Consider the following 115343-nt stretch of genomic DNA (forward strand, 5'->3'; position numbering starts at 1 on the left):
AGTCGGAAGTAGGAAAGGGGACTAATGTAATGATTAAGCTACCGGTATCGTTGTCGAAGAAACTCATTACCAGTTAATTCATGAAAAAGCCTTCTCAGCATAACTTGAGAAGGCTTTTTCATCTTATACTAACATCTTTTTCAAATGAGCCATCTGCCCGCTGTGATAGGCTTCGTGGTGAAGCATCCCGTGTAAAAGCGTATAATAGTTATACCGTCGGCCGGGAACCTGATCGTTCAGTTTATGGCTGCTGATTCGGCCCAGCGTTTCTACTAACTCTTCCTGCGTTTCCTGAAGATTATCTAAAATTTCCTGCCATTTGTCATCCGTTAATTCGTTAATAACCGACCAATCGGCTTCAGAATTCAGGATGATATCGAAACTCACGGAATCCGTTAGCTTTTCCAGGACAAAAATTCGCCAGTTAGTTAAGTGAACGGCAAGTTCAGCGATATTATGAACTGCTGGGGAGGGGCGAAAAACTGCCATTTCAGGCGTAATCCCCGTCAGAATTTCCTGTGTGCTGGGGCCATGCCAGGCTTCCCCGTCATAGATGGCGGTTAACAAAGAGGTGATCCGATCAACTTCTACTCTCATTATTAGGTATATGTTTGGAATAAATGCTAGAAAATAGGGTTACTATTAAATTTTATGGAGGAAAATGCACTTCTTCCTGTAAAAGGTATTTTTTTTGAACTACTATCTTCCTTAGAATCAGTCGCAGCCGGATAGCTCTTCATCAGTCAAATATAGGAGCTTGTGCGGTAAAAATTGGCAGGTTTAGGGCAGGAAAGGCCTTGAAAAGAATCAGGTGTTAATCACGGGTGAAAGGAGTAGCAGAGGGAATGCAAAAATTACATCGGTGAGTCATTATAAAACTTCTAAATCAATGCGTGAAAACGACCGGCGGCGGTTTATCAAACAATCCGTTTTAGGAACTCTGGGGACCATTTTAAGTACAGAAGTAGTCTTTGCTATTCCAGAAGGATATAAGCCGCTTTTTTTTGACAATGATCGAGACGCCCTAAAGGGGAAAAGTGCAGAAATGGTGGTGCTAAACGACCGTCCCTGGAACGTAGAAGCTCCCGCTCATTTACTGGACGATGCCGTAACGCCTGCTGAGAAAATGTTCATTCGTAACAACGGCATTGTGCCCGAAACGATTGACGTAAATGGCTGGACCTTAACAATCAATGGCGAGTCAGCAAAGAATAAAAAGGTATATACGCTGGAGGATCTGAAGAAAAAGTTCAAGCCCTATACCTATCAACTGACGCTCGAATGCGGCGGAAATGGTCGGGCGGGTTACTTTCCGAGCACCGCCGGCAATCAATGGACGAACGGCGGAATCAGTTGTGCAGAATGGACGGGTGTACGCCTGCGGGACATTCTTGAGGACACGGGCATCAAGGATGATGCGGTATACATTGGCTATTACGGAAAAGATATTCACCCTAGTCGCGAACCGGGCAAGGTGGTAATCTCGCGTGGTGTACCCCTTAAAAAAGCCCTGGAAGATGAATCGCTTATTGCCTGGGCGATGAACGGAAAAGATATTCCGGTGGTGCACGGGTATCCGCTGCGATTGGTTATCGGAGGCTGGCCAGCTTCGGTTTCGGGCAAGTGGTTGCATACGATTTCGATTCGTAATAAAGTGCACGACGGGCCTAAAATGACGGGGAAAAGCTACAAAGTGCCTATTAACCCCGTTGAGCCAGGCGTTGATCCACCAGAAGATCAGTTTCGGATTATTGAGTCCATGCCCGTAAAATCACTAATTACCTATCCACAAACGGGAGCGATGCTGGATTTCGGGAAAACCCTAGCCTTACGAGGCCACGCCTGGGCGGGAGACCTGGAAGTGAAACAGTTGGAAATTTCTATTGACTTCGGAGCTACCTGGCAAAAAGCAAAACTACAGGCTCCTAAGAATCGGCTGGCCTGGCAACACTGGACGGCAGAGGTACAATTTCCGAAAAAAGGTTATTACGAAGTTTGGGCTAAAGCCACGGATTCGAAGGGTGTAAGTCAACCCATGGTAATGCCCCAGTGGAATCCTGAAGGATACATTAATAACTCCTGCCATCGGATTGCGATAAAGGTAGTCTGAGGCTAGAGACGGTATGAATCGCGTCTGGGTAAAAGGCAATTTTGTACTAATACTGATTGGTGGAGGATCGGTAGACAGAAATCTATTTTATGAAATACCTATTCATGTTATCGGCCTTCCTGCTGCTGGGAAGTGTGGCCTGGACTTCGCAGTCCGGTAATAAGCCTACGACCACAACTAGGCAAGCCTGGGCCGATTCTGTAAAGAAAGACCCGGAAACGGGATTGGCTGTAGATACCAATTTGCCTTTGATCAAGGCTCATTGCACGGCTTGTCATTCCAGTAAGTTGATTACGCAAAACCATTTTACCCGAACGGGTTGGGTCGATAAAATTCGATGGATGCAGAAGTACCACAAACTCTGGGACTTAGGCCCATCCGAAGTGACGGTACTGGATTACCTGGAAAAGTATTACGGCCCCTCGAAACAAACCTTCGACGGACGCAGAAAACCGCTGGAGAAACCAAGCTGGTACAAGTTTTGAGCGGCCGCCGCTGCGGTTTTCAGTTTTCAGTTTTCAGTTTTCAGTTTTCAGTTTTCAGTTTTCAGTTTTCAGTTTTCAGTTTTCAGTTTTCAGTTTTCAGTTTTCAGTTTTCAGTTGGAAAGAGAAACCTGTAAAGGTAATAGAGTTGTTTGTAAATGGAGGAGACCCTAACCCCGGAGGGGTTTAATATGGATAGCCCCAGGCTGGATAGCCCCGGATGAAAATCCGGGGGACGGGCGGGTAGGTTAACGCACTTACGAATTCCCACCATGGCTGGTGTCTTCACCAGCCAAAAAGCCTAGTGGTTGGTGAAGACACCAACCATGGTGGAAATCGTATCTCCCTAGGCATGTTGCAGTTTTGGAATTACGTACTCGCCCCCCCCCGGGTTGTCACCCGGAGCTATTCATATTAAACCCCTCTGGGGTTGTTGTTTTCTCCGGCCATAGCGGATAAGAATAGGAACGTCAGCGTCTGGAAGTATCAGATAGTAGACAAGGGTTTCATAAGTAGAGACGCGACTTCATCGCGTCTGGCCGGGAGATGAAAATAACGGGCTAGTCTTAAAACCGCCTCTTACCCAGACGCGATGAAGTCGCGTCTCTACTTGCCGGATCGCCTGCCCTTTGGGGTTGTAATCAGAAGTATCCGACACCTAAATATTGGAATAAAAGATCATAAAGAGTGCCGAAAATACCTGCCCAGAAGCTAGCGAACTTCATTCTCAAGGATATTGTCGAAGAAAGTAAGGGAAAACCCAACAGATAGATGAGCTTCTAAAACACTAAAAAAGGTCTCGTAAGCGGCTAGTGAAACATGAACGTTCACTCAAAACCCAAAACAGCAGAATACTCACTTCTTCGTAAGCGTAAACTGATTTTTCACGTCTATAACTTCGGCGATCTTTGCAAAGACCAGCTTGGGAACTTCGATCTTGTGATCAACTAATGCCACTTGAAAATCAGATTGAAGGATAATCTTATCGCCCTGAACGGTCAACTTACCATTCAATGTTCGCTCTTTTTTTACGCCGTGCAAGTCAAAGGTTCCTACCGCTGACACATCATAAGTTCCCGGTTTGTTAAGGTCAGGTATGGGTTGAATCTTTCCCCGAAACATTGCGTATGGATACTTTTCCGACTCCACGTAGTTTTCATTGAAGTGTTCCTGCATCAATTTATTGGGGAAATTAAAATCCGTCATAGTCATTCGTACGACGATCTCTCCCGTTTGCGTATTCAGCACCGACCCTACTTTTTTATTAACAGCCGATATATTTTCCATCGGCGTTTTTGAGAAAAAACTCGTTTCTCCGATCTGAGTAATAAAGAGCTGAGCCTGAGCTGAGCCTGCTGCCAAAATCAGCAAGGTTAGTATTCTGAAAATGGAGTTGGACATAAAAATCAAAGGTTAACGTTTGCGATCAAAACTAAACGTGCGGGAGATATTGAAGCCGTAATGAATGTCGCCTTTGAAGAAGTTACCCGTCGTTTGCGTCAGGAATTGCTTTTCAATCATGCCCTGAGCGTTCGTGAAATGCAATTGAAAGACGTGACCACCCGTTTCAATATCCACACCTACGGCAAAAGCATTGTACGTATTAGCTTCGCCGGGAGCAATATTCTTCTGATCCGAACTCAGGAATCGTGCATAATATTCAGCGTTAACGGATACCCGTTTACTGATTTTATAACGACCACCAAAGCCCAGGGCTGTTACCGCCTCGGTTTGAGTGTCAGCCTTGCCCAACGTCACAAACGTGGGAATCAATTGTAAAGAAAACTTATCATTGAACTTACGAGCAATCAGAGCCTGAAACGTCCAGTTCTGGCGTTCGCCGTTGTTATAGTACAGCGTACTGGTGGCATTCTCCTGCGTGGGTTCGGTAACGATAGCATCCGAAGCAAAAAGGGTAATACTCACCGGAGACGAATGCTCGCCGGTGCTTTGGCGGAGCAGACGGTATTTGGCGTATAAATCCACCGTTTTCTGGATACTGCTACGACCAACGCCTACGGTTAAGCGATCCGTAACTCCGTAATCAAGTCCGAGTCTGATGTAAGCTTCGTCGAGGCCATAAAAGTTATCTACGCCCGAATTTAAACGGCCAAAGCGGTGAGAAATCAGAAAATCCAGGTGTTTCCCTTTTATCGTTTCAACGGTATGACCATTCATGAGTCGAGTTCCCTTGAAGGTTGCTGACGTATAGGTTTTGGCGGCGGGCTGGTCAAGTGATTTCAGTAAGTCGTCGTCCTGAGCAAAAGATTTTTGCCCGCACAGACTCAACCCGGATAGGAGAAAAAAGAACAGAGAATGTTTCATAGAAGCTTGATGCTCTCGTGGAAAAAGGATTACTCAAATACTCGCAGAGTGGTGCCAGTCAGCTCCGTTTTGTACTGTTTTAGGGCTGAAGAAGCGGGGCCAGCTAATACCGATCCTGTGGTACTAAAGCGTGAACCATGAGCCGAGCAATAAAAATCATTGTTTGCGGAACGATACTGCACCGATACGCCCTGATGCGTGCAGGCCTGAGAAACCGCAATGTACGCTCCGGCTGAGGTACGGGCTACGATAATTCCGCTGACGTATACGTAACCTCCATTGGCATTTAGAGCGGAATAGGCGGTATTCGATAAATCAAGGGATAGACCCGTGCTACCACCCCCAGAACCGCTACCTGGATTGACGGCTTCATCCTTTTCATTTTTACAACCCGAGAGGCAGTGTTGTAGTACAATAGCCCCGATGCTGGTACCTACCAGGGTCATGAATTGCTTGCGGTCCATCGATTTCATGTCGTTGATAATTAGTGTAAGCGTTTGGGTAAGGCAATAGTCGTGCTATAGCCCGAAAGAGCTACCAACCATTACGAGTGGTTTAAACACGGCGTTGCAAAAAAACTGTAAAATGTATGTTACTACAGGTAATTTATAATTAAGCTATTGAAAATCAGTGCTTTTTAAGTTGGTACCGCAACGAGAAAAATACACCGCTACTGCGGAGCCGTACCTTGCCAAAGCCTACGCCGCCCAGTGGTGTCTTTACGAATGGTTCTATACGTACCAGTAGGCGTGGGAGGATAGGTCGTTCCAACCCTAAAGAGATATTGGCGGTAGCTAACCAGTGATTTCCCGTTCGTTTTTTCTCCAGTTCGTAGGTATAAGTCGGATATTGGTAATAATAATCTTCCTTGAGCATCAGGTAAGACGTACTCCCCAGACTAACGAAAAACTGGTTTTGCTTCCACTTCCAGGCATCATACGTAATAGTTAGCGGCACGTCGAGCATCCGACAGGCGGCGTCGATGACATCCGGGCGTTTGTACGTGGCCCAGTAACCCTGATAAGGTCGGTAATCATAACTGCTGGCGGAGTAATTTTTGAGCGAATAAATAACCCCCGCCGAAGCCCGCCAACGCGGAGCGAAACGATATTCCAACTGCAAGCCGGTATTATAACCCGTGGCTGCTTGCCGCCCTGGCACTTGCGTGAAATCAGGAGAAAGCAGCAATTGCAAGGCCCAACGGCTAACCAACGGTTGAATCGGAATTTCTGGAGCTGATGCCAGGTCGGGCGTTTGCCAGCTTAAATTCACGGGTAACTTTTGCCACTTGGACGGCTTCAATCGGGATAATGCAAGGGTTGCTAAGGTATCAATAGATGTAACGTGGGAGTCCGAACTGAGCTCGGAGTGGATTGTTGCTGGGGTTGAATTCAATAGGATAGTATCAGAAACGGAGCGTTGTTGACCTGACTTCTTCTGAGCGGTAATGGGATAAAAGGGTTCATGTAAAACCTGTTTTCTAGGAATGGATTTTTGAGAAATCTTTGCCTTTTTAGCCGACGTTACGGGTTGTTCAGCAAGGGCAGAGGAAGCGTTTGAGTTAAGTTCAGGAAGCCGCTCGTTCGCTTCTTGGGCATGCTCCTGGCTACCTGGTATAACGTTTAACGATTTGGGTAAGGGATTTCTAGAACTTGATGGAAGGGTAGAGTGGGTCGGTGGGGTCGGCTTCTCTTGATGCTCTAACAGGGTTTGTTGATCCAATTGCGTAACGCTCCGGCCAGTGGTTAACCAGAACAGGCCCACCATAATCAGAATAACAATTCCTTCAATCAGTGTAAAACGTTTTAGTTTGGTTTGAAAATACTGATCCCCATCGAGCTTTTGCTCCATGCGTTTCCAGGCCTCTGGATCGAACGGCGGTTCGAATCCCGAAGCAGCTTTCCGGAACAGGTCGTCCAGCTGATCGTCAGGCATATTTAGAGGATCGTTCTTCATGACTTTTTTTTAATAGTTCCTTCAAATGCTGACGGGCTTTGGCCAGGTTAGATTTAGATGTGCCCACGTTAATGTTCAGTTGCTGGGCTACTTCCTCGTGCGAATACCCGTCAATAACGTAAAGGTTAAACACGGCTCGGTAACCCGGACTCAACTGCTGAATCAGGCCAATCAAATCTTCATAAGCCAGCCCGTCGAGCGGACTTTCGGTGAGGGATGCAGGAACATGAATGTCTTCCAGTCCAACCTGACTGGAATATTTAAGCGTACTTCGATACTGATCAATCGCCGTATTAATGACGATTCGTTTGAGGTAACCAATAAACGACGGAACCGGATCGTGCTTTTCGATCTGATACTGACTCATGCCCTGGAAAACCTTCAAAAACCCATCATTCACTACCTCCAGACTCACTTCCTTATCGGGACAATACCGAAGGGCAATACCCATAGCGAACGAATAAAAAAGCCGGTACAGGGTCTCCTGGCTTTTTCGCTCGTTCCGGGTACACCCTTTTAGCAAGGGGAGTAGCTCTGCGGCGGTGATTTTCGTCACGGTTAAGGTCGTTTCAATCCCTTACTCGGTAGAAAATGCGAAAAGGTTGCCTGTGTGACCATATTTTTTTAAAAAATTTCATCGATAATAAGTAATGTATTGATTGTTAATAGATTATAATCTAAATAAATTTTTGAAACCGCTCTTTTTTAAGAAAAAACAGGCGAGTCATTGCGAATAAAAATTACCTGTTACCACTGATCTTTTACCATATTTGTGCCTATGCAACGAGCCTTACTTCTGCTTTCATTTATACCCTTTTTAGCCTGTCAGCCTTCCTCTAAAAATACGCAGGAAAAGCCATCAGTCGATTCGACGCAAACGCTGGTTTCAGAGCTTGATTCTACCTCTATTGATCTGGTGGAAAAAAAAGCAACACTCGGCAAAGCGGAAACCATTACAGTTACGAATGACCCCGTTTTTCACAAAACTAAAACCTTCGAAGCCATTCCTTTAGGGAATGTTTTGAAGCAAATTCCAGCTTACGCCCATCTGAAACCAGAAGAAACGCAAGTGGTTTTTGAGTGTGAAGATGGCTATAATCCTTCGATGCCCTTAACCAAAGTAATAAGCAGTAAGGCTTATCTGGCCATAAGAGATAAAGACGCTGCGGCAGGCGAAGACTGGACAACTCTACAGAAGGGCCCGGAAACAAAAAAAATTGCTCCGTTTTACATTTGTTATACGGATGGAAGGGGTAACGATCCAACCTATAAATGGCCTTACAATCTGGTGAAAATTAGCCTGACTTCGGCTTCGAAAGAAACGGCAGCTTTGTTTCCGAAGCATGATGATTCGGTAGTGAAAGGGTACGGATTATTTAAAACCCATTGCCTGACTTGCCATGCCCTAAACGGCGTAGGTGGAACGTTAGGACCAGAATTAAACAGACCCAAAAGCGTAACGGAATACTGGAAAACGGGAGATCTGAAAGCCTTTATTGCTAACCCTGAGCGTTATCGGGACAGGGTGAAAATGCCGAATCTGGGTTTGAAGAAAAAGGAAATTGATGAGATTGTAGGGTATTTGTCTTACATGGCAAAACAGTAACTTCAAAGCGGCAGAGACGTCCATTTATGGCGTTTAGGTAAGAGGCGGTTTTATTACTAGTTATTGATTCCCGTTTTCTAACCAGACGCAATAAAGTCGCCTCTCTATCGAAATAAAACCGAATTTTTTTATGAAAATAATGATAACCCTTGCCTTAGCCCTGACAACCTTAAGTTTGAAAGCTCAGGATACAGAAGCAGTGAAAAGCGTCATTGACCGACTATTCGAGGGAATGGCAAAACACGATACAATTCTGGTGCGAAGTGTTTTTCATCCGACGGCTCGACTGCAATCAGCGGGATTAGATAAGCAGGGCACACCCGTGTTAACCTTAACTTCTATCGATGCTTTTGTAAAATCCATTGGCTCCATTCCAGCAACAGTTACAGTCGAGGAACGTCTGAAAAACTATGAAATCAGGGTAGATGATCGGTTAGCAACGGCATGGACCCCTTACGAATTTTACGTTAATGGCAAATTGAGTCACTCGGGCGTAGACGCTTTTCAGTTATACAAAACCGATCAGGGCTGGAAGATCATCCAGATTAGTGATACCCGTAAGAAATAAAAAATGCCCCCAAGTAGTGTCTAACTTCTGGGGGCACTCCAAAACCTTCAGCGTCGTTTTTTATTATTTAATTCCTCCCGTCCAGTTTTTCAAGGGTCGCTGTAATATAAAAATGATACTTCCAACCACAAGGCAGAACCATACAATGCTCATAAACATTTCGGGCATTTGATGAATATTTTCTTCGTCAAATCCACCAGCAAAGAGCCCTGCGAAAAGATTTCCTAAAGCAGCTGCAACAAACCAAATACCCATCAGCTGACTCAGGTATTTTTTAGGAGCAAGCTTTGTATAGGCACTGAGGCCGACCGGACTCAGGCAAAGTTCTCCGAGTGTATGGAATAAATAGGTAAAGGTCAGAATCCATGCGGAAGCTTTCACGCCGGAAAGTGCGGTTTTTGCCCCAATCACCATGATGTAATAGCCAAGAGCTAGTAGAAAAAGTCCAATAGAAAACTTAATTAGTAAAGGAGGGTTGAGTCCCCGTTTTTCTAAAAAGACCCAGATACCACCTACAACAGGGGCAAATACGAGAATGTAAAACGGATTGAAGTTTTGAAACCAGCTAGAGGGCATTCCAAATGGAAGTTCAGAGTAACGATCTGCAAAAATCTGCAAAGAGGAGCCTTGCTGTTCAAAACCTGCCCAAAATAGTACGGCACCCCAAAATAGTATAAATAGAATGGCTAATCGTTTTTGTTCAACTCTATCAAAACCAGATGCGAAAAACATATTCAAAAAGTAAGTCATAACCACAGCAATGGCTAAAACTCCCATTGATGCTGCCACTGCCTGTTTACTATCCCACTTGAATGTGCCACTTACTTGCATGATAACCAGGAAGATGAATAATGAGCCGATCAGAATCCAGGTAAGCGTTTTGACAGGAGTTTTCTCTTCGGTATCTATACTGGCTTTGGGATATAACCCTTTCTCACCTAGATAAGTACTGGCAAATAAGCGATAGGCGACGAGGCCTAGTAACATGGCAATAGCGGCAGCTCCAAAGCCATAATGCCAACCTATTTTCTGTCCGAGATAGCCCACAATCGTGATTCCTAAAAAGGAACCCATGTTGATTCCCATATAAAATATTGAGAAGGCTGCATCTCGAATAGCTCCTCCTTCAGGATAAAGCTCACTGACGATCGAGCTGATGTTGGGTTTTAATAAACCTGTTCCAATGGCAACTAGAGCCAGCCCCGCAAAAAATACCGTTTGACTGGCAGGAAAAGCAAGAACAACGTGGCCCGCCATGATAGCAAGACCACCATACCAGATGGATTTACGTTGACCAAAGATATTGTCAGCTAGCCAACCCCCAGGTAAGGATAACAAATAAACGGAGAAGGTATAAAGCCCATAAATAGCTCCACCTTCTCCTTCATTCAATCCCATTCCTCCCTTTGTTTTGTCAAGTAGAAATAGTAATAATATGGCCCTCATACCATAGTATGAAAAACGCTCCCACATTTCTACAATAAATAAAAGAAAGAGGCCTCTAGGATGTCCTAGAAATTTTTTATCAGACATATTTTTTTAATTGTTGATAGAAATAAAAAATGGTCAAATATAAGCGAAGTTTGAGGTAAGCCAAATACAGGCCATCTATGAAACTTACTGAGACTCTTCAAAAATACCAAATTTCCTTTGCTCCGGTCATGTCTTTTGACTGGAAAAAAACGCCCGTAAAGATTCTGGATTTTACGGCGGGTAATCGGGCACTGGAACAGCAAAATTTAACACAAACGGCGGATTTCGCCGCTTTTGTAACCCAGGAAATTAAAGCGGCAGGTGCCGTTTATGGGGTGGGGGGTTATAATGAACACCGGGTTTTATACCGCCGAAGTCCGCATTTTCAGCAAACGGAAGAGCCCCGGGAAATTCATTTGGGAATTGATATTTGGGCAAAAGCCGGAACCCTAGTGGCTGCACCCCTAAAGGGAAGAATTCATAGCTTTCGGGATAATGCTAATTTCGGCGATTACGGGCCAACAATTATTCTTGAACATGAGCTCGACGGACAGCCGTTTTATACCCTATACGGTCATTTGAGTCGAACGTCTTTAGTGGGGAAGGAAGTTGGACAGCAGATTCAGGCGGGAGAGGTATTTGCTGAATTAGGCCCCTTTCCAGAAAACGGCGACTGGCCGCCGCATTTACACATTCAGGTCATTGAAAATCTGGAAGGCTGGTCGGGAGATTATCCGGGCGTGTGTGCCGTTAGTCAGCGTGAAAAGTATCTGAATAACTGCCCCGATCCCAACCTGATTTTGCAGATCCCAGGGTTGTAATGAATACTTTTTTACTACCCTGTCATCCAGAGCAAAGGACCTTCCTTATGTCCTAATTTCTTACAGGTAACTAGTAATTAGGCCTTACAAAACGTAGAGACGCGACTTCATCGCGTCTGGCCGGGAAATGGAAGTATTTTAAAGGTACCTAGGCTGTGGTTGGTGTCTCACCAACCACGGTTTGCGTACAAATGACTGGTGAGACACCAGCCATGGCGGGGAGAACAGACGCGATATAGATGATAGAGAAAGGAACATTCAAGGCAACAGATAGAAGGAACAATAGATAATCTGAGCTAATCGATCTTTCGGATCTGTGATTCGAAATCCATCTGCAAGGGATTGGTAATCCTCTGCCGCCAACATCCTACTTAGAAAATGCTCCGCCATTCATAAGGCTTTAGCGTAATTACTACTGCCCCGGGCAAGCGGACGGCGAACGTTTCGTCGGTATGATTAGCGATTAAGGTCGTTTTCCAGCCGTTTGCTTTCTCCAGAATTAAACTGCTGCAACGCAAAGGTTGAGAAGTACGGCTGGGAATAAGCTGCTCGGGCTTAAACTCACTTAAAAAAGCAAAAAGCTCGTAAACGGGCGTTGGACTCTCTTCATAGATAATGCCATCGGGACCGAAAAGGTCATAATAGGTGATCGCTTCAGCTCCGGCTTCGGCGAGATATTTATAACTGCCAATGGTCCAACTGGCGGCAAAAGGTGTCTGAAGCCGTTCATCCGTTTGATCGGCAAATCGTACGGGCGAAATCTGAACAGGCTTTTCAGAAAGCTGAATGGCTGACCGAACGGTTTCGGCTTGTCCAGCCAGATTTTCAACAATAGAAACTTCATCAAAGCAATGGACCTGTGGACAGATGGAATAACTTACAAAGTCAACCCGAGCGTATTCAAAAGGATTACGGTTGAATTCTACGAAGAAGTTAGCTGTTCCTCCACCCATGCGTAAGGTAGGCCAGCGGGACTCTAACAGGGGTAAGGCTTGCTCCAATAACTCATTCGTGGTCAATCCGTTTTCGTTAAGCAGGACGACTTCTTTGATGAGTGACTTGGACTTAAAGACATTCAGATCGGGTACTGCATTCAAGTCAATTAAGACCGCCAGCAGAATAGGGATATTCAGTTTCTCGATTTCCCTGAAAGCGGCAAAAAATGTCTCCTGCCAGTGCTTTTCGGTTAAATCCAGTTCCAGGCGAATATGCGAAGGCGAAAGCTTCCGCAGCAGCTCCATTTCTTTTTCAGTAAGGGTACGGTTTTCCTTGGGCCAGCATAGACCCCACTTAGCCAGTGGCTGCGATTCTCCTGCTAAATCCACCCGTACATTTGGGTCGGGACTGATGTACAAAGGCCATTCTCCCGAAAAAGATAAAACAGCTTTTTGCTGAAAAACTTCACCTTTGCTTACGTCCACGGGCTTGGGTAAGCTCTGGGGTGTAGCGTAGGTTTTATAGGAAGTATCCGAGTAGTTCCGCTGATCTTCCGTTTCAAAAATGTCGCCTTCAAGCTGTAGCTGAGCTTTCAGGCCGTTGATGGCGTGCCATTCCAGTCCGGCAACGGTCATGAAAGGTTGATGCGGTAAGATCAAGTCCGGGAAGGTTGATGGCGTTTCTTCTCCGTTGGGATGAATAACCCTGACAATCTGATTTTTGAAGCCTTCAATGGGATGTAGAATGCAAAGGCCAAGTCGATTTTTAGAAAAATCTTCCAGAGCCGTACCCTGCCAGTCAAACGTGATGGTGCCGTCTGCTTCACCTGTAATGGTTACTTCACCTGCCATCTTGGGTTCGTCAGTCGTCCAGCGATAATATACCTCAAAAGTATCTTCCGATGGCTCAATGCGTTCGTCCTGAATAGTAATGTCAGCCGTGCCCCAATTTTCATCGCGGATGGCCACGTAAATCCTCCTCAGAATTTCCTGATCATTAATGGTAAAGTAGCGTAATGAGCCTTCGTGGTAAAGTAGCGTGAGGTTTCCGGCACGTAATAACATGGGGCATTCCATTTAATAGTGATCACTCAACTCGCAAAAAAAGAATGCCTGTGAAGCTTAACGTTTGGCTAACGATCAAGCATAATAGAGTCAACGGATGCGGGAGTTATGAAGTTGACAGAAAACCATTCGAACTTACTCCTCTACCCGTCGAGGCTTAATCTTCCATTCCTGTAATAAACTATCTCTGAACAACTGAGCCGTCTGGGTAGTGGGAATTTCGAAGGAACTGATGGTCGGTAGACCCGCTACTTCAAGCCGGGTTCTGAGTTGCCGTTTGGCTGTGCTGTCCGGGTAATAATCAAAGTGCATCAAATGATGACCTTTGGGAAGGGGATAATAATAAGTATCTGTTTCGCGAATAAGTTTTTGCTGACGAATGACCATCTCTTTCTTCCAGAAATAAGGTCGATTAATGGCGGGAATCTGTGCGGGAAGCCAGTACAAATGGTATATTCCTGAAGTATCCTGCGTGACTTGGGGCTGATCACTGTCCAGGACGGGTTCTAACTTTAATGCTTTTCTCTGTTCGTTGAGACGTACGCCGAAAGGCTCCGTGTGAAATAGATTTTGAGTACGCTGAGGATACGTTTGAATGAGATTCCAGGTTAGAATGCCTACACCGACGACTAATATGAAAAAGATAAACCGATCAATTCTACGAAGAAAATGCATAAGGAGTATGGCTGTAAAGCAAGGGTAACTTTCTAAAACAATAGTGGGAATTACAAACTATCATTAACGACCGATCTGGAAAATATAGACTGTAATTTATTGCAAGTCAGTAAATTACCGTTCCGGCCTATGGGTTTGATTAATGCTTGGAAGAGACAGGACGATTACGCGTAAAACAATTGATTCATGCTAGGGTTTATGGCTTTATACTTTTGTATGAAATCGTTAATATTTTTAAATTCGTCGCAAAATAGCCAAACTACTTAGACCCAATCAAAAAGCAAAAAACAATTGCTTGGTGTTATCGTAGAAAAATCCTATTTTAGCGGCGTAGAAATCGTGAAAAAGCAGTAATCAAACGGATGAAATTTTCGGGATGAAATCTCGGAAAAGTACTAGTAAAGAGCACCATTTTTTGATTACTGCTCAATGTTAACAATAAAAATCTGATTGAACGTGGCAGATATTTTTGAACGTCGTCTGGCTAACCTGGGGCCTCTCGGACAGTATTCCGACAAAGTCCATGGGTACTTTGCTTTTCCTTACCTTGAAGGAGAGATTGGCCCTCGTATGAAGTTCCATGGAAAGCAGATGCTGAACTGGAGCCTGAATAACTATTTAGGGTTAGCCAATCACCCGGAAGTACGGAAAGCAGATGCCGAAGCTGCTGCGGAATGGGGTATGGCCGCTCCGATGGGAGCCCGGATGATGTCTGGTCAAACGCCGTATCATGAGGCTCTGGAACGCCAACTGGCTGACTTCGTAGAAAAAGAAGACGCCTTCCTGCTTAACTTCGGTTATCAGGGGGTTATGTCCACCATCGAAGCCATTGTTGATTATAAAGATATTATCGTTTACGATGCAGAAAGTCACGCCTGTCTGATTGACGGTATTCGGCTGCACAAAGCGAAATTAGGTAAGTACTTTACCTTCAAGCATAACGACATGGAGTCGTTGGAGAAAAACCTCCAGCGGGCTACGAAACTGGCCGACGAGCAGGGTGGTGGCGTTCTGGTTATTACGGAAGGTGTGTTTGGAATGTCTGGTAACATCGGTAAACTTGATGAAATCGTAGCTCTCAAGCAAAAGTACAATTTCCGTTTATTAGTAGACGACGCTCACGGTTTTGGGACGATGGGTAAGAATGGTTCAGGCGTAGCCGAGCACCTGGGTGTGCAGGCGGGTGTGGACTTGCATTTCTCAACGTTCGCTAAATCAATGGCTAGTATTGGTGGTTTCATTGCTGGACCTAAAGCCATCATCCAGTACCTGCGTTACAACATGCGTTCACAAACGTACGCCAAGTCACTGCCGATGCCACTGGTATTGGGTGCGATGAAGCGTCTGGAACTGGTTCGTACGCAGCCTGAATTGCGTGAAAATCTCTGGAATATCGTTCGTGCCGTGCAGAATGGTCTTCGCGAACGCGGTTTTGATATTGGTACGACGCAGTCGCCTGTTACGCCTGTGTTCTTACACGGACAATACGATGGTAGTGTGGTAACTCAGTTAGTAGCTGACTTACGCGAAAATCTGGGTATTTTCTGTTCTATCGTGGTGTACCCCGTTGTGCCGAAAGGAGTAATTATGTTGCGGATCATCCCAACGGCTGTTCATACGCTAGCAGATGTTGAAGAAACGCTAGATGCTTTTGATATCATTCAAGAGAAACTTACGAAGGGCGAATATGCGAATAAAGGATTTGCTGACGTAAGCAAAACTGCGGTTTAGTAGCCCTAAACGCTGTTTTTACCCCATTTTATTCAGAAAAGACTGGATAAAATGGGGTATTTTTCTGCTCAAAGGATAAAATTGTATAATTTTTCCAAGAACTTTCACATTTTCGAGCCGGGTTCACTTGCGGGAATAGCGTAAATGCCTAAATTTCGCCAAAAATGCACTTTTGCATACTTTCAATCATTCGTTATACATTATAAACACCAGACTCACATGAGCAGATTCTCAGAACTCAAAGAATTGGTATTATCCCTAGAAGGCGACTTCGAAAAATTCTACGATAAACAAAACCAGGCTGCGGGCACACGTGTTCGCAAAGGTATGCAAGACCTAAAAGTATTGGCTCAGGATATTCGTTCTGAAGTACAAGAAAAGAAAAATGAAAAAGAAGGCTAGTCGCCATCCTCTTTATCGATAACCCTCGAATGATCGCATTCGAGGGTTTTTTATTGCCTTGTTAGAAATGCTCTTTGTTCATTACCACGGCCACGCCTCGGGTGGTTACTTTCTTGGTCTGGGCATCAATAATTTCGGTAGAGATCTCGGCAGTGTGTTTATCAGCATTAACGCTGAGCACTTCAAAACGAGCTTCATAAGCCACGTCTACAAACATGGGGCGTAAAAATTCGAGTGACTGCTTCACGTATACGCTACCCGCTCCGGGGAACTTCGTACCAATAACATTAGAAAAAATGCTGGCTCCCAGAATGCCGTGGATAATTGGTTTCTTGAACGGAGTTGTCGCTGCAAATTCAGCGTCTAAGTGTAATGGATTATTATCACCGGAAACTTCCGCAAAACGGATGACATCTTCTTGTGAAAACTGAAAGGAATGCTGGTAATTATCGCCAATAGTCATGATATGGAGTGATAAATAAGGAATGCAAATGATCCACAAAGGAAGGGGCTTCGCTTGATAAATGCATAGAAATAAATCAGCTTCTGAAGATTCATTCGGTCTTTTCTCTACAATATCAATGGGTTTCAGTAACATTGTCCTTTAGTCGAATTCAGCACTAGCATTTTGAGTTATGAAAAAAATCTGGGCGGCAATCCACAAATATCGCCAGTATATTGGCGTCGATGGAGCCATGTATTTATCGTTCATTATCGTCCTCATAATTCTCTTCATCTTTTTCTCGTGAATAAAGTTCAATAGTAAATGTTCTATTAATTGTTGGAATATTTACTTAATTGCAACGTATTCACCTTCGTTCACGATTTTAAACGTAGATTCCATGAAAATCACCGTTGTAGGAGCTGGAGCCGTTGGAGCTACCTGTGCTGATAACATCGTTCGGCGAGAATTGGCTCAGGAAGTAGTCTTGCTTGATATTAAAGAAGGACTGGCAGAGGGAAAGTCACTGGATATGTTTCAAACCGCCACTCTGCTGGATTTTGATTCCCGGATAGTCGGTTCAACCAATGATTACGCCAAAACGGCTGGCTCTGATGTCGTCGTGATTACCTCGGGAATTCCACGAAAACCCGGCATGACCCGCGAAGAACTGATCGGTATTAACGCGGGGATTGTGAAAACGGTTACGACGCAGATTCTGGAACATTCGCCCGAAGCGATCATTGTTGTGATCTCCAATCCAATGGACACCATGACTTATTTAGCTCTGCAAACGGCGGGAGTTTCCAAGCATAAGATCATCGGCATGGGTGGAATTCTGGATTCAGCCCGATTTAAAACCTACCTGTCGCTGGCGATGGATGTGCCGCCTTCGGATTTACAGGCTACGGTTATTGGCGGTCACGGCGATACCACGATGATTCCCTTGACTCGACTGGCAACTTATTCAGGAACGCCCGTCAGTCAATATCTGGATGAAACTACCTTACAGAAAGTAGCCTCAGATACGATGGTCGGTGGAGCAACGCTGACGGGATTAATCGGGACTTCAGCCTGGTATGCTCCGGGAGCTGCGGGAGCCTTACTCGTTGAAAGTATTGTCAGAGATCAGAAGCGGATTCTTCCCTGCTGTGTGTATCTGGAAGGTGAATACGGTCAATCAAATATTTGTTTGGGCGTGCCTGTAGTAATCGGCAAAAATGGCTGGGAAAAAATCATTGACTTTGGTCTGACTGAAGCTGAACAGGCCGCATTCAATAAGTCAGCAGAAGCCGTTAGGAATATGAACAGTGTACTATAGTTTGAGAACGTTTCTAATAAAGTAAAAGCGGTCTGGAGAACCTCCAGACCGCTTTTACTTTATTAACTCAGTGAAGAATAGCTTCGTTTACGCTTATTCTACAACGAACTTACCCTGCATGATGCCATAGTGACCGGGGAAGCTACAGATATACGTATACGTTCCTTTTTTAGGAGCCGTAAATTCGATGGTATCGCTTTCGCCACCGCCTAGCAGTTTGGTATGAGCCACAATGCTGGCTGACTCTGACTTAGGAATATATTCTGTACTGGAAGCCATATTAGCTTTCGAGGCAAAAGCTTGTAAATCGGTGCCGGGTTTTAGCAACACGAAGTTATGACCCATGGCTTGTTTGGCAAATTTACCCGTATGTTTGAGCGTCAGCTTTACTTTCTGGCCAGCTTTCACTTTAAATTCTTTTTTATCAAACTGCATGGCATCGTTCGCATTCAGGACCAATGCTTTAGCAGGTTTACCAGCTTGAGCGGAAGCTTCAGTTGCAGGTAGGAAAGTAGATACACTACATAAAGCAAGAGCAGCCGCAAAGAGCCGGAAACGTTTCGTGTTCATAGATTTATTTTTATTTAGTTTAAATTAGTGGCAAAGTAAATCAAAACTCCTTACACCTATAACAGAGATCAGACGTTTTTTATTCCATCTGTCTAGAATACTTAACACTTATTAAGGAGTTTGGAGTTTGGAGTTTGGAGTTTGGAGTTTGGAGTTTGGAGTTTGGAGTTTGGAGTTTGGAGTTTGGAGTTTGGAAAGGTAAAAACCTATAAAGGTAGGGGAGTTGTTTGGAAATGGGAATCATAACCCCGGAGGGGTTGAACCTGAATAGCCCCGGATGTTAATCCGGGTTTTTTGTGTGAGGTACATACTCCTGCCCTGGCTGGTGTCCTCACCAGTCAAAAAGCCTAGTGGTTGGTGAAGACACCAACCACGGTGGATGGGAAGAGGTTTGGAAATGGGAGGTATAACCCCGGAGGGGTTGAATGTGGATAGCCCCGGGTGATAACCCGGGGTAAACGTTGGACGGGCCATACGCTCCTGCCCTGGCTGGTGTCTTCACCAGTCAAAGAGCCTAGTGGTTGGTGAGGACACCAACCACGGTGGAAAGGAGTTTGGAGTTTGGAAAGGTAAAACCAGTAAAGGTAGGGGAGTTGTTTGGAAATGGGAATACTAACCCCGGAGGGGTTCAACCTGAATAGCCCCGGATGTTAATCCGGGGTTTTACGTGTGAGGTACATGCTCCTGCCCTGGCTGGTGAGGACACCAGCCAAGGCGGAATTTGAAAAAGTAAAACAATCAAACATTCAGGTAGAGATGCGACTTTCCTGCGTCTGGTTAGTAAATGAAAATCCTTTCAATCGTGATAAAACCGCGTCTCTACCAGAGGGACGGGCTGAAACTGAGGTTTGCTCATAGGTCAAAACAATAAATCATTAGTTTTGAGTTTTCTTATCAAGTTTAGATGGCCATGAGTACTAAGTCTCTTTTTTATATACCCCCCATATTCCAAGCATTTTCAGAATTAATTGCCGCTCAGAGCACGCGTCACGGTGGCGTGAGCCAATCGCCCTATCATAGTCTGAATTTGGGCGGTTCTACGCAGGATGATCCTGAAGCGGTTCTTGAGAACAAACGCCTTTTTTACGAGAGTTTAGGAATCAAAGAAAGCCAGGTGGCTTCTTCTCATCAGGTGCACGGAACGGAGATATTCATAACCAATCAACCTGGACGAGAACAGGGGCACGATGCCGTCATAACTAATCAGGCTGGGGTAATGGCTTTGGTAACCATTGCCGACTGTACACCAATTCTAGTATATGATGCCCGTACCCAAGTAGTTGCTGCCATTCACGCAGGGTGGCGGGGGACAGTAGCTGGAATTGTAGCAAAAACACTAAAAACGATGCAGCAAACCTACGGAACTCAACCTGAAGACTGTTATGCCTGGGTTGGTACTTGCATTGACGAGTGTTCGTTTGAAGTAGGGAGCGACGTGTCCGATCATTTCGCCGATCGTTTTAAACGTTGGGACGAAAGCAGGCAAAAATTCTTCGTGGATTTGAAAGCCGCTAATGCCTACCCCTTGCAAAGCTTTGGTATTCCTGATTCTCAAATTGAAATATCACCTTATTCAACGGTCCTTCACAATGAAGATTACTTCTCCCATCGTCTTGAAAAGGGCATAACGGGACGAATGGTCGCAGTCATTGGCAGAAAATAAAAGAGGGACGCAAAACATTTGCATCCCTCTTTCTATAGAATCATCACTCACTATCGACCAAAAGCACTTCTCAGTCGTGAAGCCGCGTATTCCTGAGCGTCCTGAGCATTAGGCTCGATGGCATAAGTTCCAAAGAATTCGTGGGTTACACCTTCATACAGACGGTATTCCGTACTTACTCCGGCAGAAGTAAATTTGTCTGCCAGTTGTTTGCCTTCCGTTTGCAGGGGATCGATCTCCGCTCCGATGATGGTCGTGGCAGGTAAACCACTTAGTGTGGCTACGTCAACCAGCGAGATATATCTGCTATCGCCGTCAGACATAGTACGGAAATATTTGTCCACAAACCACTCTACCAGAGGCTTGCTCAGCGGTTTTGCGTTTGCATACGTATTATACGAGGCGGTAGTTAAATCATTATTAGCTACTGGATACACTAGGAGTTGGTGAATCGGCATTGGGAAGTTGTTCTCACGAGCCATGATACTTACCCCAACGGCCATATTACCACCGGCACTTTCACCGGCTACGGCAATTTTAGTAGAATCGCCATTGAGTGAAGCGGCGTTTCGTCTCACCCATTTGTAGGCTTCGTAACTGTCCATATGAGCCGTTGGAAACTTGTTTTCGGGTGCTTTACGGTATTCAACAGAAACGACTATTGCTCCAGTATTACGAGCCAGTGCACGGGCTGAAGCCTCATACACTTCGGGACTGGCAATAACCCAGCCACCGCCGTGGTAATACACGATGACGGGTAAATTACCACTAGCCCCTTGCGGACGATATACTACTGCCCGGATGTTTGTACCACCATAACCGGGAATCAGGCGTTGACTGGTATCTACCTGCATGTCAGGAGCCGTAATGTTATTTCTGCTCAGCAAAGAGCTAACGGCGTCTTTAATGGATGGTTTGGTACGGGCCTGCTGAGGAGTGAGGGTATAAAGGGGAGTCGAATCCAGACGAGCCATTTCTTCGATAATAGCCTGCATTTGTGGCTTAATGGTGGGTCCCCAGGAAGGCTTGGGACCAGTCGGTTGAATATCCTTACCCGGATCCGTGTCGTCATTTTTGTTGCAAGCCGTTAAGCTTAGCAGAGCGAACATCGCCAGAAGATAACCGCCCTTCAAAAGAAGTCGATGCTTCTTTTCTGCATACGTATTCAATGTTGATTTCATGTAGAGTTGGATTTGTTAAATAACTTTTTATTTCCTTAACTCCCTGAAATTCACATACCATACTTAAATTCATTAGCCTTAATAACTAAGAGAAAAGTAGCTAAACTAGTAGGGTTTACCTATTAGATTTATTTGAATAAATTAATGAATCAGCTAATGACTCACCTAGTTAATAGACTTGAGATAAGATAATTACTTGAAATAACGGAGAACCAGACAGTTGAAATAACGGAAAGAAGGGCATTCATCCAGAATTGATGAATCCGGTCAGGAAAGGTAAGCATACCTTCAGAGTAAGCTTATGCTTTGATAAGATCAAATGGCAAAATAATATACGCCGTTCAGGATTATTCGCAACCTTTTGAGCAAGTGATACCTCAGATGAAATATTTGTTGTATAGCTGTCTAGCCTCTAAATTCCCGTTAATAACCCTCTAAAACAGCCCTTCCCGAAAGTTCTTAAACTTCCGGGAAGGGCATAAACAACGAACAATTCATTACAATCCAATAGGAATGAAACGGTCCCCTACATTCCAGCCTTCCAGCGAAACGAGCGGTTTGTCTTCGGTTTTGGGGGTATATTCCAGCGTTATGGTTTTTTGTTCCCCCGGTAATATCGAAATGTAATTGTCGCTATAAAAGACGGGTAACACGCGTTGCTTCGTTTGCGAGTGTACCAGCGAGATTCGATTGAAAAACGCTACCGGATTATTGGCTTCATTGCGTAGCGTTACTGCAATTTTACCTTTGGCTACTTGTCGGGCCGTAGCCTGAATGTCTACTTTCTTTAACTGTTGTAAGCCCGTGTAGGTGCCTTTTTCATTTGGTAACCAGTACAGGTTATCACTCACCACTTCCTTATTCAAATTCAACAGACGTAAGGACAGAAACACGCCGTCTTCCTTCGCAGCTTTTTCCAAAGCTTTCGCTATGGACAGGTAAGGGCGTGCCGTGCTAGGGCCAATTTCTGTGAATACCTGTGTAATCACCGTTTCCTTGCCCTTCATGTCGTAGAGCTTCACGACCATCATTAAGTCGCGTTGCGTCTGAAAGGTATTATTCGCCATCATCACCATGCTGTCCACAGGATTATACATGATGTGCAACGGCTCGCTACCGCTATGCAAGCCATACAAGCAGGCATTCGGATCGAGGTAATAATCGTACATCTGACCGCGAAGAGCCGTCCAGGGGTTTTGCGTTTTCCAGATGATACTTCCCGTATACCATTCCCACATGTGTGAAGAGAAACCTTCCATTAATGCCCGGTACTGATCGTAATTAACGACCTGAGCTTTCAGTCCGAAATCGCGGGTATCTTTAGCCTTACCGTAAGGGTCAATGTACTCGTCGTATCCAATGTATTTATGGTAGTCCCACACCGAATCCACTTTTGGTTTACCATTACTGAATTGGGGAGCAGTAAGATTTTCCTTCGGAATAAAACGTTCGAGCGACTGAATATCTCCTACACCCACTGAACCCACTTCGGAGTTGAAAGGCCAGGTTTTGAAGGACCAGAATTTAGCAATGGGTTGAATGCCATAAGGCCCGTCACCATTACCGCCGAGTGAATTGAAGGACATATCATCCGAGTTGGAATAATCAATGAACCAACGCGTGCCATCCAGAGCAGGTAACAGGGAATCACGGAGTGGTAACATGATGTCAGTAGGCAAGGTAATTTCGTTCCCTCCACACCAGATGGCCAGCGAAGGGTAATTCCGAATCATCTTAATCTGATCGGCGGCTGATTCAAGGAATAGCGAATGGTCGTCGGGATATTTTCGGCGAGTCCACTGATCTTCCAGTTTCGCGGGATCTACCCAACGGCCATTGCAGTCGCCCGAACCCCAGAAATCCTGCATAACCAGTAATCCATATTTATCACAGGCTTCGTAAAATTCAGGACGTTCGGTAATGGCTCCTCCCCAGATACGAATCAGGTTGAGGTGCATGTCGCGGTGAAAGCGAATCTCGGCATCGTAACGCTCAGGGGAGAAGCGTAGCATGGCATCCGAGATAATCCAGTTACCGCCCTTGATAAATACTTTCTGCCCGTTTACCGAAACCTGCTTGCTGCGGGTGGTGGCGTTCCATTCCGTTTGAATTTCCCGAACACCAATATTGATTTTTTCTTCATCCGAAACGTTCGCTCCCGCTACAAACTGAATCGTGACTGGATATAAATGTTGCTGACCATACCCATAAGGCCACCACAGTTTAGGATTGTTCAGCGTTAAGGCGGGTAAGTCAACAGTTACCGTAGATTTAGCGGGGATACTTACTTTTTTAGAAATTTTAGTGCCTTCAAGCGTGTATTGAACCATTCCCTCCACGCGGTTGGCTGTAGGATTTTCCAGCTCCGTAGATACTTTAATCGTTGCGGGTTTCTGTGGGCCCTCGGGCATCCGTTTGCCGGGAACGAGCGTAACCACGTGCGGATTTTTCAGATGAATGGCTCCCGTTTTTTCAATCGTTACCTTATCCCAAATGCCCGTGTTACGATCGCGGATGGGTTGAATCCAGTCCCAACCCGCTACGTATTGATGCGAAACGTTTTTAGCAATCGTACCGTCGCCGCCCTGTCCACCGTTAGGATTACCTACCGGATCGGGAGGATAGACAATGACCGCCAAACGGTTGGGGCTGCCTTTTTTCAGGTAAGGCGTAATGTTAAACGTCTTCCGCAGAAACATGCCCGTGTGGGGCTTATCGGTTAATTTTTTTCCGTTCAGGAATACTTCACAACTGTAATTAATGCCCCGAAACTGAAGCCAAACCTGTTCCCCTGATTGAGCTTCTTCCTTAAAATCTTTGACGAACCAATAGGTGTAATAGTCCCGACCCGTGTGGTAAATGTCTGGAATGTGCTTGTTATTCATTCCGTAAAAAGGGTCTGGAATCTGCTTATTGTTCAGCAGGGTCGTCAGCACCGTGCCGGGAACGGTGGCGGGTTGCCAGTTGGCCAGGCTGTACGAAGGATTGGAAAGTTCCGTGCCTTTTACCGCTACTTTCCCAACGGGGGCACACTTCCAGCCCGCGTTGAGTTCATAGGGTTGCTGAGCAAAACCCAGAGCCGAAGTCAGCAGGGATGCCAGAGCAAGTAAGGTCTTTTTCATAAAATTGAGGGAAGAAATGTTTGAGGATTAAAAGAATAACCTCCGGCAAAACCAGATTCAACGGTTTCGCCGGAGGTTACATAAGGCCCTCCGGGCGGGTAAAAGATTAGTTAGTCGTGAATGGAACGCGGACGGTCGGCGGGATTGACGCCAAACGTTTTGCTGGGTTCTTTACCCATCAGAATTTCCATTTCACCACCATTCATCAGGTCTTGGTGTAATAAATAAGACCGGGTATAAGGCTTTCCATTCAGCTTAATGCTCTGAATGTACTTGTTCTCGGGACCGTTATTCACCGTTTTCAGGTGGAAGGTTTTTCCGTTACCCAATTGCAGAGCTACCTTGTCAAACACAGGACTACCAAATACGTAAGCTCCATTGGCAGGGTTTACGGGGTAGAAGCCCATTGAAGACAGAATATACCAGGCTGACATTTGACCGACATCTTCATTACCAATGATTCCGTCAGGTTTGGTAGTGTACATATGGTCAAGGATGTAGCGTACTTTTTCCGCCGTTTTCCAGGGTTGACCTACGTAAGTATACAGGTATGTTACGTGGTGACTGGGTTCATTTCCATGGGCATATTGACCAATCAGACCTGAAATGTCGTTGGAGGCCTCGGCTCCCATGTCACCTTTAATGATAAAAAGGGAATCCAGTTTTTGCGTGAACCCTTTTTCTCCACCCAGTAATTCAATCAAACCTTCCACATCCTGAGGTACCAGCCAGGTGTATTGCCAGGCATTACCTTCGGCGAAATCATCTTTCTCGTGACGCGAAACGAAAGGATTGAAAGGCGTTCGCCATTCTGTATCGGAAACCCGACCCCGCATGAAACGCGTGCTGGCGTCGAAGTTATTCCGGTAGTTTTTCGCCCGCTTGCTGAAGTAGGCGTAGTCTTCCATTTTACCCAGCTTCTTTGCTACCTGAGCCACGGCCCAGTCGTCGATGCTGTATTCCATGTTTTTCGCCACACTTTCCGTTTGCGTATCTGCTGGAATGTACCCTTTTGCTTTGATGTAATTCAGGCCGCGTTCATCCAGCATAGCCGATTTTTTCATCGCCTCAAAAGCCAGATTTACGTCAAAACCATTAAATCCTTTCAGAATGGCATCCGAGATAATGGGTAATGAGCTGTTACCGGGCATGGTGTTCGTTTCATTACCTACTAAATGCCAGATGGGTAACTTACCCTGCTGCTGATAAATGTGCAGCATTGTGTTTACAATGTCATTCACGCGTTGACCCTGCGTAATCGTCAACAACGGATTTGCCGCCCGATACGTATCCCAAAGTGAAAAGGTAGTCAGGTTTTTGAACTTTGCGTTCGGGTATACTTTCTGATCTGCTCCGCGATAATCGCCGTTATGATCGTTGAACGTTGACGGAGCAATCATGGTGTGATACAGAGCCGTGTAAAAAACCTTCAAACGATCCTGATCTTTGGTCTGCACCTGAATTTTGCTCAGTTCCTTATTCCAGGATTCATCGGCATTTTTCGCTACCTGATCAAAATCCCAGCCCGGTACTTCGGCTTTAATATTAGCTAAAGCGTTGGCTTCACTGACGGGAGAAATTCCCACTTTTACAAGCACCTGATCGCCCTGTTTGGTAGCAAAACTCAGCACGCCTTTCACCTGATTCCCCTTGGCTGATTTGCCGGAAATGGCAGTGGTGGCATTGTATAAATCGAGTTTTTCGATGGGTTTCGAGAAAACGATGGCGAAGAATAACCGCTGATCTTTAGCCCAACCCGTTGAATAACGATACCCTGTTAAAGTGGTCGCGTCTTTTTGTTCGAGATACGTATCCGTTGCCCGATCCCAGCCAATGCCTTCTTTTAGATCAATGAGAATGTGTGATTCGTCAGATTTAGGGAAGGTATAGCGATGCATTCCCACCCGCTCGGAGGCGGTTAACTCCACACCAATATCATAGCGTTGTAATTTTACGGCATAATAACCCGGATAAACCACTTCGTCATCGTGCGAGAAACGCGACATGTACCCACTTGGTGAATTACCTGCTACGCTACGCTCCAGCCGGACTTTACCCGTCGTTGGAATCATGAGTACATCGCCTAAATCCCCGATACCCGTTCCGCTGAGGTGCGTGTGAGAGAAACCGGCAATCAGCGAGTCCGATACGTGGTAACCTGAACACCAGTCCCAGCCATCCCCTAACTTCCCGGGGTTCGCCTGTGTAGGTCCAATCTGTATTGCCCCAAAAGGAACGTTCGCCCCTAAAAATACGTGACCGTGAAAACCCGTACCAATGCGGGGATCAACATACTGGGTAAAATGCCCCGGCTTCGCTTTAGCAGCGGAAGAATGGGGTTTACTATGTTTGCCGCAAGCGGCAGCCAGCAGGGCCAAAGCCAGAATACTTACTTTTTTCATAAAAACAGAACACGCAAAGGCAGCAAGAGCCTCGGTAGAAATGTATCAATAGTGTTAGGTAACCCTAAGAAATCGTATTAAGGGAGTTGAAGTTAAGGAGCTTAGAAGGCGAATCCTTATTTTTTAAAATATTTTACAAATATGGGAAATGGTTTGGGCTAGAAAAGAAAACGATTGAAATTCTGGGAAGGCTACAAATACTTGGTGAAAAAATGATGGTTTTAATGAAGTATAAAATTCTAAAATCGCCTTATAACAGAATTGCCGAATAATATTTGGAATCTAAAACGGAACGCATCGACTGTAGAGACACGGTTTATTGCGTCTGGCCGAGCATGAAATACGATACGGATAGTTCCCATTGACGTAGAAGACGCAATGCTCAGGAATCTGCATTGAAAACGCGGAATAACCGTGTCATTTGATACGATGAGTCGCTTTTATATTAGTTAAATCGATAGGCAATGGCAAATCCTCCGTAATGCTCGGCTTTTTCCCGCATCAAACGAGCTTCGCGTTGCGTGTAGGAGAAGGTAGAGGAAAGGGTTAGTCGATGAAATGCTGCTGTTATTCCCAGTTGATGCAAGTAAACAAATGGAGTGATAGGTCCGGTAGCGGGACCTTTGTCCTGAAGAAAAAGACCACCCTGGATGGTGGAGTTATAGAGCTGGTATTTGAGTTGAGGATGGAAAAAGAGATAAATCTCCGGTTTCTGATGATCGGAATTACGACTGATTCGGGCATTAAATAAAGAGGACTCCGAAGCCTTTTGAAAGAGGCCGAGCTGGAATAACAAACCCGCTGAAGCACTGGTAAAAGGCGTACCGAGCTCCACTTGTGCCGACGTAAATACTTCTAGCCAACGCTGACGTTTGGGAGGTAATAAGCTGTGAAAATATTGTCCGCGAAGGTTTAGGGAGAACTCGCTATTCAACTGCTTAACCCAGCCTTCGGGAGGAATAAAATTAAAGGTTTTGTGAATAAGCGTTTGTATCTGCTTGGCATACGAATGCTTACCTGTAAAGCCGAGGGAGGCCGAAACATTTAAAACCTGATTTTTCCGGTAGAAAAAAGAAAAGCCTTTTTGGGCATAGAGATAGCCCGTATAGGGTCGATCAATTTGGCGAGTCGTTACTAAAAAAACGTTTTCTGGATTATAAATCATTTGCCCGATCTGGTACGTAGACGTGATTTTGGTAACCTTACGGGTGCTATCAAGGCGATTATTAAGCTTTGAGGGTAGGTAATAAAAGCTGGCAAAAATGCCGTTGGTATAATAACCATCGTGCCTGTTCCAAAGGTAGGCATCGTTTTCAGAGGTGACTTTCAGTTCATGACTTTGAGCTAACAGCAGTTGGGGGAGAAGTAGTCCAAACCAAAGAAAAACAAACCGTAAAAAGGCAGAAGGCATAAATGGCAATGATAGAGGTATCAGGCATTAGAGAAGCTAAGCTAATAAACTGCAAAGGAAGGAAGATGGTTTGGAATGCCTTGGTGTCGCCGCTGCGGTTTGGAGTTTGGAGCGGCCGCCGCTGCGGTTTGGAGTTTGGAGTTTGGAGTTTGGAGTTTGGAGTTGAAAAGGGAAAACCGGTAAAGGTAGGGAAGCGGTTTGGAAATGAGAATCATAACCCCGGAGGGGTTGAATATGGATAGCCCCGGATGATAATCCGGGGTGAATGGGCCGGATAATGTGAGAGTGCGACAATTCACATGAAGATGCGACTTCATCGCGTCTCTACAAAGAGGGAGACTAGAACTCTACTTCTGTTGTTCTTACGAACTAGCTTTCCCGCCCTGGCTGGTGTCTTCACCAGCCATTCATATAAAGCCTAGTGGTTGGTGAGGACACCAACCATGGTGGAAAGTTAGGCAAGACGTTTGGAAATGGGAGGTATAACCCCGGAGGGGTTGAATGTGAATAGCCCCGGTCTGGATGGACCCGGATGATAATCCGGGGTTTCCCAGATTATCATCCGAGTAAACGTAAGCAGTCCTCGGGGCCATCCAGACCGAGACTATTTATATTCAACCACTCCGCAGTTTGGATAGATTATACTGTGGATAGCCCAAGGTTGGACAGCCCTGAATTGACAATCCGCAGAGAAGAATCCACTGTCCTGCTTTCACAGCGTCACAGACGCGGTTCTCTCAAATCCGTGTTAAAAACTTAGACTAACTTCCGCATTCCTGCGTCCCCTCAACATCATTTCCCATAATTCCATTTTGATAGACTTAGGCTTAACAAAACAAAGGGTTTGAGGAAATCACTTTCCTCAAACCCTTTGAACCCTTCAAACGAAATCAAATCCCAATGCTACTGCATCAACTTTTTCCGACGTTCGCGGCCACTGTAAACCCATTCGTATACAGCGGGTAGAATCAATAAGGATAATACCGAAGCAGTTATCAAGCCCCCAATGACTACAATTGCCAGTGGTTTCTGCGTTTCGGAACCAATACCGTGGGACAGAGCCGCAGGTAACAGACCTAACGAGGCCATCAGAGCTGTCATAATTACTGGACGCAAACGTGACTTAGCTCCTTCTTTAATGGCTTCGCCGAGTGGCATTTTCTCGTGTAGATTCTGACGGAATTTATTGACCAGAATAACCCCATCCTGTGTGGCGACACCGAAGAGAGCGATAAAGCCCACACCGGCTGAGATACTGAAATTCATACCTGTCAGCAGCAGAGCCATAATACCACCGATAAGAGCAAAAGGCACGTTGAGCAGAACCAGAATCGAATCCAGAGCATTGCCGAAAGAGGCAAAGAGAATAAAGAAAATCAGCAGAATACTGATGGGAACTACAATGGATAATTGACGTTCAGCCCGTTGCTGGTTTTCAAATTCTCCATTCCACTTGATCTCATACCCTTTATCGAGTTTTACCGCCTTATTTACCCGACTTTGAGCATCTTCAATGGTGCTTCCCAAATCCCGGCCACGAACCGAGAATTTGACGGCAATGAAGCGGGCGTTGTTTTCCCGATAAATGAAGGCTGGGCCAGCTACGTTACCAATATTAGCAATTTCCTTGAGCGGAATCTTACCGCCGTCCATGGTTGGTACTCGTAAAGCTCCGATCTGTTCGATGGACGAACGGAAGGGTAAATCATAGCGTAACCGAAGATCGAATTTGCGTTCTTCTTCGTAGACCTGACTTACGGCTTTACCACCAATCGCCATTTCAATAACGGCGTTTGCGTCGGCCGCATCTACGCCGTACTGAGCCATTTTGTCGGGATTCAGCGTAATGATTAACTCCGGTTGACCGAGGTTACGGAACACACCTAAGTCCTGAATGCCAGGTACTTTCTTGAGAATAGCGTAGACCTGATCCGCTTTTTTGTCCAGTACGTTTAAGTCTCGTCCCTGTATTTTGACGGCAATCGAGCCTTTCACGCCGGATACGGCTTCTTCAACGTTATCCGAAATGGGTTGAGAAAAGTTGAAGTCAATGCCCCGGTATTTATGCAGTTTCTGTTGCATTTCGGCGATTAACTCATCTTTGGTAATGTCGCGTTTCCACTCTTCCTGGGGGTATAAGTCCACGAAGAATTCCTGATTGAAAAAGCCCGTTGCATCCGTTCCGTCGTTAGGACGACCCGTTTGGGAGATCACTCCACGAACTTCAGGATATTGCTCAAAAACCTGACGGAATTTGCGGGTATAGTGATAGGAATCCTCCAGACTGATACTTAAAGGCATACTGGCCCGCACGTAAATCGAACCTTCGTTAAGGTGAGGCAGGAATTCCGTTCCTACAAAGTGAAAGGAAGCGAGCGATCCGATGAGGAAAAGAACGGCTATCGTGATAGCCCGTTTGGGGTGATCCATTACACGATTCAGCAGCGGAGCATAGTTCCGGTTTAGAAATTCAATAACCGGGTTATGACGTTCGCGGACGTTTTTATTGAGTAAAATGCTGCTTAAAACCGGAACCAGTGTCAAGGCCAGCAATAAAGCACCGAGCAGAGCAAAACCCATCGTGAAAGCCAGCGGACTGAAAAGCTTACCTTCTACTTTCTGGAACGAGAAAATGGGTAATAAAGCCGTAATAATGATTAGTTTGGATGTAAAAATGGATTTACCCATTTCCACCGAAGTTTTCAAAATTCGACCCATTTTGGCTCGTTTATTAAACCTCTCCATGCCCTCATGCTCGGCCCAGTGAGCCAGCATTACGAAGAGCCCTTCCACCATTACTACCGCTCCGTCAATGATAATTCCAAAGTCAATAGCTCCGATGGATAAGAGATTGGCTGACATTCCTTTCATCCGCATCAGGATAAAAGCGAAGAGTAAAGCCAGAGGAATGACGATGGCTACGGTAACCGTTGTCCGCCAGTCCGCCAGGAAAATCAACAGAATGACGGTGACCAGCGTAATACCCATAATCACGTTTTCGCCCACGGTGTGCAGCGTGTGATTGTTGAGCTCCGTACGGTCGTAGAAAACCTTGATTTTTACATCAGAGGGTAAGACAACCGAATTGAGATACGCAATTTTCTCCTTCAGTTGGGGTAAAACCAGTCCTGGGTTTTCACCTTTCCGCATCAGGACAATACCCTCTACCACGTCATCATGATTATCCCGACCGACGATGCCTAGTTGAGGTAAAGCCGATTCGTGAACGGTTCCCAGATTGGAAAGCCGAACGGGAACGCCTTTTACGTTCTTAACGATCACCTTCTCAATGTCAGAGACATTTTTTACAATCCCGATACCCCGAACCACAAATGCCTGCTGTCCTTCCCGAAGGATATCCCCGCCGACGTTCACGTTAGCTCGTTGCAGGGCACTGTAGACGTCAAGAGCTGTCAAGTCATATTTGGCCAGTAAAGCGGGGTTAATACTTACTTCGAAGGTCTTGATGTGTCCACCAAAACTGACCACATCGGCAATACCCGGAACGGCCTTGATCGCTTTCTCTACCGTCCAGTCCTGAATGGTTTTTAATTCCGTGGTATTCTTGGTATTGGAAGTCAGCGTGTAGCGATAAATCTCCCCCGTAGGGCCAGCGGGAGGCTGAATTTCAGCATCTACGCCATCGGGTAAGTTTACATTTGCCAGTTTCTGACTGGCCTCCATGCGGGCGTTGAAGTTATCAACGCCATCTTCAAAAACGATTTTAATGAAAGATAATCCGAACAGGTTAATGGAACGAATCGCCGTCTTATGGGAAATGGAGTTCATTTCTGTTTCAATCGGACTGGAAATGAAACGCTCCACTTCTTCGGCACTACGACCCGGCCATTGGGTAATAATAACCACTTCGGTATTGGTTACGTCGGGGTAAGCTTCCACCGGCGTATTGTAAAAACTAACGGCTCCCGCAATGACAACCAGTCCGGTCATCAGAAACACAATGCCTTTGTGTTTAAGGGAAAAGCCAATGATATTTTTAATGAACTTATTCATGATCGGACCCGGGAAGGGAGTGGGGGATTAGTCCGTTAATTCATTGAAAAGTAATAAGGCACCTTCGGTAACAATGGGATCACCATCTTTCAAGTCGCCTTTCACATAGCTATAGCGGGAAGTGCTACGGATGACTTCCACGGGTACTGCCTCGTATTTTCCTTTGCCCATATCCTTGATGACAAAGTATTTATCTTCGCTAAAAATGACCGACTTCGGATTTACCGCCAGTAAGCTTTCGGGTTTTTCAATGTGCAGTTTAATCGTGCAGAACATTTGAGGTTTCAAAAGTCCACCGGGGTTAGGTAATACCACGCGGGCTTGTAATACCTTACTGTCGTTATCAATCACCTGGCTGATGTTTTCAATTTTTCCCTGAAAAACTTTATCAGGATACGCCAGAGTTGTGATATTCACTTGCTGTCCCACTTTAACGGCTTCAATGTCCGATTCGTAGATATTAATCAGAATCCAGACATCCGACAGATTGGAGATGGTGAACATGCTGTTTCCATTGTCCGAACGAATTTGGGTATTGGGGTTCACGTTCCGTTCTACCACGTAACCACTCACGGGAGATTTCACCAGGAAGGTCGGCTGGTTAGTAGACGAGGTTCCGCCGTACATTTTCAATACCTGCGTCGAACGATCCAGTTCTGAAGTCGCAATTTCGAGTTGCTTACGGGCATTAATCAAATCCGATTCGCTCGAAAATTTGCTTTTATAAAGCTGTTCGGCATTATCTGCATTGCGTTTGGCAATGTCGAAACCGGCTTTGGCCTGATTATAATCGCGTTGAAACTGGCTTACGTCCGCACTTTGCAGTTTGGCTAATATTTGGCCCTGTTTCACATAGGCTCCAAGCTCGGCGTTTACTTCCAACACATTACCACTAACAATGGGGAAGACGCGATCTACCTGTTTCTGATCGAAAGACACTTCGCCCGTGAATTGTAACTCCTGCTCGTAATTTCGAATGTGAACCGTATCTGTCTTAAAGGCCGAATCCGTATCCTTCGTATTTACTTCCTGGGGTGTTTTGTTTTGCTGACAAGCCGCAAGAGTCAGCAGACTCAGCAGGTAGAAAAACGGCTTTAAGTTCGTTTTCATAAAAAGTGGGAAAAGGGATGGAAACCTGGAGTGGAGTTAAAAAGTCTTGGAGTTAGTAACGTAATTGATTTGTTGCTGAGCCTGATACAACTGGTTACTCAGGTTAATGAAGTTCAACTGAGCATCTTTATAGGAGCGAACTTTATCAATAAAACTGACCAGATCAATCACCCGTTTCTGGTAGTCGATGGTCGCGTTTTTACTGATGTCCTGAATGCGTTGACGGTATCCTGGATCAAGATTTGCCTGTAGTTGTTGAGCATGCTGCCACTGTTCGTAGGCGGAAATGACTTCCTGTTTTACCTGTAACTGACTTTGGTTAATGCTCTGATTGCTTTGTTCGATTCCAATTTTAGCCGCCTGAATGTTTCCCTGATTGCGATTTTTGAAAGGAAGGTCCATGGCTACCTGCAAACCGTAATAGTTAGGATACGCATCCCCAAATCTTGCATAGTTGGCTCCAACCATTAACTGTGGAGTTGCCAGCGATTTCTGATACGTCAGGTTTTGCTGAGCGTATGCCGATTGACGTTGAGCAGCTTTTAAATCAGGACGATTAGAAACCGCCTGATCCAGTAACTGATTCAACAGGGGTGATGCCGAATCACGGATTTGAAACTCAGTGACGTAGTAGGTAGAGGACGAATCGGCTAGAAGTATACGTAAGGTGGCTTCGTCCTGACTGATCTGATTACGTAGGTCATTGATGGAAGCGTCTGCATTACGCTGTTCCAGTTCCAGACGAGTAACTTCATATTCAGAAATGACACCCAGTTTTAATTGAGCCCGAAATGCCTCAAGTAGATTGGCCAGGCGAGCCCGTTCTTCCTGAATGAAGGCATACTGAGCCTGTTCGCTGGCAAGGTTACCAAACGTCTGAGCTAATTGATAACGCAAACTCCGCATCACATCCTGAAAAATGGCTTGCTGAACTTCCGTATTTGCTTCATTTAAGGCCACCAGTTTACTCCGGCGACCCGCCAGATTCAGTACTTGCTGTAGTTGCCAGCTATAGGCCCCCCCCGTAGGATTAAGTATATCTCCTGATGGGTTTCTTAGAGGAAGCACTTTTGACGTATTGGGATTGTAGGCATTAAACCCAAACTGAAAGTTAGGATTATCCCAAAGTTTCGCCTGCTGCACAGCCGCTTCTGATAAATTGATGTTGTACTTCTGGGCGATCAGCGTAAAGTTTTTTTGCAAAAACTGCTGCTCGGCCTGAGGTAAGGTCAGGCGAAGCGTATCGGTCTGTGCAAAAGACGATTGAGCAACCAAACCTAAAAAAAGGACGCTCAGTAAGACTCTGAATAATGGAATAAGCTTCACTGTCTGGTAGTTTAAAAGTGGGATCAGCGGGTAGTAAACGGGCTGTACTTTCTGTGCTTGACGTCAGCAAAGGTTCTTTCAAGAACTTATAGGAGCTTTAAAGGAACTTTAAAAACGGATTAAAATACTTTGAGTGGGTTAGAGCAGGTTTGAGTTCGTTAGAAAAAGGTTTGAAGAAGTTTGAAAAGATTTGACAGGAATAAGTTAAGGCCTGCGATTGTTGCAACACCTTACACTCATCGCTTGCTAACTCCAATTCACTTAAACTTCTTCAAACCTTTTCTAACGTACTCAAACCCTCAAAGTCTTGCTCCGCAAAATTTACAAAAAACGGCATCCATATCGTGACCCTCGCGACCGCAGGAGGGGCAGGCTTCACTGCTGTGATTCCTTTTGCGGGCGGCAGCGGCAATTTCATTGGTAATGATACCCGTCGGAACGGCGATGATACCGTAACCAATCAGCATGACAAGGCTGGAAATAAACTTACCCATGGGAGTGACGGGCGAAATATCGCCATACCCTACGGTGGTAATAGTAACAATGGCCCAGTAAATGCTTTCGGGAATGCTGGAAAACCCATTTTGATGATTTTCAACCAGGTACATCACCGATCCCAGGATCGTTACCAGGGTAATAACCGTAAGCATAAAAATACTGATTTTCTTAAGGCTGGATCGAATCGCAACCGTCAGAAATTCCATTTCAGTAAGGTAATGGGTGAGCTTGAAAATTCGGAAGACCCGTAGCAGACGCAAAGCCCGCAAGACGAGTAAGGATTGAGCACCTGCGTAAAAAATACTGAGATAGGAAGGAATAATGGAGAGTAAATCAATCAGGCCCAGCGGACTCAGCACATAACGAATAGGTTGCCGGATACTGATGAGTCGAAGAATATATTCAATCGTAAAGAGAAAGGTAAAGGACCACTCCAGAAAGAAGAATAATCGGCCATAATGCTGGTGGTATTTATCCACGCTATCCAGCATTACCACAAGAATACTGGTGAAAATGGCAATCAATAAAGCAATATCGAAAGCTTTGCCGGCCTTAGTATTCGACTCATAAATCACTTGCTGAAGCCGTTCCTGCCAGGTTTTTATAGGTTGGTTTTCCATGACTGACAAGGTAAAAAAAGAAGGCTAGGGCTGCAAGTGTATGAGGCTTACAAACACAAACCCCCGTTACTCAAAGATTCAAGTAACGGGGGTTTGCTACTATTGATAATGAAGATTACTGTTCAGCAGCTACTTCATCCGCGATTTTGTCGATTACACCCATTTTCACGGTGTTCGTACGTAAATCCTGCTGAGCAGGAACGCTCAGTAAGGTTACGAATACATCGCCTTTTTGCAGATGACCCTGTTGAACCAGAATTTTCGCAATATCGTGTGAGATTTGTTCGGTGCTGAGGTTTGCACTATCGTAATTGAATACGCGTGTGCCCCATAACAGTCCCATCTGTGTCATCAGTTTTTCGTCCGCCGAGAATACGAAAATATCCGCTTTGGGACGGTGTGAAGACAGACGGTAAGCTGTGTAACCACTGTTCGTAATGCACAGGATGGCTTTCGCCTGTACGTCACGAGCCAGACGGCAGGCCGCCGCAATAACCCGATCGTTCAGGATGGTAGGAGAGTTTTCTTCTCCTTTCAGCATGTGATTTTTGAAGTAAATCGCTGATTCATCGCCATAAATAATAGGAATATGGTTCTGCTGTTCTTCCACGGCTTCGATGATGTGTGTCATCGTCGAAACCGCTTCTACGGGATACTGACCAGAAGCAGATTCTGCCGAAAGCATGGTTGCCGAAGCTCCATCCAGAACGGCGTTGGCAACGTCAGAAGTTTCCGCACGCGTAGGGCGGGGAGAGCTCGTCATCGATTCCAGCATTTGCGTGGCTACGATTACGGGTTTCGCCTGCTTGATACACTTGCGAATCATGGTTTTCTGTAATTCAGGAACCATGGCACCATCTAACTCTACGCCTAAGTCACCACGAGCGACCATTACCCCGTCCGTAGCTTCGATGATGGCATCGAGTACTTCGGGAACAACGGCTTCGGGTTTTTCGATCTTAGCGATGATTTTCGAACGACCGTTTTTCGCCTTGATTTTTTCCTTAACGGCCAGAATATCTTCAGCAGAACGAACGAACGAAAGAGCGATCCAGTCTACGTCATGCTCCAGACCGAAGATCAAGTCTTCTTCGTCTTTTTCAGTTAGAGCGGGTAAGCCTACTTTCGTGCCGGGCAGGTTAATACCTTTCTTCGATTTCAGGATACCACCGTACACCACTTTCGTGTGTACTTCTTTTTTATCGTAATCGATAGATTCTACCAGTACTTCCAGGTTACCGTCATCCATCAGGATGCGTTCGCCGGGTTTTACGTCCAGGTACATAGAAGTATAAGTCGTACCTACGCGTTCAGAAGTTCCCAGCAGATTTTCGTCCATAACGAAAGTCAGTGGGTTTCCGGCTATGAGTTCAACGCCGTTATTTTCTACGAGTTGGGTACGAATCTTAGGTCCTTGTAAATCCTGAAGGATGGTAAGGTTTAAGCCATGTTCGGCGTTAATTTCGCGAATAGCCTGAATGCGACTCAGGTGGTCAGCGTGCGTTCCGTGGGAAAAGTTAAGCCGAAAGATGTTCGCACCAGACTGGGCGAGCTTCAGCAACATTTCTTTGGATTGGGAAGCCGGACCAACGGTGGCAACAATTTTGGTTTTTTTCTGGTAAGGCATGTGTACGGAATACAAGTGTTCAAGTTTCCAGGGCCGCAAGTTAGGATTTCGTCCCGAAAAATCCAGCTTTCAGGAAGAGAATCCTTTAGTTGGGGGAAAAGAATTTCCTTTGGCTCATTTCCCGAAAAAAGGTATAAATTTTTCTTTTTTCGAGTAGAAATGGATTTTTAAAAGCTCTTCCTTCGCGAAAGGTGAAAGCCCTGTCAGACCTCAAAATTGATAAATTCTGGTGGAATACTCAACGAACTAGCCTGATTCTTCGGGGATTGCCTGCTAAAAATCGGTCTATACCCTGAAAGTAAGTAGAGTAATGAAGAAAAAAATATAAGTTAGCGGGAATGGAAATAAGCCCTCAGGGTTTCAGAAAGAAGATTCTGGTTCCTTTCTTGCACAGATTTAACGTGAAGATGGCCTACTTGGTCGATTTTCTCGGTGTAGAAAATAATTACCGTGAAATTTTGTAAAAGGCTGGTCTGAGCAAGCCAGCCGGATTTAATAAAGCTCTGATTTACTCAGAAATTCGATGCCTCTAAAACGTATTCAACTAATACTCGTGCTGTTGTGTACAGCGTCACTGGCGTGGGCTCAGTCGGACACTACCATTGTTATCAAAGCCATTGCAGGTCTACAGTACGACCCACCCCGAATTCAGGTTAGCCCTAATACCCAGGTTACGCTTATTCTGGAGAATTATGACGACATGGCCCATAACCTGGTTATTACCAAAGCCGGCATGCGGAAAACCGTGGTAGAACAGGCTCTGAAGGTCCCTTCCGAAAAAAATTACGTCCCCGAAACGCCAATGGTTATTGCCGCAACCAAAATTGTTGCTCCGGGTAACTCCGAAAAAATAACCTTTACGGTAGGCGAGGGCGTGTATTCCTACGTTTGCACCTATCCGGGTCACGGCTTTGTAATGTACGGAGCTTTATATGCCCGAGACGCGAAATTGCCGCCGCTTGAACTAGACCCGCACGTGGCTCAAATCGTGAAAGACAAAGTGGCTGGACAGCAGGTAGGGCCGCATGCTTTTCCGCTGGAGTATCCTCTGTTATACCGAACCTGGGTTTCTGGAGCCAGTCCGGCGGCTATTGTCGTGAGTTTCGACGGGAATAGTTCTTACTGCTGGGACGCCGGGCAGTGTCGTTTGCGGTATGCCTGGACAGGAGGTTTTGTGGACAACTCCGAGCAGTGGTATTCAAAAGGGGATAAGTTTACAAAGATCATAGGAGATGTCTACTGGAAAGAAGATTCGCTGAATTACCCCATCCGGGTAGGCACGCCCGAACACATTCCCGTAGTGAAATTTCTGGGGTATAAGTTGAAAGACCGATTGCCCACATTCCGATACCTCGTCGACGGCATTGAAATTCACGAAACCCTACGTGTATTACCCGGCGAAATAGGCATTACTCGTGATTTTCTGGTGATCAAAAATCCTGCTCAAAAGAAGATCTATTATAAAACCGGAACCTACCAGCAAACGACGTATCAGCCGAAATTTTTGAAAGCAGATCCTTCCAGTCGGGAAGTTTATGTCCTGAACCCCGGCAGTGCCAAATTTTCTGTTACTATTAAACCCAATTCTTAATCATGCGGAACCTCATTACTCTCGCCATTAGTCTGGGTTTGGTAACGAAAGCGATGGCTCAGGATCATAGTCATCACATGAGCAGCCCGTCTGCTCTGGGCGATACCGTTTACGTGGCTGAAAATATTGCACTCCCAGTAGGATTAAAAGGAGAGGTCGGAGCGATTGATTTTTTACCTGACGGTCGTTTAGTCGCTACTTTTCACCGGGGCGAGTTATATTTTTATAACCCCAAAACAAAAGAGTGGAAACTCTTTGCTGAAGGCATTCACGATGCCCTGGGTTTGATGGCCATTTCTTCCAAAGAAATACTGGTATTACAACGAGCCGAATTAACCCGAATCCGGGATACGGATGGCGATGGGAAAGCCGATGATTTCAGCACGATAACGGACGATTTCGGTATTTCGGGTAATTACCATGAATTCAACTTTGGTCCGGTGAAGGATAAAGAAGGCAACCTTTACATTGCCCTGAATACGGCTTCCAACGGAGCGGGTATTCGGCCCGAAGTGCGGGGCGAGTATAACCCCCTCGGTCGTCCCGGTCGGATGTATTCCTGCGTGCCCTATCGCGGTTGGGTAATGAAGCTGACCAAGGATGGAAAGTTACACCCTTACGCTTTAGGGTTCCGTTCGCCGAATACTCTGGCGTTTGACGCGGCGGGCCGCTTACTAGTCAATGATAATCAGGGCGATTGGCTGGGTACGAGCAAAATGTACGTAGTGAAGCCCGGCAAATTCTATGGACATCCCTCTAGTCTGGTCTGGAAGAAGGACTTTCCCAAAATCGATCCTTTGACTTTACCAGCTAAAACGCTGGACTCTATGCGAACCCGGGAATCAGTGGCTTTTCCGCATGGATATGTTGCCAATTCTGTCACACAACCCATTGTTGACCGGACAAAGGGAAAATTTGGACCTTTCATCAACCAGACTTTCGTCGGTGATATGGATCATCGTTACCTGATGCGGGTCTTGCTTGAAGAAGTAGGCGGCGAAACGCAGGGAGCCTGTCTTCCGGTACATATTCAGGGAATGCGAGTAGGTAATAACCGTTTTGCTTTTGCTCCCGACGGTAGTTTGTGGGTAGGGCAGACCGATCGTGGCTGGGTTGGTAGTGAAGGCATTCAGCGGATTCACTGGAATGGCAAAACGCCGCTGGATATTATGGATTTCAAGCTTACAAAAACGGGTTTTGACCTGACGTTTACCAAACCCATAGATGCAAAAACAGCGACAGAAATAAGTCAGTATGCGGTGAAGCGTTTCTATTACGAATACCACCGGGAATATGGTTCCAAGAAATTTGACGAAAAACCCGTAGTAGTGAAGCAGGTGAAACAATCGGCTGACGGAAAGAAGATTTCGTTAGAACTGGAAGACTTACAACCCGGCTTTATTTACGAATTCCGACTGGGCAACTTAAAAGCCAAATCGGGCGAATCCCTACTGAGTCGTTGGGTTTGTTATACGTTAAATCATTTGAAATAGGGGTTATTTTGTCTGTTCTATCGAACTTAATGGGACTTTTTTGTAAAAGTATCTTAAACAAAAACCCCAGCGGGGTTAAATTATGAATAGCCCTGGATGGAATCCGGGGAAGTAACGTATAAAGTAAAAATAGATACGAAGTAGAAATCTTATGCCAGTCGCTAATGGGTGTCCCCGGATGGAATCCGGGGAAGTAACGTACAAAGGAAAAATGGATACGAAGTAGAAATCTCACGCCAGTCGCTAATGGATGTCCCCGGATTCCATCCGGGGCTATTCGTATTGAACCCCTCCGGGGTTATCTATTTCGTAAAAGTATCGTATACCACAACCCCAGCGGAGTTAAATTAAAGGGGAAGCAACAAAAACACCCCGACAGGTTAACCTGTCGGGGTGTTTTTGTTTAAAATCTATGACTTACTTCGAGCTAGTCGCGGCGGGTTTTGCGGAGGTTGCTAAGACGAGTTTAGCTCCTACTTTAGCCGTAACGTCGGCTACGTCGACCAGATCCTGAACGGAGCTGGTTTTTTCGATGCGAACTAACACAACGGGAGCTTCCTGCCCTTCGGTGCGGCTTTGTAACGCACTCTCCAGTTCAGCCAACCCAACGACCTGGCCTTCCACATTATACTGCTGATCCGGCATTACCGACAGGTTAATGACTTGTGATGGGGTCGAAGGGGCCGTAGATGATTGCGGTAACAACATCTGCATCGCCGAAGGACTCGCCAGCGTCGCAATCATCAGGAAGAAAATCAGTAAGAAAAATAGAATATCCGACAGCGAAGCAGCCTCAATATGCCCCTTATGCCGGTTACGACGTTGTATTTTCATGAGAGTATGTTTAGAGTTTTGGGTTTTGAGTTTAGCGTTGCGAGTTCTTTTACTCCAAACGCTAAACCCCAAACGCTAAACTCTTATGCTGAAACCGGTTGGTAAAGAACGTCCAGGAATTGGTTCGTGGCGGCCTGGAGACGAGCTACGGCCCGGTCTACCATACCGTTCAGGATCGTCAGCAGAATGTAGGCCAAAATACCAACGGCCAGACCCGAAGCCGACGTAATCATTTTCTCATAAATACCCCCTGAAATCGTACCGATGCTCAGGTTATTGGAAACGGAAATATCGTGGAAAGCCCGGATCATCCCGGCTACGGTTCCGAGGAAGCCGAACATGGGAGCAATCGCGGCAACCGTACCTAACAAGCCCAGGTTCTTTTCCATGTAAGAAAGCTCAAGTTGAGCCGTGTTACCCATGGCCTGCTCAATTTGTGGAATAGGCGTTCCAATACGGGACAGGCCTTTTTCCAGCACGCGGGAAACCGCTGAACTATCATTCCGGCAAAGCTGACGAGCTGCATTCAGGTTACCTGACTGCACAAGTCCCCAGAAGCTGGCCTCGAAGGATGCCCCCAGAGCCGTTGATTTTTTAAGGTACAGCCAGCGTTCTACGAAAAGATAAATCGTGAGAAAAAGCAATACCGCAATGGGAATCATAATCCAGCCACCGGCGGCAAGCAGATCAAGAAGGCTAATCGATTTTTCGGCACCCGCCGCTACAGGAGTAGCAGCAGTCGAATCAGGAGTCACGGAAAGAGTCTGTAGCAGCATGCGTACGGAAATCAAATTGGTAGGTTATCAGTTCTTTATTAATACGAAAACAGGTACTTATTCCTTGTATGAACTTGGACTGCAACGCGAAAATACTTTTCTAAAAGCCATTCAGATACGCAATCAGGAAAAACTTTCGCGTTATTGCTCCAGCTACCTAACGGAACCTACGCGATTTAGTTTTGAATTGGATTTAATTTGTACGGAGAAGTCTATGAAAATGAGTACCCCACCTAAACCTTACTAATTAGTTGAAAGCAATGAAGCGAATACAACCGCTTATGGTATTAATGCTTTTTATGATATTAATGGTTGCCTGTACTCAGCCAGGCGACCAGTTTATGAAAAGCTGGAAAACAACGGATGTAGACATTGAAACTGTATCCGGCTTACCTCCCGATACGGCAGATGGTTTTCCTCCCGAATCTTATCTGAATTTTTATCCCGGCGGGCGGGTCGTCTGTTATACCCGTAGTGGTCATTACCGAATGTTTGACTGGGAGATCTCTGCCGACGAACAGACCATTTACCTCAAGCGGCAGGCTCTTTCTTTACCTAACTTACAGCTAAAGATCTATACACTCTTCCCGAATTACTGGTCGGCGAAATTACCGGGTCTGGATAGTGTCCGGCTTTTCAAGTACACCACCGTTTTCACGCATGAAGATCACGATTTACTCGACCCGAAAAGCAATACCTGGCGACTCCGGCCCGATCATCGATTGTCAGATGCCGAGCTGAAGGCTAAAGTGGGTCAGCATATTCAGTACGCGGCTCATTACTTCGACATTGTCGTTAAGCGGGAGCAGGGGTACTTCGAGCCACGGTTTATCAATCTTCCCGTCCGGTTTTATCGTGGAGCCGTTGGTATTCAGAAATTTGCAGGCACAAAATTGCTCTGGCGGCAGATGTTTTATGACGATCAGGAGGCCATTAAAGCTCTGCGTTATTACGAGGCGGCGTTTAGAAGCTTACGTTCCATGCCGCCTGAAAAAGATATGCTGAAAGGCCTGCGTCGTTCGTTCAGCAAAATGGCGGAGACATTCAATGAGTAATACCGCTCATCAGATTACTTTTTCCGCTTACTAATTCTCATTAGCATTCTTACCTAAAACTTTCCTTTATTGCATCGCTTAGCAAACTAATAACTTATACTTTACATGAGAGTTCGCTCCAGTTTATTCATCGGAATGATGATGGTAGCCATAAATACGGTGGCTCAAAACCTAAATCAGCCCATTCCGTTTGACCCACAAACTAAAGTAGGAAAACTACCCAACGGACTGACGTATTACATCCGTAAAAATGCCGAACCGAAAAATCGGGCCCATTTGATGCTGGCGGTAAAAGTCGGCTCTATTCAGGAAGAAGATCCGGAAAATGGTCTGGCTCACTTCACCGAGCACATGGCCTTTAACGGAACCAAGAGTTTTCCTAAAAATGAATTGGTGAGCTTCCTGCAATCCAATGGCATTAAATTCGGAGACGATCTGAATGCATTCACCAGTTTTGAACAAACGGTTTACTTTCTGCCCGTTCCAACGGATTCCATGAAGGTTTTCCTGCGGGCTTTTGATATTCTGGAAGACTGGTCGCACGATCTGACCATGGACGAAACAGAAATCAATAAAGAACGTGGTGTTATTCTGGAAGAGCTTCGCGGTGGAAAAGGTGCCCAGCAACGCATGCGGGATGCTTACTTTCCCGTGATTATGAACGGCTCGAAATGGGGTCAGCGGAACGTAATCGGAACGGAAGATATTCTGAAAAACTTCAAACCTGAAACCATTCGTAACTTCTATAAAACCTGGTATCAGCCCCAAAACCAGGCCATTATTGCGGTAGGTGATTTTGACGTAGCTCAGGTAGAAAAAATCATTCAGGAAAAATTTGGAGCCATTCCGGCTGTTACCAATCCTAAGCCCGTAGGCGTATTCCCCATTCCTGATAACAAAGACACGAAAGTGGCTATTGTAACGGATAAGGAACAACCTTATACCATTGTTCAGATCCTGACGCGTTTACCCGAGCTGAAGGAGAAAACCTTTGCTGATACCCGCGAGAAAATCAAACGGACTCTGTTTAATCAGATGTTGAATAACCGTTTGCAGGAATTAACGAAAAAGGCTGATCCTCCATTCCAATACGGATTCAGCTCAACGAGTAGCTTCCTGGGTAACTACGATTCGTACGTAAGCGGCGTTGTGGCGAAAACGGGTGGCATTGAAAAAGGCCTGAAAGCCGTTCTGGACGAAAATGCACGCGTAGCTAAGTTTGGGTTCACGGCAACGGAGCTGGAACGGGCCAAACAAAACCTGATGACGTCTACGGAAAAACGTCTGAAGGAAAAGGATAAAACCAAGTCTGAAGCCTTCGCGATGGAGTACATGAACGACTTCATCAATGACGTGCCTTCCATGGGAACCGAGCGTTATGCTGCTTTCGTGAAAGAAGAGTTACCCGGTATCAAACTCGAGGAAATCAATGCCTTACCCAAAGAATTGATTTCGAAAGAAAACCGGGCGGTCATTGTAATGGCTCCAGAGAAAGACAAAGCCACTTTACCCAAAGAATCTCAACTGCTGGAATGGATTGATAATGCCGGACAAAACGTAACGGCCTACGTGGATGAAGTGGTGTCGAAACCCTTGCTGGCGAGTGAACCTAAAGCTGGTAAAGTAACGGCTGAAAAACAGATTGCTGAAATCGGGGTAACCGAACTGACGCTTTCGAATGGGGTGAAAGTGGTACTGAAACCGACGGATTTCAAAAATGATGAAATCCTGTTCCGGTCGTACAGTTTTGGGGGGACTTCGCTGTATCCTCTAGCCGAAAACCTGGATGCCGATCAGTCCAATGTGATTGCGGCTCAGGGTGGCTTGGCTGATTTTTCTGCTATTCAGCTTAGAAAATACCTGACGGGGAAAGTCGCTAACGTCTCGACGTATGTAGGTGAAACCATGGAAGGAATGTCGGGCTCGTTCTCTCCTAAAGACGCAGAAACAGCTTTACAGCTAATCTACGCCAACATTACTGCTCCCCGTAAAGATCCTGAAGTGATCAAGGGATACCTGGCTAACCTGAAAGATGAGTTACAGCAAAGCTTTGATACGCCCGATCCACAGGCGGTTTTCAGAGATACACTTTCGGCGGCTCTGAGCAGTTACAACCCCCGTCGGATGCCCATGAAGCCCTCCGACGTAGATAAAATCAATGTTGATAAGGCGTTCAACATCTACAAGGAACGCTTCGCTAATGCGGCTGACTTTACGTATTTCTTCGTAGGAAATTTCAAAGTAGAAGAGCTGAAGCCTTTGCTGGAAAAATACCTGGGCAGTTTGCCATCGACGGGTAAGAAGGAATCTTACAAAGATCTGAATATTCATCCTCTGAAAGGAAAAGTAACCAAGACGGTATATCGGGGTATTGACGATAAATCAGCCGCTCGTCTGGTCTATTCGGGTGACTTTGTGTATACGCCTGAGAACGTAACCAACCTGAGTGCCATCGAGGAAATTCTGAATATCAAACTGATTGAAGAAATCCGCGAGAAGGAAAGCGGGGTGTATTACATCGGGTCTCAGGCAAGTGCGGAGAAGTTACCCAAACCTCGCTACACGTTGTTAGTGGCTTACGGAACGAACCCCAGCCGCGTAGATGAGTTAGGTGTCAAAACGATTGCCTTACTGGATGGGTTGAAGAAAAATGGCCCTTCACAGACGGACGTGGATAAATTTAAAATTGAAACCAAACGTCAGTTGGAAGTACAATTGAAGGAAAACCGTTACTGGCTGGGAGAATTACTTTCCAGCTACGAAAACGGCGAAGATCCCCGCGACATCCTGAAAGAAATGAGTCTGGTTGATAAGGTAACGGTAGCCTCCGTAAAAGCACTGGCCGCCAAAGTTTTCGGCCCCAACCTGATTCAGGTGAAGCTCATGCCAGAGAAGAAGTAGGCGTGTTGGATTGTATTGGAGAGGGTTTGAAGGTTAGATTCAAAGTTTGATTGTGTTTGAAGTTAGAGAGTTATTCTAAAACGTTAGACATCATCAAACGATTCAACTTCCTCAAATTGATTATCAAACCTTTCAAACGGGCCGCTAAAGAGCCGGGTAGTCGGAAAATTCCGATTATTCGGCTCTTTATTTTTGGGGGAATGAGGGTAAAACCGAGCCGGGAACGTCTATTCCGCATAGACCGGGTTATTTCTAAGCCCCAATACCTCTTTACGTACCCAACTGCTATGAATATTAATCCTCCGCAGGTAGGCCAATCACTGTCAACTCCAACGAAAATGGGCACTTATCGCTGGACTGTGGTTATGTTACTTTTCTTTGCCACGACGATCAATTACGTTGATCGTCAGATTATTGGCCTGCTTAAACCTACCCTGGAAAAAGAATTCAGCTGGACCGAATCAGATTATAGTCGTATCGTAACCTTCTTCTCGGCGGCCTATGCCATCGGGTTATTACTCTTTGGGCGTATCGTTGATAAAGTCGGTACCAAGATGGGGTATACCATTTCCATCATTTTCTGGAGCATAGCGGCTATGTTACACGCTATTGTAAGCAGTACCATGGGTTTCATTACCGTTCGGGTGTTATTAGGTTTAGGCGAAGCGGGCAACTTCCCTACGGCTATTAAGTCCGTTGCCGAATGGTTTCCTAAAAAAGAAAGAGCTTTAGCTACGGGTATTTTCAATTCAGGAGCTAATATCGGAGCCGTTGTAGCTCCCATTATGGTTCCCTGGATTCTTGGGGTGTATGGCTGGGAGGCTGCTTTTATCATTACCGGAGCCATCGGCTTTATCTGGCTTATTTTCTGGTTGGTGATGTATGAAATTCCCGCTAAGAAAAAGAACATGGACCCTGCTGAGTACGCTCACATTCACAGTGACAGCGACTTAGCCGCGGCCACAGCCGAGGTAGAGGGTGGTTCGGTTTCCTGGGGCCGTCTGATTGGTATCAAGCAAACCTGGGCGTTCATTTTTGGCAAAATGCTGACTGACCCCATCTGGTGGTTCTTCCTGTTCTGGTTACCTTCCTATTTCGCTGAGCGTTTCCAGTTGGACTTAAAGAAACCTAGTTTACCGCTAATCATCGTTTACACGGCGACAACTATTGGTAGTATCGGTGGCGGTTATCTGTCGGGTTATTTCATCAAACGCGGGATGCCCGTCTTCAAAGCCCGTAAAATGGCGATGCTGATTTTTGCTCTGGCCGTTGTTCCCATCATCAGTGCCAAGTACATTAATGACATCTGGATTGCCGTTGCTCTTATTGGCTTGGCCGCTGCCGCTCACCAGGCCTGGAGTGCCAACATCTTCACCACGGCTTCCGATATGTTCCCCAAACGTGCCGTAAGTTCGGTCGTGGGCATGGGCGGCATGGCCGGCTCTATTGGCGGTATGCTGTTCCCAATTCTCATTGGCTCTATTCTTGATTCCTATAAAGCTCAGGGGAATATCGTTGCTGGTTATAACCTGGTATTCATCATCTGTGGCTTTGCGTATCTGCTGGCCTGGGGTGCCATGCACATCTTCGCCCCAAAAATGGAAGAAGTAAAACTTTGAGTTTCGGAGAATTTCAGACTTTATTTGAAGACGAATGGATTTCCATTCGTCTTTATTTTTAAAATGGGTTGAGGTTTGCAGGACCCCTGTAACACTCCTGCCCGGATTTCGTTATACATTTGACTACTACCTCAAACCCATTAACTATTGTGAGATGAAAGTAACCCTTCTTTATGCCTTCGTACTATTATTTACTTTTTCCAGCTATGCTCAGAATAAGTATGAAGGAGAAATTAAAGCATTCGAAGAGCAGGACAAAACCAATCCTCCCGTAAAAGATCCCATTCTCTTTGTGGGCAGCTCGTCCTTACGTTTATGGTCAGATATCAAAGAAGCTTTTCCCGATAAACCCGTACTCAATCGGGGATTCGGAGGTTCTACCTTAACTGACGTTTCGTATTACTATAAACGCCTTATTCCCGTCTATAAGCCCAAACAAATTGTTATTTATTGCGGAGAAAACGACATTGCTGGCGGCAAATCGGCGAAAGATGCCTATATGGAATTTTTTAAGCTATATGCCAAAATCCGCAAGGATATGCCTCAGGTTCCGGTGCTTTTCATCTCTGCTAAACCCGCTCCTTCACGTTGGGCTAAAAGAGCTGAAATGCAGGAATTCAACCGTCTGGTTAGTTCATTTCTGGATGGTGAGGAAGATGCTGATTATCTGGATGTATGGCCTGTAATGCTAAACGCCGACCTTCGTCCAGAACCGACTTTATACAAATCAGACAGCCTGCACATGACGCCCGAAGGGTATCGTCGCTGGGCTGAAGTAATCAAACCCTTATTGGTGGATTAAATCATTGAAGAATACATCGAGAGAGACGCGATTCATCGCGTCTTTTTTGCTAAGATTAATGCCATTGAAATTTTGACGGCGAAGGAGACGTGATCCATCGACGTCTTTACCATTGAAAACCGTAGCTAAACGCATGAAAATCGTATTACTCGACGGGTACACACTTAATCCCGGCGATCTGAACTGGGCACCCTTGCAGGAAATCGGTGATTTCACGGTATATGACCGCGTGAAACCGGACGAAATTGTAGAAAAAGCGAAAGAGGCCGACATCCTCTTAACTAATAAATCGAAGTTAACGGCGGAAATTCTGGAGCAGCTACCCAACGTCAAATACATTGGTGTAACGGCTACAGGCTATAACATTGTAGATACGGAAGCCGCTCGCAAACGGAATATTCCAGTTACCAATGTCAGTGAGTACAGCTCACGAGCGGTGGCTCAGCATACCTTTTCGTTGATACTTCATTTCACCAATGACGTAGCTCGACTGAATGAATCGGTTCGGCAGAAACAGTGGGCGAAAAGTCCCGATTTTTGTTACTCGTTTAGTCCTCTAACGGAGCTTTCCGGCAAAACATTAGGTCTGATTGGCTTTGGAAGTATTGCGAAGGAAGTGGCTAAAATTGCTCATGCCTTTGGAATGCGGGTCATTGCTCATCGTCGCAGCGAAAAGCCCGCGACCGGTTTTGAATTCGTTGAAATATTGCCTTTAGAAACGGTTTTCCGGGAAAGTGACGTGGTATCGTTGCATTGTCCGCTTACCGAAGAAACGAAAGGAATTATTAATGCCGAACGATTGGGCTGGATGAAACCTACGTCTTACCTCATTAATACAGGAAGAGGTCCTTTGATTGTCGAGCAGGACTTAGCTGATGCGTTGAATCAGGGAGTAATCGCCGGAGCAGGACTAGATGTTCTTTCGGTAGAACCGCCTTCGCTGGATAATCCTTTACCCGAAGCTAAAAACTGTGTGATTACCCCGCACGTAGCCTGGTTGGCCTTTGAGGCTCGGCGGAGATTGTTGCAAATGACGGCGGATAATATCAAAGCTTTTCTGAACGGAACGCCAATTAATGTAGTGAATTAGATACGTTGCGGACCACGCTGGCAGCGGCTATCAGAGTAACAGGTTATAAACACTTCTTTGGATGGATAAGCCATTCCCCAAAGCCTTTAATGTATTAGTTAAGACTGCCGCTGCCAGCTTTTTTCGCTGGTAGCAAAACGTTATAAGGTTAACAAAATCCATATATTATCGAATACTGCCAGCGAAAAAGCTGGCCGGGCCACGCTGGCAGCGACTATTCTAGTAATAGGCTAGAAACACTTCTTTGGATTAATAATCCATTCGCTCAAAAGCTAATAGCAAAACGTTGGGAAGTGAACAGCTGCACGTATTTGAATTAAATGCTGCCGTTGGCTGTGCTATCAATAAGGTATGAATGCCTCCTAAGTTTGATAATCCGTTCCCTAAAAGTCTTTAGTTTATTATTTATTACGTAGATTTCCGAAAAATTCGGATGCAACTGATGATGGAAAAATTAACTCCGGCAGAAGATGCCGCTATGCTAACGCTCTGGCGATTAGAGCGAGGTACCTTAGGAGTAATCTTGGAAGCCATGCCAGAGCCTAAACCGCATTATAATACATTGGCTTCGACTTTTAAAAACCTGGAAAAGAAAGGGTATGTGAAGTTTCGTCGGTATGGCAATGTGTATGAATATTATCCTGCTGTGGAACGGGAAGCTATGGCGGGGCAGGTAGTAAAAGATTACTTTGATGATTCGTACAAGAATCTGGTAACCCACTTTGCCAAAGAACAGAAAATCTCGGCAGACGAGCTGCGGGAGATTTTATCCATGATTGAAAAAGGCCAATAAGATGGAAATCCTGATTTATCTGATACAGGCGAGTTTGAGTCTGGCGGGTTTTGCGGGCTTGTACGCTTTACTTCTGCAAAAGGAAACCTATTACCGCTGGAATCGCTGTTTTTTCTGGCTTGCCGGATTAGCCTCGCTGATTATTCCGGCCTGGAACGAGTGGTTATCGCAAAGGAACACGATCCAGCAGGTAACGACGTATGTACCTGATCTGAGTTTCCAGTACAAAGCTCTTCAGCAAACGCAGTCTCAGTATCCCTCCCTTGAAGGGCTGATTCTGAGTATTTGGGGAGTGGGAGTAGTAATAATGATGATTCGATTCATCCGGCAACTTGTCAGCGTTTATCACTTGTATCAATCTTCTCAACGCTCAGTCGTTGAAAAGCAGGTGATCTGGGTGCCCTTACAAGAGACCGCTCCCTTTTCCTTTTTCCGCTGGATTTTCATGAATCCTGCTCAGTTCAATTCCCATGAGTTAAAAGAAGTGTTGTTGCACGAACAGGTTCACGCCCAACAGGGACATTCTTGGGACGTGATTATGGGAGAATTCCTTCGAATCATCTTCTGGTTTAATCCGCTGATCAATTGGTGGGTGAAAATCATTCGTCAGAATCTGGAATATCTGGCGGATAATGGCGTATTAACGAGCGGACTAAATGCTCGCCATTATCAATATCATTTACTCCGCCAAAGTGGACTGGCCGTCCCCGTTCGAACGCATTTCAACGTTTCAGAACTTAAAAATCGAATCCGTCAGATTAATACGCCCTCCTCGGCTCCCTGGAAAAGTATCAAGTTTTTATTGATCTTTCCTTTACTAGCCTTCTGGGGTATGGCCTTTACCCCGCGTCGGGTATTAGAAAAAATCACGATTCATACCAGCGTCGCTAAATCCTTAAAGTTAGCTGAAAAACCCACTCAGGATGAGCCAATTCTGCTTCAGAAAAAAACAGTTGTTGAAGCTAAATCTAACCCAAAACGGCAGGTAAGAGTGCATCCTGAAAAAAGTAAGACAACGGAATATTACCTGGACGATGAAAAAGTAACCCAAAAAGAAGTTGAGAAAGTAAACGCAGATCAGATAAAGTCGGTAGAAGTGGTAAAAGCCAATTCAGGCGATGAAAACGCGACCAGTCAAGTAAAAATCTCTCTACTAAAGACAGATACTCAGGTCAAAACCCCGATGTATATCGTGGATGGAAAAGAAGCAACCGATGTAAGTAACATTGAGCCGAATACGATTAAAGAAGTTCACGTGCTGAAAGACGCATCGGCTATGGAAAAGTACGGGAGTAAAGCGAAAGACGGAGTGATCTTAATCTTTACCAAAAATAAAAACTAATCCATAAGGCCTTTACTCAAGGCCTTATGGGTTTTAATAATCACCACCAGCACCACCACCGCCGAAGCTCCCTCCGCCAAAGTCAAAGCCGCCACCGCCGCTACTTCCACCGCCCCAACTACCCGAAGAACTGCCCCAGCCGCCCATGGTAGTATAAGGACCAAACCAGGGCATTCCAGCACCCGGACCACCGGAATTTCGACAGCTGTTACCCATGGATCGGGCAATGAAAATAAAGACTACAACGGATATGCCTAGGAAAATAAGTACCGTACCAATGGGAAGATCACCTTCGGCATTACCCTCGCTTTTGTATTCACCGCTGGCTCTTTGAATAATCTCGGTAGTAGCCTGGTCTAATCCCTGGTAATACTGCTGTTCCCGGAAGGCGGGTGTGAGTGTATTCGAAACAATTTGCTTGGCTACCGCATCTGGAATAGAGCCTTCCATGCCGTATCCCGTGGCAATGTATAACTTCCGGGTTTGGGTGGCCCAGAGGATAATTAAACCGTTATTTTTTCCTTTCTGACCAATGCCCCAGCGTCTGCCCACTTCGAAGGCATAATCGCCGGGCGGATAATCACCCGTGGTTTTAACAACGAGAATGACAATCTGGGTAGAGGTAGAATCCATGTAACTTTTCAGCTTACGTTCAAGTTGGGCTTTTTCGTTACCGGAGAGCATTCCTACATAATCATTCACCAACCGGGCGGGTACGGGACGTTCAGGGATGTCCTGAGCGTAGGTAAAAATGAAACTGAGTAGGGAGAAGAACAGCCAGAGTCCCTTCCGTAGGTACTTGAAAAATGGAGCGGGAATTGTGACCATTACTGTTAGGAGTTTTGAGTTTGGTGTTTTGAGTGGATCTGGCTCAAAACTGCAATCTGCCGAAGGCAATTCGTACGTTAACTGAAGGAAATTTCGTCGGGTAATTCGTTCTGGTCGTCAGACTGGCGGGGAAAGTAGGTCTTGAGCTGCACTCCGGCCATTTCAATACCTGTGCATAAGCCTTGTACCAGATCATTCTGCCGGAAATGCTCCCGCATGGCATCACGGGTACTATTCCAGAATTCCGCTGGAACGACCTCATTGATTCCTTTATCGCCGCAGATAGCAAATTTTCGGGCTTCTATAGCCACGTAAAACAATACACCATTACGCTGGGCGGTCTGGTGCATGTTGAGCTTCATGAAAATTTGCTGAGCCCGTTCGAGCGGATCTAGATCGGCTTGCGTTTTCTCTTCGATATGAACCCGAATTTCACCCGAGGTTTGCTTCTCTGCCTCTTTAATATGCTGAATAATTTCCTGCGTCTGATCTTCCGTAAGCATAGCCATTCTGGAGAAAAAGCTGGTCTTTACCCGAGAGGTAAAGACCAGCGACCGACTTAAAATTTAACCGTTGGGGCTTTTTCTGCTCCGGCATCGGCTTCAAAATACGCTTTGGCCGAGAAGCCGAACATACCGGCCAGGACATTGGTCGGGAAGGAACGAACCTTACGGTTGTAGCTCTGAACGGCGTCGTTAAAGTCGTTGCGAGAAACCTTAATCCGGTTTTCAGTGCCCTCCAGTTGAGCCTGTAAATCCCGGAAATTCTCGTTTGCTTTCAGTTGAGGATAGTTTTCAGCAACGGCTAACAATCGGGATAAAGAGCCATTTAACTGAGATTGGGCTTGCTGGAAACGTTGAATGTTTTCGGGCGTTAACTGATCTGCTGTAAATTTGACAGAAGTGGCATTGGCCCGGGCATTCACTACATCGGTAAGCGTCGATTTCTCAAATTCAGCCGCACCTTTAACGGTATTAACCAGGTTCGGAATCAGGTCAGCCCGACGTTGGTAATCAGACTGAACTTTACTCCAGGCCGTATTAACACTTTCATCCTGTTGAACCAGACCGTTGTAGGAACAGCCGCCCATAATGACAATCAAAACTATGATGGCAATCGTAGCAATAATTCCGCGTGACATATTTGTTGAAGTTTAAATCTGTGTGAGAACGTTCGTATAAAATTATGGGCCAAAGCTAAAATTTTCCGGGAGTCAATAACAACATTTTTGGGATGAAATGGCAATAGCCGGATCAAGAGTCCGGCTATTGCCTGATGAGTGGAAAAAGCTCCAAGAATCTGACTTAGTTTTCCCACTGTTTATTGCGAATCTTCGAACGAATGATAAATAAAGGTCGGCCTTTGGACTGGAAGAAAATTCGAAGCACGTACTCGCCAATGATACCCAGTCCGAACAGATTCAAACCTCCGAAGAAAATAATGGTGAAAAGCGTGGCCGGGAAACCCGCGGGAACGTCCATACCTAATACAAATTTCTTGATCAGGTTATAGATAAAATACAGCATTGCAAAAACAATCGCTGTAGAACCGAGCCGGGTTAAGAGCTTAATGGGAAATTCGCTGAAATTGAAAATACCATTATACGCCAGTTTGAAGAGCAAAGCAAATGAATACTTCGACTCCCCGGCAATGCGTTCATCCCGTTCGTATTCTACTCCAATTTGCTTGAAGCCCACCCAGGTACGCATGCCCCGCAGGTATCGGCTTTCCTCGGGCATGTTATTCATGACATCCACTACCCGACGCGAAACCAGAGCAAAATCACCACTGTCCAGAGGAATATCAATGTAAGAAATAGAGCGTAAAATGCGGTAAAAACTGTGATAGGCCATTTTTTTGATGAATCCTTCTTTCCGCTTGCGGCGAACGGCATATACTACATCATAGCCTTCTTTGTATTTGGAGTAAAAACTTTCGAGTAATTCTGGCGGATCTTGTAAATCCCCGTCAATAACCATAATGGCTTCTGTCCCACGAGCTTCACTCATCCCTGCCGTTAGAGCTAACTGGTGGCCGTGATTTCGAGCCAAAAAAACGCAGTGGTACCGGGAGTCCGATAAAGCCAGAGCCTGCATTAGCGTTGCGGTATTATCCCTGCTGCCATCATCAATCAGAACAACCTCAATGCTTTGAGGTAACTTATCCATGAGTGCATTTAGCCGTTCAATGAGGTGAGGAAAGGTTTCACTTTCATTATACAGCGGAGCAACGATTGATATTTGTGGACTATCCAATGGGAAATTAATAAGAAGGTTGTTGAAACAGAATTAAGATGCAAAAGTAATGTCAAATGGTCAATTTCGTCTCAGAAGCATAGCGTTTGGCTTCCTGACCCTCCATTTGAATGAGCTCCATCTCGTAAGAACCCGGCTTCAGCAGATCGTGTGGGAAGCTCGCTCTGCCACCAATCCCCGGTAAAAACGGGTTTTTACCCGTATTAGGCACGCCACCAAATGGCACGAGGTATTCATCCGTATTAAAGGTCGATTTCAGGTGAAGTAACACCATGCCGTTTCGACTCCTGGGGACAGGGAAGTTCGACTGTACGACACTAATTTCCTTAGTGGTAATAGTTGGAATCAGAGAAATGTTTTGAGCCTCCTTATTTTTTTTCAAAGCTTCATCAAAAAAATGAACGGGTGGTTGAAATACTCCCATTTTTATGGGCTCTTTGAAAGCCCAGATGATGTAAGGCTCCAGAATGGTGCCGCGAGTGGCGGCAAGCCCGATGTTACTATGGTATTGATTGAAGGCGTTCGTTAATAACAACTTGCGGCGTTCGACTACTAATGGGTAATAATTGAAATAGGATAGAAAACTAAATAAAACCCCAAAAGCGATTAGCGGTGCCGGACTGAAGGACACCCGCTTTTGACCTTTTAGCCAGGCCAGATATAATAAACATAAAAACAGCAAAGGGTATAGCCGGTAGTTACTAATCAACATCACGAAATACCCGAAGTGTGGACGTAGAATGGCGATTACACCTGCGTTGATCAAGAGGAAAAGCATGCCGCCGAGGAGAAAGTCCTGAACGAAGGTAGATTCCTGTGGGTCAATGGAAGGTTGGAAATAATAACGAATCAAAGGCCAGAACTGCTGAATAAACCAGTGAACGGCGATCCACATGATGACCAAACCCGCCAGCGTGGGTAACACAAATCGCCAGGGTTCAGGCATAGAGGGGAAAAAGTCAAATGGCCCCCCCATGTAGGTAAAAAAGCCACTGACGGATAAGTGCGGCATTTGCAGAAATTTACCAAAGCTGCGTTCATTACCCGAATAGGGGAAGTTGTAGTAATAGCCAGTTATTCCAACGGCCATTCCAAAAGCCCAGATGAAGACTTCACGGAAGCGTCTGCGAAGCAAAAGTACACCTAACCCCGCTAGCCAGACAAACATGCCATTACTCATCGTGAAGGTCGTGATTAGGCCTAAAACTAAAGCTAGGGGGAAGGAAAGCCGGGTGCGTAAAGCTAGAACATATAAAGTCAGTAAAACCAGAGCTAGTAAAGGTTCGTGTTGTAAGCCTGTAATAGACCAAAACGTAAGCAGGTAATACTGAGGCTGAAACAGAATGAGCGTTAATGGCAGAAAATACCAGTACGATAATTTAAATCGGCGGAAGGTAAGCAGTAATAATCCCCAGATAACGATCACCGAGAAATTTGCTAGCCCCTGAATCCAGCGGAAATCGAGAAAACCCGAACAGTAATACACGAGCACAGTAATAAGCTTACCCGTCGCCATCCGGTGTTCATTATTAGGAACAATCAGCCAGTGCCATTTTTCAGCCCAGGTTTTGGATTTCAGGAATTCCAGAAAAAATCCTGACAAAGCTTCGAAATCATCGAACCAGGGAACATTGACAACGTATAGTAGAAAGAAAATAACGAAACCAATAATGGGAATCGTATTGACCAGAAGTGGGAACAAACGGCTGGTTTTCATATAAATTCAATCAATAAGGCAAAGGTTAAGGAGTAATGACGAGAGCTTTTTTCTGGAAAAACTTAGTCTCGCAATCATTCCAGGGGTGCTTTGGATTGTCTTTAATGTCTTCCAGGAAAAGCGATCGAGGAACGTGCTTCAGGGGCTGAATGGTAACCATTGCATGAGCGGGAGCCTGCCGGATTTTCTCGTAACGATCGTAGAGTTCGCGGCTGTAAGCCGCCGCAGTTCCATTTTTTAGATCACTCGCCATCATCCGAACGTTCGTATTTTTCCAGATAAGTAAAGGCAAAACAAGAATGGACAGCAGCGTTAGCACTCGCACAATACCGGGACTCAGAAAACCAAGATTCCACTTTTCCTGAATCCAGAGCATGGTTACCAGTACGTTATAAAAGAACCCGATTAAATAGAAGAAATAGACGGAGTTATGAATACGTGGTGAAACGCTTTCAATACCTACGCCGTAAAAAATCGGGAAGTAAAGAACCGGAACCACCACGGCCCATACCAGCCAACCTACCCAAACCGGGATGCGAACGTACGCACTGAAAAGAGACGAATGACTGATTTTATTACTCAGCCAGTTAATCCAGAAAACCAGAAATACGAGCGTTAAGGGTAACCATTTAATGCCAACCATTACCGCTGTTTTGAAGGAAGTAAGGATGGAAAAAGAAAGATTACCGCCTAGGGGATTACTCCCCTGACGAATTTTTGAACCGGGGGATTCGAGTACTAGATAGCAGCAAATCACAGCTTCGAGGAAAAGGATGAGCAATAGCCAGTCTAGTTTTCGCTGAAACAGAAGCCGATACCCCATAAAACAAAGTAGCAGGCCCGTCGTGAGTAAGAGAAACATCTCGCAAAGGCCAATCATGGCAAAAACCAAAAACGCTGCCCAAACGATAAGTCCGTATTTAATACGTTTATTTTCAGGTTTGTAGGAACGGATTAAAGCGACCCAAAATAGTAAGGTCAGGATTTGGGGCAAAGCATAGGTATACGAACCCGTTATCCAGAAAAAGCTCTCTACAATACTGTCTAACTGAAGAATGTATAAGACTAAAAAAGCAGTGCTGATTAACCATTTCTGTGCACGAGAGGTGTGAATTAACTCACCCAGTAACAGGTATACGCTGCCGACCGTTGCGAGCATATAAACGATGGGAAGGGCCTGGTAATACCAGAACCAACCCTTGAATAGGGGCGTGGAATGGAAGAGCAGGCAGGCAAAATAACGCCCTGTCCACTGGTCGTAATAGAATTTGGTGGACCACAGAATACCATAATCCCGAGCCATGTAGGCAAAGCAAAAATCGTCGGCGGCAGAGGGATGATTAAAGAAACTAAGCACCATCATAGGGGCGATGGTAATGGCTACCAGAAACGCCCAGCCGAGGTTCGTCCAATATCGTTGCTGTAAAAAACCAGACATAAAGGTTGTAAAATGATTAAGCAATAGGGGAGGATTAATACTTAAATCGACTTTTTAGGTTATTGATCGGTTTCTCAATAATATACCAGGAAAGCGTGGCAACGAAAATGGTTAATACGATGTAGGTAGCGAAATTGAAAACCAGATTTTCTTCGAGCGAGGGAAATGAGCGGTAAATCCGGTGCATAAAGCGATATACGGGATGCGTAGGCGTAATGTGATAATGATTGAAAACAAAATTATGATACAGGTATAGCCCATAGCTGATTCGCCCCAGATAGACACTGACCGGGTTTTCGAGCAGCCATTTCATTACGCCACTGTAACCCGTAATGGCTTTACCGATCAGGAAGAAGGCAAAAATAGAACCCGCTAATCGTTCAAAAACCGAGTTAAGGGACAAATGAGGATCGGGCGAAAGATGATACCATAACAAACTTCCCGCGAGAATGGACAGACCCAGCCAAACCAGACTTCCCCGTTTAAAGGTAGAGTCAAACAGATTTCGCTGGTAGATGTACATATACGCCATGAGTCCGCCCAGGCCGAAGGCATCCAGACTGGTCGGCATTAATACATAGGCTATAAACCAGGGAGCTCCCATCAGGAAGTAATACAGACGCAATAATACGCTACCGATAATAAAACCGACGAGTAATTTAGGCAAATGCCGGTTTGGAATAAAGAATACAATGAAAGGGAAAAAGATATAGAACTGCTCTTCAACGGCCAATGACCAGAAATGATCCACCACGCCCAGCCAGTGTTCGTGATGGGCGATGTAAATATTAGAAGTATAAGTTACCAGCCACCAGAATTTTTCACGGGCGGGCGGCACATTGAATACCACGAGCAGGAAGATTGTCAGGTAATAAATCGGGAAAATCCGAATGGTCCGGCGGATGTAAAACTTTTTCAGATAAGTCTTAAAGCCATCTTCACGGGGCTTATACTGATTTTTACTTTCAATGAGAATGCGGGTAATGAGAAACCCACTTAGCACGAAAAAAATGGTAACCCCGATAGGCCCAATGGGAAGCGTATTAAATCCCGCCAGCAAGTGATCATATAGAACCAGAAAAACAGCGAAGAAACGGATTCCATCTAACTGATTAAAATAGGTCTCCTGCTTCTTAGCTACTTCCTGCAAGTGTATGGGCGTTGTTGACATTTCGAACGAATGATTTGAAGCAGACTGAATTCATAACTCAGGTTGAAAAAGTCAGAGCGGTCTGTCATCTGGATATAACTTTAAAAAGAGGTGGTAAGTTGGCAAAATAAGCCCAGCCGCTTAGATAATTCCCAGTGCCGCCGAAGCTCTTTTTCTTTACCTAAACCAATAAACTCCTTTTAATCAGTACTTTATTGTCCAGGCACAAGCCAAAATCAAAAGCTAATTTCTTAAAGTTCTTCGAGAATGCCTCAAAATATTTTCTTTGTTACTATTTCTTATTTTAAGAAGGTAAAGAAAGAAATGTAAGTCAGGGTCTTGGAAATGAGTTAGTTTTATTAAAAAAAATAGCCGAAATTGCACCATTATCCTTTTGACAGAAAGGATTTTAAGACGTCTTAATGAATGATTTTGATTCAAAGATTCGTTAGTAGTATAGATTCAGCATTGCTGAAAAATTTATTCATTTCCTAACCAAGTAATACATGGAAACAGTCTCTGTATTTACAGATACTTCTGCATGTTTGACCATGAATCATTCGAAAGATCGGATGGTTATCATTCCAACCTATAACGAAATTGAGAATATTGAAACGGTCGTTCGTCGCGTAATGAGCCTCGAACCTTCGTTTGATTTGCTCATTGTAGACGACGGTTCGCCGGACGGCACTGCTCTGAAAGTTCGTCAGATGCAGGATGAATTTGGAGACAACCGAATTCATTTGCTGGAGCGGAAAGGAAAACTAGGTTTAGGTACTGCCTACATCGCAGGTTTTAAATATGCTATTTCCAGTGGATACGAGTATATTTTTGAAATGGATGCGGACTTGTCTCATAACCCAGACGATCTTGTGCGTTTATGGAAAGCCTGTGCCATGGATGGTAATGATGTAGCCATCGGTTCGCGTTACATTCAGGGGGTAAACGTGGTGAACTGGCCCATGGGACGCGTGTTAATGTCATACTTCGCAGGCGTTTACGTTCGCTTTATTACCGGAATGCCGATTATGGATGCTACCGCTGGTTTTAAGTGTTACCGTCGGATTGTGCTGGAAACCATTAACCTCAATAAAATCAAGTTTGTGGGCTATGCCTTTCAAATTGAAATGAAGTTCACTTCCTGGAAATTTGGGTTCAAGCTCAAAGAAGTCCCCATTATATTTACGGATCGGACGCAGGGCGTTTCCAAAATGTCTCCCAAAATTTTCAAGGAAGCTTTTCTTGGGGTTGTTCAGTTAAAGATAGATAGTTTCTTCAAGCGTTATAACCGAGAAACGGTGTACGTGAAATAAAGATATAGAGTAACAAAAACGGCGAGCTATTTCTGAAGTAGCTCGCCGTTTTTGTTACTCTATATCGATTAATCCAGAATTTTCCATTTACCTAAGCCCCATTTCGAGAAGCGGTACAGTAATGACGTTCTCAATACGCCTAAACCGTATTTGGAACTCCGCATGAAGTTAATGGAAGAAGCTTCGTCAAAGTATTTTGTTGGACAGGTTACTTCTGCAATTTCGAATCCTTTCCAGAAAATCTGAGCGATCATTTCATTATCGAAAACGAAATCGTCGTCGCATTTTTCAAAGGGCACTTTTTCCAGTACCTCGCGTGAGAAAGCTCGGTAACCTGTATGATATTCAGATAATTTCTGATTCAACAGCACATTCTGCGTAAAGGTCAGGAAACGGTTGGCAATGTATTTGTACATCGGCATACCACCTTTCAACGCTCCTTTTCCTAAAATCCTTGAGCCAAACACTACCGGATATAAATCGTTACCAATGATGGAAATCATGGCCGTCAATAGGAGCGGCGTATATTGGTAATCGGGGTGTAGCATGATGACAATGTCACCACCTAATTCCAGGGCTTTTTTGTAACAGGTTTTCTGGTTACCGCCGTAGCCTTTGTTGATATCATGCCGAATGACATGCTTAATACCCAGTGCACGTGCCACTTCAACGGTATTATCAGGGCTATGGTCATCAACCAGAACCACTTCATCCACTAAATCAAAGGGAATTTCCCGATACGTACGTTCTACGGTAAGAGCGGCCCGGTAGGCGGGCATGACAACGATTACTTTTTTATTGTTGTACATAAGGTGAAAAAGACACTAACGACAGGTCTCAAATCAAGGCTGAATTTGGCAAACAGTGGGTCGCAAAGATGGTTTCAAACCTTGAAATTACATACCAATTTCGGAAGAGCCTAAGTTTGCATTATTTTATGAAAACCGAAAAAGGGCATTAGGGTTTTAGATAAGAATATAAATATCTGATTAATAGATAATTATTCTTGGTTTCTGTATTTTGTTACCAACTAATGAAAAAGCAGATAAACGAACCAGGATTTGGTTTTATTAAGGGAGGATGGTTCATTTACAGCCAGCCCATCAATTGTATATTTTACTCCTGAATTACTCTTTCATGAATTCGTTCTGGTCGAAAAATAGCTTACGAATTTTTCAGCGACGGCTGGTAAACTTGAGCCCAAGAAACCGTTCTTTAGTGCTTTTATCCATGCCTAAAGAACAATTTCTGGATATTCATGAACTGGATTTCCTTTCTGGGTCTTCTTCGTTTCATCTTATCAAAGGGTGCATTGCCGGAAAGAGCAATCTGCCGCTGTGCGAAGTGCTTGACCCGCGTGACCAGAAAGTCAACGACATCTCCCGCCGCCTGCGACTCATTGCTCGCACAGCCAGTTTCATTGAAGCTGAGCGAGGAACCGAAGATTTATACCTGGGCTGGCCCCTGGTTCAGGGGAAGTTCGCTGACGGAACCGTCGTTCGGGCTCCTCTGCTTTTCTGGCCAGTGGGCCTGCGAGTAAATCCTCAAAACCAGTGGGTGATGGATCGTCGGGATGAGCCGCTGGTGCTGAATCGCTCCCTAGCAATGGCTTACGCTCATTTCAATGGGCTGAAAGTACTGGAAGAAGTTTTTGAAAAAGACTTTGAAGACTTTCCCAAGGATTCACTGCATTTCCGTACGGAATTGTACGAATGGCTAAAAACAACACCGCTTAAGCTTAATTACAACTCCGATTTATTTGAAGATCAACTGCAATTTTTTCCAAAGCTATTGAAAAGTGATCTCGAAAGAACGGAACGATCTGGCGAGTTGCGGTTAGTACCGCATGCCATTATAGGCATTTTCCCGCAGGCAGGTTCGTACCTCGTTCGTGATTATGAGAGCTTATTACAGCGGGTTGAGGCCGATAATTTTTCACCTTTTCAATCAGAAGTCACGGACCGTATCCCCAAGAAAATACGTGAGGCCGACATCTTAACGCCTTTCCCGATGGATGCTTCGCAGGAAGCGGCTTTTCGGCGGGTAAAAAAAGGGGAATCGCTGGTAGTTCAGGGGCCGCCGGGTACGGGTAAATCCCAACTCATTTGTAACCTCATCGCAGATTTTACGGCCCAGGGAAAGCGAGTGCTAGTGGTGAGTCAGAAACGAGCGGCTCTGGATACCGTCTATGACCGACTATCACGAGCCCACTGGCAGGATTTTGCTGCAAACCTGCATGACTTTCAGCATGATCGAAAAAGTTTATATACCCAAATTACGGGCCAAATTGATCGCATTGACGAGTATAAACGATTGAATACCAGTTTGGATGCAATTTTATTGGATCGGGAATTTACTCAGCATTCCAATCAGATTGATCGCATTCAGGAAGAACTGGACGATTTCAAGAAAGCTCTCTTCGATACCAGTGCATGTGGCGTGTCAGCAAAAGAGCTTTACCTAACCTCCGATCCAGACAAACCCCGAATCGAGCTTCAGGATTTGTACCAGTCTTTTCCTTTACATTCGCTCGAAGAAACGACGCAAAAGTTAAAACGATACGAAAGTTATCAAAGTCGAATCGGTCAGAATCACCCCTGGCAGGATCGTCAGGATTTTAGCGTGTTTACCTTTCAGGACGTGCCAGCTATTAAGTCCACCGTGCTGGAAATTCCCGCGGTAATCGAACAGATTATGCAACAGATTCAGGCTTTTTTAGGAAGAAAAGTGAGTTGGGCAGAAGTACGAAGCCTGCAAAAAGAGGAAAGGGCGTTAGTACGGTTGCTCAAAGAATTCACGCCAGAACGGGAAATTTGGGTTCGTCGGTTGCATTATCGCCAGATTTCTGACTGGAAAGAATGGCCCATTCGTAGGCAGATCGAACAATTGATTAACCAGGGAATAGCCAGCGAAAGTTTTAGAAGTTCAGAGTTACGCCCTTTTCTGGAAACCCTGGAAACTGCTATTCAAGCCCGTCCTTCTTTACTGAAATGGTTATTTTTCTCGGAAAAAGAAAGTTTACAAAAACAGGCTTCTTCGTATGGATTGACGCTTGAACACACTGATCTACAAAAACTTAGACAAATAGTCCTGAATCGTTTGGAGGTAGAATGGTTAATGCAACAATGGGCAGAGCCGTTACACATTCGGGTTCAGCAGGAAGAATGGAGTCAGACCCGGCAGAACTGGGAGCGGGTAACTTCGCAGGTAGCGGAGGCTTCGACTCAGTATGAGCACATCCGAAAATCGCATTCACTGATTGGAGAGTTATACCGATTCCATTCCGAGTCGAATCAGACCAATTTTGCTGATAAAATCAGTCAGATTATTCAATTGCTTCAACAGCTAGGGCAAAAACAGGAAAGTTGGAAAAGATACCTGACGGCTTCTCAAATGGATTGGATTACTCAGGCGACGCCTCAGCAAACCAGCCTTTTACTGGACTCATTAACTAACGATTTTGAACTATTGCAGGAATTTGATACCCTGCAAAACCAACTGAGTCCGGCGGAGAGCGAAGTGATTAAAAGAGGAGCAGGCCATGAGTTACTGGACACGTTTGTGAACTCCCTCAAACTCGCCTGGATTGAACATTTGGAATTGAAAATGCCCCTTTTGCGAAGTGTTTCCGGCCTGAAAATGCAGCAGATGGAGGAAGACTTGCAGCAGGCCGTGCTGCGAAAACAGGAGCTGGCCGGAGAAATTGGCCGGAAACAGTTACGCGAGCAAACGTATCAATCGCTCGAAATGAACCGTCTGGGTAACGTGACAACTTACCGGGATTTACGGCATCAGGTTACTAAAAAACGTCTGATTTGGCCCGTTCGGCAGGTGTTAAGTCATTTCACGGATGAGGTATTAACGCTGGTACCCTGTTGGCTAGCTTCGCCCGAAACGGTTTCGGCCATATTTCCCTTAACGGAAGAGCCTTTTTTCGATCTGGTTATTTTTGATGAAGCTTCGCAGTGCTTTGCCGAGCAGGGCTTACCCGCCATGTTTCGGGGAAAACAAGTGGTAATTGCAGGGGATAGCAAGCAATTGCAACCTTCTGATTTGTACCGCGTTCGACTAGACGAGGACACCGATGATATTCCTGAACTAGAAGTAACCAGCCTGCTGGATCTGATGGCTCGTTATTTGCCGCAGGTACTTTTACAAGGCCATTACCGCAGTCGTTCGCTGGATTTAATTGAATTTTCGAATCAGCATTTTTACGAAAATCGATTGAAGTTACTACCTGATTTCCAGGAAATGAACCGTAACTCAGGGGCTATTCACTATATAAAAGTAGAAGGCAAGTGGAAAGATCAGCAAAATGAACCCGAAGCGGCGGCTGTGGTTACTCTGCTTCAGACCTTAACTCGCCAGGAGCCGGATTTATCAGTGGGGGTGGTTACGTTCAACTCACCCCAGCAGCGTTTACTGGAAGATAAACTGGACATTACTTCGGCTCAGGCAGAACCTTTATTTATCAAAAATCTGGAAAACGTACAGGGTGACGAACGGGATGTAATCATTTTCTCCATTGGTTATGCCCCTAATGAACAGGGTAAAGTGTCAGCCCACTTTGGGTCGCTTAACCAGATAGGAGGGGAAAACCGACTGAATGTAGCTATTACTAGGGCCCGTCAACGGATTTATGTGGTAACGAGTTTGTGGCCCGAGCAGTTGAAAGTAGAAGAGGCTATGAACGAAGGGCCCCGTTTGCTAAAAGCGTATTTAAACTTTGCCCGTAGCGTTTCTTCGGGAGAATACCTTCCCAAACCTTTAGCGGTGCAAGAGCTGAAGTCAAGCCAGTTGCTGAAAGATCAGCTTGAACGCATGCATCCTTCCTGGGTTAAAGAATTACCCTTCGCAGATTTAGTCAAGAAAGAGAAAACGGTTTATGAAGGATTGATTCTAACCGACGATGATCTGTATTATCAAAGCTTGAGTTCAAAAGAAGCACACGCTTATTTCCCGATGAGTCTGCAAAGAAAAGGCTGGCCTTACCGCCGCATCTGGAGTCGGCAATGGTGGAAAAACCGAGCTGCAGACTAACAAAAAAGAGCACGCTTCTAAACGTGCTCTTTTGGTTAGGCTTCGTATTTGACGGTAATGCCGTGATAACGTTCCTGTTCAGTGTAATCTTTCCGAAGCGGATGGCCTTCCCAGTCTTCGGGAAGTAAAATCCGACGTAAATCCGGGTGGCCTTCAAAGTGAATGCCCATCAGGTCGTAGGCTTCGCGTTCGTGCCAGTTGGCCGTCCGCCAGATTTCACTGACGCTATTAACCGCAGGCTGTGTGCCTTCCTGACGAGGCAATTTTACTTTCAAACAAAGGGCGTGTTCGTAAGGAATGGAGAACAAATTATAAGCAACTTCAAAAGTATCCGTTCCGTTATCCAGTGCGGTAAGGCAGGATAGCGAGTCGAAATACGTTCGTTCATCATTCCGTAGGAACTCACAAATAGGAACCAGTGATTCAGGGCGAACTGTTAAGTTAGGCATAAGTACCAACTCTTCTTCGCCAATCAAAGCTTCCGTCCCAAACTCATGCGTGAGCAGGGATTTAAGTTCTGAGAAAGTCATGCAAATGTTGGTTTTTCAAATTTTTCAACGAGGGATAACGCAGCAGTAGGTTCCTGCACACTTTCACCTCTGATTTTGTCCTGTAATTTCATAATGGCACCAATCAGAGCTTCGGGGCGGGGAGGGCATCCAGGCACGTACACATCCACGGGAATAATGCGATCAACGCCTTTCACCACGTGGTAGCCGTGTTCCCAGTAAGGGCCGCCGCAGTTCGAACAACTGCCCATCGAGATGACATAACGAGGTTCTGCCATTTGTTCGTATAAGCGGCGAATTCGGTCGGCCATTTTAAAGGTTACCGTTCCAGAAACGATCATTACGTCCGACTGACGGGGAGAAGGCCGGGGAAAAATTCCGAATCGTTCCAGGTCGTAGCTGGATGCGAAGGTTTGCATCATTTCAATAGCACAACAGGCTAGACCAAAACCCATAGGCCAGAGCGAGTTAAGACGAGCCCAGTTGAGCAAATCTTCCGCCGTGGTTAGAATAAGGCCGCCTTCGCCGGTTTTAAATCGGCTATCAAGAAAACTCTTCATTGATACTTCTTATTTACTTTTCCGTAAAGATCCATAGGTACTTTAGACTGAATGTCAGAAACTTTAGCTTGTGGACGTACCCAGTCAAGATGTTCTTTTCGCCAGGCATAAGCAAGACCTAAAGCGAGAATCCCTACGAAGAGAAACATCTCCAGTAAAGCAAACACACCCCAGCGACCATTCGTTTCCTGAATCAGAGATTCTTGTCCGAACACGGTAGCCCAGGGAAATAGAAAGACTAATTCAACGTCAAAAAGTAAAAAGATCAGAGCAACAATATAAAAACGGATATTAAACTGGACGTTAGCGTTTCCTTCCGGCTCTTCCCCTGACTCATAAGTACTGAGTTTCTCAGGATTCGGACGGTTTGGGCGAATCAGGCGGGCAATACCCAGCATAACGACCAGAAAAATTACTCCCGTTATAAAGAACAGAAGAATAGAACCAAAATCAGTAACCATAACCAAAAGGGATTATTGAACCTGTAACTTCGTACTGTCGGGGCGGGTTTGGGCGGATTTGCTGGAGTCGGCACGGGCCATTTTCTTCTCTCGCTCTTCCAGTACCGTTAAACTATCCACTACTGCTTTGTAGATATCTTTGAACTTATCGGGCTGAGCAATGTAGTAGCGGTAACTGGCCCGGTACGTTCCGGTATCAGCCTGATATTTTTTCAGAATATCTTTTTCCAAAACCTGAAAAGCAACCATAGATGAATCCTGCGAACCCAGACGTAACCGTATGATTCGTTGTTCTGCCAGGTGTACATCTTTAAGAATTTGTACCATTTTATCCTGCGGAATGAGGTTCTCTGGCGGAGACGGAGCATTCGAACAGGCCATGAGCAGAGCCAATAAAGGGAGAAGTAGACGCGTTTTCATGTTTAATAGTTGGGTAAAGTTAGGTAGTTTTGGCGGAAGGCAAGGGCTTTGGCGTTTGCAATCCGGTTTATTTACCAAAAAATCAAAATGAACGAGCTCCTTTCAAAACTTCGGAATTATGAAATCCGAATCCGAAAAGCGGTCGATTCGCAGATGCACGGCAACTTTAAGTCGGTGTTTAAAGGCTCGGGGCTGGAGTTTACGGATTTACGACAATACCAGTACGGCGATGACATCCGACTTATAGACTGGAACGCTTCATCGAAGGGGCATGGTCTGTTTTTAAAGATATTTAAGGAAGAAAAAGAACAGACGGTCTTTTTCATGGTGGACGTAAGTGCTTCGCAGGACATCGGTCGCGAAGAGCGTTCGAAGCTGGATACGACCAAAGAAATCTGTGGTGTGCTGGCTCTTTCGGCCATGCACGAAGCTAGCCACGTAGGCTTATACTGTTTTTCAGATCAGAAGGAAAAATACATTCGCCCGGCTAATAGTATGAAGCATGGGTATCAGATGATTCTGGAATTATTTCGACTCAAACCCGAATCACTCAAAACCAACGTATCAGATGCTATCCTTTTTGCTCTGAATATTCTTCACCGGAAAAGTGTAGTGATCCTGATTTCTGACTTTATCGATACCGATTACGAACAGAATTTAAAAGCTCTGGCTAAAAAGCACGATCTGGTGGTGATTCACTTGTATGATGACCGGGAAGTAAACATGCCCAGGTTGGGAATTATTCCGGTTTATGATAAAGAAAGTCGCCGCATGATGTGGGTAAATACGTCATCTGCCCAGTTTCGAAAAACGACGCGTATCGTTTTCGAAGAAAATCAACAACGGCTGGAGAAGCTTTGCAAGCAGTATAAAGCCAATTATTTATCCGTCGATACGCAGGAAGATTATATTCCTAAACTAATCAAACTATTTCGAGTCAAGTAACTCTATTACCACTGTGCGAAACGGATTGTTTCTTCTTATTATTTTCTCTCTCTCTCTAGTATCTCCGGTGCTTGCTCAACCAGAGGGAAAATTTCTGTCGAAAGAAATTAAGGTAGGTAAGCCCGTGCAGTACGCGTTAAGTTATCGGCATGATCCTAGACTGGATGTCTTTTTTCCTGATTCTACCTATGATTTTACGCCCTTTCAATTTCTAAAAAGAGACTACTATTCCACCAGAACCAATGCTTCGGGTAGTTTGGATAGTGTCGTATATACACTGGTATCGTTTGAAGTGGATTCCATGCAGTATTTGAAGCTGCCGGTGTATGTAATGAATCAAAAAGATTGTACAGCTCTGTACTCGGGCTTGCAATCCATTCCACTTCGATCTTTATTAAATCTGAAATCAAAAAAGGCGGGTTTGCAATCCAATACCGCTCTGGTTTTACTGGACGATCAGATTAACTATCCATTATATTTTATTATTCTCATTTTCGCAGGTATTCTTGGCGGATTAATCTATTGGCTTTTCGGAGCCAGAATTCGGCGACGCTGGCGGCAGTTTCAATTATGGCGTAGGCACCTGGAGTTTCGCGGAAATTTTCAAAGGCATCTGAGAGGTGCTACCGATTCCCGACAGGCGGTTATCAATGTAGAGCGAGCGGTGGTACTTTGGAAAAGATACCTGGAACGACTGGAAGGAAAGCCTTATACTACGTTTACGACCAAAGAAACGGTCGAACAGTTTTCACACTCCCGGCAGTTAGAACAGGCTCTGAGGGAAACGGATGCCGTCGTATATGGGGGAGTGACCTCACCCCAGACCCAGGAGTCCCTTCGGATCTTGCGGGATCTGGCGGTACGAACATATATTAAGCAGCGTGAGGTTATTCTGGAAAAAAAGTCATAAGTTATTAACCGTTTTGAAGCGTCGGGATTAAGGATTTTATGGATAAGTGGTATTCGTTCAAATGGCTTTCATTCAATACGTTAACCAGTTTTCACTGGGCCGAACCTTATTTTTTGTATGGAATAATTGCCGTACCTCTTCTCTTCTTCTTAAGAAGAATTTTTCATGGAAAAGCCCGTCAGCGGCTTAATGTTGCTTTTCTACCCAAAGAAGTCAAGACAAGCTGGGTTCAATACCTAAGGCATCTGCCGGGGTTATTCATTGGGTTAGGTATTAGCTTTCTATTAGTCTCGCTGGCCCGACCACAGATCATTACTGAAACGGAAGAACGCCTCGCTGAAGGCATTGAAATCGTACTGGCTCTGGATGTGTCAGATTCCATGCTCATGAAGGATTTATTACCAAACCGCATGGAATCGGCTAAAAAAGTTGCGACTGAATTCGTTAATGGCCGATTTCGGGATAAAATCGGAGTGGTAGTATTTGCCGGACAATCCTTCTTTCTTTGCCCACTCACGACCGATTATGAATTAGTAAAACAGCAAATAGCTTCGATAAAACCCGATATCATTAGCACCGCAGGAACGGCCATCGGCTCAGCCTTAGCTAATAGCATAAATCTGATGCGGGATACTGAGTCGAAAAGTAAGGTCGCTATTTTACTCAGTGATGGAGATAATACCGCCGGAAACCTGGACCCGGTTACGGCAGCTCAATTAGCTAATGCTTACGGCATTCGGGTCTATACCATTGGCATTGGCCGTGAAAATGCTACCATTGAACAAGATACCACAGGCATGTCTATGGAAACACTGGACATTGGGGTGCTTAAAGAAATTGCAGCACAGAGCAAGGGGAAATTTTTTCAGGTGGAGGATGCAGAGGCCCTTCGAAAAGTTTTTAAACAGATCAATCAGTTAGAAAAAGTAGACATCAAATCTTCTTATTATCAGGATATTAAAGACTTTTATCATATTTATCTGAAGTGGGCAATAAGCTTCCTATTGCTGGGCCTACTGGCAAAATCTACCTTCATTGGAAATATCTTGGAAGATTAATATAGTAAAATTCAAATAATCCTGCTTTATTCGCTTTACGCTTTAGTTTTTTTGAGAGCCAAAGACCCGCTGAAAGTCAGTTTATTGGCAGAAAAAATAATTTTTTTAGTAAAAAAATGTATTATGATTACGAAGTTTATGATAGTATTGTTGAATATTTAGCTGTTTATACATTAGTTTTAGACCCACTTTTCGAACCAACGCATAGAATTCATGTTAAAGTCATTCTATCATTTGGGGAGCGTTGAGGCAGGACTCGATGAAGTAGGACGGGGGTGTTTAGCAGGGCCAGTAGTCGCCGCTGCGGTGATTCTACCGAAAGATTATAGTAATGAGTTTTTAAACGATTCCAAGCAGTTAAAACGGGCCCAACGGGAACGGTTACGACTAGAAATTGAAAAAGAAGCAATAGCATGGGTAATTGCGGAAGCAAGTGTCGCTGAAATTGACCAGTTTAACATTGCCAAGGCAAGTTATTTAGCCATGCATCGGGCCGTGGAGCAACTTAAAGCCCAGCCCGAGCATCTACTAGTCGATGGAAACCGATTTACGCCTTATCCCATGATTCCGCATACCTGTATCGTCAAAGGTGACGGAATTTATGCGTCAATTGCCGCCGCTTCGGTTCTGGCAAAGACCTATCGGGATGCGTTCATGGAAAAGCTATCTCTGGAGTATCCAATGTACGGCTGGGAGCAGAATGTAGGCTATCCTACAGCGAAGCATTTGAAGGGGTTATTAGAGTTTGGAGTAACCGATTGGCACCGAAAGACGTTTGGTCCAGTAAAAAATGTGTTAAACTCACAGAATTTGTCGTCTCAGAAAAATACTGATTTGGTCGATTTATCACTGTGATATTCTTTAATTAATACAATTTTATTAAAAACTCATAAAATTTTTCACAAAACCTTAACGTCGGGATTGAGAAAAAAAACAGTAGATTTGCTGAATCATTACTCGGTTTTGAGGAACAAAAACAAAATTATCTTTCGTAGTTGCGTAGAACATCAAATTTTATTTTTCTTTACACCAACAAACCAAAGTTTCACTAAACCCTAAAATTACCAAACTAATGAGTAACACTACCAAGACCCCTACTCCCGCTGCCAAGCCTGCTGCTGCTCCGAAGAAGAAGTCGGGGGGCATTTCGTCTGGTTTAATTATCCTGATTCTGTTTATTGTTGCTGAAGCTTTCTATCACCTGTACTTAGGCGATGGTAGCCACTTTGAAGGAGGAGATCATAACAATGAGCCACTGCCAGGCGATTTCTTCGGTATCGTTTACAAAGGGGGTTTTATCGTACCCATTCTGTTTACTTGTTTCTTAACTTCTTTAACTTTTACAATTGAGCGTCTTTTCACGCTTAGCAAAGCGAAAGGAACTAGCAGCATCGATGAGTTCGTTCGTAAAGTACAAGTTCTGTTGAACCAAAATGACATCAACGGAGCATTGAAAGAGTGTGACAAACAAAAAGGTTCTATTGGTAACGTAGTAAACGCTGCTTTGAAAAAATATCAGCAACTAACTACTGACACTGAATTAGACAAAGAACAAAAACTGGTTGCTCTGAGCAAAGAAATCGAAGAAGCTACAAGCTTAGAAATGCCTTCTTTAGAGAAAAACCTGACGATCATTGCAACGCTTGCTTCGGTAGCAACGCTGATCGGTCTGCTCGGAACGGTATTAGGTATGCTTCGTTCATTCGCTGCCATGGGTCAGTCAGGTAGTGCGGATTCAGCGGCTCTGGCTGCTGGTATCTCTGAGGCTCTTGTAAACACAGCTTTAGGTATCGGTACTTCTGCTATCTGCTTGATCGCTTATAACTACTTCACCAGCATCATCGACGGTATCACTTACAACATCGATGAAATTGGTCTGAGCATCACTAACAACTACGCTGCTCATTACTAGGCGTTGTTAAAGAAGTTTGAGCTTCTTTAAAATTTGTCAGAGTTATGAAGTTTTTCTCAGAAGAACCAATAATTTTGATCAACGAAACGTTTAGTTATAAAATAAAAACAGTGTAGCGATGGCAAAGGTTAAAGTAAAACGTCATGGAGTATCAATGGACATGACTGCCATGTGTGACGTAGCTTTCTTGCTGTTAACATTCTTCATCTTAACAGCGAAGATGCGTCCTCAGGAGGCTGTTCAGGTTACTACTCCTAACTCCGTAGCCCAGGAGCCCTTAGCCGCAATCGATGTGATTACGGTTCTGGTTTCGGCTGATGGAAAGATTTTCATGGGGGTTGATAACCACCAGGTACGTCTGGGTATGCTGGAACAAATGTCTAAGCGTTATAATGTGGCCTTCACGGATCCCGAAAAAGAAGCTTTCCGTTTATCAGAAAACTTCGGTGCTCCAATGGCTAACATGAAACAGATCTTGGATATGGATCCTGCTGAGCGTAACAAGCCCGGCGTACAGCCAGGTATTCCTAGTGATTCCGTTCGTAACGAACTATTCTACTGGGTTGCAACCGCTCGTCAGTATTTCGGCAGCCAGGGTGCTAAGTATAAAGTGTTGATTAAAGCAGATCAGAATGCTCCCTACAAAGTTGTGAAGCAAGTAATTGCTACCATGCAGGAGCAGGACGTGAACAACTTTAATTTGATCACAGGTCAGGAAACTAAACCCACTTCCATGTAGAACTTGAAAGTTCGCTTTCAAATTCTTTAAACTAACAACGCAATGGCAGAGATAGCACAAGGTGGTGGGAATGACAAAGGTGGTAAAGTCCGCAGTAAAAAGGTATCTACTCGTGTAGATATGACCCCCATGGTAGACTTGGGCTTTTTATTAATTACTTTCTTCCTTCTGACTACTACCTTACAAAAACCGGTGACCATGTTCTTGGGTATGCCGGCTAAAGACCAGGACGAAAAACAAAAGCAAACTTCTCCCATCAAGGAATCTGAAGCAATCACCGTATTGTTGTCGAAAAAAGATGGCGAAGATACAGTGTATTGGTATCAGGGAACGGGTAAAGATGTAGCAACAACTCAGGTTGAGAAAACGTCTTTTGCTGCTAGCGGAGGTCTCCGTGACGTCCTTCGTCGTAAAAAGGCTGAAATTGGAGATAAGTTTTTCGTAGTTATCAAATCTAAAGATGAGGCTTCTTACAAATCTTTAGTAGATGTACTCGACGAAATGGCGATCTCTGAAATCGACAAATACGGTATTACCGATATCAATTTGAACGATATTAAAATTATCGACAAAGCAGAAGCAGGTAAGTAATCAAACAAAACTAATAAAATAGTTGTAAAACTAAATTATTAGTTTTAACTTTGAGTCAATATCTTAGAACTTTAAACAATTTGCCTAATTATCATGGCAGGAATAATCAAAATAACCAACGATACCACCTTAGAGGATCTGATTTTTGCAGATCGTAATAAGGAGTATGGTGCATACGACCTCCGTCGCCGGACGTCTCGTAATGCCCTGATCGCCACTGGTATTGCTCTTTTGATTGTTGCGGCCTTCCTTGCTGCTCGTTTGCTTGCTGCAACGATTGCAGGTGAAGAAAAAGAGGTAGAAGTAAAGCTGGCTGAAATGTCAGAGCTTCCTCCTCCGCCAGAACAAGAAAATCAGCCACCACCACCGCCACCACCACCACCACCACCACCAGAAGTTCCGGTGATGAGTACAACGGCGTTCTTGCCTCCCGAAATTAAGGAGGATACCGAAGTGCCACCCGATGTTGAGCCTCCCAAGCAAACGGAGCTGGTTGATGCTCAGGCTGGTAAAGAAACAGTAGTAGGGGATCCTAACGCTGTGGAAATTGTAGCCATCGAGGAAGGAACTGGTAAGAAGAAAGAAGAAGTAATTGAGGTGAAGCCTGCTGCTAAAGAAGAAGTCTTTACAGTAGTAGAGCAACAAGCTCAATTCCCTGGTGGAGAATCTGAAATGTACAAGTTCTTAAGTAAAAACATCAAGTACCCCGCAGCCGCTCAGCGTGCTAACGTACAGGGAAAAGTGTTCTTAAGCTTCATCGTTTCTCCTGATGGAAGTATTTCTGATATCCAGGTACAAAAAGGCTTAGGCTTTGGTTGTGATGAGGAAGCTATGCGTGTAGTTAAGTCTATGCCACGCTGGAAACCAGGTCGTCAATCAGGTCGTGCTGTGAAATCTCGCTTTAACCTGCCGATTTCATTCGTACTTGAGTAATAGACAATAGTTACTTTATTATAATAATGGGTCAGCATCTTTTGGATCTGACCCATTTTTTCTAGAAAGCGATGCCTAGACCAGCTAATGAACAGATTAATGATTTGATTGGCTTTATTATTCCCCTAGGATACGGTGCAATGGGATTCTATTTGATTGACTCAGCACCTACTTTTGCCGCTAGTGGAATTTTATCGGAACCAGTCGCCCAGCTTTTAGGAGGATTATTCATTGGGTATAGTCTTTTAAAGATTTATTGGGCTTATCGCCGATGGCTAAGAAATCAAAAAGAACAATAGTATACTTAATCGTCATGAAAACTGTGAAGTCTTATCTTGCTCAAAGCCTCTTATTAATGACTGTGGCTTTGGCGGCCTGCCAGTCTGGAGATAAACAATCAGAAGAAACTGTTTCCAGAGGAGAAATTACGATTTCAGTTGATGAATCTTTGAAGCCTATCATTCAGGCGGAAACCGAAGCCTTCGAAGCAAAAACCAAGTACGCGAAGGTTAATACGGTCTACGTACCTGAGCTAGCTGCTATTCAGTTAATGTTAAAGGATTCCACTCGGTTGGCTGTGGTTACCCGCCATTTAAAGCCGGACGAAAAAGAAGTCTTTGAAAAAGCGAACCTGAAGTATAGAGCTTTGCACATGGCTACGGATGCCATTGCTTTCATTACCCATGGTTCATCCAAAGATACCCTAATTTCAGTCGAAGAGCTGAAAGAGGTAATGCATGGAAAGATTACGAAATGGAATCAGCTTAAATACGGTAAAAGCAACAGTAAAATCACGCTGGTGCTGGATAACGATAATTCTAGTAACCTTCAATATTTACTAGATACGTTACAAATTGCGGATAAAAAACAGTCTCCTTTGTTCGCAGTGAAATCCAATAAGGAAGTAATTGAGTATGTACAGAAAACACCCGGAGCCGTTGGCGTGATAGGAGTGAACTGGATCAGTGATATTGATGATCCCGAACACCCCACCTTTACCAAAGGAATTAAAGTAATGGGAGTTGCTCCAAAGTATTCGGCAAATCTGGAAGACTATATTCAGCCTTACCAGTATGCCATTGCATTGAAGAAGTACCCCCTAAGTAGAAATATTTATCTGATCACAAAAGAAGCCAAAAGAGGCTTGGGTACAGGTTTCATCAACTACGTACTCTCTGATCCCGGACAACGGATTGTACTAAAAAGTGGACTTTTACCTGCCACCCAAGTGATTAGACTCATTGAGACCCGTAATTTTTAGCATTCAGGCTGAAGAACTAAATGCTAGGAGAATTAAAAATTAATCTTTTTTAATAAAAAATGTAACTATTTTTTTAGTTTATTCGTTAGAATAGTAATTACATTTGGCAACGTAAGTGTTGTAACTAAAGATTATTATTTAATTTTTTTCAGAATCACTGTATATTGCAGTAATTTCGAATTGTTTATTTTAAATTGTTTAACGTAAGGTATCACCTTCCCAAAACCCAATTTTCTTCTACGATGAGAGTGAAATTCAAATCGCTGTTACTGGTAGCCGGGATGCTGGCCTTGGGTGTAACGAGCTCTTTTGCCCAATCTCCCGAAGTTGCAGGAGCTCTAAAAGCACTAGAAGGAGACCGTCTTGGTTCAGCCCGCGAGGCTCTTGAAAAGGCGGCGACTTCTTCTCCCTCTGCTGAAAATCAGTTTTATTTAGGTTACTACTACTTAAGACTGGCTAGTGCCGAAGAGGAAGGCAGTCCAAAAATTGCTGAGTACCTAGACAAAGCTAAAGCTGCTTTTGACAAAGGAGTAGCCGATGATCCAAAGGGCAAGTTTGCACTTAATAAGGTAGGACAAGCTGGCGTTTTATTAGGTCAGGGTAAATTACCAGAAGCTACGGCTCTGATTGATCAGGCTCTGGCGGAAACAAAAAGCCGTGATGAGGACGTTCTGTGGCGTGCTGCTGAGGTGTATACCTTATTTACTAAAAAAGGACAAGCTAACGACCCTGGTAAGGCGATAACTTACATTGATCAGATTGCTGCTTTGAAGAAGCACAAAGATCGTCCTGAGTATCAACTGGTAAAAGGAGATGCGTTCCTGATTAAAAACGAAGGGGGGCCTGCTATTTCTGCTTTCGAAGAAGCTCTTCGTTTGCAAACAGATCCCCAAATGGCTGCTTTGGCCAATACTCGTATGGGACGTGTTTGGAAGCGTGGTAAAAACTACGCTAATACCCAAACCTCTTTTAACGATGCCATTAAAGCTGACGAAAAATTCGCTCCTGTATACTGGGAGTTTGCTGAGCTTTGGTTATTCGCTGGAAATTACAAGAATGCGGCAGAAAACTTAGATAAATATATTCAGTATTCAGAAGAGTCGCCAGACGTGACGCTTCGTTACGTGAAATTTGCTTTCCTTGCCCAGCAATATCAGAAAGTGGTAGACGCTCTGACTAAAATTGAAGGTAAAGTAAATGATCCCGATCTGCCTCGTATCAAGGGTTGGTCTTTGACGGAGCTTGGTCAATACCAGGATGGTGCTAACAACCTGGAGACGCTTCTGAAATCTAATCCTAAGAAGGTGTATCCAGATGATCACCGTTACTTAGGAATTGATTACCGTGAGCTGAAGCAAGATTCATTAGCCGTTTTAAATTTTGAAAAAGCTGCTGCTTTAGGTGATACTGTTTTCAATAACTACGAAGAGATTGCGAAGATTCGTCAAGCTCAGAAGCGTTATGGTGATGCAGTGAAAGCTTACGAGCAATCAATTGCCTGGAAAGAAAGTCGTCCTGATCGTAAGCCTACTTATGCGGATTACTATCGTGAAGGAATAGCTTATTACTACTACATTTCGACGTCGAAAGATTCAACGGTGATTCCTCAGGCAGTTGCTACCTTTGACAAAATGGGTAGATTAGCTGATAGTACGGTTAAGAGCAATACGCAGTTAACGGAAGATCAGAAAGAGGCTATTCAGGCCATTGCTAACTCTACACCGTTATGGCAAGCACGTGCCAACGTCATTTTAAGTGACAGAAGCATTGCGTTACCTTATTACGAGAAGTATCTTACGCAAGCTGATACTGTGAAGAATAAGCGTGAGATGGTTGAAGCTAACCGTTATATCGCTCTTTATCACTTCCTCGTAACGAAGAATAATGACAAAGGAAGAGAGTACATGAGAAAGATTCTCGAACTTGATCCTGAGAACGCGGAAGCGAACCGTATCCTGAATCCTCCCGCTCCTGCGACGAAGCCTAAAGCTACGGCAAAACCAAAAGCTGGTGCTAAAGCATCTACAGCTCCTGCTAAGAACTAATACTTAGGCAGTTTTATAAACAGAAGCAGCTCATCGAAAGATGAGCTGCTTCTGTTTTAAGGGCTAAGTAAACGAATGATCTAAAGAAGAAACAAAAGCTGACCCTCAAAGATGACTTATAACTAGTATAGCACTGCATGAATATCCGTTACCAATTACGTCACGATAGTACTAACATCAATATTCACAGTTCCGCTATGAACCACTCGAATATGTAATTAGCAAGGTATATAGTTGAAGTAGGAGATGGATAGTATGAAAATACACAAGGTCAAGAGTTAACGATAGGCAAAGACCAGTTTCTGTTCCGCTAGATTAATAGGCTGGGCATAAAAAAACCGGACGTTACTAGCGTCCGGTTTTTCGTAAAGTACTATTTCTAAGGTACTATTGTCAAACGCTTACTTCTTTCGAAGCCGTCGGCCTTTAACCGTATAATGTAAATACCCGGTAAGCGTCCCAGATCGATGAATTTACGTTCGTTGAACTCATTGATCCGGCCATTATAAATTACAGTTCCTGACATCGTTGTAACGCTTACCTCAGCCCCTTGCCAGTTTTCTTTAGTCTCCAGCGTGAATGCTCCAGTTGGGCTCGGGTTTGGATAAACCACAAATCCATCCTGATTAGCATCGTAAGCATAAGTAAATGCTGCTGAGGTGGCCGAAGTACATTCGAATTTACCAACGGGAGCAATGTTATATTCAATCACGCTTTTTACCCGGTAGGTTCCTTCTTTTAAAGGTTTGAAATACACGGAATTAAATGTACTGGTATCAGAACCATTAATCCATGAATTTCGGGTTCCGGGCACATTAGCCTGAGCCTGTAAAGTGTAAGGACCTACCTGAGCAATTTTAGGAACGTCTGGATTTGGACGAACCGATACCGTTACCTTATCAGAACGGTTTTTACAGCCATTGGCATCCGTAGCCTGAGCGTAATAGTCACCACTAATTTTAGCCGTAACCAAAGCCGTAGATGACACCGTTTGTTCAGCTAATATCCAGGAAGGAGTTTGAGTGGTATTTGCTCGGAGTGTTACGGTACCGCCTTCACAAAAAGCTAAAACGCCTGAAACTACAGTAGCTGTTGGTTTGGCTGGTAATGCGTTGACTTTTACCAACACAGGATCAGAGCTAGGCGAGGGGCAATTTGCCGTGCTAATGGTCTGAACCTGGTAAGAACGAGCGGTGTTGGTCGTAATACTGGAAGTAGTAGCGTTGTTGTAATTCCATAGATACGTTCCTTCAGAAGTGCTGGAGGTTAACTCTACGGATTCGTTAGCACAGATCGTTACTGTACGGGTGCCATCGATAGTTCTATTAGCCTGAATGGTAGGTTTCGCCGGAATGGGATTAACTGTAATCTGAATGCCGGCAGAGGCAACCGAGCGGCACTGATTCGCATCAATGATTTGTACGGAATAGGTGCTGCTAGTTTGGGGTTTAATACTCTTGGTATTGGCCCCGTTACTCCAGATATAACCCGCAGCATCCTGCGTCGTTGTAAGTGTGCGATCTGTTCCCGCACAATAACTGAGAGCTCCATCAGCCGTGATGCTGGGTTGGGATGGTCTTGGGCGTTGTCCCAGGGTAATGGATTCAGAAGTATAAGTACAGCCTAGAACATCTTTATACGTAAGCGTATACGTTTCTCCAGTCGTTCCAGTGATGCTCTGAGTAGTCGCTCCATTACTCCAGGTATTACCCGTGTTATAGTTAGACGCCAGGGTAGGTGTTACTCCTTCGCAATAATAAACACTTGAGCCGTCTTGTAATATATTACCTCCAATAGCCGGACGATCGGGCACCTTGTATGGGAAAGAAAAAATAGTATTGTTACCGTTCTTGATTTTAGCCATATAAGCATTCCCAGAACCGACGGTAATACTAGCTCCTGCTTGTCCGTTACTCCAGCTATATGGATTTTGATTGGGGACGCTGAGCGTAAGCGAGTTATTAGAAGCACAGGTAGCCGTTATGTTCACCAGAGGGTTAGCCAGCTTGGGAGTAGAGTTAGTAAGTACGTTAGACGTTAGAAGGGAGTTAACCCAAACCTCTGCTGCTGATGATAGACCATTGGTCGTAAAATGTACATCATATGGAGGTCCCAGACGTGGAATAGCAACATTATCCGTGTTAGGGCCTGCGTATACATTAGCTACTGAGGAAATAACCTGATTCTGGGCATCAATGACAGGTTGCCAGGTTAAACCAGAGTTGTAGGTGGCTCGAGCGACTACCCAGCTAAGCTGGTTATAACCTATATCGGCCCGACTTTTTTGAATAACCAAAGTTAAGTCACTTACGTATTGGGAAGTAGGAGTCTGAGAGGTTGCATCGTCAGCTTCGCCCTGATGCCATAGTACCGAACGGACACCCGTTAACGAAACGTAATAATTAAGCGTGTTTTTGAGGTTGTCATAAGGATAACCAGTAGGAAAGTAACTAGCTTCACCACAAGTGGTACAGTAACGGTTTTGAGTACGCTTACCTTCGGATGACTCTCGCCAGTTTTTAACAGTGGTAGATCCAAAGGATGTATTATAGAAGAGAATGGGTACATTTAACCTTTGAGCTAAAGCGTCCCCTACCTTCCCCCAGTACCAGGCTGTAAATCCTACCGGAGCAAGGCGATCATTAGCCGACATTTTCTTATAGCTAGGAATTTGGGGATAACTTGGAGAAGCTGTAGTAATACTATTATATAAATAAAAAGTAGGCTCTGTACTACTGTCCCCATTAGCATAGTTGGAAGCATCGGCAATAGTAACTCGATCATCATTTGGTTCAGATGGAGTAATGCGAGAGTCAGTAACACCCTGAGCATTGGATTGTCCGGCAATGACGAAAACTTCGCCTACACCTACTCGCTCTACAGCCTGAGCATTCACAATTGTACTGCCGCTCACGCCCCTGACTTCAAGTTTATACCAGCCGCCTGTCACCGAAACAGAGCCGGAAAAAAAGCCATTGGAAACCTGCGACATGGTAGTCCAATCAATGGCAGTTCCCCCATTGACTGGGGTAAGCTTTGCCTCAATTCGATCAACAGGTTGGTAATAGTTACCGGAAATCTGAACGGTAGCTTTGTTGGAATTATCTCGCTGAAAAACGATTCGTTCCATTGGGAAAGTAATAACTACCTGAGCTTCAGAAGCGAAGGGGATAAATAAGTAACCCAGAAGAAAAATAAAAGTATAGAGAAAAGACCTCATGAGTTAAAGGTTTTCAAAAAAAAGAGAGTAACCAGTTTTGGCAGCCCTCACTAACAAAATTATGAATAACCATTAGGAAATAGAATCCGCTTACTAGCTATTCAGTTTCCTGGCATTCCATGATTACCATTGAGTATAAACGAATAAAATTCATTCACAGATGGTCAACGCTCAAAATTCTTTACCTGAACCCACCCTAAATCTCTTTAACGCTGATTTGACTATTAATGTTTGAGATCTGGTATTTGGTGGGATGAACGAGCTTTTTATGACCTTCAATAGTGACAATATAGATATCATAGACCTGATCTGGTGAAAGATAAGCCGCTGAAAAACTACCTGTAAATCCGTTTGCATAGTACTTATTACCCATTGAAAATAAGTAAGACTTCAAGGAGAAACGCTTCTGACGACCTGGAATAATATGATTCTGAGTTGCACTTTTTAGGACAATGTAAGCCCCATCGTTTTTTACCGTGTTCCTCGTATAGGTCTCGTTATGGAAGGAAAGTATCGAATCGTTGTAATCTACGTTTAAAGGAAAACGACTTGAATCGACTTGATAGGGTTTATCGAAAAAATAAGGTTCTGGCAATTGATAAATTCCTGAAGCTATGGCTTGTTCAGTAATCGTATCAACGGCAGATTTTAGACTTACATAAATGGGCGAACTAGGCAATGCCCGATTATGCTGCCAACCATATATATCTGTATTCCTTTCTTTGTAATAAAAGTCCAGTGGAGCGAGGTATTCAAAATAACTGAAGCCAAAAATACAGAGGCTAATCCCCAGCCAAATTTTACTTCCTAACTGTATATAGTTAGATTTAAGATGGGTAAATACCAGAATAGAAATAAGGATTAACCAGATAAATCCAATGTGTTTGTAGCGACTGATTAAGACTGCCTCCGGACCGTCCATCGCTCTACCTACAGCAAAAGCAATAATGATAATGCTTAGGTGAATAATGCTTCCCCAAAGGGTAATTTTCCAGCGAGGGAAAACATAAATATCGTGCGAGAAGAAGCTGTGTTTTAGTAATAAAAAGGCATAATAGAACAGCACTCCCCAAAAGATCATTCCCGCAAACAGAATGAGGGTTACCCGGTTGGTATGAGCAAATAAAGTATTGACATCAGCTGGAAGACCGCTGAATGCCAGAAAGTTATAGATAATTAATTTGGGATGGGCAAAGTTGTCAGATAACTTGGGCCGATAAGCCGGAATTTCTAGATTGTGATAATAAAGCCAGATCATGGCACCCATAGCTATCACCCAGATGGCAACGTACTTCCACTGTCTTTGTAGAATCAGAACGGCGATGCCAGCGGGTAAAACAAAGGTTCCGCTTATATCACTGAAAATGGCAAGTATTCCCATCAGGACAGCGGTAATGATTCGAACGGGCGTGGGGGAATACAGATTATAAAAAGTACCAATCGCAAAAAAATAAACGATGATATGCTGAAGGGGAATCATTCCCCAGAAAATGGCTTCGTAATACTGAATATGAAATAATAATAAAGCACAGCAAAGGAGGAGAATAGCAGGCAACTGGGCTCCTTTAATAATCGTATAAAAGAAGTATAATAACCCAATAATGGAAAGCAAACCCACGAACATTTGAATGCGTAAATCCAGACTTCCATGAACGGCATAAATAAGTAAAGCAATAACCCGATCCAGTACAATTCTACGCTCGTCGTCCTGGGTCCAGATTATTTTTACAAACTCATTCCAGGAAAAATGAGGCATATTTTTAAAAGCCGTAACGGGTTCTAATAAGGCATCATAATCGTCCTGAAAAGGTATATTGCTAACGTAACTAAAAAAAGTATAAAAAAATAGTAATATAGGAATAATGCTTAATACTATAACCCATTTAAAACTGTTAGTATCTTTCGATATAGCAAGCATTTGATTGAAGGGTAATGATTGTTGAGGCTGAACGAATGAATAGATCCTGATAAATAATCAGGATCTATAAAAACTAGATACTAGCAGGAGAAGCGTTTAACGTCTCCCAGATTAAGTCCAGTAGAGGACGTAACCCTTCGCGAGTGACTGCCGAGAAGTACAAATGAGGTATTCCGGCAGGTATTTGTTTCTCGATATCTTTTTTCTCTTCCTCGGTAATTAAGTCCATTTTTGAAATGGCTAATAGTCGCTGTTTATCGAGTAATTCCGGGTTGTATTCCCTTAATTCATTCAATAATACTTCGTATTCTTCGCCTACATTTTCAGAAGTGGAAGGAATAACAAACAGAAGGATAGAGTTGCGTTCAATGTGTCGCAGGAAGCGTAACCCCAGCCCTTTACCCTGAGAGGCCCCTTCAATAATCCCCGGAATGTCAGCCATGACAAACGAACGGAAATCGCGATAGGGCACCACACCCAGATTGGGGACAATGGTCGTAAAGGGATAATCAGCGATTTCAGGTTTTGCTGCCGATACTACCGATAACAAGGTTGATTTACCCGCATTAGGGAATCCTACCAGACCTACATCAGCCAACACTTTCAGCTCCAGAATGAACCAGATTTCCTGCCCTTCTTCACCGGGTTGTGAGGTATGTGGTGCCTGATTCGTGGAGGTTTTGAAGTGGCTGTTGCCCAGGCCACCGCGACCGCCTTCCAGCAGAATCACTTCCTGGCCATCTTCGGTAATTTCGAATAAAACCTCTCCCGTTTCCGCGTCTTTAGCTACGGTTCCCAGCGGTACTTCCAGAAACACATCTTCCCCCCGGGCTCCCGTGCGACGACCGCCTTCACCGGGTTGACCTTTGGTGGCAATAACGTGTTTCCGATATTTAAGGTGTAATAAAGTCCATACCTGCGTGCTGCCACGAAGAATTATATGTCCGCCACGTCCGCCATCGCCACCGTCTGGGCCACCCAGCGGGACGTGTTTTTCCCGACGAAAGTGGGAAGATCCAGCTCCTCCAGGACCTGAACGGCAACAGATTTTTACGTAATCAATAAAGTTAGTAGTCACAGCCTCGTTAAGTACTCATATCCGGTTATTCTGACACCGATATGAAGATTATGGTTGCTTTGCAATGAAATTTTGCACAAAGATACAGGATTATCCCTCAGCTACCGCGATAGCTGCTTGGTGCGGTCTTTCTATTGAAAAGGTGATTAGGCGGTTTTGGCAAGTTAATTACCTTTAAAACCTACCTGATGATTAAAATGTTTTGAATGAAAATAGGCTGTTTCGGAAGTAAATTTCCCGAAACAGCCTACGATGCACAGCCTTTTAGATGAACTAAATGGTAGCTTTTTCTATGGCCGTGCAGATTTTCTCAAAAATAGCTTCGATGGCTCCGATTCCGTAGATGGAAGAGTATTTGCCCTGATTCTGGTAGTAATTCGCTACTGGAAGGGTTTTATCATTATACTCCTGAACCCGCTTGCGGATCAGTTCTTCATTCTGATCGTCGGGACGGCCAGACGTTTTACCACGCTCCAGTAAACGGCGGGTTAACTCTTCCGCTTCTACTTCCAGAGCTACCATGGCTGAAATGGCCGTGCCATTTTCTTCCAAAAGGGTATCTAAAGCTTCTGCCTGTTTTACCGTACGGGGAAACCCGTCGAAAATAAAACCAGCGGCTTCTTTATTCTCTTTCAGCTTGTTGTCGATCATGCCAATCACTACTTCATCAGGAACGAGTAATCCCTGATCCATCAGTGATTTGGCCCTTAGACCCAGTTCGGTACCTGCTTTGATTTCAGAGCGAAGCAGATCGCCGGTGGATAAATGGACGAGCTTGTATTTGTCAATCAATTTTTCGCTCTGGGTTCCTTTCCCGGCTCCCGGAGGGCCAAAGAGTACCAAATTAAGCATGAGACTTGTTGATATTCAGAATGAAACGATTTTTTCAGGGCAGCAAAGGTACAACACAGCCTGAAAACAGAAAGCATTCGGACAATTTTTCCTGTAAGGTACTGTCCGGTTAGGAGTTGAACAGATGCGTAAGCTTGTTCAAATCTTCAGGAGTGTCGATACAGGGAGAATCGTAAGTGGTTTCAACGACCTGAATTTTATAGCCTGCTTCCAGCCAGCGAAGTTGTTCCAGAGATTCCGCTTTTTCGAGAGGAGAAGGAGCTAGTTTCGTGATCTCAGCCAGAATATCCTTGCGATAGGCATACATGCCTACGTGACGGTAATAGGTATGGTGTAAATGCCACTCGGCAGGATCGACATTTCGCAGGTAAGGGATGGCCTGACGGCTAAAGAGAATCACTTCTCCCTGGGCATTCAGTACGATTTTAGCTTCACCCGGATCGAAAAGAGTTTCGGCACTCGTCACTTTCAGCATTTGGGTGCCTAATTCTACATTACCATCCAGAGCCGCAATCAGTTCATTAATCTGAATGGGATTAATGAAAGGCTCATCTCCCTGAACATTAACTACGTATTGAATCTCGGTATCGCCTGTATGGTGAGTTTCCAGATAAATAGTCAGAGCTTCCGCACAACGATCCGTACCACTGACGTGATCGTCCCGGGTAATGACGGCTTTTCCGCCAAAAGCCTGCACGTGTTCGGCGATGCGAATATCATCAGTAGCCACAATGACATCAATGAAATTAGCGGCTTTCGTGGCTTCATAGACGCGTTGAATCATGCTCTTTCCGTGAATATCAATCAGGGGTTTACCCGGAAAGCGGGTAGAGGCATAACGGGCAGGGATAATTCCGAGTACCATAGTTTTGGAAAATCGTAACTGATGAGGTAATGACAAAATTGCCTCCTTTCTGGCATAAATCCGAAAGGAGGCAATTGCTTTATCGAACTAAAAAGATTTAGTCGTTTTTCAGATCCTGAATATCCAGCATACCTACAGGTTTGCCGTTTTCAGTCACCAGAATGGTATCAACGCTGGTTTTCTTGAAAATAGCCGCAGCCGCATCCAATAACTGTGTACTTTCAATAGAAATCGGCGTTCCGTATTCGAAATCACCCATGGTTTTTGAAAGAATATCACGACCGAATTCAGCCAGTTTACGACGAAGGTCACCATCCGTGAATACGCCTTTCAGGTTACCTGCGGCGTCTACTACGGTTACGCAACCAAAACCAAATTCCGTCATTTTAACGATGGCTTCCGTTACCGATAAATCTTCTGTAACGATAGGATTGATGCTATTAATAGCCTGTCCTACGGTCACCGTAATCAGACGGGTATGCTCAATGAACTGGTTCGTTCCGATGGCCGTGAAGTTATTTTCAGTCAGGGCTTTCATCAGTTTCCAGGGCACAGTAATGGTGTGACATCCCAGATCAATGGCGTTACGAACGTGCTCGGTGTTACGAACCGACGAGAACATTACTTTCGAATCGAAACCGTAAGCGTCTACCAGTTCCACTACGTCTCCGATCAGCGTCAGGGCATCGTACCCCTGATCCTGCATCCGTCCGGCTAGTACGCAGATGTACGTTGCTCCGGCAACGGCTGCCATATACGCCTGTTGAATGGTATAAACGAGGTGAACGTTTACTTTCAAACCCCGATCTACCAACATACGGCAGGCTTTTACACCTTCCAGCGATACTGGAATTTTGAAAACCGTACGCTGAGGGTCTAAGCCTAAAGCCAGTTGACGATCTGCATCCGCTACGATGGCTTCTGCTGTTTCACCTAAAGCTTCGATTTGAAGAACAGGAACAATTTTAGAAAGCTCCACGATGGTCGCGTCGAGATCACGAACACCTTCGCGGTGCATAAAAGTAGGGGTAGTGGTAAGGCCGGTCAGGAAACCGAGTTGAAAAGCCTCTTTAATTTCTTTTAAATCAGCAGAATCAAGATACAACTCCATGTGTGTAGTAGCATTAGGTAGTTTCCAAGTCGGATTATCCCGCTGGATAACCGAGTTTACAGGAAAACCTTTTTAATGAATAGGATCAAACTTGTTTTCAGGCAAAGTAAATCGCCAGAGAAGCGGCTGCAAAGTTGGTGATTTTAAAGCAAAATCTGACGAGAAATGGGATTCGTTTTTAAGAAGACGTTATTCTTATCAAGTAACAAGACCAGAACGCCCGGAAAATAGACTTACCATTCCTGTTCTTTAAACCATCCAGCGTACATGACGTAGTTATTAGCGGTACGGTCAAAAACCTCGGCGGCGGCTTCGGAGACAGGTTTTAACAGTTTGGCGGGGTTACCCGCGTAGATACTTCCGGGAGGAACAATCGTGTTTTGGGTAACGATGGCTCCGGCGGCGATGATACTTCCGGTACCAATCACAGCTCCGTCCATCACGATGGCCCCCATGCCAATCAGCACGCGGTCTTCGATGGTGCAGCCGTGTACAACGGCATTATGGGCAATGCTAACGTAATCGCCAATGATAGTTTGACTTTTCTGATACGTACAGTGAATCACAGCTCCGTCCTGAATATTACTGCGGTTACCGATTCGAATAGCATTCACGTCTCCCCGAATGACGGCGTTGAACCAAACGGTGCAGTCTTCACCCATAATCACGTCTCCAACGATGGTAGCATTGGGGGCTAACCAGCAATTTTGCCCGAATTCGGGTTTATGATTCTGAACGGGAAGAATTAAGGCCATGGTGATGAGGGATTAAATTGCAAAACAAAGCTGCCAGCTTTTCTGCTGGCAGCGGAGAATCTGCTATCGAATTAGGCTAATAGCTGTTCAATCGCGGCGTGCACCTGCTCGAAGCCAAAGCCTTGCAATTGAGCGTTCATTAGCTCCGTGATTTGTTCATTAGCAGGGTTACCGATACTTCCTAAATGGCTATGTCTCAGATCGCGGGAAGCGGTATAACTGCCATCGCCGATTTCTTTTCCCACCTGACGATAGGCATCCCGGAAAGGAACACCTTCAATCACCAGCTCATTCACACGTTCGACGCTGAAGAGTAAGTCGTATTTTTCGTCTTTTAGCAATTCCGTTTTTACCTGAATATTCTCCAGCATATAAGCCGTAATGTCCAGGCAATCCAAGATTTCTTCGATGGCGGGCATCAGGATTTCTTTCAGTAACTGCATGTCGCGGTGATACCCCGAAGGCAGGTTACTCAGCACCAGTGTTACCTCCATCGGCAGAGCTTTCAGTCGATTGGTTTTACCGCGTAATAACTCCGCCACGTCGGGGTTTTTCTTGTGCGGCATAATGCTGCTGCCCGTTGTTAATCCATCGGGTAGCGTCAGGAAGGCGAAGTTTTGGGAGTTGTATAAACAAACATCCATCGCCAGTCGCGAAAGCGTTTGGGCGAGGTTTGCAATGGCAGTTAAAGCCATCCATTCCGTTTTTCCCCGGCTCATCTGGGCGTAAACGACGTTATAGTGCAGTCCTTCAAAACCCAGTAAATCTGTCGTTTGCTGACGATCCAGCGGGAAGGAAGAGCCATAACCCGCTCCGCTTCCCAGTGGGTTACGGTTGGCGAAGTGGTAAGCCGTTTGTAATAAAGCCACATCATCCACCAGCGATTCCGCGTAAGCTCCAAACCATAAGCCGAAAGACGAAGGCATGGCGATTTGTAAGTGCGTATAACCGGGTAACAAATCGTTTTTGTGCTGTTCTGAACGCTTCATCAGCGTGTCAAATACACGTTTGGTTTCCTGGGTGATCTGCTCCAGGCGATCCCGGGTGAAAAGTTTCAGATCGACTAAAACCTGATCGTTACGACTGCGACCGGAGTGAATTTTCTTGCCAATGTCGCCTAGTTTGCGGGTTAACATCAGTTCTACCTGTGAGTGAACGTCTTCGATGCCGTCTTCAATCTCAAAATTCCCCGCCTGAATCTGTTGATAGATTTCCTTCAGTTCACGTTCCAGATCGCCCAGTTCGGCTGCTTCCAGCAAACCTACGGAGGTGAGCATGCGGGCGTGAGCGAGGTTACCCAGTACGTCGAAGGGAGCCAGGTATAAATCCATTTCACGATCCCGACCGACGGTAAATTTTTCTATTTTTTCAGAAGTCGAAACGCCTTCTTTTTGCCACAATTTCATTCTTAAACGTTGAGAGTTTAGCGTTTGCAGGAAAAGCTGAAACGGGTAATCCACTAATCGAATCACAAAAAACCGAAAAAGGAGCGAGCAATAAAAGAAAAACCCCGCAGACCTGTGGAGGATACGGGGTTTGGTACTAATGAATAAGAACGTAACCTAGAAGTGACGCTCTCCTTTTTCACGCTTTCCAATGATAATTGCCCCGACCATAGCAATGAAAAACAGGACGGTAACTAATTCAAAAGGAAGCAGATAATCCCGGAATAACAGATCACCCAGGGTTTCGACATAACCCGTTTTAATATTGAACTGCTCGCTTGGAGGCATGGGGTATTGCAGGCGGCGAATCGAAGCGATAATGGCTCCCAGAATCGCCAGACCCATGACGAAGGCTCCAATTTTGGTTAGGTTATTTTTCGTTTCTTCCCGGTATTCCCGCAAGTTCAGGAACATTACGACGAAGAGGAAAAGTACCATGATTGCCCCGGCGTAAACAATCATGTTTACTACGCCGAGGAATTGTGCATTAAGTAAAAAGTAATGACAGGAAAGCAGGAAAAACGTAAGGACCAGCGAGAGAACGCTATACATCGGATTTCTGACCAGAATGACTGCTAATGCGGAGATTAGGGTCAGAGCCGTCAGAATATACCAGATTTTATCGGCAGTGATAGGCATAAACTAATAAAGGTCAGTTTTGAAAAAGCAAATCTGGATTCATTACTTCCAGCCTTCGCGGAGGTAACGTTTATCCATGTTTTCTACGAGCTTGTCCTTGCCGTAAATCACCTCGTCACGTGACATGAAAACGGGGACAAACTCATCGTGGCGAAGGTAAATAGCCTGTTTGGGACAGGCTTCTTCGCAGAAACCGCAGAAGATACAACGCAGCATGTTAATCTCATACACAGCGGCGTATTTCTCTTCCCGATACAGATGCTCTTCCCCTGATTTACGTTCGGCAGCTACCATCGAAATAGCTTCGGCTGGGCAGGCTACGGCACAAAGTCCGCAGGCCGTACAGCGTTCCCGACCGGCTTCATCTTTTTTCAGAATATGATGTCCGCGAAAAACGGGGCCGAGGTAACGCTTTTGCTCGGGGTAGTTAATCGTCGGTTTTTTCTTGAAAAAGTGCTTGAGTGTAATAGCCATCCCACTGGCAATCGCCGGAAGATACATCCGCTCCGCCAGCGACATCTCGCTCTTGTCAATTTTCTTGGATCTATTGGTTAATTGCATTGGAGTTTTGAGTTTGGAGTTTAGGGTTTTGAGTTGGATTTCAGAGTACAAAACTTAAAACCCTAAACCCAAAACGCTAAACTCATCTTATCTTACGGGAGCGGCTTCGAGGATGCCTCGGGCGGCTTTGGGTTTCAGGGCAGCCTGAACAAGGGCTACGCCAACAATTAAAATAACGGCTACCCAGCTAAACCAGCGGATTTCGAACATAAGCCCAATGCCGGTAACAACGATGTTTAGAATCGCTAAGGGAATCAAACTCTTCCAGCCCAGATTCATTAACTGATCGTAACGGAAACGGGGCAGGGTCCAGCGAACCCACATGAAGAAGAAAACGAAGAACAGAGCTTTGGCAAAGAACACGCCGAAGCCAATGGCCGTGGCAATGTTATGCCCTGTAGCATCAGTACCTAAAGCTTCCGCTACTTTGTCCATGAAGGGATAATTAAATCCGCCAAAGTAAAGGGCTGAAACCACGCAGGAGGACACGAACATGTTGATGTATTCGGCGAAGAGATAGAAACCCAGTTTCATCGACGAATATTCGGTGTGATACCCCCCAATCAATTCGGCCTCGCATTCGGGTAAGTCGAAGGGCGTACGGTTACATTCCGCAAAGGCACAGGTCAGGAAAATGATGAAGCCCAGTGGCTGATACAACAAATTCCAGGAACCGCCGTGCTGGGTATTGATAATGTCACGCACCGACAGACTGCCCGTCATCATGATGATTGCAATGAGGGACAAACCCATAGCCAACTCATAGCTAATGTTTTGAGAAGCCGCACGAATGGCACCAAGCAGGGAGAATTTGTTATTGGAAGCCCAGCCTCCGACCATTACGCCGTAAACGCCCAGCGAAACGATTCCGAAAACCCAGAGAATTCCAATATTAACCTCAATGCCCTGCACCTGTACTTCGTCTGAACCCACGATGATGGTATCGCCAAAGGGAACAACGGCAGAAGATAATAAAGCCGTGAGCATCGCCAGACAGGGGCCAGCGATGAAAAGCCATTTATTGGCCTGAGCGGGAATGAAGTCTTCTTTGAAGAACATTTTTCCAGCATCGGCCAGCGGTTGTAATAAGCCGCCCCATCCAGCTCGGTTCGGACCGGGCCGATCCTGCATATACCCGGCTACTTTCCGTTCGGCCCAGGTAGAGTACATCGCCACCACGAGCGAAAGCCCAAAGATGACCAGAACAATAATTGCTTTAATCCAGAATATGTCCATCAGTATTTAGGTTTGGAGTTTAGAGTTTTTAGTTTGGAGTTTTGCGTTTATTCAGTTGTGAAATGCTACTGGTAACTCAAAACCCTCAACTCAAAACATCTTACTTGTCTTCTGCCCAGTTTTGGATAGAACGGATGCCTGCTACGGCTGATTCGCCGGCGGGTGGAATGAGTTGCTTGAACCGTTCTTCGGGTAACTGTTTGATCGTTAACTGACTGGTGTCCCGACCTTCGTGTACGTCTTTATACTGCGAGGCGGCCAGTCGGCGGGCAAACTCGGGAACAATCTTATTCGCTCCGTATTTATTCGCTGATATGACCGAATGGCGGGCTACTTTGGTTGGACCTTCAATGGTCCAGTCCGCTGTATTTTTACGTTCAAAGCGGCAGGTGTTGCAAATAAAGTCCAGTACTTCACCCCACTGATTCTTCCGAGCCGTTACCCGGATTACTTCGTCACCGCGATACCAGAGCGTGACTTTACCCGAGCATTTCTCGCAATCGCAGTGAGCATCCACAGGTTTAGTAAACCAGACCCGATTTTTGAAGCGATACGTTTTATCAGTTAGGGCACCTACCGGACAAACGTCAATAACATTCCCCGAAAAATCATTATCAATGGCTTTTTCGATATACGTTGAAATCTCCGCGTGATCGCCCCGGTTTAGTACGCCATGAACGCGTTTGCCCGTAATCTGATCGGCCGTAAACACACAACGGTAGCAAAGGATGCACCGGGTCATGTGTAGCTGAATATTCGGACCTAGATCCTGTTTCTCGAACGTGCGGCGTTCCTCTTCGTAACGGGTTTGCTGCACCCCATGCTGGAAGGAAAAATCCTGCAAATGGCATTCGCCCGCTTGATCGCAAATGGGGCAATCGAGCGGGTGGTTAAGCAACAGGAACTCAACAATTCCTTTACGAGTCTCCAGCACCTGTTCGTTAATCGTATTTTCAACGATCATGCCATCCTGAACCTGCGTGATGCAGGAAGGAACCAGCTTGGGCATCGGACGAGGGTCTTTTTCAGAACCCGCCGTGACCTTCACCAGACAGGCCCGGCATTTACCTCCCGAAGCTTTCAAGGGCTCGTAATAACACATGGCAGGCGGGGCTACCTCCGGGCCAATTTTACGAGCCGCCTGAAGAATGGTAGTTCCAGGTTCAACCTCAATCGTAATATTATCAATCGTAACTTTCATGTCTATTACAATTTTGAATGAGTGAATGATAGAATGAGTGAATCTAAATCACCAGTCACGTTCTATGTATTCATCATTATTAGATTGAGATAGAATGAGTTATTCAATCATTCTATCATTCAAAATTCACTCATTAAACCAGTTCCATGTGTCCTTTATAGATGGCTCCGGGGCGAGTGGCTTCCTGAGGATGGGTAATATGCCATTCGAACTCATCCCGGAAGTGGCGAATCGCCGAGGCTACGGGCCAGGCTGCCGCATCCCCTAAGGGACAAATGGTATTCCCTTCTATTTTTTTAGCTACGTCGACCAGCAAGTCAATGTCGTGCATGGAGCCGTGACCGTGTTCGATGCGGTGTAATACTTTCTCCATCCAGCCGGTTCCTTCACGGCAGGGGGAACATTGTCCGCAGGATTCGTGGTGATAGAAGCGGGAGAAATTCCAGGTATTTTTTACGATACATGCCGTTTCGTCCATGGCAATGAATCCCCCCGAACCCATCATGGTACCCGTGGCAAATCCACCATCCGAAAGCGATTCATAAGACATGAGTCGATCTTCGCCGTTGGCCGTTTTTAATAACATGGCCGCAGGAAGAATAGGGACGGAAGAACCTCCGGCCACGACGGCTTTCAAATGATGACCATCCCGAATGCCGCCACACCATTCGTCCGAGTAGATGAATTCCTGAACGGGTAAGCCCAAAGGAATTTCATAAACGCCGGGTTTTTTTAGGTGACCGGACGCAGAAATTAGTTTTGTTCCCGTTGAACGGCCAATACCGATGGCTGCGTAGGCATCGCCCCCATTGTTGACAATCCAGGAAGTTGTAGAAATCGACTCTACGTTATTTACTACCGTTGGGCATTGGTATAAACCCTTGACGGCAGGGAAAGGAGGTTTATTACGGGGATTCCCGCGTTTTCCTTCCAACGATTCCAGTAGAGCAGTTTCTTCGCCACAGATGTAAGCTCCGCCACCGGGTTGTACGTACAACTCCAGATCGTAGCCGGAACCAAGGATGTTTTTACCCAGAAAGCCGGCTGCTTTTGCTTCCGCAATGGCTTGTTCCAAAATACGAACTACGTACATTAACTCCCCGCGAACGTAGATGTAACTCGTATTGGCACCCAGAGCATAACTGGAAACGATCATTCCTTCGATTAACAAGTGAGGAATGGTTTTCATTAACCAGTGATCCTTGAACGTGCCGGGCTCGGATTCGTCGCCGTTACAAACCAGGTAACGGGGAACGCCTTCGGGTTTGGCCAGGAATGACCACTTCATCCCCATCGGGAACCCTGCCCCTCCGCGACCGCGAACGCCCGATTTTTTCACCTCTTCCACCACTTCGTCGGGGGTCATGGTTTTCAGGGCTTTTTCCACGGCGGTATACCCACCGTTTTTGCGGTATACGTCAAAGGTCTCAATTCCCGGAATATGGGTTTTATCCGTAAGTATTTTAGGACGCTCGCTAGTCATAAGTAGGGTTTAGAGTTTAGGGTTTTGTGTTTAAAGTTGAGAGTTAATGAACTCAAAACCCTAAACGGAAAAACTCCAAACATCACTATTTTCTGAGTTCATCAATGATTTCGTCTACTTTTTCGATGGTCAGGTGCGTGTAGTATTTTTCACGAATCTGAAAGCAGGGGCCCCAGCCGCAAGCCGCTAAACATTCGACGGGCTTAATGGTGAAAAGTTGATCCGCCGATGTTTCACCGTCCTGAGCACCGATTTTCTGTTTGAGGTGAGCGTAGACTTCCTCGCCTCCCATGAGCATACACGGCCCCGTCCGGCAGTATTCAATGACATGCTTACCTACGGGGTCGAGGTGATACATGGTATAGAAAGTGGCTACCTCGTATACTTCAATGGGTTGAATACCCAGAAATTCAGCGATGTAGTCCATGCCTTCGGTGGGTGTCCAGCCTTCCTGCTCCTGTAACAAATGGAGTAGGGGAAGTAAGGCCGATTTCTGACGACCTTCAGGGTAATGCGTAAGTAGTTCCTTCGCCCGTTTCAGACGCTCGGGGGTAAATTCTATGCGAGGTTTATCGGAGGTTTCAATCATAATCTTACGCGTCTAATTCACCAGCAATAACGTTCATACTACTCATGATGATAATGGCATCGGAAAGGGTCACTCCCTTACACATCTCGGGGTAGGCCTGATAAAAAATGAAACAGGGACGTCTCATTTTCAGTCGATAAGGGCTACGGCCACCGTCCGAAATCAGGTGAAAACCTAACTCACCATTACCGCCTTCTACCGCATGGTATACTTCGCCGACCGGAATCGGGATTTCACCCATCACAATTTTGAAGTGATAAATGAGGGCTTCCATGTTTCGATATACTTCCTGCTTGGGAGGTAAGTAAAACTCGGGAGCATCGGCGTGGAAGGGGCCTTCTGGTAAATTCTCGATGGCCTGTTTAATAATCTTGAAGCTTTCCCAGATTTCACCGTTACGCACCATGAACCGGTCATACGTATCGCCGGTATAACCTACGGGGATATCAAACTCAAAATCCTGATACGAAGAGTAGGGGTTCATGACCCGAACATCATAATCAATACCGGCAGCCCGAAGATTAGGACCACTGAAGCCGTATTGCAAAGCCATTTCCTGCGAAACAGGACCAACGCCTACGGTGCGATCAATGAAAATCCGGTTCCGGTTCAGCATTTTTTCAAACTCCTGCATCACGGGCGGGAAGGATTGAATAAACTCCCGGATTTTACGAATGGCTTCTTTCGAAAGGTCACGCTCCATGCCCCCAAAACGACCCATGTTTGTCGTGAGACGGGCCCCGCACATTTCTTCGTAGATCTCGTAAATCTCCTCGCGTTTCTGCATGACGTAAAGGAAACCCGTGAAGGCCCCTGAGTCTACGCCCAGAATGGAGTTACAGATCAGGTGATCGGCAATGCGGGCGAGTTCCATCATAATTACCCGGATGTACTGAGCCCGTTTGGGCACTTCAATGCCGAGTAACTTCTCAACCGTCATGTGCCAGCCCATGTTATTAATTGGGCTGGAGCAGTAATTCATCCGGTCCGTCAGCGTCGTAATCTGATACAGCGGACGGCGTTCGGCAATTTTCTCAAACGCCCGGTGGATATAGCCAATCGTTGGCACGCCTGAAACGATCTTTTCCCCATCCATGGTCAGGATGTTCTGGAAAATACCGTGGGTAGAGGGGTGCGTCGGGCCGAGGTTCAGCGTCGTTAATTCGCGACCATCTTCCGAAACAATGGGTACTCCGTCTTTCAGGGCCAGGTTACCGACCTGCGGTCCCATCACAGCCGTCTGGTTACGTTGGGTAAGCGTATTTTGAGTGGTGATATCTTCGCTCATCTGTCTCTGAACATTATCTGCCGAAAAGGGCATCGATTTTATCCTGCCGGGTAGCATCTTCCAGCGGGTATTCTTTACGCATCGGGAAATAATCCATTTCCTCAATGTTCAAAATTCGAATCAGGTTAGGGTGGCCCACGAAATTGATTCCGAAGAAATCATAGGCTTCGCGTTCCATCCAGTTAGCTGATTTATAAACGTCAACGAGGGTTGGTACGTCGGGAGCATCGATGGGGACGAAGATTCGAACCATCAGACGGTGGTTATTCGTCCAGCTATGAACGTGATAAACCACACTTAATTCGCCGCCCTTGTTATCAGGGTAATGAATGCCCGCCAAATCCGTCAGGTACTGAAACTGAAAGGTCGGGTGTTTATAAAGATACTCAATCATGGGTTTGGCCGTCTCTACCGTAGTAAAGACACTCATGATTTCGTGGTGCTCTTCAAATCCAGCAATCTTATCTCCAAACTGCGAAAGCAGATCGTCGGCTATTTCCTGATTAGTCAGCATATCAAAAAGAATGAAAGAAAGAGGAACAGATTCCTACCTTTCGTTTACTTGATAATTCCGTAAGATTCCAGCAAAGCCTGGTATTCGGGCGAATCCCGCCGACGCAGTGGCTCGTTTTTCACGATTTCCTGTAACTGCATCACACCATCCAGAATTTGCTCGGGGCGGGGCGGGCAACCCGGCACGTATACGTCCACCGGAACCACCCGATCAATACCCTGAAGTACGGAATAGGTATCAAAAATACCGCCGGAAGAAGCACAGGCTCCTACCGCAATAACCCAGCGAGGCTCAGCCATCTGGATATACGTTTGCCGAACAATGGGAGCCATTTTCTTGGCAATGGTACCCATCACCAACAGCATATCCGACTGACGGGGTGAAAAGCTGGGACGTTCTGAACCAAAACGGGCCAGATCGTACGTAGCTCCCATCGTTGCCATGAACTCAATTCCGCAGCAGGAAGTAGCAAAGGGAAGCGGCCAGAGTGAGTTACTACGGGCCAGGGCAATTACTTTTTCAAAAGAGGTGGCAAAGAAACCCGATCCGCCGTAGCCGTCAGGAGCATCCACCAGTTTAATATTATTCGGTCTTTCGCTCATGATTTTCCATGTGGATTAAAGTAAATCTAAGGATGCAGGTTAGTCCTGATCCCACTTTAATACCCCTTTTTTAATTACGTAATAAAAGCCCGCCAGCAGAAGTAACATGAACACAATCATTTCTCCAAACACCAGCATGCCCATTCCCTGGGATTTGAACTTAAGGAAATTCACTGCCCACGGATACATGAAAATGATCTCTACATCAAAGAGAACGAAGAGAATAGCAGTAAGAAAATATTTTACAGAAATGGGCGTTCGGGCATCGCCATACACAGGGATACCGCACTCCCAGGGATCTTCTTTTCGAGCTGTACTGGTAGTCTTCCGACGCCCCGTCAGGAGGTGCGTAGCTACCATCGTCATGCCAATAAAGCCGGCTGCGGCGAGGAATTGCACCAAAACGGGTGCGAAGTCTGAGGGTAGGGAAGCCAATAACATAAGTAAATCCGATACGAGGTTAATACATCATGTGAGTCAATTACATGATATTAGAATTGTACTTTCTTTACTTACAAAAATCGCATTTTTGCCTGCTTCACCAAAAAATCATACTATTTTAGAATTATTCTAATTAATATATAAATATTACCTTAGTCCTTTCTTAATTTTATATTAAATCACAGTTTAATTAAAATTTTTCGCCCCGTTTCGACGAAGTAGCTTCCTGTGTTAGGACCAAACCAATTCATGGCCACACTTTCATAGGTGTCGCGAGTCCAGTATTTGTCGGGTGTGATATAACCGATGTAATTTCCATTGAAACTGGTTACTACCACGTGAAGATTTTTAGTTAATCCGGCGGATTCAAGTTCAGGAACCAGTTCACCCGAGAAGTCACAAGGCATTCCTAAGAAGGCAATATTTCCTACTCGCAGGGCTTTAATATTTGCGTCTGCTAGTCCGAACAGCATATCCCAGGCCCATTGCCGTACTTTCCAGCCTTTGGCAATCTGAAGCTGAGGCTTCCGCAAACTTACGGGCACGGTTACAAACTCCAGGGTTTGTTCAGGTCTGGTAACTATAGCATCGTATTGTTTCTGAATGTCACGGTGTAGGGCTAGGGCCTGATTATTCAACTCTTCATCGTCGTCTTTCCCTTCGGCTACGGGTCGCATGGAACCAACGGCCCCGGCCATGTAAGCGGCAAAGGTAACCGTACTTTTCTCCAGCGAATCCACTAACACACCGGGGTAATCCCTCGAAATGACCATATTATCTCCATTCAGAAGTGTCGCGTGAGCAGCATAAGTGACCAGCAAAGCCGTTTCACCCGACTGTTTTTTCATCTTCATCAAACGAATGTATGGATCGACGGTACCTTCATTCCCTACTAAGCGGTTTTCGAGTCGGGTGGGTTCGTTGATCTGAGCATAACCAATTTCGGTGGGAGCTAACTGCTGCGTGGCATGGGTAAGGGCCGTAATGATCTGTTTGGCAAGGAACTGAACCACCTGCGGGTCATACTTTCCCGCAATTAACTCACTACCTACGCCTCCCTGCCACCCGCCTTCACTGTTATGGCTGTGAATGGCTCCGTAATAAATATGATCGGCAGGGAAACCCAGGTTCTTGGGCCAGTTTGCTTGCACCGCGGCCACAATGGTTGGGGGAATAATCAATAAATCAGAAGCAACCATCGCCACGCGGGAGACTCCATTGTCAAACACAAAGGCCCGTACCCAAAGGGAGTCCCGAACACCAGTAGACACTTTACCCCGGCGATTTCCATAGCCTGCCAGCGGTGTCGCATGATCGGGGGTAATGTTTACCTTGGCCCATCCTACTTGTAAATTCTTCTGTTTTTTAGTCGAATCCTGCCGTTGCAGGGCCAGTTGCTGATCGATCTGCTCCAGCGATTGCTGCGTTTGCTGATAAGCCTCGGTCTGCGTATAGGGCGTTTCGTCAACGGTAGTGAGTGTAGCTAATAGAAGTACTAAAATCAGTATAATAAGAGCAAGAGAAACCTTGGTAATGATGCGTAAAAACTTCATAAGACCTGCGTTATGAACAAAAGAAAACCCCACCGAAAGGGTGGGGTAAAGATACTAAGGAATGCTCTGGATTATTCGCCCTGATAAATTTCAGCGTTTTCCAGAATATAGTTAAGCTCGTAAATATCGTTGGCGTTCAGCTTGAGGGTTCCCTTGAAGGTTTGTACTTCATCTACTTTAAAACGACGATTTTTCTTCATTTTCAGAGCCATAATTGTTTCAGGACCCGTACCTGTACAGAAGAAACACATCGAGTTCGGGTAAGCCGAAAGCACGAAGGTATTAGAAGTGATGTCCACCGGAACCAAGTAACCTTTGATGATTACTTCTTTATTATTCAATTTCTGTACACCGGGACCGAAATTGGGGTAGAGAATATACATCTTCTCTTCAGGATACCACTTTTTCTGAAATTTCACATCCTTCAGATTCTCCCAGCTAATCTTTGAAGGATCTGCCGCAGTGGCAACCTTTGTATCGGTCGTTGCCGCTACGAAGAGTCCAACAGCGACAAACAGAGAGAAAATCTTTAAAATATTCATGATATGGAAATGTTTTTCAGCTTCTTAAATCGTAACGCAAATTCTGCAAACAAAGTTACCTGAAAGAATAAATTTTTCAACACTGTTGCAGGAGGAACCGTAAAATCCTATTCTTCCGCCAGAGTTCTTGATAAATTCAGACGATACACATTTAAAGAAGGAAGAGCAGCGGCCAGCAGTCCAAGTACTAACACACCTCCTAACAGAATTCCTTCCAGAGGTGAGATGGCCAGCACTTCAAAGCTATAATGGAAACTCTGATCGGCTCCAGCGGAAAGAACGGCCAGCCCAACACGGCTCATGATGATTCCGAAGATGTACCCCAGAATACTAATAATCATCCCTTCCAGTAATAACATCAAAAACAGCTTGCTGCGGGTGGCTCCCATGGCGAGCATCAAAGCCATTTCGTATTTACGTTCTTTCAGGGAATTATAAAGGGATACAAAAACGCTGATTCCCGCAATGACAATGATGACCAGAGCCATCCAGCGAATGGTATCCACACCAACGCCCAGTAAATCCAGCATTCGGGTGATCTCCAGAGCGGGTGACGCCGCCTGAAGTTTACTATTTTCATTGATAATCCGGGGAAGAATGACGTTCCCCATCGGATTCCGAAATTTGATCAGCAGGGAAGTAATTTCGTGGCTGGGCTCGTTGTCGGCGGTTGAGTCGCTGCCGGGACTACTAATCATTTCACTGATCACTTCGTTACCCTGACTTCCTTCCTGCCCTTCATGTACTTGCCAGATACTTTCGTACGGCGTCAGAATAATATTGTCAACTACCGAATTATTAGGAGCTGCAATACCCACTACCTTATATTTGGCATCACCGTGGACGTGTCCTTCTTCGTCAAAGCCGTGAGCACCAGCGAAAGTATCGCCCAATTTCAGACCCGTTTGCCGGGCTACTTTTGCTCCAATGACTGCCTCCATAGGCTTCTCAAACAGACGCCCTTCGGTTAGTTTTGCTTCAAAATGTGAAAAGTATTTAGAATTTGTTCCAACAATTCGGAACAATTTATAGTTATCACCCATAGCCAGTGGAATGGCTTCCTTAACCATGGGGTTACGCCCCAACATCATAGCATCCGAAAGCGGGATATTGCCCGTGGGTGAATCAATTTGATAAATCGAAGAAAGGATAATTTGGAGTGGACTGCCTTTCGCACCCACCACTAAATCAATTCCTTTTAGATTACGAGTGAATTTATCTTCTAATTGCTGACTGATTAGAAGTAGTAAAGAAATCAGGCCAACTCCGAGGGCCATCAATAGAGTACTTAAAAATGTACTCAGCGGTTTATCCCGCAAATTAGCCAGTGAAATCTTGATTACGTTCATGCTACAAAGTTGCAAAAAAACGGATACAGTGCTTGAAGTGATTTTATTTTTATCATAGATCAACTAAAAAGCCGAGTACATGGTAGAGTCATTGCAACTGTTTATCGATAAAATCCAATCCTTTGTATATATTCAGTAAAATGTTAAGAGTATTGTTAAATAATTTTAAGCTCACAAGTAATTTTCTGGAGCGAAAGACTGTACGAGAATTAGTATTATTCTTATGTAGAAATCAGGTTGATAAAGTGGAGGTAGGTTTAATTAAAAGTAGGATTAGTAATAGTATACAATCAATAAATGGTACGGATAATACTTTTCACAAGGGGTAGAATTTGAGAAGAAATTATCTTAGGAACTAATAGGTGTGTGTATGAAAAAGGAAGCAAGTTCAATTGATTCTCTTATTCGAACTGCTGCCTTGTTGGAAGGTCAGGAAGAGGAAAGAAAACGTTTAGCTCAGGAACTTCATGATGGAGTCGGGCAATTATTAACTGGAATTAGGTTACAGATAGAGTTATTACAAAATGCCTCGTATACGGATAAAGAAAAAATCAGCTATCAGGTACTTAAAGAATTAGTTTTAGAAACCATAGAAACGGTTAGGCAGATTTCTTATGATTTGATGCCTAGCGTACTAACGGATTTTGGATTGATTTCTGCTCTACGTTTACTGAGTGAAAAGATCACTAAAATTAGTGGGATAAAAGTCAGGTTTAACTCAGGGGAATTCCCCGTTCGCTTGTCTTCTATAATTGAAGTAAATCTGTATCGGATCGTTCAGGAAGCGATAAATAACAGTCTGAAATATGCAAAGGCCAGCGTAATTGATATTACGCTGACGGAAAAAAAAGGGAAAATAAATTTACGTATACAAGATGACGGCATAGGTTTCAATCCTGAAGAATTAGCGAAAAAGGCAATCGCACATTCAGGTTTAGGAAACATGAAATTGAGAGCTGAATCCATCGGATCAACTTTCGAGATTAGTTCTATAATAGGTAAAGGGACTACTATTAAAATAGAATTAAAGGTTTAAATCTCACTATTTTAAAATAAAAGAAGTAGATAGTACTATTCAAAGTAAACTGTTTTGTTACTTTGGGGTATAATCCACCTATTGTCCGCCCACGAGATTACTTAAGGTGTTCGTTCCATAAAATCGTAAATTAAACTAATGGCAAAAATAAGGGTACTTGTAGCAGATGATCATACGGTAGTTCGGAAAGGCCTGATAATGCTTTTGGCTGATGAAGATTCAGTTGAAATCGTTGGTGAGGCCTCCGACGGCCAGGAAGTTTTGGATAAAATTTCTGAAACTAAGCCCGACGTCGTTATACTGGATATCAGTATGCCCAAAATATCTGGCATCGAAGCTGCTAAAGCCATCGCCCAGCAATATTCAACGGTTAAATCGCTGATGTTTAGCATGCATAATAATCAGGATTACATTTTAAAATCAGTTGAAAGTGGAGCTTCTGGCTATTTGTTAAAAGACACAGATAAGGAAGAAATCATGCTGGCTTTGCAGAAAGTATCGCAGGGAGATAAGTATTTTCCTCCCACGATTTCTTCAGTTTTTGTGGATGCTTTGTTAGGTCGTAGCCGTGGCCGATCTTCCAGCAGAGGTAACGATGATACTCCTTTGAGCAAGCTTTCTCGTAAAGAAAGACAAATTCTGACGATGATTGCTGAAGGATTAAATAGTCGGGAAATCGCTGATAAACTGGGCCTTAGTATTCGTACCGTAACTAATCACCGGGCGAATATGCTTCGTAAAACGAAAGTGAAAAACACGGTTGAACTCGTAAGAATTGCCGTTGAAGAGAAAAAGTCTTAAGCTAATTCTTGGTACTTCTCGAAAGTTCTCGGACTTTCGGGAAGTTTTTAACCGAAGAATAGCTATGATTCAGACGCAGAATTTGACTTTTGCTTACAGTCCAGCCAAACAATTCAGTTTTCCGGATATTACTTGTCCCGATCACGACACGCTGTTGATTCTAGGACGCTCTGGCCGCGGGAAAACTACCCTTCTTCACCTTCTGGCACTGTTATTATCCCCAAAGGCTGGCCAAATTCGCATTGGTAATCAGGATATTTCGAACTTATCTGCTTCGGAAGCCGCTACTTTTCGTGCTAAACATGTAGGCCTGATTTATCAGCGGCCCCACTTTGTGAGATCTCTTTCCGTACTGGATAATTTATTACTGGCCAATTACCTGGCCGGTGAAAAAAGCAACCCGGACAAAGCCCGAGAACTAGCCGAGCGTTTGGGTTTTGCCGATCACTTATCCAAGAAAACCAATCAGTTAAGTCTGGGAGAATTGCAGCGGGTAGGTATTGCCCGGGCCTTAATGAACGACCCTCAGGTAATTCTGGCTGATGAACCCACGTCCAGTTTAGACGATGAAAATTGTTATCTGGTGGTAGAGTTACTGAAGAAACAGTCTGCTCAGTTGGGGGCAAGTCTGGTTGTAGTAACGCACGATGGCCGATTAAAAGATATATTTCCCAAACGGGTTGAATTATAATCCTACCTGGTAACGGAAAAGAGCTTGAGTGCCTTTGGTAATCAGGCTCTTTTTTCGTGAATAATGCGGTGAATAGTCGCTTTCAGGCTGGGAATAATATCCTGCTCAAACCATTCATTTTTCCGTAACCAGAACTGGTTTCTGGGGGATGGATGGGGTAAGGGCCAGAAATTTGGCAGGAAAAGATCCGTCATCCGAACATTTTCAGTCAGGCTTTTGGCATCAGGCAGGTAATAGTGCTGGGCGTATTGGCCTATTAAAAGCGTTAATTGCACTTGGGGTAACTGTTGCAGGAGCTTGGCATGCCACTGTGGAGCACATTCGGGGCGGGGAGGTAAGTCACCCGAAGTGCCTTTGCCGGGGTAACAAAATCCCATAGGCATAATAGCCACCCGAGAAGAATCGTAAAATGTCGCGGTGTCGAGGCCGAGCCAGTTTCGAAGCCGATTGCCACTGGCATCGTTCCAGGGTATTCCCGAAGCGTGAGCTTTCTGCCCGGGAGCCTGACCAATAATAAGTAAACGGGCCGTAGGATGGGCCTGAATAATGGGTTTAGGGTAATAAGGGAGATGAGACTCACATAAGCGGCAGTTTCGAACCTGAGCAATCAAATCTTTCATGATTACTCAACCCTTACTTCTCGTAATTAATTCATGAATCGGAGGGATCTTCTTTATTGACCAGACTTTCAGTAAGCTTGTTTAGCTGCGTTATTTTCGATTGAAAATCTCCTTTCATCCGATCCCGAATCACCACCAGATTATCTAAAAGTAACTGAATGTCGTTGGGAATGACTTCCGTCAGCAATTCCCGAAGTCTTTTGGCCAGGGTTGGCGATTTACCATTGGTAGATATGGCAATTTTGAGATCGCCTTTCTGAACAATGCTGCCCAGGTAAAAGTCACATAGGTTGGGTGTATCAGCTACGTTGGTAAGGATTCTGCGTTGACGCGTCACTTCTTTAATAGACACGTGCAAGCTGGGGTTATCAGTTGCCAGAATAACCAGGTCTTTATTTTCCAGATCAGCTTCCTGATAGGGCCTTTCCAGCAACTGAACTTGTGGATGTAACTGGGCAAGGGTACGAAGTTCTTCGCGAATGTAAGTAGCCACAACCGTTACTGCACATCGAGGGCTATTCGCCAGTATGGCACTGAGCTTTTCGAGGCCTACGTTTCCTCCGCCAACCAGTAATACATCAAGATGGTCTAATTTCAGAAAAACCGGAAAGAGAGGATTCATACGTTCTTATCTATTATGGGGTAAAAATAGAAGTTCTGTCTATTATATAGATAAGGAACGAGGCATAAATGCATACAGCCCCCATTAACTGAATAATGAGGGCTGTATGATCGTATGATTACTATTAAGGCAGAGCCACTTTAACGGCCTGAGTTTTGCTGGGGTTTTCCAGTCGGATGAGGTACAGACCTGAACCCAGCGAAGACGTCTGGAATTCGACGGCATTGAGCCCTTTCACCAGCTCAAGTTGTTGGGTACTCAGCGTGCGACCCGATAAGTCCAGCAGACTCACCCGGGCGGCTTTGGCCAGCTCCTCATCGCCATAATTCACCACCGCTTTGACGGTCCGATCGCTCTGGGTAGCCGCCCACAAACTAATGCCCTGATAGCCTTCGAGTTGCAGCGAACGCACCACACTCAGTTCTGACTTACCGTTGAAGTCTACCTGCTTGAGGCGGTAGTAATGCGTCAGAGCGGGGTTAAGTTCGGCATGGGTAAAGTGGTACTGCTGCCGCTGGGCAGTGGTACCCTTGCCAGCGACCTGTCCCACGGTCTCAAAGCTGCGGCCATTGGTGGAGTGCTGTACCTCAAAGAAGGCATTGTTTCGCTCCTGAGCCGTGCTCCAGCTTAGCTCGGCGTTATGCCCCTGAGCTCGCAGAGTAAAGGCTGCCAGCGAGACGGGGGTACTAGCCGTGACGTTGAGGGTGAGGGTCGCGTTATCGTTGGTCGCATCGTTTTCGACGGGGGGAGCTCCCTGCCAGGCAGTATTGGCGGTAGCTGATTGGCTACCGGCCTGGGTTCCCTCATAGTAAAGGCGGAGGTTGACGCAGGTGCCTGCGGCGATGGGTGAGGTATTGATCAGACGAACGACGTTGGTCGAGAGGCGGGTTTCTTCACTGAAACCCGTCAGGGGCGATCCGTCGGCGTTGGTGACGGTAGTGGGCGTGGTGATCTCCGAGGGAAAGCTGACGCGGGGGCGAATGCGATTGGCGGCCAGGGGAATGCTGGAGCTGTTGTTACAGAGTCGGAGGGTGATGAAATCGGTTCCACCCTGCACCACGGCAGGGGAGTTAGCCGCGAGCTCGACGCTCATATCTTGAGCCCGCAGCCCTAAAGCTGAGCCAAGCAGGGCCAGGGTAAGAAAATAGTTTTTTTTCATGAGTGAAAAGAAGGAAGACGACCCGGTTACCTAGGCAACCGGGTCGGTTGGCTATGCTTAGTTGAAGGTCAGAGCGGTAACTGCGAGGTTATTGGAGGAGGGCGTTTCCCCACCGCCAGTACCGGCGTTAATGTTGATGGTTACGTTCTGGGTGGTGTTTTCAGCCAGAGCGGTAGGTACGAAGAAATTGATACCGATTCTGACGGAGCCATTGGCCGGAATGCTCACGCCCGGTTTGGAAGTGACGGTGAGAAAGCGATCCGAAACAGAGAAGTTCCAGTTAGCATTATCGACCGTGGTACCGCCGTTGACATTGATGGTGGTGGCGTTGGCGGAGTAGTCAAAGCTCCAGTTGGCGGGCCGCTGGATGATAAAAGTGATCACGTCAGAAGTGGCTACGCCTTTGATTTCGTAGAGGGTGACGAGGTAGCCGTGGCCGTTAGCCTGACCGGGTTGTGTGAACTCACTGTTGTCGATCTCTGCACTTACCGTTAAATCGGGAGCATTATTGATTACAATGGTATAGTTCTGGCTAGCCGTCTGGTTATTGGCATCGGTTACCGTTACTGTAAAGTTGACAGAGCCGACAGCAGTAGGAGTACCGGAAACCGCACGAGTGGAAGGGTCAAAGCTTAATCCGTTGGTCAGGCCTGTTGCAGCGTACGTTTTGGTGCCCGTACCACCTGTTGCTTCAGGAATCGTAGTAGTATAAGGGCGATTAATCTGACCTGAAGGTAAGGTAGCCGCAGGCTGTGCTAATGCTGGAGATCCAATTGTCACCGAATAGGTTTGAGTAGCCGTCTGGACAGGAGTAGATTGATCTTGAGCCGTTATTGTGAATGTAGCCGTACCCGTAGCCGTAGGTGTACCCGTAATCGTGCGGGTAGAAGGATTAAACGATAAGCCATTCACGGGTCCTGTGGAGGTATACGTAATGGTACCTGTGCCATTCGTAGCTGCTGGAAGCGTCGCAGAAGTATAAGGTGTTCCTACCTGAGCTGGATCTAGCGTGGCCGCTGCTAAAGTGAGACCCTGGGCTACGGACAATGTATACGTATGAGTTCCGGCAGGAATAGCATTGCCTGTGCCATTCGTAACATCTGTAATCACAACATTGAATGTTTGATCACCAGGAGTTACGTTAGAGGCGATAGTGCCCGTAATAGTGCCGTCGGAATTTAAAGTTAAACCCTGGGGTAAAGTGGAACCGTTAGCCAGAGCGTAATTTAAAATACGACCATTTTGATTGGTTACCGTAGCCGATAAGCTACCCGTGTATACCTGACCCGTTTTTCCGGCTGGAGGATTGGTGTAAGAAAGCGTACGCACAATAACTTTCAGACGGGTTGAATCTGATACTACACTTGGACAACTGGCACTGCTTGCCAGAGCATAGTAATCGCTGTTGACGCTTACCGCACTTGGGAACGCATAAGGTGAAGCAGCGGGACCGCCCACAACCGATCCATTCAGATTATACCAAGTGATTTGATTACCTGCGGAAGTAGCCGTTGCATTGGGAGTCTGACCAGCGTATACATAGACAATGTGTGAGGCTGGGGTAATAGTTGGTTTACTTGGAGCAAGGTTTACATCATAAATTCTGAATGAGTCGCCTAAAACTCCAGTCGAAAGTAATCCAGGAGAATAGGAGACTTTTACGCGGTCAAAACTAACGCCTGGGTTTATCGTCGTGCTTAAAATTCCAAATCCACTATTGACAGTAATAAGATCAAGTAAATTAAGGCTGATAAGACTTCCTCCCAAGGTGCGGGTGCTACCTACTTGACTTGTGCCATTATAAAAGGTAAACTGTACGGAATTTCCTAACGCGGTTAGATTTAATAACGATTCGGAAAAGCCTAGTTTAACTTTAACCCCTTCATTCGTTGATGAAGGATGATCAAAGTAAAAAGTCTGAGAAACTGTACTTGCTACACCAACGCTTGCTACACCAGCACTAAATGACGAATAGTCATTTGGGTTGTTGTTGATAGCACGTTCAGGGTTAGCCACCAATTGATTAATAGCTAAGCCGGAGTTAGAGTTTAATAAGGAAATACCAGATGCTTCACCAGGGTTTGTAAATTGAGGTCTGGCATTACAGGCAGAACCATTTGATTGAGTAAAGGCATTGTAAACCGTTGCATTGATCTGGCTTGTTAAGTTTACGCTAATGTCAGCTGGAAAGGCAACATTCAGCCGAACTGAATTATAGGTTGCATTTGGAGTTACTGCCGCATACCATTCACCCGTATTATCTATCAATAAACGGGATTCTGTTCCAGATTCTGTACCAACTGCGGTTCCTACATTTTCATTGCCATTATAAGAAAATGTACCAGTGTTTAATGCATAATTGCCTGCGTTAGCGTACCCTCTACCTGTAATGCTATTAGCACCTACTACCCCTAACAACCCGCCTACTGCCAGTGTAATGCCAGAATTGGTAGGACTATTTTTAAGATAAAAATACGTTGTGGTACCCGCTGGAATAGTTGTATTACCTGTGTTTCTAAATTGCAAATAGACATCTGCTCCAGCTCCTAGAAGGCCCGCGGCCCCTACGTCTCGTGAGGCTGTTAGGGTGGTTGGAGTAGTTGTATTAGTTCCTGTTAGAATACTTGTAGTACCATAAAAAAATCGGTGTGCGAGAAAGGCCGTGTGATCTTGCATAGGGGCTGATAGCCCTGCACTACCAGTGCCCAGGCTGATGAGGTTACCGGCCTGAATGTAATTACCCGTTTTAGTGCCCTCTAAATAAGTTTTAGTCTGGGCCTGAGTTAATTGAGTGATACTCATGACTAATAGCCAGATAGAAGCTATTAGCTTTGGTTTAGGTTGAAACCTGGGTAAAGTAAAAATTTCCATTTATTAGCGAATTAAAGGTTACTGGTAAGCACACTTCATTAATCATGTTTTAGAGAGATAGGCATACTAAAACATTACTTCTCATGAGACATGGAAGACCGTAAAGAGCAGAAAAGGACGAATAAACTGAATTAAAACTCAGCTAAGGATTCGTACGGACCTAAGGAAGGAAATGAATGCAGGGAGGTTGAATAGTGTTTTTCATTAGTGGATTGAATGATTTATTAGCGGATTAGATTACTTAGGTGAATTTCAGTAAATGGCATTTCGTTATTGAAGCCAAATAACGACCACTTCTTCTCATGAGACATGGAAGACCGTAAAGAGCAGAAAAATACAAACAAGCTGAATTAAAAATCAGCTAGAGATTTGTACGGGCCTGGAAAGGTGCGGAATACAAAAACATAAAGTAGAGTTTTTCATTAGCAGATTGAATAAGTTATTAGCGGGTTAAATTCCTTAGATGAATTTTGGCAAATGTTATCTCTTGACTAAAGGGATAACAGAGCTCGGTATTGCATAAACTCATAACTCGTGAAATTGTTAAATTAGATATGTAATATATAACTAATACTATATAGAATATCTAATTTAATCTATGCTAAGTAACGCAATTAATATTCTATTACCAAAAAATAAGATACTTTAATTAGTTAACGGTTAATAGAGTATAAGCGAGTCAGTAGCATACATTGGGATGTCGTAAAGTAAATAGATAAATGTTTATTAAGCGGATAATAATGAATATTTTTTTTTATGATTTTGCGAATTGTTATGAAGAACCTACAAAAAAAGCCCTCGTTGCGACGAGGGCTTTTGGTTATTTGTCAAATACAATGCGTTTTTCTAAGTGGTCCTCCATATCCAGGCGGTCTATGCCTTTTTGCCACCAGTCAGGGGCAGGCTTGCCTTTCAGGTGATAGTCAAAAAATTCCATCATACGAATAGCATAATCTTTGCGATTCACCAACTTCGCCAGACCGTGGTTTTCTCCTTTATACTGAACTAAGGCCACGGGCTTTTTCAAACGACGAATGGCCGTGTAATACTCAATGCCCTGTGTAAAGTCTACGGCTCCGTCAGCATCATTGTGTAACAATAATAAAGGCGTCTGAATATTTTTCACGTGATGCAGCGGAGAGTTTCGGAAGTAAGCTTCCCAGTTATCCCAGGGAGCCACCAGGCGACCCTGTGAAGCTTCGAAAATCTGACCATTACTCGTACCTGAGTTCTTGTAAATCAGGTTATACATCGAAACCATATCCGTCAGCGGAGCTCCGGCAGCGGCAGCTTTGAACATATTGGTTTGGGTAATGAGGAAGCTGGTTTGATACCCTCCCCAGGAGTGCCCGTGAATACCCATTTTGGTCTCGTCAATCACGCCCGTTTTGAGGGCCGCCTTCACGGCAGGTAACACACACCATACTGCCGACATTCCTGGATCGTTGAGTTTATAGACGATATCTGGAATGAAAACAGCGTACCCATTTGATGTATAAACGTTCGGATTCCAGCCCGTGCCGCTGAAGCTGGGGTTCGTGTAAACGTTCAGCGTTTGCGAGAGTTTTTCGTAGTAATAGATAATGGTTGGGTACTTTTTGCCTTTGGTATAATTAGCAGGTAAGAATAAAGCTCCCTGCAAAGTATCACCTTTATCCGATACATAATCGACTAGCTGCACTCCCGAACTCCAACTGAATTTATTAAAATCTGGAGTGTTTTTAGTCACTTGCTTACTATCTGTTAATTTTTCTGATTTACTCACAAAAAAATCAGTAGGATCAGTGAATGACTCACGGGTAAATGTATAAACGGCTGCTTTTTTAGCTTTACTGAGGTTGCCAATGTTGGCATCTTCCCACAGTAAAGACTTCACGCCTGGAATCAGATTTCCCTTTTTATCTACCTCGATCAGAGCAATTCCCGATTTCTTTGTGAATTCGCCATACGCCCGAACGTATAAAGGTTGCTTCAGATTAATGCCCTTTTCTTCAGGATCAAGCTTGTAACGACTCGTATAACGGATTTTTTGCTGACGGCCATTTTTCGTCAGGTTCACTACCTCTTTGCCATCTACGGATAGTTTCCAGATGTCCCAAAGGTCACGAAGCAACACATATTTTGAATCTGTAGACCAACCCAGCATAGGAACCATTGGTTTTTTTACGTTATGGTCGTCTTCCGTATCAACGAAACTACTCGGAATTTTTTCAGTTAGGTTTAAACTTTGTTTAGACGCTATGTCATATACGTAATAGTGGCCGTCTTTCGCGTACAAAAATTTGGTTCCATCCTGCGAAGGCGTAGGCGTGCTGGCGTAACCCGACAGATAATACTTTTCGAATACCTTGGTACGGGCTCCCGTTTTTAAATCAACTACGTATACGTCAGCGTAATTCTGGCCATCAAGGCTGGCATCCAATTCGTAGGCAGCGTCTTCCAGACCAATCGCATATAAAGCTTTCGGGGCCGGATTGATGTTCAGAAGAGTGCTATCGGTCAAACGGGTAAATTTCTTACCGTTATACATCGCCAGAAAACTAAATTGCTTATCCTGCATTTCAGTAACCTGCTGCCGTGATTGCAGACGTTTGTCCTGCCAGTTCCATACGGTTACTTCGGGTTTGTCAAGATCATCCGTAGCTCCCGACAGGTTGGGTACATTACCTCCCCGTTGAGCCACTTTGGCCGAATCCGTCTTAATTTTTGCGAGGGCTTTCTGTAAATCGTCCAGCGATTTGATGCTGGTATCGGCTTTAATCTTCGCTAATTTTTCAACATCAGAAACAGGCTTGGGAGCTGGAGTCGCTTTCTTGGCGGTATCTGCTTTGGCAGTGCCTTTGGTATCTTTCTTAACCAGGTCTTCTTTATGAATGCCGAAGAACAAACGGCTCAGATCTTCCGTCCAGTACGGACGGCGATTAGGGCTTATTTTCATTCCCTTCGGAAAGTTCAGACTATCTTTCTTGGGGTTATATTCAGTTAGTTCAGGTTTGGTAGCGAAGTTCTTTACGCCTACCACACTCATCACATCGGTTTTATACTTGTCGTCTTTTACGCCTTTCAGAGCTGCCAGACCATCGCCTTTTTCTGTCCAGTTCAGCGACTGATACCGGGCTTTATCGCTGTCGATGATCGTCGTTACGCCCGTATTCATGTTACGAACCTGAAGACCATTACCCGCTTTCTCATTGGCATCAATGGTAAGGGCCAGCCAGTCCCCCTTCTTATTAAAGGACATTTCAGAAATGTTCCCAATGTTCTGAGTTTTGCCGGAGCCTAAATCATAGAGTAACAAATCGCGTCCTTTGGGAGCCGTTGGACCTGCCGACGGCGTTGCCGGGCTTAGTAATAAAGCCAGATGCGAAGATTGTTCGCCGTTGAAGGCAAAAGACGTAACCCGCTCGAATTCGGTTTTTTTATTACCCGCGAGTTCAATCAGAAATGCCTTTTCTAGTAAAGGTTTGCCAGGCGATTTCGCGGCTGCTTTTTTTTCCTTCGCCGTTGGAAAGACTTTAAATGCAAAGAATCGGGAGTCGTCAGAGAAGCTCATGGGAACAAACGTCGCTGCCCCAATGGGATACTTATATTGCGTGGTGTCCGAAGTTTTCTGGATGATGAGATCCGCGTCACCTTCCGCTACCGACATCAAAACATAAGCCATCCACTGACCATCGGGAGAGAGTTGCGTGCCGCCAAAGGCCGATAATGCTTTCCAGTTTGTGACGTCTTTCCAGGTAATGGGCGGTTTAGGGGTAGTTTGGGCCAGAGCCGGAAGGCAGGCTCCCAGCCAGAGTCCAAAGAGGAGAATTTTTTTCATATGATGATGAGAGAATAAAAACAGTTAAAATAACGAAAATATACCTCTAAAACCTAGTTAGATAAGGTCAGAAGCGTGAAAATGAGGGATGAATGGAAACGCATAAAAAAATGCCCAAACCATTAGGGGCTTGGGCATTCTGCGGTAGAAACGATTAGCTATCAAGCTTCGTATTGCTGAACAATATCTTTTAAGAAGGCCAGGAAGGGTTTTTCAAATTCCTTGCGTTTCAGAGCGAACTCTACGGTTGTTTTAAGGAAGTCGAGTTTGTTGCCAATATCATGACGTTTGCCTTCAATCCGATGGGAATAGAGGTTTTCGCGGGCGAGTAGTAACAACATCGCATCGGTAAGTTGAATTTCTCCGCCTTTGCCTTTGGGGGTTTGTTCAATCATGCGGAAAATTTCGGGCGTTAGGATGTACCGTCCGGCAATGGCCAGATGGGAAGGAGCCTGGCCCACGGCGGGTTTCTCAACCAGCGTTTCCAACTGCATAATGCTATCGCTTAGTTCTTTACCCCCCACAATGCCGTACCGATTTACTTTATCGGCAGGAACGGTTTCCACGGCAATTACTGACGAACGGTACGTCGCGAATGTATCCATTAACTGCTGCGTCACGGGAATAACCGAATCCATGATGGTGTCGCCGAGTAATACGGCGAAGGGCTCGTTTCCCACGTGGTGACGGGCATAGTAAATAGCATCACCCAGACCGTTGAGTTCTTTCTGACGCACGAAGTGAATATTCGCCATGTCGGAGAGGCGGCGTAACTCGTGCAGCATTTCGTCTTCTTTTTCGGCCAGACGGGTTTCGAGCTCAAAGTTCCGGTCAAAGTGATCTTCAATGGAACGTTTCCCTTTCCCAGAAATAATCAGAATATCTTCAATGCCCGAATCCACGGCTTCCTGCACTACATACTGAATGGTAGGAGTGTCGATGATGGGTAACATTTCCTTCGGCTGAGCTTTGGTAGCAGGAAGAAACCGGGTTCCAAAACCGGCGGCAGGAATAATCGCTTTTTTGATCATGTTTAAGTATGGTTGATCGTTGTTGGTGAATTGGATCGTTGTTAGATTACTATTTATAGATTGTAAATCTAAAAACAGCATTAGCATAACAACCCATTAACTATTCACCAACAACCAGAAATTACATCACATAAGGCTTGATAACCCGGGTGTTTAATTTTTTTAGTTCGACAAATAGGCGATTCAGCATTTCGTCATTTTCGTACATGCCGATAATACTTCCGCCTGAACCCGTAAAGGAAGCCGAAGCTCCAAGTTGACGAGCCGTTTCAATCATTTTGATATTTACGGGATGAATATTATAAATCTGCGTCCGGTAATCAAAATTCTGATTGATGAGGTGATTGAGCTGTTCGTAATCCTGAGCTTCTACGGCCTCTTTTCCGAGCGTAGCCAGATGGGCAATTTTCTGCATGGTCTCCACCACCAGGGGCTCGCCACGGTTAAATCGGGCTTTAACGTCGTTATGCACTTTCCCCGAAACCTTACTCATGTCGGTATTATACGCTAAATAGAGTTTGGGAAGTTTGGCCGGATTTACCCGTTCGTAATGGCCATAACCCCGGCTGTCGAGTAAGTCTTTGGCAAAGTCCATGTACACACAGCCTTCATAAGTCTGAATAACCCGATCCTGCAAACCAGCGGTTATGCCCAGTTCCTCCGTCTCCGACTGCATAACTAACGTCGGTAAATATTCAATGGGAATGTCTACCTTGTAAAACTGCATCAGAGCCCGCATCGTGGCAACAATGATAGCACTGGAGCCCGAAAGGCCCACCTGTCTTGGAATAGAGCTACTGTAACGAATGGTAAAATTCCGGTTAGACAAACGTATCCCCTGATCGACACAATAAGTAGTGAATTTCCGGATGGCTGCCTTAATCAGTGGAATGCCCCCGTTATAACCAATCTGGCCAACGGTATCGCACAGGTGAAAAATGCTGCGGAAGGTATTCGCGTCGGCTTCCTGTTGTTCAATATGCAGTTCCGGCGATTGCCATAGGGTTACGGAAGCCCCAAAATTTCGTACAGAAATAGATAATGTTTTACCAAAAAAGCCATCAGAAGGATTTCCTAAAAGCCCGGCCCGGGCGTACGCTCGCGTTTCAATCAGCACCTGAGATGAAGGTTTAAAGTGATGAGGATGAAAGGAAAAAGCCTCAAACGAAAGGAGTTAGCGGCTGGTAAATGAAAAAATTGAGTGTCAAAAACCGGAAGTTCACGAACTTTACCCCCGGATTTTAAAAATCCATTCGCAGGAAAAGACCCTTTTTAAGGGTAAAAACCCTGATTTTCTATGGGAAAACTTTCAATGGATGAACTTGGCCGTATGTCGGTTGAAGAGTTCAAGGATACGGAAAAATTTCCGTATTCTATTTTACTGGATGACGTCAGAAGTCTAAATAATGTAGGGTCAGTCTTTCGTACTTCGGATGCCTTTCGGGTTTCTACTTTGTATCTGGGGGGAATTACGGGAACGCCTCCTCATCGGGATATTACCAAAACAGCCCTCGGGGCCGATGAATCCGTAGAATGGGTTCATGTGCCGGACTCCGTTGAGTTCTGCCAAATGATGAAAGCGAAAGGAGTAAAGGTCATTGCCGTGGAGCAGG

100 protein-coding genes (2 of these 100 only partly in view) are annotated in these 115343 nt (G+C 45.1%); 37 read left to right on the forward strand and 63 right to left on the reverse strand.

Features of this window, described 5'->3' with window-relative positions:
- A protein-coding gene (locus QE390_RS11265; RefSeq protein ID WP_307142207.1) for an ATP-binding protein crosses the window boundary here: on the forward strand, positions 1-77 show its final stretch. 1309 nt of this gene lie to the left of the window's left edge; the window shows 77 of its 1386 coding nt (coding positions 1310-1386); its start codon lies beyond the left edge, outside the window; its stop codon occupies positions 75-77.
- Between the two features lie 46 nt (positions 78-123).
- Here QE390_RS11265 and QE390_RS11270 read toward each other — a convergent pair whose 3' ends face one another.
- Positions 124-597, reverse strand: a complete 474-nt coding sequence (locus tag QE390_RS11270) for a DinB family protein (RefSeq protein WP_307142208.1) — start codon at positions 595-597, stop codon at positions 124-126.
- A gap of 292 nt (positions 598-889) precedes the next feature.
- Between QE390_RS11270 and QE390_RS11275 the strand changes: the two genes are divergently transcribed.
- A complete protein-coding gene (locus tag QE390_RS11275) occupies positions 890-2110 on the forward strand; it encodes a sulfite oxidase (protein WP_307142209.1) in 1221 nt (406 codons plus the stop codon).
- 89 nt (positions 2111-2199) lie between these two features.
- On the forward strand, positions 2200-2595 hold the full coding sequence (locus QE390_RS11280; RefSeq protein ID WP_307142210.1) for a hypothetical protein: 396 nt from the start codon (positions 2200-2202) through the stop codon (positions 2593-2595).
- Between the two features lie 852 nt (positions 2596-3447).
- Here the strand turns inward: QE390_RS11280 and QE390_RS11285 are convergent.
- The 5 genes from QE390_RS11285 to QE390_RS11305 form a co-directional block, all read right to left on the reverse strand.
- Positions 3448-3993, reverse strand: coding sequence for a YceI family protein (locus QE390_RS11285; RefSeq protein WP_307142211.1), 546 nt, complete (start codon positions 3991-3993; stop codon positions 3448-3450).
- Positions 3994-4005: 12 nt separating this feature from the next.
- Entirely contained in the window at positions 4006-4917 is a 912-nt protein-coding gene (locus QE390_RS11290; RefSeq protein WP_307142212.1) for a DUF5777 family beta-barrel protein, read from the reverse strand.
- A gap of 29 nt (positions 4918-4946) precedes the next feature.
- The gene (locus QE390_RS11295) at positions 4947-5390 is read right to left on the reverse strand and encodes a ubiquinol-cytochrome c reductase iron-sulfur subunit (protein WP_307142213.1); all 444 of its coding nucleotides are present in this window, start codon (positions 5388-5390) and stop codon (positions 4947-4949) included.
- Between the two features lie 154 nt (positions 5391-5544).
- The gene (locus QE390_RS11300; protein ID WP_307142214.1) at positions 5545-6873 is read right to left on the reverse strand and encodes a hypothetical protein; all 1329 of its coding nucleotides are present in this window, start codon (positions 6871-6873) and stop codon (positions 5545-5547) included.
- Complete coding sequence (locus tag QE390_RS11305; protein WP_307142215.1) at positions 6845-7429, reverse strand: RNA polymerase sigma factor; 585 nt, start codon at positions 7427-7429, stop codon at positions 6845-6847. The genes QE390_RS11300 and QE390_RS11305 overlap by 29 nt, the downstream gene beginning before the upstream one ends.
- A 222-nt stretch (positions 7430-7651) precedes the next feature.
- On the opposite strand from QE390_RS11305, the gene QE390_RS11310 reads away from it, so the two are divergent.
- The gene (locus tag QE390_RS11310; RefSeq protein WP_307142216.1) at positions 7652-8479 is read left to right on the forward strand and encodes a c-type cytochrome; all 828 of its coding nucleotides are present in this window, start codon (positions 7652-7654) and stop codon (positions 8477-8479) included.
- A 130-nt stretch (positions 8480-8609) separates the two neighbouring features.
- Positions 8610-9047 (forward strand): nuclear transport factor 2 family protein, encoded by a 438-nt coding sequence (locus tag QE390_RS11315; protein ID WP_106637983.1) that lies wholly within the window; start codon positions 8610-8612, stop codon positions 9045-9047.
- A gap of 63 nt (positions 9048-9110) precedes the next feature.
- Here QE390_RS11315 and QE390_RS11320 read toward each other — a convergent pair whose 3' ends face one another.
- Positions 9111-10580, reverse strand: a complete 1470-nt coding sequence (locus tag QE390_RS11320) for a peptide MFS transporter (protein WP_307142217.1) — start codon at positions 10578-10580, stop codon at positions 9111-9113.
- Between the two features lie 77 nt (positions 10581-10657).
- Between QE390_RS11320 and QE390_RS11325 the strand changes: the two genes are divergently transcribed.
- A complete protein-coding gene (locus QE390_RS11325) occupies positions 10658-11341 on the forward strand; it encodes a peptidoglycan DD-metalloendopeptidase family protein (protein WP_307142218.1) in 684 nt (227 codons plus the stop codon).
- Between the two features lie 371 nt (positions 11342-11712).
- Here QE390_RS11325 and QE390_RS11330 read toward each other — a convergent pair whose 3' ends face one another.
- Both QE390_RS11330 and QE390_RS11335 read right to left on the reverse strand, forming a co-directional pair.
- Positions 11713-13341: a hypothetical protein gene (locus tag QE390_RS11330; RefSeq protein WP_307142219.1), complete on the reverse strand. Its 1629-nt coding sequence runs from the start codon at positions 13339-13341 to the stop codon at positions 11713-11715.
- A gap of 135 nt (positions 13342-13476) precedes the next feature.
- On the reverse strand, positions 13477-14016 hold the full coding sequence (locus QE390_RS11335) for a hypothetical protein (protein WP_307142220.1): 540 nt from the start codon (positions 14014-14016) through the stop codon (positions 13477-13479).
- A 456-nt stretch (positions 14017-14472) separates the two neighbouring features.
- Here QE390_RS11335 and QE390_RS11340 point away from each other — a divergent pair, with 456 nt between their 5' ends.
- Both QE390_RS11340 and QE390_RS11345 read left to right on the forward strand, forming a co-directional pair.
- Positions 14473-15747: an aminotransferase class I/II-fold pyridoxal phosphate-dependent enzyme gene (locus QE390_RS11340; protein WP_307142221.1), complete on the forward strand. Its 1275-nt coding sequence runs from the start codon at positions 14473-14475 to the stop codon at positions 15745-15747.
- A gap of 219 nt (positions 15748-15966) precedes the next feature.
- Complete coding sequence (locus QE390_RS11345) at positions 15967-16149, forward strand: histone H1 (RefSeq protein ID WP_106637987.1); 183 nt, start codon at positions 15967-15969, stop codon at positions 16147-16149.
- 61 nt (positions 16150-16210) lie between these two features.
- On the opposite strand, the gene QE390_RS11350 is transcribed toward QE390_RS11345, so the two are convergent.
- Positions 16211-16612 (reverse strand): MaoC family dehydratase, encoded by a 402-nt coding sequence (locus QE390_RS11350; protein WP_307143546.1) that lies wholly within the window; start codon positions 16610-16612, stop codon positions 16211-16213.
- Between the two features lie 379 nt (positions 16613-16991).
- Here QE390_RS11350 and mdh point away from each other — a divergent pair, with 379 nt between their 5' ends.
- Positions 16992-17912: a malate dehydrogenase gene (gene mdh, locus QE390_RS11355; RefSeq protein WP_307142222.1), complete on the forward strand. Its 921-nt coding sequence runs from the start codon at positions 16992-16994 to the stop codon at positions 17910-17912.
- A 93-nt stretch (positions 17913-18005) separates the two neighbouring features.
- On the opposite strand, the gene azu is transcribed toward mdh, so the two are convergent.
- Positions 18006-18482: an azurin gene (azu, locus tag QE390_RS11360; RefSeq protein WP_106637989.1), complete on the reverse strand. Its 477-nt coding sequence runs from the start codon at positions 18480-18482 to the stop codon at positions 18006-18008.
- 910 nt (positions 18483-19392) lie between these two features.
- Here azu and pgeF point away from each other — a divergent pair.
- The gene (pgeF, locus tag QE390_RS11365; protein ID WP_307142223.1) at positions 19393-20145 is read left to right on the forward strand and encodes a peptidoglycan editing factor PgeF; all 753 of its coding nucleotides are present in this window, start codon (positions 19393-19395) and stop codon (positions 20143-20145) included.
- 50 nt (positions 20146-20195) lie between these two features.
- Here pgeF and QE390_RS11370 read toward each other — a convergent pair whose 3' ends face one another.
- From QE390_RS11370 to pyk, 9 genes are all read right to left on the reverse strand, one after another.
- Positions 20196-21326, reverse strand: a complete 1131-nt coding sequence (locus tag QE390_RS11370; RefSeq protein ID WP_307142224.1) for an alpha/beta hydrolase — start codon at positions 21324-21326, stop codon at positions 20196-20198.
- A 497-nt stretch (positions 21327-21823) separates the two neighbouring features.
- Positions 21824-24448 (reverse strand): glycoside hydrolase family 2 TIM barrel-domain containing protein, encoded by a 2625-nt coding sequence (locus QE390_RS11375; protein WP_307142225.1) that lies wholly within the window; start codon positions 24446-24448, stop codon positions 21824-21826.
- Positions 24449-24558: 110 nt separating this feature from the next.
- The gene (locus QE390_RS11380; RefSeq protein ID WP_307142226.1) at positions 24559-26850 is read right to left on the reverse strand and encodes a GH92 family glycosyl hydrolase; all 2292 of its coding nucleotides are present in this window, start codon (positions 26848-26850) and stop codon (positions 24559-24561) included.
- Positions 26851-27295: 445 nt separating this feature from the next.
- Positions 27296-28261, reverse strand: coding sequence for a lipid A deacylase LpxR family protein (locus QE390_RS11385; protein ID WP_307142227.1), 966 nt, complete (start codon positions 28259-28261; stop codon positions 27296-27298).
- Between the two features lie 903 nt (positions 28262-29164).
- The gene (locus tag QE390_RS11390) at positions 29165-32275 is read right to left on the reverse strand and encodes an efflux RND transporter permease subunit (protein WP_307142228.1); all 3111 of its coding nucleotides are present in this window, start codon (positions 32273-32275) and stop codon (positions 29165-29167) included.
- Between the two features lie 27 nt (positions 32276-32302).
- Complete coding sequence (locus QE390_RS11395; RefSeq protein WP_106637997.1) at positions 32303-33385, reverse strand: efflux RND transporter periplasmic adaptor subunit; 1083 nt, start codon at positions 33383-33385, stop codon at positions 32303-32305.
- 36 nt (positions 33386-33421) lie between these two features.
- Positions 33422-34711: a TolC family protein gene (locus QE390_RS11400; protein WP_307142229.1), complete on the reverse strand. Its 1290-nt coding sequence runs from the start codon at positions 34709-34711 to the stop codon at positions 33422-33424.
- Positions 34712-35010: 299 nt separating this feature from the next.
- Positions 35011-35829, reverse strand: a complete 819-nt coding sequence (locus QE390_RS11405) for an ion transporter (RefSeq protein WP_106637999.1) — start codon at positions 35827-35829, stop codon at positions 35011-35013.
- A gap of 115 nt (positions 35830-35944) precedes the next feature.
- Positions 35945-37456 (reverse strand): pyruvate kinase, encoded by a 1512-nt coding sequence (gene pyk, locus QE390_RS11410; RefSeq protein ID WP_307142230.1) that lies wholly within the window; start codon positions 37454-37456, stop codon positions 35945-35947.
- Positions 37457-37979: 523 nt separating this feature from the next.
- On the opposite strand from pyk, the gene QE390_RS11415 reads away from it, so the two are divergent.
- On the forward strand, positions 37980-39047 hold the full coding sequence (locus tag QE390_RS11415; protein ID WP_307142231.1) for a plastocyanin/azurin family copper-binding protein: 1068 nt from the start codon (positions 37980-37982) through the stop codon (positions 39045-39047).
- A 2-nt stretch (positions 39048-39049) separates the two neighbouring features.
- Positions 39050-40540 (forward strand): hypothetical protein, encoded by a 1491-nt coding sequence (locus QE390_RS11420; protein ID WP_307142232.1) that lies wholly within the window; start codon positions 39050-39052, stop codon positions 40538-40540.
- 417 nt (positions 40541-40957) lie between these two features.
- On the opposite strand, the gene QE390_RS11425 is transcribed toward QE390_RS11420, so the two are convergent.
- Positions 40958-41374, reverse strand: coding sequence for a biopolymer transporter ExbD (locus QE390_RS11425; RefSeq protein ID WP_106638003.1), 417 nt, complete (start codon positions 41372-41374; stop codon positions 40958-40960).
- An 83-nt stretch (positions 41375-41457) separates the two neighbouring features.
- Entirely contained in the window at positions 41458-42150 is a 693-nt protein-coding gene (locus QE390_RS11430) for a MotA/TolQ/ExbB proton channel family protein (RefSeq protein ID WP_307142233.1), read from the reverse strand.
- Here QE390_RS11430 and QE390_RS11435 point away from each other — a divergent pair.
- From QE390_RS11435 to QE390_RS11455, 5 genes are all read left to right on the forward strand, one after another.
- Complete coding sequence (locus tag QE390_RS11435; RefSeq protein WP_307142234.1) at positions 42149-42397, forward strand: hypothetical protein; 249 nt, start codon at positions 42149-42151, stop codon at positions 42395-42397. The two genes, QE390_RS11430 and QE390_RS11435, sit on opposite strands and share 2 nt — an antisense overlap.
- Positions 42398-42410: 13 nt before the next feature.
- Complete coding sequence (locus tag QE390_RS11440; protein ID WP_307142235.1) at positions 42411-43205, forward strand: hypothetical protein; 795 nt, start codon at positions 42411-42413, stop codon at positions 43203-43205.
- Positions 43206-43310: 105 nt separating this feature from the next.
- Complete coding sequence (locus QE390_RS11445) at positions 43311-46106, forward strand: pitrilysin family protein (protein ID WP_307142236.1); 2796 nt, start codon at positions 43311-43313, stop codon at positions 46104-46106.
- Between the two features lie 338 nt (positions 46107-46444).
- Entirely contained in the window at positions 46445-47725 is a 1281-nt protein-coding gene (locus QE390_RS11450; RefSeq protein ID WP_307143547.1) for an MFS transporter, read from the forward strand.
- A gap of 154 nt (positions 47726-47879) precedes the next feature.
- Positions 47880-48527 carry a GDSL-type esterase/lipase family protein gene (locus QE390_RS11455; protein WP_106638007.1) on the forward strand — a complete coding sequence of 216 codons (648 nt, stop codon included), beginning with the start codon at positions 47880-47882 and terminating at the stop codon, positions 48525-48527.
- Here the strand turns inward: QE390_RS11455 and QE390_RS11460 are convergent.
- On the reverse strand, positions 48513-48662 hold the full coding sequence (locus QE390_RS11460) for a hypothetical protein (RefSeq protein ID WP_307142237.1): 150 nt from the start codon (positions 48660-48662) through the stop codon (positions 48513-48515). The genes QE390_RS11455 and QE390_RS11460 overlap by 15 nt on opposite strands.
- On the opposite strand from QE390_RS11460, the gene QE390_RS11465 reads away from it, so the two are divergent.
- The 3 genes from QE390_RS11465 (at position 48661) to QE390_RS11475 (ending at position 51752) form a co-directional block, all read left to right on the forward strand.
- Positions 48661-49617: a D-2-hydroxyacid dehydrogenase gene (locus QE390_RS11465; protein WP_307142238.1), complete on the forward strand. Its 957-nt coding sequence runs from the start codon at positions 48661-48663 to the stop codon at positions 49615-49617. The genes QE390_RS11460 and QE390_RS11465 overlap by 2 nt on opposite strands.
- A gap of 442 nt (positions 49618-50059) precedes the next feature.
- The gene (locus QE390_RS11470; RefSeq protein ID WP_307142239.1) at positions 50060-50410 is read left to right on the forward strand and encodes a BlaI/MecI/CopY family transcriptional regulator; all 351 of its coding nucleotides are present in this window, start codon (positions 50060-50062) and stop codon (positions 50408-50410) included.
- Position 50411: 1 nt separating this feature from the next.
- The gene (locus QE390_RS11475; protein ID WP_307142240.1) at positions 50412-51752 is read left to right on the forward strand and encodes a M56 family metallopeptidase; all 1341 of its coding nucleotides are present in this window, start codon (positions 50412-50414) and stop codon (positions 51750-51752) included.
- Positions 51753-51785: 33 nt separating this feature from the next.
- Here the strand turns inward: QE390_RS11475 and QE390_RS11480 are convergent, their stop codons facing one another.
- The 7 genes from QE390_RS11480 to QE390_RS11510 all read right to left on the reverse strand — a co-directional run bounded on the left by QE390_RS11480 (position 51786) and on the right by QE390_RS11510 (position 59161).
- The gene (locus tag QE390_RS11480) at positions 51786-52580 is read right to left on the reverse strand and encodes a YgcG family protein (protein ID WP_307142241.1); all 795 of its coding nucleotides are present in this window, start codon (positions 52578-52580) and stop codon (positions 51786-51788) included.
- A 77-nt stretch (positions 52581-52657) separates the two neighbouring features.
- Positions 52658-53083: a TPM domain-containing protein gene (locus QE390_RS11485; RefSeq protein WP_307142242.1), complete on the reverse strand. Its 426-nt coding sequence runs from the start codon at positions 53081-53083 to the stop codon at positions 52658-52660.
- A gap of 56 nt (positions 53084-53139) precedes the next feature.
- Complete coding sequence (locus QE390_RS11490; RefSeq protein WP_106638012.1) at positions 53140-53721, reverse strand: LemA family protein; 582 nt, start codon at positions 53719-53721, stop codon at positions 53140-53142.
- A gap of 163 nt (positions 53722-53884) precedes the next feature.
- Positions 53885-54835 (reverse strand): glycosyltransferase family 2 protein, encoded by a 951-nt coding sequence (locus QE390_RS11495; protein WP_106638013.1) that lies wholly within the window; start codon positions 54833-54835, stop codon positions 53885-53887.
- 52 nt (positions 54836-54887) lie between these two features.
- Complete coding sequence (locus QE390_RS11500) at positions 54888-56552, reverse strand: hypothetical protein (protein WP_307142243.1); 1665 nt, start codon at positions 56550-56552, stop codon at positions 54888-54890.
- A gap of 25 nt (positions 56553-56577) precedes the next feature.
- Positions 56578-57990, reverse strand: coding sequence for a DUF6056 family protein (locus QE390_RS11505; protein WP_307142244.1), 1413 nt, complete (start codon positions 57988-57990; stop codon positions 56578-56580).
- Between the two features lie 34 nt (positions 57991-58024).
- A complete protein-coding gene (locus QE390_RS11510) occupies positions 58025-59161 on the reverse strand; it encodes an acyltransferase (protein WP_307142245.1) in 1137 nt (378 codons plus the stop codon).
- Between the two features lie 530 nt (positions 59162-59691).
- On the opposite strand from QE390_RS11510, the gene QE390_RS11515 reads away from it, so the two are divergent.
- On the forward strand, positions 59692-60453 hold the full coding sequence (locus QE390_RS11515; RefSeq protein WP_106638025.1) for a polyprenol monophosphomannose synthase: 762 nt from the start codon (positions 59692-59694) through the stop codon (positions 60451-60453).
- Positions 60454-60521: 68 nt separating this feature from the next.
- Here the strand turns inward: QE390_RS11515 and QE390_RS11520 are convergent, their stop codons facing one another.
- Complete coding sequence (locus QE390_RS11520) at positions 60522-61262, reverse strand: glycosyltransferase family 2 protein (RefSeq protein ID WP_106638519.1); 741 nt, start codon at positions 61260-61262, stop codon at positions 60522-60524.
- A gap of 421 nt (positions 61263-61683) precedes the next feature.
- On the opposite strand from QE390_RS11520, the gene QE390_RS11525 reads away from it, so the two are divergent.
- Complete coding sequence (locus tag QE390_RS11525) at positions 61684-65493, forward strand: AAA domain-containing protein (protein ID WP_307142246.1); 3810 nt, start codon at positions 61684-61686, stop codon at positions 65491-65493.
- Positions 65494-65528: 35 nt separating this feature from the next.
- Here QE390_RS11525 and QE390_RS11530 read toward each other — a convergent pair whose 3' ends face one another.
- The 4 genes from QE390_RS11530 to QE390_RS11545 are packed head-to-tail and all read right to left on the reverse strand — an operon-like array spanning position 65529 to position 67443.
- Positions 65529-66023, reverse strand: coding sequence for an NADH-quinone oxidoreductase subunit C (locus tag QE390_RS11530; RefSeq protein WP_307142247.1), 495 nt, complete (start codon positions 66021-66023; stop codon positions 65529-65531).
- Positions 66020-66562 carry an NADH-quinone oxidoreductase subunit B gene (locus QE390_RS11535; RefSeq protein WP_106638517.1) on the reverse strand — a complete coding sequence of 181 codons (543 nt, stop codon included), beginning with the start codon at positions 66560-66562 and terminating at the stop codon, positions 66020-66022. The genes QE390_RS11530 and QE390_RS11535 overlap by 4 nt, the downstream gene beginning before the upstream one ends.
- Entirely contained in the window at positions 66559-67023 is a 465-nt protein-coding gene (locus tag QE390_RS11540; protein WP_307142248.1) for an NADH-quinone oxidoreductase subunit A, read from the reverse strand. The genes QE390_RS11535 and QE390_RS11540 overlap by 4 nt, the downstream gene beginning before the upstream one ends.
- Positions 67024-67035: 12 nt before the next feature.
- Positions 67036-67443, reverse strand: coding sequence for a DUF4296 domain-containing protein (locus QE390_RS11545; RefSeq protein WP_307142249.1), 408 nt, complete (start codon positions 67441-67443; stop codon positions 67036-67038).
- 87 nt (positions 67444-67530) lie between these two features.
- Between QE390_RS11545 and QE390_RS11550 the strand changes: the two genes are divergently transcribed.
- From QE390_RS11550 to QE390_RS11600, 11 genes are all read left to right on the forward strand, one after another.
- The gene (locus QE390_RS11550) at positions 67531-68388 is read left to right on the forward strand and encodes a DUF58 domain-containing protein (RefSeq protein ID WP_307142250.1); all 858 of its coding nucleotides are present in this window, start codon (positions 67531-67533) and stop codon (positions 68386-68388) included.
- Between the two features lie 13 nt (positions 68389-68401).
- Positions 68402-69298 carry a LapA family protein gene (locus QE390_RS11555; RefSeq protein WP_307142251.1) on the forward strand — a complete coding sequence of 299 codons (897 nt, stop codon included), beginning with the start codon at positions 68402-68404 and terminating at the stop codon, positions 69296-69298.
- Between the two features lie 38 nt (positions 69299-69336).
- Positions 69337-70356, forward strand: a complete 1020-nt coding sequence (locus QE390_RS11560; RefSeq protein ID WP_106638512.1) for a VWA domain-containing protein — start codon at positions 69337-69339, stop codon at positions 70354-70356.
- Positions 70357-70569: 213 nt separating this feature from the next.
- Entirely contained in the window at positions 70570-71211 is a 642-nt protein-coding gene (locus QE390_RS11565; protein WP_106638511.1) for a ribonuclease HII, read from the forward strand.
- 217 nt (positions 71212-71428) lie between these two features.
- Entirely contained in the window at positions 71429-72268 is an 840-nt protein-coding gene (locus tag QE390_RS11570; RefSeq protein ID WP_106638510.1) for a MotA/TolQ/ExbB proton channel family protein, read from the forward strand.
- Between the two features lie 118 nt (positions 72269-72386).
- Positions 72387-73007, forward strand: a complete 621-nt coding sequence (locus tag QE390_RS11575; RefSeq protein ID WP_106638509.1) for a biopolymer transporter ExbD — start codon at positions 72387-72389, stop codon at positions 73005-73007.
- A gap of 42 nt (positions 73008-73049) precedes the next feature.
- Positions 73050-73598, forward strand: a complete 549-nt coding sequence (locus QE390_RS11580) for a biopolymer transporter ExbD (RefSeq protein WP_307142252.1) — start codon at positions 73050-73052, stop codon at positions 73596-73598.
- 93 nt (positions 73599-73691) lie between these two features.
- Positions 73692-74531: an energy transducer TonB gene (locus QE390_RS11585; RefSeq protein ID WP_307142253.1), complete on the forward strand. Its 840-nt coding sequence runs from the start codon at positions 73692-73694 to the stop codon at positions 74529-74531.
- A 71-nt stretch (positions 74532-74602) separates the two neighbouring features.
- A complete protein-coding gene (locus QE390_RS11590; protein ID WP_106638507.1) occupies positions 74603-74830 on the forward strand; it encodes a hypothetical protein in 228 nt (75 codons plus the stop codon).
- A 14-nt stretch (positions 74831-74844) separates the two neighbouring features.
- Positions 74845-75792: a PstS family phosphate ABC transporter substrate-binding protein gene (locus tag QE390_RS11595; RefSeq protein WP_307142254.1), complete on the forward strand. Its 948-nt coding sequence runs from the start codon at positions 74845-74847 to the stop codon at positions 75790-75792.
- A 242-nt stretch (positions 75793-76034) separates the two neighbouring features.
- On the forward strand, positions 76035-77837 hold the full coding sequence (locus tag QE390_RS11600) for a tetratricopeptide repeat protein (protein WP_307142255.1): 1803 nt from the start codon (positions 76035-76037) through the stop codon (positions 77835-77837).
- Positions 77838-78216: 379 nt separating this feature from the next.
- Here QE390_RS11600 and QE390_RS11605 read toward each other — a convergent pair whose 3' ends face one another.
- The 21 genes from QE390_RS11605 to QE390_RS11705 form a co-directional block, all read right to left on the reverse strand.
- Entirely contained in the window at positions 78217-81057 is a 2841-nt protein-coding gene (locus QE390_RS11605; RefSeq protein ID WP_307142256.1) for a sialate O-acetylesterase, read from the reverse strand.
- A 196-nt stretch (positions 81058-81253) separates the two neighbouring features.
- Positions 81254-82813, reverse strand: coding sequence for a hypothetical protein (locus QE390_RS11610; RefSeq protein WP_307142257.1), 1560 nt, complete (start codon positions 82811-82813; stop codon positions 81254-81256).
- A 235-nt stretch (positions 82814-83048) separates the two neighbouring features.
- The gene (gene obgE, locus QE390_RS11615) at positions 83049-84053 is read right to left on the reverse strand and encodes a GTPase ObgE (protein WP_106638501.1); all 1005 of its coding nucleotides are present in this window, start codon (positions 84051-84053) and stop codon (positions 83049-83051) included.
- Between the two features lie 273 nt (positions 84054-84326).
- Positions 84327-84905, reverse strand: coding sequence for an adenylate kinase (locus QE390_RS11620; protein WP_106638500.1), 579 nt, complete (start codon positions 84903-84905; stop codon positions 84327-84329).
- 109 nt (positions 84906-85014) lie between these two features.
- The gene (gene kdsB / locus QE390_RS11625) at positions 85015-85770 is read right to left on the reverse strand and encodes a 3-deoxy-manno-octulosonate cytidylyltransferase (protein WP_307142258.1); all 756 of its coding nucleotides are present in this window, start codon (positions 85768-85770) and stop codon (positions 85015-85017) included.
- 97 nt (positions 85771-85867) lie between these two features.
- Entirely contained in the window at positions 85868-86881 is a 1014-nt protein-coding gene (locus tag QE390_RS11630) for a transaldolase family protein (protein ID WP_106638498.1), read from the reverse strand.
- 233 nt (positions 86882-87114) lie between these two features.
- Entirely contained in the window at positions 87115-87636 is a 522-nt protein-coding gene (locus QE390_RS11635; protein ID WP_307142259.1) for a gamma carbonic anhydrase family protein, read from the reverse strand.
- Between the two features lie 71 nt (positions 87637-87707).
- Positions 87708-89042: an argininosuccinate lyase gene (argH, locus tag QE390_RS11640; RefSeq protein ID WP_307142260.1), complete on the reverse strand. Its 1335-nt coding sequence runs from the start codon at positions 89040-89042 to the stop codon at positions 87708-87710.
- A gap of 156 nt (positions 89043-89198) precedes the next feature.
- The gene (locus tag QE390_RS11645; RefSeq protein ID WP_106638495.1) at positions 89199-89720 is read right to left on the reverse strand and encodes an NADH-quinone oxidoreductase subunit J; all 522 of its coding nucleotides are present in this window, start codon (positions 89718-89720) and stop codon (positions 89199-89201) included.
- 42 nt (positions 89721-89762) lie between these two features.
- Positions 89763-90281, reverse strand: coding sequence for an NADH-quinone oxidoreductase subunit I (locus QE390_RS11650; protein WP_307142261.1), 519 nt, complete (start codon positions 90279-90281; stop codon positions 89763-89765).
- Positions 90282-90368: 87 nt separating this feature from the next.
- The gene (gene nuoH, locus QE390_RS11655; RefSeq protein WP_106638494.1) at positions 90369-91517 is read right to left on the reverse strand and encodes an NADH-quinone oxidoreductase subunit NuoH; all 1149 of its coding nucleotides are present in this window, start codon (positions 91515-91517) and stop codon (positions 90369-90371) included.
- 100 nt (positions 91518-91617) lie between these two features.
- The gene (locus QE390_RS11660; protein ID WP_307142262.1) at positions 91618-92718 is read right to left on the reverse strand and encodes a 2Fe-2S iron-sulfur cluster-binding protein; all 1101 of its coding nucleotides are present in this window, start codon (positions 92716-92718) and stop codon (positions 91618-91620) included.
- 133 nt (positions 92719-92851) lie between these two features.
- Positions 92852-94201 (reverse strand): NADH-quinone oxidoreductase subunit NuoF, encoded by a 1350-nt coding sequence (nuoF, locus tag QE390_RS11665; RefSeq protein WP_307142263.1) that lies wholly within the window; start codon positions 94199-94201, stop codon positions 92852-92854.
- An 85-nt stretch (positions 94202-94286) separates the two neighbouring features.
- Positions 94287-94790 carry an NAD(P)H-dependent oxidoreductase subunit E gene (nuoE, locus tag QE390_RS11670; protein ID WP_307142264.1) on the reverse strand — a complete coding sequence of 168 codons (504 nt, stop codon included), beginning with the start codon at positions 94788-94790 and terminating at the stop codon, positions 94287-94289.
- Positions 94791-94794: 4 nt separating this feature from the next.
- Positions 94795-96078, reverse strand: a complete 1284-nt coding sequence (gene nuoD / locus QE390_RS11675; RefSeq protein ID WP_232793861.1) for an NADH dehydrogenase (quinone) subunit D — start codon at positions 96076-96078, stop codon at positions 94795-94797.
- Positions 96079-96091: 13 nt separating this feature from the next.
- Positions 96092-96592, reverse strand: coding sequence for an NADH-quinone oxidoreductase subunit C (locus tag QE390_RS11680; protein WP_106638490.1), 501 nt, complete (start codon positions 96590-96592; stop codon positions 96092-96094).
- Positions 96593-96636: 44 nt separating this feature from the next.
- The gene (locus QE390_RS11685; RefSeq protein ID WP_106638489.1) at positions 96637-97194 is read right to left on the reverse strand and encodes an NADH-quinone oxidoreductase subunit B; all 558 of its coding nucleotides are present in this window, start codon (positions 97192-97194) and stop codon (positions 96637-96639) included.
- A 39-nt stretch (positions 97195-97233) separates the two neighbouring features.
- Positions 97234-97635 (reverse strand): NADH-quinone oxidoreductase subunit A, encoded by a 402-nt coding sequence (locus QE390_RS11690; protein ID WP_106638488.1) that lies wholly within the window; start codon positions 97633-97635, stop codon positions 97234-97236.
- A gap of 179 nt (positions 97636-97814) precedes the next feature.
- Positions 97815-99188, reverse strand: a complete 1374-nt coding sequence (locus QE390_RS11695; protein ID WP_307142265.1) for a neutral/alkaline non-lysosomal ceramidase N-terminal domain-containing protein — start codon at positions 99186-99188, stop codon at positions 97815-97817.
- 71 nt (positions 99189-99259) lie between these two features.
- Positions 99260-99730 carry a DUF3299 domain-containing protein gene (locus tag QE390_RS11700; RefSeq protein ID WP_106638486.1) on the reverse strand — a complete coding sequence of 157 codons (471 nt, stop codon included), beginning with the start codon at positions 99728-99730 and terminating at the stop codon, positions 99260-99262.
- Between the two features lie 107 nt (positions 99731-99837).
- The gene (locus QE390_RS11705) at positions 99838-101079 is read right to left on the reverse strand and encodes an ABC transporter permease (RefSeq protein WP_106638485.1); all 1242 of its coding nucleotides are present in this window, start codon (positions 101077-101079) and stop codon (positions 99838-99840) included.
- A 370-nt stretch (positions 101080-101449) separates the two neighbouring features.
- Between QE390_RS11705 and QE390_RS11710 the strand changes: the two genes are divergently transcribed.
- From QE390_RS11710 to QE390_RS11720, 3 genes are all read left to right on the forward strand, one after another.
- Complete coding sequence (locus QE390_RS11710; RefSeq protein WP_307142266.1) at positions 101450-102115, forward strand: sensor histidine kinase; 666 nt, start codon at positions 101450-101452, stop codon at positions 102113-102115.
- A gap of 138 nt (positions 102116-102253) precedes the next feature.
- Positions 102254-102916, forward strand: a complete 663-nt coding sequence (locus tag QE390_RS11715; RefSeq protein WP_106638483.1) for a response regulator transcription factor — start codon at positions 102254-102256, stop codon at positions 102914-102916.
- Between the two features lie 64 nt (positions 102917-102980).
- Positions 102981-103607 (forward strand): ABC transporter ATP-binding protein, encoded by a 627-nt coding sequence (locus QE390_RS11720; RefSeq protein ID WP_307142267.1) that lies wholly within the window; start codon positions 102981-102983, stop codon positions 103605-103607.
- 41 nt (positions 103608-103648) lie between these two features.
- On the opposite strand, the gene QE390_RS11725 is transcribed toward QE390_RS11720, so the two are convergent.
- From QE390_RS11725 to QE390_RS11755, 7 genes are all read right to left on the reverse strand, one after another.
- Positions 103649-104227 carry a uracil-DNA glycosylase family protein gene (locus QE390_RS11725; RefSeq protein WP_307142268.1) on the reverse strand — a complete coding sequence of 193 codons (579 nt, stop codon included), beginning with the start codon at positions 104225-104227 and terminating at the stop codon, positions 103649-103651.
- Between the two features lie 31 nt (positions 104228-104258).
- Positions 104259-104849 (reverse strand): bifunctional precorrin-2 dehydrogenase/sirohydrochlorin ferrochelatase, encoded by a 591-nt coding sequence (locus tag QE390_RS11730; protein WP_106638480.1) that lies wholly within the window; start codon positions 104847-104849, stop codon positions 104259-104261.
- Positions 104850-104973: 124 nt separating this feature from the next.
- The gene (locus QE390_RS11735; protein ID WP_307142269.1) at positions 104974-106008 is read right to left on the reverse strand and encodes a T9SS type A sorting domain-containing protein; all 1035 of its coding nucleotides are present in this window, start codon (positions 106006-106008) and stop codon (positions 104974-104976) included.
- Between the two features lie 57 nt (positions 106009-106065).
- Positions 106066-108810 (reverse strand): putative Ig domain-containing protein, encoded by a 2745-nt coding sequence (locus QE390_RS11740; RefSeq protein WP_307142270.1) that lies wholly within the window; start codon positions 108808-108810, stop codon positions 106066-106068.
- Between the two features lie 889 nt (positions 108811-109699).
- Positions 109700-112699, reverse strand: coding sequence for a prolyl oligopeptidase family serine peptidase (locus tag QE390_RS11745; protein WP_307142271.1), 3000 nt, complete (start codon positions 112697-112699; stop codon positions 109700-109702).
- Positions 112700-112860: 161 nt separating this feature from the next.
- Complete coding sequence (gene galU / locus QE390_RS11750; protein WP_307142272.1) at positions 112861-113730, reverse strand: UTP--glucose-1-phosphate uridylyltransferase GalU; 870 nt, start codon at positions 113728-113730, stop codon at positions 112861-112863.
- Between the two features lie 121 nt (positions 113731-113851).
- Positions 113852-114847, reverse strand: a complete 996-nt coding sequence (locus QE390_RS11755; RefSeq protein WP_307142273.1) for a mevalonate kinase — start codon at positions 114845-114847, stop codon at positions 113852-113854.
- Positions 114848-115027: 180 nt separating this feature from the next.
- On the opposite strand from QE390_RS11755, the gene QE390_RS11760 reads away from it, so the two are divergent.
- Positions 115028-115343: the 5' portion of a TrmH family RNA methyltransferase gene (locus QE390_RS11760; RefSeq protein WP_307142274.1), read on the forward strand. The gene runs 224 nt beyond the window's last position; the window shows 316 of its 540 coding nt (coding positions 1-316); it begins with the start codon at positions 115028-115030; its stop codon lies off the right edge, out of view.

It is taken from the genome of Siphonobacter sp. SORGH_AS_1065 (assembly GCF_030818595.1).
Classification (GTDB): domain Bacteria; phylum Bacteroidota; class Bacteroidia; order Cytophagales; family Spirosomataceae; genus Siphonobacter.

Bases quoted from the DNA above. Each gene is read 5' to 3' on its own strand.
- QE390_RS11310 (WP_307142216.1), top strand. From the start codon at position 7,652: ATGCAACGAGCCTTACTTCTGCTTTCATTTATACCCTTTTTAGCCTGT.
- QE390_RS11735 (WP_307142269.1), bottom strand. From the start codon at position 106,008: ATGAAAAAAAACTATTTTCTTACCCTGGCCCTGCTTGGCTCAGCTTTA.
- azu (WP_106637989.1), bottom strand. From the start codon at position 18,482: ATGAACACGAAACGTTTCCGGCTCTTTGCGGCTGCTCTTGCTTTATGT.
- QE390_RS11295 (WP_307142213.1), bottom strand. From the start codon at position 5,390: ATGAAATCGATGGACCGCAAGCAATTCATGACCCTGGTAGGTACCAGC.
- QE390_RS11470 (WP_307142239.1), top strand. From the start codon at position 50,060: ATGATGGAAAAATTAACTCCGGCAGAAGATGCCGCTATGCTAACGCTC.
- QE390_RS11525 (WP_307142246.1), top strand. From the start codon at position 61,684: ATGCCTAAAGAACAATTTCTGGATATTCATGAACTGGATTTCCTTTCT.
- QE390_RS11330 (WP_307142219.1), bottom strand. From the start codon at position 13,341: ATGTTATTACGTGCCGGAAACCTCACGCTACTTTACCACGAAGGCTCA.
- pyk (WP_307142230.1), bottom strand. From the start codon at position 37,456: ATGCCTTACCAGAAAAAAACCAAAATTGTTGCCACCGTTGGTCCGGCT.
- QE390_RS11715 (WP_106638483.1), top strand. From the start codon at position 102,254: ATGGCAAAAATAAGGGTACTTGTAGCAGATGATCATACGGTAGTTCGG.
- QE390_RS11435 (WP_307142234.1), top strand. From the start codon at position 42,149: ATGCGTACGGAAATCAAATTGGTAGGTTATCAGTTCTTTATTAATACG.
- QE390_RS11645 (WP_106638495.1), bottom strand. From the start codon at position 89,720: ATGCCTATCACTGCCGATAAAATCTGGTATATTCTGACGGCTCTGACC.
- QE390_RS11460 (WP_307142237.1), bottom strand. From the start codon at position 48,662: ATGCGTTTAGCTACGGTTTTCAATGGTAAAGACGTCGATGGATCACGT.
- QE390_RS11445 (WP_307142236.1), top strand. From the start codon at position 43,311: ATGAGAGTTCGCTCCAGTTTATTCATCGGAATGATGATGGTAGCCATA.
- QE390_RS11450 (WP_307143547.1), top strand. From the start codon at position 46,445: ATGGGCACTTATCGCTGGACTGTGGTTATGTTACTTTTCTTTGCCACG.
- QE390_RS11680 (WP_106638490.1), bottom strand. From the start codon at position 96,592: ATGCTGACTAATCAGGAAATAGCCGACGATCTGCTTTCGCAGTTTGGA.
- QE390_RS11610 (WP_307142257.1), bottom strand. From the start codon at position 82,813: ATGCCTCATTTTTCCTGGAATGAGTTTGTAAAAATAATCTGGACCCAG.
- QE390_RS11700 (WP_106638486.1), bottom strand. From the start codon at position 99,730: ATGAATATTTTAAAGATTTTCTCTCTGTTTGTCGCTGTTGGACTCTTC.
- QE390_RS11440 (WP_307142235.1), top strand. From the start codon at position 42,411: ATGAAGCGAATACAACCGCTTATGGTATTAATGCTTTTTATGATATTA.
- QE390_RS11315 (WP_106637983.1), top strand. From the start codon at position 8,610: ATGAAAATAATGATAACCCTTGCCTTAGCCCTGACAACCTTAAGTTTG.
- QE390_RS11375 (WP_307142225.1), bottom strand. From the start codon at position 24,448: ATGAAAAAGACCTTACTTGCTCTGGCATCCCTGCTGACTTCGGCTCTG.
- QE390_RS11535 (WP_106638517.1), bottom strand. From the start codon at position 66,562: ATGAAGAGTTTTCTTGATAGCCGATTTAAAACCGGCGAAGGCGGCCTT.
- QE390_RS11455 (WP_106638007.1), top strand. From the start codon at position 47,880: ATGAAAGTAACCCTTCTTTATGCCTTCGTACTATTATTTACTTTTTCC.
- QE390_RS11465 (WP_307142238.1), top strand. From the start codon at position 48,661: ATGAAAATCGTATTACTCGACGGGTACACACTTAATCCCGGCGATCTG.
- QE390_RS11650 (WP_307142261.1), bottom strand. From the start codon at position 90,281: ATGCAATTAACCAATAGATCCAAGAAAATTGACAAGAGCGAGATGTCG.
- QE390_RS11415 (WP_307142231.1), top strand. From the start codon at position 37,980: ATGCCTCTAAAACGTATTCAACTAATACTCGTGCTGTTGTGTACAGCG.
- QE390_RS11300 (WP_307142214.1), bottom strand. From the start codon at position 6,873: ATGAAGAACGATCCTCTAAATATGCCTGACGATCAGCTGGACGACCTG.
- mdh (WP_307142222.1), top strand. From the start codon at position 16,992: ATGAAAATCACCGTTGTAGGAGCTGGAGCCGTTGGAGCTACCTGTGCT.
- QE390_RS11380 (WP_307142226.1), bottom strand. From the start codon at position 26,850: ATGAAAAAAGTAAGTATTCTGGCTTTGGCCCTGCTGGCTGCCGCTTGC.
- QE390_RS11335 (WP_307142220.1), bottom strand. From the start codon at position 14,016: ATGCATTTTCTTCGTAGAATTGATCGGTTTATCTTTTTCATATTAGTC.
- QE390_RS11490 (WP_106638012.1), bottom strand. From the start codon at position 53,721: ATGTCACGCGGAATTATTGCTACGATTGCCATCATAGTTTTGATTGTC.
- QE390_RS11350 (WP_307143546.1), bottom strand. From the start codon at position 16,612: ATGACTATTGGCGATAATTACCAGCATTCCTTTCAGTTTTCACAAGAA.
- QE390_RS11325 (WP_307142218.1), top strand. From the start codon at position 10,658: ATGAAACTTACTGAGACTCTTCAAAAATACCAAATTTCCTTTGCTCCG.
- QE390_RS11500 (WP_307142243.1), bottom strand. From the start codon at position 56,552: ATGAAAACCAGCCGTTTGTTCCCACTTCTGGTCAATACGATTCCCATT.
- QE390_RS11710 (WP_307142266.1), top strand. From the start codon at position 101,450: ATGAAAAAGGAAGCAAGTTCAATTGATTCTCTTATTCGAACTGCTGCC.
- QE390_RS11630 (WP_106638498.1), bottom strand. From the start codon at position 86,881: ATGGAGTTGTATCTTGATTCTGCTGATTTAAAAGAAATTAAAGAGGCT.
- QE390_RS11730 (WP_106638480.1), bottom strand. From the start codon at position 104,849: ATGAATCCTCTCTTTCCGGTTTTTCTGAAATTAGACCATCTTGATGTA.
- QE390_RS11595 (WP_307142254.1), top strand. From the start codon at position 74,845: ATGAAAACTGTGAAGTCTTATCTTGCTCAAAGCCTCTTATTAATGACT.
- nuoH (WP_106638494.1), bottom strand. From the start codon at position 91,517: ATGGACATATTCTGGATTAAAGCAATTATTGTTCTGGTCATCTTTGGG.
- QE390_RS11395 (WP_106637997.1), bottom strand. From the start codon at position 33,385: ATGAAAACGAACTTAAAGCCGTTTTTCTACCTGCTGAGTCTGCTGACT.
- QE390_RS11565 (WP_106638511.1), top strand. From the start codon at position 70,570: ATGTTAAAGTCATTCTATCATTTGGGGAGCGTTGAGGCAGGACTCGAT.
- QE390_RS11745 (WP_307142271.1), bottom strand. From the start codon at position 112,699: ATGAAAAAAATTCTCCTCTTTGGACTCTGGCTGGGAGCCTGCCTTCCG.
- QE390_RS11530 (WP_307142247.1), bottom strand. From the start codon at position 66,023: ATGACTTTCTCAGAACTTAAATCCCTGCTCACGCATGAGTTTGGGACG.
- QE390_RS11720 (WP_307142267.1), top strand. From the start codon at position 102,981: ATGATTCAGACGCAGAATTTGACTTTTGCTTACAGTCCAGCCAAACAA.
- QE390_RS11545 (WP_307142249.1), bottom strand. From the start codon at position 67,443: ATGAAAACGCGTCTACTTCTCCCTTTATTGGCTCTGCTCATGGCCTGT.
- nuoD (WP_232793861.1), bottom strand. From the start codon at position 96,078: ATGAGCGAAGATATCACCACTCAAAATACGCTTACCCAACGTAACCAG.
- QE390_RS11425 (WP_106638003.1), bottom strand. From the start codon at position 41,374: ATGAAAATACAACGTCGTAACCGGCATAAGGGGCATATTGAGGCTGCT.
- QE390_RS11690 (WP_106638488.1), bottom strand. From the start codon at position 97,635: ATGTTATTGGCTTCCCTACCCTCAGACTTCGCACCCGTTTTGGTGCAA.
- QE390_RS11405 (WP_106637999.1), bottom strand. From the start codon at position 35,829: ATGGAAAACCAACCTATAAAAACCTGGCAGGAACGGCTTCAGCAAGTG.
- QE390_RS11740 (WP_307142270.1), bottom strand. From the start codon at position 108,810: ATGAGTATCACTCAATTAACTCAGGCCCAGACTAAAACTTATTTAGAG.
- QE390_RS11370 (WP_307142224.1), bottom strand. From the start codon at position 21,326: ATGAAATCAACATTGAATACGTATGCAGAAAAGAAGCATCGACTTCTT.
- QE390_RS11605 (WP_307142256.1), bottom strand. From the start codon at position 81,057: ATGAGGTCTTTTCTCTATACTTTTATTTTTCTTCTGGGTTACTTATTT.
- QE390_RS11635 (WP_307142259.1), bottom strand. From the start codon at position 87,636: ATGGCCTTAATTCTTCCCGTTCAGAATCATAAACCCGAATTCGGGCAA.
- QE390_RS11280 (WP_307142210.1), top strand. From the start codon at position 2,200: ATGAAATACCTATTCATGTTATCGGCCTTCCTGCTGCTGGGAAGTGTG.
- QE390_RS11275 (WP_307142209.1), top strand. From the start codon at position 890: ATGCGTGAAAACGACCGGCGGCGGTTTATCAAACAATCCGTTTTAGGA.
- QE390_RS11685 (WP_106638489.1), bottom strand. From the start codon at position 97,194: ATGAGCGAAAGACCGAATAATATTAAACTGGTGGATGCTCCTGACGGC.
- QE390_RS11570 (WP_106638510.1), top strand. From the start codon at position 71,429: ATGAGTAACACTACCAAGACCCCTACTCCCGCTGCCAAGCCTGCTGCT.
- QE390_RS11550 (WP_307142250.1), top strand. From the start codon at position 67,531: ATGAACGAGCTCCTTTCAAAACTTCGGAATTATGAAATCCGAATCCGA.
- QE390_RS11590 (WP_106638507.1), top strand. From the start codon at position 74,603: ATGCCTAGACCAGCTAATGAACAGATTAATGATTTGATTGGCTTTATT.
- QE390_RS11695 (WP_307142265.1), bottom strand. From the start codon at position 99,188: ATGAAGTTTTTACGCATCATTACCAAGGTTTCTCTTGCTCTTATTATA.
- QE390_RS11560 (WP_106638512.1), top strand. From the start codon at position 69,337: ATGGATAAGTGGTATTCGTTCAAATGGCTTTCATTCAATACGTTAACC.
- QE390_RS11575 (WP_106638509.1), top strand. From the start codon at position 72,387: ATGGCAAAGGTTAAAGTAAAACGTCATGGAGTATCAATGGACATGACT.
- nuoE (WP_307142264.1), bottom strand. From the start codon at position 94,790: ATGATTGAAACCTCCGATAAACCTCGCATAGAATTTACCCCCGAGCGT.
- QE390_RS11660 (WP_307142262.1), bottom strand. From the start codon at position 92,718: ATGAAAGTTACGATTGATAATATTACGATTGAGGTTGAACCTGGAACT.
- QE390_RS11320 (WP_307142217.1), bottom strand. From the start codon at position 10,580: ATGTCTGATAAAAAATTTCTAGGACATCCTAGAGGCCTCTTTCTTTTA.
- pgeF (WP_307142223.1), top strand. From the start codon at position 19,393: ATGAGTACTAAGTCTCTTTTTTATATACCCCCCATATTCCAAGCATTT.
- nuoF (WP_307142263.1), bottom strand. From the start codon at position 94,201: ATGACTAGCGAGCGTCCTAAAATACTTACGGATAAAACCCATATTCCG.
- QE390_RS11585 (WP_307142253.1), top strand. From the start codon at position 73,692: ATGGCAGGAATAATCAAAATAACCAACGATACCACCTTAGAGGATCTG.
- QE390_RS11390 (WP_307142228.1), bottom strand. From the start codon at position 32,275: ATGAATAAGTTCATTAAAAATATCATTGGCTTTTCCCTTAAACACAAA.
- QE390_RS11385 (WP_307142227.1), bottom strand. From the start codon at position 28,261: ATGCCTTCTGCCTTTTTACGGTTTGTTTTTCTTTGGTTTGGACTACTT.
- QE390_RS11705 (WP_106638485.1), bottom strand. From the start codon at position 101,079: ATGAACGTAATCAAGATTTCACTGGCTAATTTGCGGGATAAACCGCTG.
- QE390_RS11725 (WP_307142268.1), bottom strand. From the start codon at position 104,227: ATGAAAGATTTGATTGCTCAGGTTCGAAACTGCCGCTTATGTGAGTCT.
- QE390_RS11270 (WP_307142208.1), bottom strand. From the start codon at position 597: ATGAGAGTAGAAGTTGATCGGATCACCTCTTTGTTAACCGCCATCTAT.
- QE390_RS11290 (WP_307142212.1), bottom strand. From the start codon at position 4,917: ATGAAACATTCTCTGTTCTTTTTTCTCCTATCCGGGTTGAGTCTGTGC.
- kdsB (WP_307142258.1), bottom strand. From the start codon at position 85,770: ATGGTACTCGGAATTATCCCTGCCCGTTATGCCTCTACCCGCTTTCCG.
- galU (WP_307142272.1), bottom strand. From the start codon at position 113,730: ATGATCAAAAAAGCGATTATTCCTGCCGCCGGTTTTGGAACCCGGTTT.
- argH (WP_307142260.1), bottom strand. From the start codon at position 89,042: ATGAAATTGTGGCAAAAAGAAGGCGTTTCGACTTCTGAAAAAATAGAA.
- QE390_RS11430 (WP_307142233.1), bottom strand. From the start codon at position 42,150: ATGCTGCTACAGACTCTTTCCGTGACTCCTGATTCGACTGCTGCTACT.
- QE390_RS11485 (WP_307142242.1), bottom strand. From the start codon at position 53,083: ATGCTTACGGAAGATCAGACGCAGGAAATTATTCAGCATATTAAAGAG.
- QE390_RS11475 (WP_307142240.1), top strand. From the start codon at position 50,412: ATGGAAATCCTGATTTATCTGATACAGGCGAGTTTGAGTCTGGCGGGT.
- QE390_RS11345 (WP_106637987.1), top strand. From the start codon at position 15,967: ATGAGCAGATTCTCAGAACTCAAAGAATTGGTATTATCCCTAGAAGGC.
- QE390_RS11600 (WP_307142255.1), top strand. From the start codon at position 76,035: ATGAGAGTGAAATTCAAATCGCTGTTACTGGTAGCCGGGATGCTGGCC.
- QE390_RS11520 (WP_106638519.1), bottom strand. From the start codon at position 61,262: ATGTACAACAATAAAAAAGTAATCGTTGTCATGCCCGCCTACCGGGCC.
- QE390_RS11505 (WP_307142244.1), bottom strand. From the start codon at position 57,990: ATGTCTGGTTTTTTACAGCAACGATATTGGACGAACCTCGGCTGGGCG.
- QE390_RS11285 (WP_307142211.1), bottom strand. From the start codon at position 3,993: ATGTCCAACTCCATTTTCAGAATACTAACCTTGCTGATTTTGGCAGCA.
- QE390_RS11515 (WP_106638025.1), top strand. From the start codon at position 59,692: ATGAATCATTCGAAAGATCGGATGGTTATCATTCCAACCTATAACGAA.
- QE390_RS11580 (WP_307142252.1), top strand. From the start codon at position 73,050: ATGGCAGAGATAGCACAAGGTGGTGGGAATGACAAAGGTGGTAAAGTC.
- QE390_RS11620 (WP_106638500.1), bottom strand. From the start codon at position 84,905: ATGCTTAATTTGGTACTCTTTGGCCCTCCGGGAGCCGGGAAAGGAACC.
- QE390_RS11510 (WP_307142245.1), bottom strand. From the start codon at position 59,161: ATGTCAACAACGCCCATACACTTGCAGGAAGTAGCTAAGAAGCAGGAG.
- QE390_RS11420 (WP_307142232.1), top strand. From the start codon at position 39,050: ATGCGGAACCTCATTACTCTCGCCATTAGTCTGGGTTTGGTAACGAAA.
- QE390_RS11540 (WP_307142248.1), bottom strand. From the start codon at position 67,023: ATGGTTACTGATTTTGGTTCTATTCTTCTGTTCTTTATAACGGGAGTA.
- QE390_RS11480 (WP_307142241.1), bottom strand. From the start codon at position 52,580: ATGGTCACAATTCCCGCTCCATTTTTCAAGTACCTACGGAAGGGACTC.